The sequence below is a fragment of the Pseudogracilibacillus sp. SO10305 genome, assembly GCF_037072005.1.
Classification (GTDB): Bacteria; Bacillota; Bacilli; order Bacillales; family Amphibacillaceae; genus Pseudogracilibacillus; species Pseudogracilibacillus intestinigallinarum.
Genome location: NZ_JAXHDE010000009.1, coordinates 1 through 115343, shown reverse-complemented (window position 1 = coordinate 115343; position 115343 = coordinate 1). Strand labels below are relative to the sequence as shown.

At 35.3% G+C, this 115343-nt stretch carries 98 protein-coding genes, 13 tRNA genes, 1 other RNA gene, 1 CRISPR repeat array, 2 riboswitches and 1 other annotated feature (1 of these 116 running past the window's edge); of the genes, 93 read left to right on the top strand and 19 right to left on the bottom strand.

Translation table 11 applies throughout. The annotated features are described in order from the left end of the window. The 8 genes from cas7c to SPD45_RS08900 form a co-directional block, all read left to right on the top strand. Positions 1–794: the 3' portion of a type I-C CRISPR-associated protein Cas7/Csd2 gene (gene cas7c, locus SPD45_RS08935; protein ID WP_336267394.1), read on the top strand. Its footprint begins 70 nt before the window's first position; the window shows 794 of its 864 coding nt (coding positions 71–864); its start codon lies off the left edge, out of view; its stop codon occupies positions 792–794. After that, positions 781–1437, top strand: a complete 657-nt coding sequence (gene cas4, locus SPD45_RS08930) for a CRISPR-associated protein Cas4 (RefSeq protein WP_336267393.1) — start codon at positions 781–783, stop codon at positions 1435–1437. The genes cas7c and cas4 overlap by 14 nt, the downstream gene beginning before the upstream one ends. Continuing rightward, positions 1434–2465: a type I-C CRISPR-associated endonuclease Cas1c gene (gene cas1c, locus SPD45_RS08925; protein WP_336267392.1), complete on the top strand. Its 1032-nt coding sequence runs from the start codon at positions 1434–1436 to the stop codon at positions 2463–2465. Before cas4 ends, cas1c begins: the two co-directional genes overlap by 4 nt. Before the next feature lie 10 nt (positions 2466–2475). After that, complete coding sequence (gene cas2, locus SPD45_RS08920) at positions 2476–2766, top strand: CRISPR-associated endonuclease Cas2 (protein WP_336267391.1); 291 nt, start codon at positions 2476–2478, stop codon at positions 2764–2766. A 167-nt stretch (positions 2767–2933) separates the two neighbouring features. Continuing rightward, a CRISPR array of direct repeats spans positions 2934–7607; the repeat unit is 32 nt; unit sequence GTCGCATCCCTCGTGGGTGCGTGAATTGAAAT. 201 nt (positions 7608–7808) lie between these two features. Beyond that, positions 7809–8423 carry an NEAT domain-containing protein gene (locus SPD45_RS08915; protein ID WP_336267390.1) on the top strand — a complete coding sequence of 205 codons (615 nt, stop codon included), beginning with the start codon at positions 7809–7811 and terminating at the stop codon, positions 8421–8423. A gap of 24 nt (positions 8424–8447) precedes the next feature. Beyond that, positions 8448–11816 (top strand): NEAT domain-containing protein, encoded by a 3369-nt coding sequence (locus SPD45_RS08910; protein WP_336267389.1) that lies wholly within the window; start codon positions 8448–8450, stop codon positions 11814–11816. A gap of 74 nt (positions 11817–11890) precedes the next feature. After that, positions 11891–12808: a heme ABC transporter substrate-binding protein IsdE gene (gene isdE / locus SPD45_RS08905; protein WP_336267388.1), complete on the top strand. Its 918-nt coding sequence runs from the start codon at positions 11891–11893 to the stop codon at positions 12806–12808. 153 nt (positions 12809–12961) lie between these two features. Continuing rightward, positions 12962–14416 carry a protein adenylyltransferase SelO gene (locus tag SPD45_RS08900; protein WP_336267387.1) on the top strand — a complete coding sequence of 485 codons (1455 nt, stop codon included), beginning with the start codon at positions 12962–12964 and terminating at the stop codon, positions 14414–14416. 52 nt (positions 14417–14468) lie between these two features. Here SPD45_RS08900 and SPD45_RS08895 read toward each other — a convergent pair whose 3' ends face one another. Continuing rightward, positions 14469–15686 carry a multidrug effflux MFS transporter gene (locus SPD45_RS08895; protein WP_336267386.1) on the bottom strand — a complete coding sequence of 406 codons (1218 nt, stop codon included), beginning with the start codon at positions 15684–15686 and terminating at the stop codon, positions 14469–14471. Positions 15687–15831: 145 nt separating this feature from the next. Here SPD45_RS08895 and SPD45_RS08890 point away from each other — a divergent pair, with 145 nt between their 5' ends. The 23 genes from SPD45_RS08890 to solA all read left to right on the top strand — a co-directional run bounded on the left by SPD45_RS08890 (position 15832) and on the right by solA (position 27118). Beyond that, complete coding sequence (locus tag SPD45_RS08890) at positions 15832–16128, top strand: hypothetical protein (protein WP_336267385.1); 297 nt, start codon at positions 15832–15834, stop codon at positions 16126–16128. Positions 16129–16646: 518 nt separating this feature from the next. Beyond that, complete coding sequence (locus tag SPD45_RS08885) at positions 16647–17990, top strand: cyclic 2,3-diphosphoglycerate synthase (RefSeq protein ID WP_336267384.1); 1344 nt, start codon at positions 16647–16649, stop codon at positions 17988–17990. A 409-nt stretch (positions 17991–18399) separates the two neighbouring features. Next, positions 18400–19311, top strand: a complete 912-nt coding sequence (locus SPD45_RS08880; protein ID WP_336267383.1) for a chemotaxis protein — start codon at positions 18400–18402, stop codon at positions 19309–19311. Between the two features lie 393 nt (positions 19312–19704). Continuing rightward, positions 19705–19779: transfer RNA gene (locus tag SPD45_RS08875), tRNA-Asn, on the top strand. 3 nt (positions 19780–19782) lie between these two features. After that, positions 19783–19873 (top strand) — tRNA-Ser (locus tag SPD45_RS08870). 18 nt (positions 19874–19891) lie between these two features. Beyond that, positions 19892–19966 (top strand) — tRNA-Glu (locus SPD45_RS08865). 24 nt (positions 19967–19990) lie between these two features. After that, positions 19991–20066 (top strand) — tRNA-Val (locus tag SPD45_RS08860). A gap of 151 nt (positions 20067–20217) precedes the next feature. Next, positions 20218–20294, top strand: a tRNA-Met gene (locus SPD45_RS08855). Between the two features lie 88 nt (positions 20295–20382). Next, a tRNA-Asp gene (locus tag SPD45_RS08850) sits at positions 20383–20459 on the top strand. A 9-nt stretch (positions 20460–20468) separates the two neighbouring features. Next, positions 20469–20544, top strand: a tRNA-Phe gene (locus SPD45_RS08845). Between the two features lie 22 nt (positions 20545–20566). After that, positions 20567–20651: transfer RNA gene (locus SPD45_RS08840), tRNA-Tyr, on the top strand. Positions 20652–20663: 12 nt separating this feature from the next. Further along, positions 20664–20737 (top strand) — tRNA-Trp (locus SPD45_RS08835). Positions 20738–20763: 26 nt separating this feature from the next. Then, positions 20764–20836 (top strand) — tRNA-His (locus tag SPD45_RS08830). 14 nt (positions 20837–20850) lie between these two features. Next, a tRNA-Gln gene (locus tag SPD45_RS08825) sits at positions 20851–20922 on the top strand. 7 nt (positions 20923–20929) lie between these two features. Beyond that, positions 20930–21001: transfer RNA gene (locus SPD45_RS08820), tRNA-Gly, on the top strand. An 11-nt stretch (positions 21002–21012) separates the two neighbouring features. After that, positions 21013–21086 (top strand) — tRNA-Cys (locus SPD45_RS08815). Between the two features lie 292 nt (positions 21087–21378). Then, complete coding sequence (locus SPD45_RS08810; RefSeq protein ID WP_336267382.1) at positions 21379–23034, top strand: AAA family ATPase; 1656 nt, start codon at positions 21379–21381, stop codon at positions 23032–23034. 12 nt (positions 23035–23046) lie between these two features. Next, positions 23047–23544, top strand: coding sequence for a hypothetical protein (locus tag SPD45_RS08805; protein WP_336267381.1), 498 nt, complete (start codon positions 23047–23049; stop codon positions 23542–23544). 5 nt (positions 23545–23549) lie between these two features. Beyond that, positions 23550–23771, top strand: coding sequence for a DUF2997 domain-containing protein (locus SPD45_RS08800; protein ID WP_336267380.1), 222 nt, complete (start codon positions 23550–23552; stop codon positions 23769–23771). Beyond that, positions 23764–24384 carry a 4Fe-4S single cluster domain-containing protein gene (locus SPD45_RS08795; protein ID WP_336267379.1) on the top strand — a complete coding sequence of 207 codons (621 nt, stop codon included), beginning with the start codon at positions 23764–23766 and terminating at the stop codon, positions 24382–24384. Before SPD45_RS08800 ends, SPD45_RS08795 begins: the two co-directional genes overlap by 8 nt. A gap of 30 nt (positions 24385–24414) precedes the next feature. Continuing rightward, on the top strand, positions 24415–25179 hold the full coding sequence (locus SPD45_RS08790; RefSeq protein ID WP_336267378.1) for a ComEA family DNA-binding protein: 765 nt from the start codon (positions 24415–24417) through the stop codon (positions 25177–25179). Positions 25180–25311: 132 nt separating this feature from the next. Beyond that, positions 25312–25956 (top strand): YczE/YyaS/YitT family protein, encoded by a 645-nt coding sequence (locus SPD45_RS08785; RefSeq protein WP_336267377.1) that lies wholly within the window; start codon positions 25312–25314, stop codon positions 25954–25956. Positions 25957–25966: 10 nt separating this feature from the next. Next, positions 25967–27118, top strand: a complete 1152-nt coding sequence (solA, locus tag SPD45_RS08780) for an N-methyl-L-tryptophan oxidase (protein ID WP_336267376.1) — start codon at positions 25967–25969, stop codon at positions 27116–27118. Positions 27119–27193: 75 nt separating this feature from the next. Here solA and SPD45_RS08775 read toward each other — a convergent pair whose 3' ends face one another. Next, positions 27194–28315, bottom strand: coding sequence for an NAD(P)/FAD-dependent oxidoreductase (locus SPD45_RS08775; protein WP_336267375.1), 1122 nt, complete (start codon positions 28313–28315; stop codon positions 27194–27196). Positions 28316–28464: 149 nt separating this feature from the next. Here SPD45_RS08775 and SPD45_RS08770 point away from each other — a divergent pair, with 149 nt between their 5' ends. The 7 genes from SPD45_RS08770 to SPD45_RS08740 all read left to right on the top strand — a co-directional run bounded on the left by SPD45_RS08770 (position 28465) and on the right by SPD45_RS08740 (position 35946). Next, positions 28465–29388 carry a manganese-dependent inorganic pyrophosphatase gene (locus tag SPD45_RS08770; RefSeq protein ID WP_336267374.1) on the top strand — a complete coding sequence of 308 codons (924 nt, stop codon included), beginning with the start codon at positions 28465–28467 and terminating at the stop codon, positions 29386–29388. A 184-nt stretch (positions 29389–29572) separates the two neighbouring features. Next, the gene (locus SPD45_RS08765) at positions 29573–29842 is read left to right on the top strand and encodes a DUF485 domain-containing protein (RefSeq protein ID WP_336267373.1); all 270 of its coding nucleotides are present in this window, start codon (positions 29573–29575) and stop codon (positions 29840–29842) included. Then, a complete protein-coding gene (locus SPD45_RS08760) occupies positions 29839–31377 on the top strand; it encodes a solute symporter family protein (RefSeq protein ID WP_336267372.1) in 1539 nt (512 codons plus the stop codon). The genes SPD45_RS08765 and SPD45_RS08760 overlap by 4 nt, the downstream gene beginning before the upstream one ends. After that, a complete protein-coding gene (locus tag SPD45_RS08755) occupies positions 31374–33176 on the top strand; it encodes a LytS/YhcK type 5TM receptor domain-containing protein (protein WP_336267371.1) in 1803 nt (600 codons plus the stop codon). The genes SPD45_RS08760 and SPD45_RS08755 overlap by 4 nt, the downstream gene beginning before the upstream one ends. Further along, positions 33145–33894, top strand: coding sequence for a LytR/AlgR family response regulator transcription factor (locus SPD45_RS08750; protein ID WP_336267370.1), 750 nt, complete (start codon positions 33145–33147; stop codon positions 33892–33894). Before SPD45_RS08755 ends, SPD45_RS08750 begins: the two co-directional genes overlap by 32 nt. 147 nt (positions 33895–34041) lie before the next feature. After that, entirely contained in the window at positions 34042–34374 is a 333-nt protein-coding gene (locus SPD45_RS08745) for a DUF485 domain-containing protein (protein ID WP_336267369.1), read from the top strand. Between the two features lie 3 nt (positions 34375–34377). After that, entirely contained in the window at positions 34378–35946 is a 1569-nt protein-coding gene (locus tag SPD45_RS08740; protein WP_336267368.1) for a solute symporter family protein, read from the top strand. A gap of 272 nt (positions 35947–36218) precedes the next feature. On the opposite strand, the gene SPD45_RS08735 is transcribed toward SPD45_RS08740, so the two are convergent. Beyond that, a complete protein-coding gene (locus tag SPD45_RS08735; protein ID WP_336267367.1) occupies positions 36219–37913 on the bottom strand; it encodes a SulP family inorganic anion transporter in 1695 nt (564 codons plus the stop codon). Positions 37914–38106: 193 nt separating this feature from the next. Here SPD45_RS08735 and SPD45_RS08730 point away from each other — a divergent pair, with 193 nt between their 5' ends. The 3 genes from SPD45_RS08730 (at position 38107) to SPD45_RS08720 (ending at position 40946) form a co-directional block, all read left to right on the top strand. After that, on the top strand, positions 38107–38646 hold the full coding sequence (locus SPD45_RS08730) for a hydrolase (protein WP_336267366.1): 540 nt from the start codon (positions 38107–38109) through the stop codon (positions 38644–38646). Between the two features lie 73 nt (positions 38647–38719). Continuing rightward, complete coding sequence (gene rpoN / locus SPD45_RS08725; protein ID WP_336267365.1) at positions 38720–40009, top strand: RNA polymerase factor sigma-54; 1290 nt, start codon at positions 38720–38722, stop codon at positions 40007–40009. A gap of 28 nt (positions 40010–40037) precedes the next feature. After that, a complete protein-coding gene (locus SPD45_RS08720) occupies positions 40038–40946 on the top strand; it encodes a DMT family transporter (protein WP_336267364.1) in 909 nt (302 codons plus the stop codon). Between the two features lie 39 nt (positions 40947–40985). On the opposite strand, the gene purU is transcribed toward SPD45_RS08720, so the two are convergent. Both purU and SPD45_RS08710 read right to left on the bottom strand, forming a co-directional pair. Beyond that, complete coding sequence (gene purU / locus SPD45_RS08715; RefSeq protein WP_336267363.1) at positions 40986–41873, bottom strand: formyltetrahydrofolate deformylase; 888 nt, start codon at positions 41871–41873, stop codon at positions 40986–40988. Between the two features lie 64 nt (positions 41874–41937). Further along, complete coding sequence (locus SPD45_RS08710) at positions 41938–43122, bottom strand: RtcB family protein (RefSeq protein ID WP_336267362.1); 1185 nt, start codon at positions 43120–43122, stop codon at positions 41938–41940. 129 nt (positions 43123–43251) lie between these two features. On the opposite strand from SPD45_RS08710, the gene SPD45_RS08705 reads away from it, so the two are divergent. From SPD45_RS08705 to SPD45_RS08690, 4 genes are all read left to right on the top strand, one after another. After that, positions 43252–43554, top strand: coding sequence for a DUF1294 domain-containing protein (locus SPD45_RS08705; protein ID WP_336267361.1), 303 nt, complete (start codon positions 43252–43254; stop codon positions 43552–43554). Positions 43555–43630: 76 nt separating this feature from the next. Further along, a non-coding RNA gene (ssrS, locus tag SPD45_RS08700) (6S RNA) lies at positions 43631–43812 on the top strand. 67 nt (positions 43813–43879) lie between these two features. Further along, positions 43880–45283: an MDR family MFS transporter gene (locus SPD45_RS08695; RefSeq protein WP_336267360.1), complete on the top strand. Its 1404-nt coding sequence runs from the start codon at positions 43880–43882 to the stop codon at positions 45281–45283. 126 nt (positions 45284–45409) lie between these two features. Beyond that, entirely contained in the window at positions 45410–46342 is a 933-nt protein-coding gene (locus tag SPD45_RS08690) for a c-type cytochrome (RefSeq protein ID WP_336267359.1), read from the top strand. 169 nt (positions 46343–46511) lie between these two features. Here the strand turns inward: SPD45_RS08690 and SPD45_RS08685 are convergent, their stop codons facing one another. Beyond that, positions 46512–47456 carry a DMT family transporter gene (locus SPD45_RS08685; RefSeq protein WP_336267358.1) on the bottom strand — a complete coding sequence of 315 codons (945 nt, stop codon included), beginning with the start codon at positions 47454–47456 and terminating at the stop codon, positions 46512–46514. A gap of 273 nt (positions 47457–47729) precedes the next feature. Further along, positions 47730–47997: a binding site (T-box leader), on the top strand. A gap of 53 nt (positions 47998–48050) precedes the next feature. On the opposite strand from SPD45_RS08685, the gene SPD45_RS08680 reads away from it, so the two are divergent. The 3 genes from SPD45_RS08680 (at position 48051) to SPD45_RS08670 (ending at position 52248) form a co-directional block, all read left to right on the top strand. After that, on the top strand, positions 48051–48896 hold the full coding sequence (locus tag SPD45_RS08680; RefSeq protein WP_336267357.1) for an SAM hydrolase/SAM-dependent halogenase family protein: 846 nt from the start codon (positions 48051–48053) through the stop codon (positions 48894–48896). Between the two features lie 166 nt (positions 48897–49062). Further along, on the top strand, positions 49063–51201 hold the full coding sequence (locus SPD45_RS08675) for a YhgE/Pip domain-containing protein (RefSeq protein ID WP_336267356.1): 2139 nt from the start codon (positions 49063–49065) through the stop codon (positions 51199–51201). A gap of 90 nt (positions 51202–51291) precedes the next feature. After that, complete coding sequence (locus SPD45_RS08670) at positions 51292–52248, top strand: alpha/beta hydrolase (RefSeq protein ID WP_336267355.1); 957 nt, start codon at positions 51292–51294, stop codon at positions 52246–52248. A gap of 62 nt (positions 52249–52310) precedes the next feature. On the opposite strand, the gene dat is transcribed toward SPD45_RS08670, so the two are convergent. Continuing rightward, positions 52311–53174 carry a D-amino-acid transaminase gene (dat, locus tag SPD45_RS08665; RefSeq protein WP_336267354.1) on the bottom strand — a complete coding sequence of 288 codons (864 nt, stop codon included), beginning with the start codon at positions 53172–53174 and terminating at the stop codon, positions 52311–52313. Positions 53175–53277: 103 nt separating this feature from the next. On the opposite strand from dat, the gene queG reads away from it, so the two are divergent. The 8 genes from queG (at position 53278) to SPD45_RS08625 (ending at position 64262) form a co-directional block, all read left to right on the top strand. Further along, positions 53278–54420: a tRNA epoxyqueuosine(34) reductase QueG gene (gene queG / locus SPD45_RS08660; protein WP_336267353.1), complete on the top strand. Its 1143-nt coding sequence runs from the start codon at positions 53278–53280 to the stop codon at positions 54418–54420. A gap of 95 nt (positions 54421–54515) precedes the next feature. Then, complete coding sequence (locus SPD45_RS08655; protein WP_336267352.1) at positions 54516–54989, top strand: tRNA (cytidine(34)-2'-O)-methyltransferase; 474 nt, start codon at positions 54516–54518, stop codon at positions 54987–54989. A 496-nt stretch (positions 54990–55485) separates the two neighbouring features. After that, positions 55486–58341 carry a 2-oxoglutarate dehydrogenase E1 component gene (locus SPD45_RS08650; RefSeq protein ID WP_336267351.1) on the top strand — a complete coding sequence of 952 codons (2856 nt, stop codon included), beginning with the start codon at positions 55486–55488 and terminating at the stop codon, positions 58339–58341. Next, complete coding sequence (gene odhB, locus SPD45_RS08645; protein ID WP_336267350.1) at positions 58328–59581, top strand: 2-oxoglutarate dehydrogenase complex dihydrolipoyllysine-residue succinyltransferase; 1254 nt, start codon at positions 58328–58330, stop codon at positions 59579–59581. Before SPD45_RS08650 ends, odhB begins: the two co-directional genes overlap by 14 nt. A 180-nt stretch (positions 59582–59761) precedes the next feature. After that, positions 59762–60835 (top strand): undecaprenyldiphospho-muramoylpentapeptide beta-N-acetylglucosaminyltransferase, encoded by a 1074-nt coding sequence (locus tag SPD45_RS08640; RefSeq protein WP_336267349.1) that lies wholly within the window; start codon positions 59762–59764, stop codon positions 60833–60835. Between the two features lie 285 nt (positions 60836–61120). After that, positions 61121–62137, top strand: coding sequence for an ABC transporter substrate-binding protein (locus SPD45_RS08635; protein WP_336267348.1), 1017 nt, complete (start codon positions 61121–61123; stop codon positions 62135–62137). A gap of 68 nt (positions 62138–62205) precedes the next feature. Next, complete coding sequence (locus tag SPD45_RS08630; RefSeq protein ID WP_336267347.1) at positions 62206–63066, top strand: ABC transporter permease; 861 nt, start codon at positions 62206–62208, stop codon at positions 63064–63066. Beyond that, positions 63063–64262, top strand: coding sequence for a quaternary amine ABC transporter ATP-binding protein (locus tag SPD45_RS08625; RefSeq protein ID WP_336267346.1), 1200 nt, complete (start codon positions 63063–63065; stop codon positions 64260–64262). The genes SPD45_RS08630 and SPD45_RS08625 overlap by 4 nt, the downstream gene beginning before the upstream one ends. Before the next feature lie 86 nt (positions 64263–64348). On the opposite strand, the gene SPD45_RS08620 is transcribed toward SPD45_RS08625, so the two are convergent. Continuing rightward, complete coding sequence (locus tag SPD45_RS08620) at positions 64349–64915, bottom strand: beta-class carbonic anhydrase (protein ID WP_336267345.1); 567 nt, start codon at positions 64913–64915, stop codon at positions 64349–64351. A 166-nt stretch (positions 64916–65081) separates the two neighbouring features. Here SPD45_RS08620 and SPD45_RS08615 point away from each other — a divergent pair, with 166 nt between their 5' ends. Then, complete coding sequence (locus SPD45_RS08615; RefSeq protein ID WP_336267344.1) at positions 65082–65942, top strand: S1 family peptidase; 861 nt, start codon at positions 65082–65084, stop codon at positions 65940–65942. Here SPD45_RS08615 and SPD45_RS08610 read toward each other — a convergent pair. Then, the gene (locus tag SPD45_RS08610; protein ID WP_336267343.1) at positions 65905–66153 is read right to left on the bottom strand and encodes a YhdB family protein; all 249 of its coding nucleotides are present in this window, start codon (positions 66151–66153) and stop codon (positions 65905–65907) included. The two genes, SPD45_RS08615 and SPD45_RS08610, sit on opposite strands and share 38 nt — an antisense overlap. A gap of 144 nt (positions 66154–66297) precedes the next feature. Between SPD45_RS08610 and SPD45_RS08605 the strand changes: the two genes are divergently transcribed. The 10 genes from SPD45_RS08605 to fumC all read left to right on the top strand — a co-directional run bounded on the left by SPD45_RS08605 (position 66298) and on the right by fumC (position 75503). After that, entirely contained in the window at positions 66298–67092 is a 795-nt protein-coding gene (locus SPD45_RS08605; RefSeq protein ID WP_336267342.1) for a YhcN/YlaJ family sporulation lipoprotein, read from the top strand. A 94-nt stretch (positions 67093–67186) separates the two neighbouring features. Then, positions 67187–68557, top strand: a complete 1371-nt coding sequence (locus tag SPD45_RS08600) for a dipeptidase (RefSeq protein ID WP_336267341.1) — start codon at positions 67187–67189, stop codon at positions 68555–68557. Positions 68558–68576: 19 nt separating this feature from the next. Next, entirely contained in the window at positions 68577–69338 is a 762-nt protein-coding gene (locus SPD45_RS08595) for a (S)-benzoin forming benzil reductase (RefSeq protein WP_336267340.1), read from the top strand. 98 nt (positions 69339–69436) lie between these two features. Further along, positions 69437–69544 (top strand): YjcZ family sporulation protein, encoded by a 108-nt coding sequence (locus SPD45_RS08590; protein WP_336267339.1) that lies wholly within the window; start codon positions 69437–69439, stop codon positions 69542–69544. A 128-nt stretch (positions 69545–69672) separates the two neighbouring features. Beyond that, positions 69673–70425 carry a type I methionyl aminopeptidase gene (map, locus tag SPD45_RS08585; protein WP_336267338.1) on the top strand — a complete coding sequence of 251 codons (753 nt, stop codon included), beginning with the start codon at positions 69673–69675 and terminating at the stop codon, positions 70423–70425. 31 nt (positions 70426–70456) lie between these two features. Next, entirely contained in the window at positions 70457–71191 is a 735-nt protein-coding gene (locus tag SPD45_RS08580) for an AzlC family ABC transporter permease (RefSeq protein ID WP_336267337.1), read from the top strand. Next, a complete protein-coding gene (locus tag SPD45_RS08575; protein ID WP_336267336.1) occupies positions 71192–71485 on the top strand; it encodes an AzlD domain-containing protein in 294 nt (97 codons plus the stop codon). It abuts the gene before it with no gap. Between the two features lie 921 nt (positions 71486–72406). Then, entirely contained in the window at positions 72407–73615 is a 1209-nt protein-coding gene (locus SPD45_RS08570; protein ID WP_336267335.1) for an MFS transporter, read from the top strand. A gap of 64 nt (positions 73616–73679) precedes the next feature. Next, positions 73680–73913: an IDEAL domain-containing protein gene (locus tag SPD45_RS08565; RefSeq protein ID WP_336267334.1), complete on the top strand. Its 234-nt coding sequence runs from the start codon at positions 73680–73682 to the stop codon at positions 73911–73913. 198 nt (positions 73914–74111) lie between these two features. Further along, positions 74112–75503 (top strand): class II fumarate hydratase, encoded by a 1392-nt coding sequence (gene fumC / locus SPD45_RS08560; RefSeq protein WP_336267333.1) that lies wholly within the window; start codon positions 74112–74114, stop codon positions 75501–75503. A 48-nt stretch (positions 75504–75551) separates the two neighbouring features. Here the strand turns inward: fumC and SPD45_RS08555 are convergent, their stop codons facing one another. Beyond that, positions 75552–75737, bottom strand: coding sequence for a YhzD family protein (locus SPD45_RS08555; protein WP_336267332.1), 186 nt, complete (start codon positions 75735–75737; stop codon positions 75552–75554). A gap of 171 nt (positions 75738–75908) precedes the next feature. On the opposite strand from SPD45_RS08555, the gene SPD45_RS08550 reads away from it, so the two are divergent. From SPD45_RS08550 to yhaM, 7 genes are all read left to right on the top strand, one after another. Continuing rightward, on the top strand, positions 75909–76112 hold the full coding sequence (locus SPD45_RS08550) for a helix-turn-helix transcriptional regulator (protein ID WP_336267331.1): 204 nt from the start codon (positions 75909–75911) through the stop codon (positions 76110–76112). 1 nt (position 76113) lies between these two features. Further along, positions 76114–76425, top strand: a complete 312-nt coding sequence (locus tag SPD45_RS08545) for a DUF2178 domain-containing protein (protein WP_336267330.1) — start codon at positions 76114–76116, stop codon at positions 76423–76425. Between the two features lie 11 nt (positions 76426–76436). Continuing rightward, positions 76437–77333 carry an ABC transporter ATP-binding protein gene (locus SPD45_RS08540; protein ID WP_336267329.1) on the top strand — a complete coding sequence of 299 codons (897 nt, stop codon included), beginning with the start codon at positions 76437–76439 and terminating at the stop codon, positions 77331–77333. Then, the gene (locus SPD45_RS08535; RefSeq protein ID WP_336267328.1) at positions 77326–78582 is read left to right on the top strand and encodes an ABC transporter permease; all 1257 of its coding nucleotides are present in this window, start codon (positions 77326–77328) and stop codon (positions 78580–78582) included. Before SPD45_RS08540 ends, SPD45_RS08535 begins: the two co-directional genes overlap by 8 nt. 196 nt (positions 78583–78778) lie before the next feature. Further along, complete coding sequence (locus SPD45_RS08530) at positions 78779–79975, top strand: metallophosphoesterase family protein (RefSeq protein ID WP_336267327.1); 1197 nt, start codon at positions 78779–78781, stop codon at positions 79973–79975. A gap of 15 nt (positions 79976–79990) precedes the next feature. Beyond that, positions 79991–82900, top strand: a complete 2910-nt coding sequence (locus SPD45_RS08525; protein ID WP_336267326.1) for an ATP-binding protein — start codon at positions 79991–79993, stop codon at positions 82898–82900. Next, a complete protein-coding gene (gene yhaM, locus SPD45_RS08520) occupies positions 82893–83840 on the top strand; it encodes a 3'-5' exoribonuclease YhaM (protein ID WP_336267325.1) in 948 nt (315 codons plus the stop codon). The genes SPD45_RS08525 and yhaM overlap by 8 nt, the downstream gene beginning before the upstream one ends. 171 nt (positions 83841–84011) lie before the next feature. Here the strand turns inward: yhaM and SPD45_RS08515 are convergent, their stop codons facing one another. From SPD45_RS08515 to SPD45_RS08505, 3 genes are all read right to left on the bottom strand, one after another. Further along, positions 84012–84887 carry a peptidylprolyl isomerase gene (locus SPD45_RS08515; RefSeq protein ID WP_336267324.1) on the bottom strand — a complete coding sequence of 292 codons (876 nt, stop codon included), beginning with the start codon at positions 84885–84887 and terminating at the stop codon, positions 84012–84014. Between the two features lie 214 nt (positions 84888–85101). Next, entirely contained in the window at positions 85102–85464 is a 363-nt protein-coding gene (locus tag SPD45_RS08510; protein WP_336267323.1) for a YtxH domain-containing protein, read from the bottom strand. 28 nt (positions 85465–85492) lie between these two features. Continuing rightward, the gene (locus SPD45_RS08505; RefSeq protein ID WP_336267322.1) at positions 85493–85921 is read right to left on the bottom strand and encodes an HIT family protein; all 429 of its coding nucleotides are present in this window, start codon (positions 85919–85921) and stop codon (positions 85493–85495) included. A 224-nt stretch (positions 85922–86145) separates the two neighbouring features. Here SPD45_RS08505 and SPD45_RS08500 point away from each other — a divergent pair, with 224 nt between their 5' ends. Next, a complete protein-coding gene (locus tag SPD45_RS08500) occupies positions 86146–86889 on the top strand; it encodes an ABC transporter ATP-binding protein (RefSeq protein WP_336267321.1) in 744 nt (247 codons plus the stop codon). Continuing rightward, positions 86882–88096 carry an ABC transporter permease gene (locus SPD45_RS08495; protein ID WP_336267320.1) on the top strand — a complete coding sequence of 405 codons (1215 nt, stop codon included), beginning with the start codon at positions 86882–86884 and terminating at the stop codon, positions 88094–88096. The genes SPD45_RS08500 and SPD45_RS08495 overlap by 8 nt, the downstream gene beginning before the upstream one ends. A gap of 212 nt (positions 88097–88308) precedes the next feature. Here SPD45_RS08495 and SPD45_RS08490 read toward each other — a convergent pair whose 3' ends face one another. After that, positions 88309–89475 (bottom strand): amidohydrolase, encoded by a 1167-nt coding sequence (locus tag SPD45_RS08490; RefSeq protein WP_336267319.1) that lies wholly within the window; start codon positions 89473–89475, stop codon positions 88309–88311. A 281-nt stretch (positions 89476–89756) separates the two neighbouring features. After that, positions 89757–89936, top strand: a riboswitch (Lysine riboswitch). 129 nt (positions 89937–90065) lie between these two features. Here SPD45_RS08490 and dapA point away from each other — a divergent pair. The 3 genes from dapA (at position 90066) to SPD45_RS08475 (ending at position 92051) form a co-directional block, all read left to right on the top strand. Further along, positions 90066–90950, top strand: a complete 885-nt coding sequence (dapA, locus tag SPD45_RS08485) for a 4-hydroxy-tetrahydrodipicolinate synthase (protein ID WP_336267318.1) — start codon at positions 90066–90068, stop codon at positions 90948–90950. Between the two features lie 160 nt (positions 90951–91110). Then, positions 91111–91530: a disulfide oxidoreductase gene (locus tag SPD45_RS08480; RefSeq protein ID WP_336267317.1), complete on the top strand. Its 420-nt coding sequence runs from the start codon at positions 91111–91113 to the stop codon at positions 91528–91530. A gap of 41 nt (positions 91531–91571) precedes the next feature. Then, positions 91572–92051 (top strand): thioredoxin family protein, encoded by a 480-nt coding sequence (locus SPD45_RS08475; protein WP_336267316.1) that lies wholly within the window; start codon positions 91572–91574, stop codon positions 92049–92051. Positions 92052–92100: 49 nt separating this feature from the next. Here the strand turns inward: SPD45_RS08475 and SPD45_RS08470 are convergent, their stop codons facing one another. Then, positions 92101–92601 carry an antibiotic biosynthesis monooxygenase family protein gene (locus SPD45_RS08470; RefSeq protein ID WP_336267315.1) on the bottom strand — a complete coding sequence of 167 codons (501 nt, stop codon included), beginning with the start codon at positions 92599–92601 and terminating at the stop codon, positions 92101–92103. Positions 92602–92731: 130 nt separating this feature from the next. Here SPD45_RS08470 and SPD45_RS08465 point away from each other — a divergent pair, with 130 nt between their 5' ends. Continuing rightward, positions 92732–95182, top strand: coding sequence for a transglycosylase domain-containing protein (locus tag SPD45_RS08465; RefSeq protein ID WP_336267314.1), 2451 nt, complete (start codon positions 92732–92734; stop codon positions 95180–95182). A gap of 242 nt (positions 95183–95424) precedes the next feature. Here the strand turns inward: SPD45_RS08465 and yhfH are convergent, their stop codons facing one another. Then, positions 95425–95553: a protein YhfH gene (gene yhfH / locus SPD45_RS08460; protein WP_336267313.1), complete on the bottom strand. Its 129-nt coding sequence runs from the start codon at positions 95551–95553 to the stop codon at positions 95425–95427. 172 nt (positions 95554–95725) lie between these two features. Between yhfH and SPD45_RS08455 the strand changes: the two genes are divergently transcribed. The 8 genes from SPD45_RS08455 (at position 95726) to SPD45_RS08420 (ending at position 108309) form a co-directional block, all read left to right on the top strand. Further along, positions 95726–96460, top strand: coding sequence for an MBL fold metallo-hydrolase (locus SPD45_RS08455; RefSeq protein WP_336267312.1), 735 nt, complete (start codon positions 95726–95728; stop codon positions 96458–96460). 6 nt (positions 96461–96466) lie between these two features. Next, positions 96467–97462: a lipoate--protein ligase gene (locus SPD45_RS08450; RefSeq protein WP_336267311.1), complete on the top strand. Its 996-nt coding sequence runs from the start codon at positions 96467–96469 to the stop codon at positions 97460–97462. 265 nt (positions 97463–97727) lie between these two features. Further along, the gene (locus tag SPD45_RS08445; protein WP_336267310.1) at positions 97728–98219 is read left to right on the top strand and encodes a competence protein ComK; all 492 of its coding nucleotides are present in this window, start codon (positions 97728–97730) and stop codon (positions 98217–98219) included. Between the two features lie 148 nt (positions 98220–98367). Next, a complete protein-coding gene (locus SPD45_RS08440) occupies positions 98368–98958 on the top strand; it encodes a TVP38/TMEM64 family protein (protein ID WP_336267402.1) in 591 nt (196 codons plus the stop codon). Positions 98959–98978: 20 nt separating this feature from the next. Continuing rightward, on the top strand, positions 98979–102455 hold the full coding sequence (gene addB / locus SPD45_RS08435; RefSeq protein ID WP_336267309.1) for a helicase-exonuclease AddAB subunit AddB: 3477 nt from the start codon (positions 98979–98981) through the stop codon (positions 102453–102455). Position 102456: 1 nt separating this feature from the next. Next, positions 102457–106197, top strand: a complete 3741-nt coding sequence (gene addA / locus SPD45_RS08430) for a helicase-exonuclease AddAB subunit AddA (RefSeq protein ID WP_336267308.1) — start codon at positions 102457–102459, stop codon at positions 106195–106197. Between the two features lie 60 nt (positions 106198–106257). Beyond that, a complete protein-coding gene (locus SPD45_RS08425; protein WP_336267307.1) occupies positions 106258–106950 on the top strand; it encodes an SDR family oxidoreductase in 693 nt (230 codons plus the stop codon). A gap of 147 nt (positions 106951–107097) precedes the next feature. After that, the gene (locus SPD45_RS08420; protein WP_336267306.1) at positions 107098–108309 is read left to right on the top strand and encodes an NAD(P)/FAD-dependent oxidoreductase; all 1212 of its coding nucleotides are present in this window, start codon (positions 107098–107100) and stop codon (positions 108307–108309) included. 525 nt (positions 108310–108834) lie between these two features. Here the strand turns inward: SPD45_RS08420 and SPD45_RS08415 are convergent. After that, positions 108835–109434 carry a CYTH domain-containing protein gene (locus SPD45_RS08415; RefSeq protein WP_336267305.1) on the bottom strand — a complete coding sequence of 200 codons (600 nt, stop codon included), beginning with the start codon at positions 109432–109434 and terminating at the stop codon, positions 108835–108837. A gap of 150 nt (positions 109435–109584) precedes the next feature. Here SPD45_RS08415 and SPD45_RS08410 point away from each other — a divergent pair, with 150 nt between their 5' ends. The 4 genes from SPD45_RS08410 to SPD45_RS08395 all read left to right on the top strand — a co-directional run bounded on the left by SPD45_RS08410 (position 109585) and on the right by SPD45_RS08395 (position 113474). Next, entirely contained in the window at positions 109585–110394 is an 810-nt protein-coding gene (locus tag SPD45_RS08410) for an NAD kinase (protein WP_336267304.1), read from the top strand. A gap of 11 nt (positions 110395–110405) precedes the next feature. Then, positions 110406–111281, top strand: a complete 876-nt coding sequence (locus tag SPD45_RS08405) for an RluA family pseudouridine synthase (protein WP_336267303.1) — start codon at positions 110406–110408, stop codon at positions 111279–111281. A gap of 50 nt (positions 111282–111331) precedes the next feature. After that, a riboswitch (M-box (ykoK) riboswitch) is annotated at positions 111332–111494 on the top strand. Between the two features lie 149 nt (positions 111495–111643). Further along, the gene (gene mgtE, locus SPD45_RS08400; protein ID WP_336267302.1) at positions 111644–113008 is read left to right on the top strand and encodes a magnesium transporter; all 1365 of its coding nucleotides are present in this window, start codon (positions 111644–111646) and stop codon (positions 113006–113008) included. 181 nt (positions 113009–113189) lie between these two features. After that, positions 113190–113474 carry a hypothetical protein gene (locus SPD45_RS08395; protein ID WP_336267301.1) on the top strand — a complete coding sequence of 95 codons (285 nt, stop codon included), beginning with the start codon at positions 113190–113192 and terminating at the stop codon, positions 113472–113474. Positions 113475–113535: 61 nt separating this feature from the next. Here the strand turns inward: SPD45_RS08395 and SPD45_RS08390 are convergent, their stop codons facing one another. After that, positions 113536–113994, bottom strand: a complete 459-nt coding sequence (locus SPD45_RS08390) for a CotY/CotZ family spore coat protein (protein WP_336267300.1) — start codon at positions 113992–113994, stop codon at positions 113536–113538. 173 nt (positions 113995–114167) lie between these two features. Here SPD45_RS08390 and SPD45_RS08385 point away from each other — a divergent pair, with 173 nt between their 5' ends. Further along, on the top strand, positions 114168–114437 hold the full coding sequence (locus tag SPD45_RS08385; protein WP_336267299.1) for a hypothetical protein: 270 nt from the start codon (positions 114168–114170) through the stop codon (positions 114435–114437). A 31-nt stretch (positions 114438–114468) separates the two neighbouring features. On the opposite strand, the gene SPD45_RS08380 is transcribed toward SPD45_RS08385, so the two are convergent. Next, positions 114469–115185, bottom strand: coding sequence for a DUF421 domain-containing protein (locus SPD45_RS08380; protein ID WP_336267298.1), 717 nt, complete (start codon positions 115183–115185; stop codon positions 114469–114471). Positions 115186–115343: the final 158 nt, after the last annotated feature.

Here is a 115343-nt window from a genome sequence, read left to right as displayed (position 1 = left end):
ATCCTTTAAATGGAAATCGTCCAAGACAGAATTATGAAGGGTTTGGTGAAATTTCTGATGTCGCAATTAAGAGGAAAATTAGAAATAGATTACAAGATATGGGTGAGTCCATCTTTGTTCAATCAAACGACAGAAGAACAGATGAATTTAATAGCCTCCGTGAACGAGCCGATTCAAATGATAAGTTAAAAAAAGTAACTAGTCAAAAAAAGGTTGTAGAAGATGACTTTATTGAAGTAGCATGTAGTGAGTGGATTGATGTACGTAGCTTTGGACAAGTATTTGCCTTTAAAGGGAAAAGTGGAGCAGCTGGAGTATCGGTAGGTGTTCGTGGCCCAGTTTCTATTCATACAGCGGTCAGTATCAATCCTATAAACTCAACTAGTATGCAGATTACCAAAAGTGTAAATACAGAAACAGGAGACAAGAAAGGCTCAGATACAATGGGTTTAAAACATCGCGTTGATTTTGGATTATATATTTTTTATGGAAGTATTAATACACAATTAGCAGAAAAGACAAAGTTTACAATGGAAGATAGTGAGAAAATAAAGGAAGCTCTTGTAAGTTTATTTGAAAACGATGTATCTTCTGCAAGACCAGATGGAAGTATGGAGGTAAATAAGGTTTATTGGTGGGAGCATCGTACTAAAATGGGGCAGTATTCATCTGCGAAAGTTCATAGATCATTAGAAGTCACTCAAAATATAGAGGAACCTAAATCTATTGATGATTTTACAATAACCTTGCATCAGCTAGATGGTCTACAGGTAGAAGAAATTGATGGTAAATGAAGAAGACTATTTAATGTTGTCGGGAATTCAACATTTTGAATTCTGTAAAAGACAATGGGCTTTAATTCATATTGAACAGCAGTGGGAAGAAAATGTTAAAACGATTGAAGGACAATATGTTCATCGTAAGGTTGATCAACCTTTTATTAAGGAAAAACGGAAGGATAATATCACTGTTCGAGCAATGCCAATTAAATCAGAAAAGTTCAAAATAACTGGTATATGTGATGTAGTTGAATTTATAAAATGTCCGCAAGGTGTCTACATACCATCATTGAACGATAAATATATAGCTTATCCTGTTGAATATAAAAGGGGAAAGCCAAAAAAACATGATTCAGATATTTTGCAATTGGTTTTGCAAGCAATTTGTCTAGAAGAAATGTTGTTATTAGATATTAATTATGCATTCTTATATTATAATGAGATAAAACGTCGTGTGAAAATTGAAATAACTGATAAAATGAGAGAACAAGTGGAAAATATTGTTAAAGAAATGCATTTTTATTATATGAAGAGATATACACCGAAGGTTAAGACAGGTCCTCATTGTAAACAATGTTCTTTAAAAGATATTTGTTTACCAGAAATGATGGGAAAACAATCAGTTCAATCCTATATTGAAAGGAAATTAAAAGAATGAAAAGATTGTTAAATACACTTTTTGTAAATCAAACAGACGTATATTTATCTTTAGATGGTGGTAATGTTGTTCTTTTAAAAAATGAGGAAAAATTAGGAAGAGTTCCTTTACACAATTTGGAATCGATAGTGACATTTGGCTATACTGGTGCTAGTCCTGCCTTAATGGGGTATTGTGCAGAGAATAATATATCTATCGTTTTTTGTACAAAAAACGGTAGATTTCTAGCAAGAGTAATTGGAAAAAGTAGAGGAAATGTTACTTTGAGAAAAAAACAATATCGATTGTCTGATGATGAAAGAGCGTCAACACTTATTGCGAGAAATTTTATTTTAGGAAAAACATATAATGCTAAATGGATGTTAGAAAGAATGACTCGAGATTATCCACTCAGAATTGATGTTGGTAAATTTAAGAGGACATCTTCCGAATTATCCGAGTTATGTTTAAATATAAAAGGTGTTGAAAATCTTGAAGTTTTACGTGGGTTAGAAGGTCAGGCTGCAATAAAATATAATGCATTATTTAATAGTATGATTTTACAACAAAAAGATGATTTTTACTTTTATCAAAGAACAAGAAGGCCACCTTTGGATAATGTTAACGCAATGCTTTCATTTGCTTATACTTTGTTAGCAAATGATACAGCAGCTGCAATAGAAGCAGTTGGCTTAGATGCTTATGTAGGCTTTTTACACAGGGACAGACCTGGAAGGGTTTCTTTGGCCTTAGATATTATGGAAGAGTTGCGTGGAATTTATGCTGACCGTTTTGTTTTGACTTTAATTAATAGAAAGAAAATAAATAGTAGTTATTTTGTTAAGAAGGAAAATGGTGCAGTTATTATGTCTGAAGAAGGAAGAAAGATATTCTTAAAATCTTGGCAAGAGAAGAAACAAGAAAGAATTACTCACCCCTATTTAGGAGAGAAAATATCTTGGGGACTTGTACCATATGCTCAATCTATCTTATTGGCGAGATATTTACGCGGAGATTTAGATGAGTACCCACCATTTTTTTGGAAGTAGGTAATATTCTATGCTTGTATTAATAACTTATGATGTGAGTACATCAAGTGAAGGTGGTCAAAAAAGACTTAGACATGTTGCAAAAGTTTGTCAAAAATATGGGCAACGTGTACAAAATTCTGTTTTTGAATGCATTGTAGATTCTACGCAATATATGCAGTTAAGAATCGAACTAGAGTCTCTTATTGATGAAAACAAGGATAGTTTGAGATTTTATCAGATTGGTAAGAACCATAAAAAGAAAGTTATTCATATTGGTGTAAAGGAAGCATTAGATTTAGAAGACCCATTGATTTTTTAGTGCGAATATGGAGTGGACATCAAAATCTATGGAGGTTCGCACCAATTTTATTATGTATTTATATATCAAATTAATAAAATAAAACTGTTTCTTTTATTTATAGAAGAAAAATAGTCATATTGTATGAAATTTTTCATAGAATAGTTCAATTTTTATACAATTTGGCTGTCGCATCCCTCGTGGGTGCGTGAATTGAAATCATGAGATTAAAATACTCATAGCGATTAAAGAGATGTCGCATCCCTCGTGGGTGCGTGAATTGAAATTCAAGTTTATTAGCCCGCCTATCAAACGCCTTAGTCGCATCCCTCGTGGGTGCGTGAATTGAAATCACAATTTTTGGCGGTCTTTGGATGTTGCCAAGTCGTCGCATCCCTCGTGGGTGCGTGAATTGAAATGGCTCTCTATCTCGCTTGCGTAATTCTCGATAGGTCGCATCCCTCGTGGGTGCGTGAATTGAAATTTCGGCGCTTCTAATCCGATTAAGCTAACGTCAAAGGTCGCATCCCTCGTGGGTGCGTGAATTGAAATTCGCTCCTCATACGCCAACATACGTTGTAACACGACGTCGCATCCCTCGTGGGTGCGTGAATTGAAATCATAAGGCAAATCACATAGAACCATATCAACACTCGTCGCATCCCTCGTGGGTGCGTGAATTGAAATATGAAGGTTATAAAGCAAGAGAAATGGGGGATAAGTCGCATCCCTCGTGGGTGCGTGAATTGAAATGCTTTCGATTCCAAATCGTAACATCGCTCGCTCTGCGTCGCATCCCTCGTGGGTGCGTGAATTGAAATAAAGTTTATGGCTCACTTAACAGCTAACGGACTAGGTCGCATCCCTCGTGGGTGCGTGAATTGAAATATGTAATCAACAAATCCTGTAAGTGTGTTTACCTTGTCGCATCCCTCGTGGGTGCGTGAATTGAAATACCCTCCAACTCGCTTATGTGATAAGTTTTTACTGGTCGCATCCCTCGTGGGTGCGTGAATTGAAATACGTCATAGTGATGAAACGCATTGGATTATCGAGTCGCATCCCTCGTGGGTGCGTGAATTGAAATTGCGATAATTTCCATTTCTTCGCGAATTCCGTTTGTCGCATCCCTCGTGGGTGCGTGAATTGAAATACTAGAAGCACTATTAAAGGAGCGATAACATGACGTCGCATCCCTCGTGGGTGCGTGAATTGAAATGGAACGGTCTGACCATTCCAAGTTAGATACTTTGTCGCATCCCTCGTGGGTGCGTGAATTGAAATGGCACTCTATCGAGTCTATCTTGTAAGTATTTAAGTCGCATCCCTCGTGGGTGCGTGAATTGAAATAAATCATCGCCACGGTAAATCATCGCCACGGCAAGTCGCATCCCTCGTGGGTGCGTGAATTGAAATAATATGTATCAACTCCTTTAAAAAAGACACTCAAGTCGCATCCCTCGTGGGTGCGTGAATTGAAATTTAAATACCGCACACAAAGTTTACTCAGCATCACACGTCGCATCCCTCGTGGGTGCGTGAATTGAAATAACCAATAACATCTCGCGGTAGAGTTGCATCTGTAGTCGCATCCCTCGTGGGTGCGTGAATTGAAATTTTGTATGAGGAAGCATTGGAACATGGTGTAGCAGTCGCATCCCTCGTGGGTGCGTGAATTGAAATAAGAGGGCGACTTGATTATAAGCGCTGCACGTCCAGTCGCATCCCTCGTGGGTGCGTGAATTGAAATGTTTAATATTCGTCATCTAATCGTCCCCTTTTACGTCGCATCCCTCGTGGGTGCGTGAATTGAAATGATATGTCGTTATTCGAAGGCTTGCTATACGAAATGTCGCATCCCTCGTGGGTGCGTGAATTGAAATTACTATCGCCTCTACTGCGCCAAAGTTCACGCCAGTCGCATCCCTCGTGGGTGCGTGAATTGAAATTATTGTGGATTTTCACCTTCATTTATATTATAATGTCGCATCCCTCGTGGGTGCGTGAATTGAAATCCTATTTATTTTAAAGACGCTTTTAGGAAATCTAGTCGCATCCCTCGTGGGTGCGTGAATTGAAATATGGTTCTTAAAGATGATGCATTTGCTAAAATTGTCGCATCCCTCGTGGGTGCGTGAATTGAAATGCATGTTTCAACGTCGTATACGTCGTAGGTAATTTGTCGCATCCCTCGTGGGTGCGTGAATTGAAATAACGAAGTGAAGCCATTGATTGCTGAAGCGTTTTAGTCGCATCCCTCGTGGGTGCGTGAATTGAAATCAATGAACCGCACTTCATGTAAATTTCGCTGTTTGTCGCATCCCTCGTGGGTGCGTGAATTGAAATTTCGATGTCCTGTCCGCCATATAAATTCTTAACCGTCGCATCCCTCGTGGGTGCGTGAATTGAAATTCGTTTAGCAATTTCATCGCCTCTAGCGTATCCCGTCGCATCCCTCGTGGGTGCGTGAATTGAAATTTCCGTTTGCCCCTCCAACTGCGCTACCAACTTCGTCGCATCCCTCGTGGGTGCGTGAATTGAAATTCGACTAAGTCCTGCACGTTTTCGACCGTCAATTGTCGCATCCCTCGTGGGTGCGTGAATTGAAATCTCGTAAGGCTTGCCGAAGAACTCGGAAGCAAGCGTCGCATCCCTCGTGGGTGCGTGAATTGAAATAATCTAATGTCTATAAAACTCTTAAAACTGCTCTCGTCGCATCCCTCGTGGGTGCGTGAATTGAAATACAAGAATCTTATGCGAAAGATGTCACGAGCATCAGTCGCATCCCTCGTGGGTGCGTGAATTGAAATTCTCGATGTCGGCTCGCAAGTCCTTTAGTGTTCGTCGCATCCCTCGTGGGTGCGTGAATTGAAATCGGAAGGCGCGCCAGGCATTGCGGGCTTGGACTGGTCGCATCCCTCGTGGGTGCGTGAATTGAAATTTCATAAGCACGGAATAATTCAATCTGTTTTTTACGTCGCATCCCTCGTGGGTGCGTGAATTGAAATGTTTATGATTAACTTGCTCAAGCTATCGCCCCCTTGTCGCATCCCTCGTGGGTGCGTGAATTGAAATTTTTCGCCGTACTTATCGTAAAAGAATCGCTTATCGTCGCATCCCTCGTGGGTGCGTGAATTGAAATCGCCTCTTTAGTGACATTATTATTTTTGTACCATGTCGCATCCCTCGTGGGTGCGTGAATTGAAATCCTGCTTTTTATGGCTTTCGCCTATGTCAAGCATGTCGCATCCCTCGTGGGTGCGTGAATTGAAATTCGGAGGATGGCAACGCAGATAATCCGGATAACTGTCGCATCCCTCGTGGGTGCGTGAATTGAAATCGATGAAAGCGTATCTTGCCCTTTTGTATATCCGGTCGCATCCCTCGTGGGTGCGTGAATTGAAATCTTGCTCATCAGATTGTATTTAAGCATAAGCGCTGTCGCATCCCTCGTGGGTGCGTGAATTGAAATTTTATGTCGGCTTTATCCATAAAATAAAAGGCAAGTCGCATCCCTCGTGGGTGCGTGAATTGAAATTCTAACACTGCGCCTTCTTGTTCAGAAATAACGAGTCGCATCCCTCGTGGGTGCGTGAATTGAAATTTCGTAGTATATTAACGTTACTGGGCGTTTTCTTGTCGCATCCCTCGTGGGTGCGTGAATTGAAATTCTAAGTTTGCGGAGTTTAACGGAAAATTTTAAAGTCGCATCCCTCGTGGGTGCGTGAATTGAAATCGCGAAATAGCCTGCATAGATGCTTGCATTGTCTTGTCGCATCCCTCGTGGGTGCGTGAATTGAAATCACGACGGTACTTGCGGGCGAAAAGACCACCATCGGTCGCATCCCTCGTGGGTGCGTGAATTGAAATACCGCTAAGTCTTTACTAATCATTTACAATCTCGTCGCATCCCTCGTGGGTGCGTGAATTGAAATCTGATGATTATGATTTTTACAAAGGGAATTACGAGTCGCATCCCTCGTGGGTGCGTGAATTGAAATCATCCGGGCGCAAGCGATATATACCGCCTATTCGGTCGCATCCCTCGTGGGTGCGTGAATTGAAATCCCTTCTTTAACAGGTGGCAATTGATCTGTTTCAGTCGCATCCCTCGTGGGTGCGTGAATTGAAATATCAATTTCCAAGGAATTAATCCAAAGTCGTTTGAGTCGCATCCCTCGTGGGTGCGTGAATTGAAATAATCTCTTTTACTTTTTTAATCTTTGCTTTCAACTGTCGCATCCCTCGTGGGTGCGTGAATTGAAATCTCCACTTTGTTAATCAACCAATCTAATATCTCTGTCGCATCCCTCGTGGGTGCGTGAATTGAAATTTAATGTCTTTTCTATAATCATCTGCTGTCTTACGTCGCATCCCTCGTGGGTGCGTGAATTGAAATTACCATCGTTCATCATCCCATTTGATTTCCTTCGTCGCATCCCTCGTGGGTGCGTGAATTGAAATATTACGTTTTTGTACATACCAATCAACGACCATGTGTCGCATCCCTCGTGGGTGCGTGAATTGAAATAAAAATGAGGGAATTGAAAAAGAAAACAGGGCTTGTCGCATCCCTCGTGGGTGCGTGAATTGAAATCTTAAAACTCCACCCTTTTTCGATGTGCGATTCAAGTCGCATCCCTCGTGGGTGCGTGAATTGAAATATATTCCGTAAATCCTAATTGTTCGGCGGAATCTTGTCGCATCCCTCGTGGGTGCGTGAATTGAAATAATGCCAATAAATTTCGCAACTTGTATAGCTTCGGTCGCATCCCTCGTGGGTGCGTGAATTGAAATGAGTTTAAAACGGTAGACTGTTCCGAGTTTCTCGTCGCATCCCTCGTGGGTGCGTGAATTGAAAAATAATGATAATGGCGAACTTAAATAAGACGAAATTACAATTCATTTCTGCAAAATTCATATTTTTCATGGATTTGTCAAAATCTTTATGGAAAATTTACTCATTCGTCTATACATACTGGTATAATTTATACATATGAGTATAATTAAAAATGAACTACTATTATCCTAGTTCAAACAATTCAGTTTTTAGGGGGATGAAAATGAGGAAAAGTATTTTAACAGTATTTATTTTAGCGTTATCAATTTTTATTGTGGCACCAACTGCAGAGGCAAGTTCAATTTCTGATGGTACATACACAGTGCCATATACAATTAAATCATCGAATGGTGGTGCTTCAATAGCAGATGGATATTTTACAGGTAGTGCAAATGTAACTGTAAAGAATGGTTCGGCAGTTGCAGAGTTAACAGTATCTAGTGGTCAATATGTGAAATCATTAAATAGTTCAAGTGGTAGTGGTAGTTTAATTAGTGAGTCGGGAGATACAAAGATATTTAGTTTACCAGTTGGTGACATTACACAACCAGAAACTGTATCAATGCACGTAGTTGTTCCGGAAGAAGTTGCTAAAATGGATTATGATACAACACATACTACGACATTTGTATTCAATACAAATAATTTACCGACAGCAACAGGTGATTCTAATGACACTCCCAAAACAGCTAATGATACTACTCAAACAAATGCAGTAGAGCAAGGGGACGTTGAAAACCCAAAAACGGCAGATAATACACCATTAGCATTATATGTAGCGTTACTTATTATTTCAGGAGTAGGATTTGTAGCTTTCAGAAAAAAATCAATTTCATAATACCTTAGAAAAGGAATGTGGGGAATGGTTAATAAAATTAGAAAAAGTTTCACTGTCCTACTAATTGCATTATTGTTAATTCCATTTTCATCAATTTCAGTGTTAGCGGAATCAGCACAAGATGAAAAACAAATTGAAGATGGTACATATAAATTAGGTGTGAAATTTTTAAAAGAAGGAACGACTGAGAATTCAACGGCAGCAAATTTTATTGAAAAAGAAGCAATTGTAAATGTAAATGAAGGTAAAATGGAAGTGAGTTTTTCCATACCCAAAAATGACGATGTGAATTTTTCATCTTTTTCTTTTGAAGGTCAAAACGGAAGAGTAACAGAGACAAATGATGAGTATATTTACATATTTTCATTAAACGCACTGAAAGATATTTATTCTTCAACAATTGTATATGAAGTGCCATCATATGGTATAAAGCACGAAGTTGGTATGGATATTAAAATCAGTGGATTGGAAAATTTACCAGTTGTCGAACTAGAACAAGTGCAGACACCATCTAATCCTGAAACATCTAAACCTGAAGAAAGAGACAATACAGATAATCCAGAAGAAATAGAGCCTTCACAACCTTCCAATCCGGAACAAGATAATGAAAATAATTCAATAGAAGATGAAGAGAAGAATAAAGACGAAGAACAAAATGGAAATAACGAAGAAATTCCTTCAGAAAAACCAGATGTAACACATGGTCTTGATACATTTACTTATAGTTATGATTCTGGTGATGTAGATTTAACCCGATACTATACAGAAGATATTTATATAGTTGAAAGGGATGGTAAAGAGTATTTACAATTGAAAGGTAAAGGTATGCGTAATTTTATTGAAATGCTTTACCTTGATAGCAAACATATGAAAATTAGTGCACCTATTAATGATAGTGGATCATATTTCGCGGAAATTGAATTGGATAAGCCCTTAACAGAGAAAAATACATTTAAATTTACAATGATCATTAATGTTAATGGGAACTTAATGGTTCATAGCGCAGATATAACTTTAAATCTTGATTCAAAAGAAAAGATAAAAGAAGGTAACACTCTTATAAAAAATTCAACAGAACCATTCAAAACAAATATTGTGACATCAAATGATGTAGAGTCGTTTGTGTATACAACAGAAGGTGCGAACATTTCTGGTTCTTATGAACGAGAGATTGAAATTGTAAAAAAAGATGGTAAACAATTTTTACAATTACATGGAAAAAGTATGCGCCAATTTGTTGATGGGTTATATATAGATGGGAAACGAATGAATATAGGTTCTGCAATTAATGATAAAGGTGCATATGTAGCGCAAATCGAATTAGACGAAAAAATGCAAGAAAAAAATACGTACAACTTTGATATGTTAATTAATACAGGACGGATGGTTATGCACCATAATACTAAAATTAATTTAATAGAAAACTTGAAAGATGGCGAATACTCTATTGAATATGATGCATTATATGCGGATAAAAATGAAACATCAACGGCTGCTAAATATTTTGTAAACCCAACAAAAATTGTTGCCAAAGATGGGAAATATCGTTTGTTTATTAAACTGACTGATAATGAAACAATCAAAGATATAAAAGTTAAAGCTGGAGAAAAGTTCCAATCAGCAAAAGTTGAAAGTATTAATGAAGAAGCAAATACACGTATAGTTTCTTTTGAAGTAGACAATTTAATTGATGAAATCGATGCTAAAGTGAAAGTGGATATACCAGGATTATATACAAGTGAGCAGCCATTTCGTATTGTTTTAAAACCTAATACGATTGATAAGTACAATGGGAATCTTGAAAATGATGAAGATAAATTAACAGATTTAAAAGATGGAGAGTACACAATTAATTTTCGTACATTACATGAGACAAGTTTTGAGAAAGTACCAAGTCAAAAATATTTAAAAACTCCTGCAAAATTAGAAGTGCAAGGTGGTAAAAATATTGTTACAATCACAGTAGACAAAAAAGAAATAGATAAAGTTACAACAAAAATTGGAAACTCGTTTAAAAATACCAAGGTAGTAAATGAAAATAAAAAGAATAAAACATATGATGTACAATTTACAATTGATTCGTTAAATGAGGTTGTATATGCACAATTACATCATGTTTCAAAGGCGAAAACTTCAAAAAATATTGAAACAGTCCGACTTTTCTTTGAAAAAAATAGTGTGAAACTTTTAGAGGAAAAGGAAGAAGAAAGAAAACCATTAGTTGCAGATAGGGCCTACACTTTACCATATAAAATTTTACATGTGGAGAAAGATGAGTTATCGGCTGCAAATAGCTTTTTTACTAAAAAAGCAGTTATTTTAGAATATAATAATGAAACATATGTACAAATAACAACGGAAGAAAACAGTTCGCAGTTTATTAAATCGATGAAAAATTTACTTGGTGGGAAACCAATAGAAATGGTTAAAGTAAGTGAAGAAAATGGAGTTGCCGTATATCAATTTAAGGTTGATCAACCATTAACCGAAATTGTTCAATTGAAAATGATACTTGATGTACCAGGAGTTTATGAAAATAAGGAACATGATGCTAGATTAGTATTTGATACTTCAAAGCAAAAGAAAGTTAATCCTGAAAAATATACATTAGTGAGCTCTACCAACGCTAATGGACCAGACGGTGATAATGCTCAAACACCGCAACCAAATTCACCAAATCCAAATGGAAACAATGGTAGTAACTTAGGAACGAACAATGGAAATGGTGGAGAAAATAACAATACACCATCTAAGTCAACTTTACCAGATGAAAAAACAATTGGAGAAATATTATATTCTGTTGTAAAAGAAGATCGCACTGGTTTATCTATTGCTGATCAATTTTTCTTAAAACCTGCATATATTTACGAAGAAAAAGGAAAAACATTTGCAGAAATAACTATTCGTAATGCAGATATGGTGAAAAATATATCGAATAAATTTGGTGAAGCAGCAACAATTAAAGAATATAAAGAAAATGGAATTCTTTATCGTGTTATAAAACTACAAATTGATGCGAATTTTGCTGACCTATTACTGACTATGGACATTAATGTACCAGGTTTATATAATGAAACTCATACAGCTTACTTAGTATTTGATAAGTCAAGTTATAAAGAAATTTTACAAAAAGATAAACAAAAGCAACAAATTGAAAATATGAAGAAAAATAGTATGGAAGAGACTGCATTTGAAGGATCAGATAATAATTTATCAACTATTAATAAACCAGGATTTGGTAATAATGCGGAAAATAATGTTGTTGCTAATGATGTCAAAGAATCAAACCCAAAAACAAGCGATATGACTGCAATTGTATTTTACACAATTTTATTAATTATTGCTGGTGGGGTACTTGTTTTCCAAATTAGAAAAAATATGGTAAAAGAATAAATTACCCGATAAGTCTTACTACATCTATGTTGTAGTAAGACTTATCCTCATTATACAAAAGGAAGGAAAGAGTTATGAGAAAATTTTCAGCCGTTTTGTTACTATTATTGCTTTCTATTGTACTAATTGCATGTGGCAGTTCAGATGCGAAGAATGATAACGAGAAACAGAATGAAACAGAAAGTAATAATGGTGCAAGTAATGAGCAGTTAGAAACTGATGCGAACATTGTTTCTACAACTGTTGCGATTACGGAAATTATGGAAAAATTAGAATTAGATTTAGTTGGGGTACCGACAAGTTATAAAGATTTACCTGAGCGTTATAAAGATGCAACAGAAGTTGGGAACCCGATGGATCCTGATTTAGAAGTTGTTTTATCTTTACAACCAGACGATGTAATATCTGTGACGAATTTAGAAAGTGATCTAGGAGAAAAATGGAAAGAAGCGAATGTTCCTGGGACATTTTTAGATTTAGATAGTGTTGGAGCAATGTTTGAAGAAATCGAAGCACTTGGTGAAAAATATGATCGTACAGAACAAGCGACTGCGTTAGTACAAGAGTTTGAAGACAAAATGGAAGAAATCGAAAAGTCTGTTGAAGGAAAAGATGCTCCGAAAGTATTAATTTTAATGGGAATCCCAGGAAGTTACATTGTTGGAACAGAACATTCTTATATTGGTGACTTAGTCGTTCGTCTAGGTGGAGAAATGGCGGTTACTGGGCATGATGAAGATTTCATTTCTGCAAACACAGAATATTTACAGCAAACAGATGCCGATATTATTTTACGTGCTGCACATGGAGCTCCGGAAGAAGTGGTGAAAATGTTTGACCGTGAGTTTGCGGAAAATGACATATGGAAACATTTCAAAGCAGTAAAAGATGATCGTGTTTATGATTTAGAAGAAACTCGTTTTGGTACGACAGCGAATTTAGCTGTACTTGATGCGATGGAAGAATTGAAGACCATTTTATATGAAGAATAAGAACACGAAACTCGTTCACCGTTAGGAGGGCGAGTTTTTGTATGTAGGTTTACGCTTTACGTATGAACTTTGCTCGAAGCAAGTGTATCGTTGGCACGTATAATCTATTCATGATACAGTGGGGACAAATTATAAAAGGATGAAGGTGTGAAAATGGAAAAAAGTCCATTTCAGTTTCAACATAGTTATCAGGAGTTAGATGAAATGTTTTATACGGACCAAATTCCTGAAAAAGTATCCAAGCCACAATTGATTGTATTCAACCAAGGTTTAGCGGAAGAGCTAGGTATTCAAGTAAATCAAATAGATCAACAAAGCTTGGCAGGAATTTTTTCTGGAAATACCATTTTAGATGATGCTAAGCCGATTGCACAGGCGTACGCTGGACACCAATTTGGTTCTTTTACAATGTTAGGGGATGGACGAGCGATTTTACTTGGAGAACATGTGACGAAGGATGGTAAAGTCGTGGACATTCAATTGAAAGGTGCTGGACGAACACCTTATTCGCGTGCAGGGGATGGACGTGCAACATTAGGGCCGATGTTACGTGAATTTATTATTAGTGAAGCGATGTATGCATTAAATATTCCTACATCACGCTCTTTAGCTGTTGTTGTCACTGGTGATCCAGTATACCGAGAGCGACCTTTACCTGGGGCTATTTTAACACGTGTGGCAAGCAGTCATTTACGTGTCGGTACATTTCAATATGCACAGGCATTCGGAGAAAAAAATGAGATAAAAGAGTTAGCAGATTATGCAATTAGCAGACATTATCCAGAAATAAAAGAAGGATCAAATCGATATAGAAAATTTTTAGAGGCGGTTATTCAAAAACAAGCAAAAACCATTGCGAAGTGGCAGCTTGTCGGGTTTATTCATGGTGTCATGAATACGGATAATATGACGATTTCAGGAGAGTCGATTGATTACGGGCCATGTGCCTTTATGGATACGTACGATCCGAATACAGTGTTTAGTTCAATCGATGCACAAGGACGATATGCATATCGTAATCAGCCGCCAATCGGAATGTGGAATGTGACACGATTTGCGGAGACACTTTTACCGTTATTACATGAAGATGAAGAAGAGGCTATAAAAGTAGCGAAAGAATCGCTTGCTATCTTTGGCGATGTGTATATGAATGAATGGTTAAATGGCATGCGAAAGAAATTAGGTTTAGAAAAATCTGCCGATCGAGATCAGGAACTAATCGAACAATTATTAAAAGTGATGCATGAAGAGAAAATGGATTATACGAACACATTTGTCGACTTAACTTTCGGTACATTAGATAAAATGGAATATGAAACAGAGACGTTCCAAACGTGGTTCAAACAATATGAAGCTCGGTTATTAGAAGAAGAGACAACAGCAGATGGACGTGAGGAAATGATGAAACAACATAATCCAGCAGTTATTCCGCGTAATTTTTATGTTGAAGAAGCATTAAATGCTGTTATAGATGAAGGGGATTTTTCGAAGTTTCATTCGTTCATGCAAGCTTTAAAAGATCCGTTTGCACATACGGAACAACAGCGAGCATTTCAAACATTGCCTCCAGAAGCAGATGGACCATTTCAAACATATTGTGGTACGTAAATAAAAAACGATTATGTTCTTTGGAGAACGTAATCGTTTTTTGTTAATCAGCTTATTGTACTTTGTTTTTCACGAACAACAAAAATATTATTAGTGCACATAAACTACAGCAAAATATAACGAGTCCCATTGGGATCATATTGTTTTCGCCAAGTATTCCAGTAAGTGGGGAAACGAGTGCTCCTCCTGCAAATGGTAAAATACCTAAAAATGCTGACGCACTCCCGGCGATGTGACCTTGACGGCTCATTGCGAGTGAAAAACTCGTCGTATTAATAAGTCCGACGACAGATACGACTGTAAACAATGCAATGATCATAACACTTATATGTAATTCAAAAAATACGACGAATAAAAGTAATATACCACCAAAAAATGCAATTAAAATAGCGATAAACATAATCGTTTCTTCTTTTACTCTCGTTACAATTCGTCCAGCAATTTGAGCAAATATAATAATGCCGAGGCCATTTAATGCAAATATAAAGGAATATTGTTGTGGTGATACGGCATAAATTTTTTGTAAGACGAATGGTGATGCTGCGATATAAGCGAACATTCCCATAGAAATAAACGCTTGTGAAAATGCAATTCCTACAAATATGCGGTCACGAAACAATTGTCCGAATGACTTAATCGCTACAAATGCATCGCCTTGAAGTCGATCTTCTTCTTCCAATGTTTCTGGTAATAGAAATAAGACAGATAAGAATAACAACACACCGATACCTGCTAAAACATAGAAAACTGCTTGCCAACTTATCCATTTTAATATAATTCCACCAAATACAGGAGATAAGATTGGTGCAGCTCCCATTACTATTGCAAGTAGAGCCATAAACTTAGTTAATTCTTTTCCGCTATATAAATCTCTCGCAGCAGCTCGGGCAATCACGATTCCTGCCGCTCCTGTAAATCCTTGTAAAAATCGTCCAATAATGAAAAGGAATATATGACTGCTTAATGCACATAAAATAGAAAAAATGACATAAAAAAGAATGGTGATGATTAAAGGTTTTCTGCGACCTTTCATATCACTTAATGGTCCGAAAATAATTTGTCCGAGCGCTAACCCTAATAAGCATGTTGTTATACTAAGTTGTGTTAAGGAAGCAGTCGTTTCTAAATTATTTGCCACCGCCGGTAATGCGGGTAAATACATATCCATCGATAAAGGACCTAAAGCTGTTAACGAACCTAAAATAAACACGAAAACAATAGTAGGTGTTCGTTGTTGTTTCAATTTATTTGTTTGGGCTAATGGAGCCAAATAATCCCCCCTCTTATATATATGCAGTATATTATATCATATATCATTATCTAATTAAGAAAATTGAATTGCTATTTGCATTATGTCGCATATTAAAGCTACAATTATATAAAGATACCATTTAATATGGAGAGGAGATGTTCCTATGAGAGTAGTAGAAACGAAGCATCGTATAGGTGATGAGAAAAAACACGCACTGCGAATTTTGAATGAAGATAAATTTGATACGATTCATCTTCATATGAAAGAAGGGGAAACATTAACGAAACATCACGCAAAATGTGATGTCCTTATTATTGTAAGAACTGGAAAAGTCGTTTTTAATTTTGAGCAGGAAAAAGTGACATTAACAAATGAGGAAGTACTTCATATGGAACCATTTGAAGATCATAGTGTAGAAGCAATAGAGGAATCTGATTTCTTAATCGTAAAGGTAAAGTAAGCAGTATATCATACAAACAAGTAAGTGATAGAAGTGATACCTTATCAGCCTTGACCTATTAAGGACGTCATTTACTTCCTTAATAGGTTTCGAGGATAGTTATTAATTTGGCTTAATTGTAGGTGTTTTTAAATCTATTGTGAAGCTCGTACGTTTCTGGTATTCTTTCCATTTAAAAATATGTCTCTTATTTTTCGACACTGAAAGCTTCATGGACATTTCTCATTCGTAGTCGACAGAAATTATTCTATGTTTCTTTTTACTCATTTCAAGCCTACATAAAGATGATCTCAACATATTTTATCTATCATAATCCACATTTTACGGTCCAAATGTATAAAAATAAGTAACTATTTAATTGTCATTCTATTTCGGGAATACAGACTTTTTATTGAAGGTATAAGAATGTAAGGGGTTTAAGGAATTAATTTATAATTTTAAAAGAAAATAGTAGTATTTTTATGCAATATTATGTATAATAATATATAGAATTTCAAAAAGAGATAGGGGACTTTAACGTGAATAAAAAAAATATTATCATTATTGGAGCTGCGGGAAGAGATTTCCATAACTTTAATACATATTATCGTAATAAAGAAGAATATAATGTAGTGGCATTTACAGCTGCACAAATTCCAGATATAGATGGAAGAAAATATCCTACAGAGTTAGCGGGAGAATTATATCCTGAAGGAATTCCGATTTTTCCTCAAGAAGATTTACCAAAATTAATTGAAGAATTAGACGTTGATGAATGTGTCTTTTCATATAGTGATTTAAATTATCAAGATGTAATGTCTATCGGAGCAATTGTAAACTCAGCAGGAGCGAGTTTTACATTATTAGGACCAAAACATACGATGATTGATAGTAAGAAACCAGTTATTTCTGTAGCGGCTGTACGTACTGGAACAGGGAAAAGTCAAACATCTCGTAAGGTCATTGAAATTTTATTAGAAAAAGGATTAAAAGTCGTAGCAATTCGTCATCCGATGCCATATGGGGATTTAGCAGAACAAAAGGTACAACGTTTTGCAACGGTTGAAGATTTAAAGAAACATAAATGTACGATTGAAGAAATGGAAGAATATGAACCACATGTTATTCGTGGGAACATAATTTATGCTGGGGTTGATTATGAAGCGATCTTACGTGCAGCAGAAGAAGATCCTGATGGATGTGATGTTATTTTATGGGATGGTGGAAACAATGATTATTCATTCTATACGCCAGACCTTGCGATTAACGTTTTAGATCCACACCGTGCTGGACATGAATTATCTTACTATCCTGGAGAAGTATGCTTTAGAACGGCGGATGTAAGTATTATTAACAAAATTGATAGTGCAGATCAGCAATCTATTGATATTGTAGAAAATAATATTAAAACACATGTACCGAACAGTGAAATTATTAAAGCTGAATCAACGATTTCTATCGATAATCCAGAATTAATTAAAGGGAAAAGAGTATTAATCGTTGAAGATGGACCAACATTGACACATGGAGAAATGAAAATTGGAGCTGGATCTGTTGCGGCTGAAAGATATGGTGCTACAGAAATTGTAGATCCAAGACCATATGGTGTCGGTTCATTAATTGATACGTTTGAAAAATATCCTCATATCGATACAGTTTTACCTGCAATGGGATATGGAGAACAACAATTAAAAGATTTAGAAGCGACAATTAATAATGCTGATTGTGATGCGGTCATTATCGGTACACCGATGGATTTAAATAGAGTTATTGATATTAAAAAACCAACAACAAGGGTGTACTATGATCTAGATGAAGTAACGTCACCGAACTTACAAAATATTTTAGATGAGTTCGTGGAAAAACATAATTTAGTGAAATAACTTTATACAAAAGGACGAATGTGATAGATGCATTCGTCTTTTTACTTGCATGAAAATATCACTCCATTATACAATGAGTTCCTCTTTCGAAGAGTGAAATGTTAAAAAGTATCCACGTCATTCACAAAATTATCCCCATTTTATGCTCATCCACAGGGGGATTTTGCTTTAAAGAAGATAATCCACAGGTAATTTTTTATACATTATAAAAAATTACCCCTTTATGCACAAACCTTTACATAGTTGATGAAAAAATGTGGATGAACAGTCTTTATCCACAAAATAGATTCCAATTTACCTTCTTATTGAAAAATATTTCCAAATCTCTCATCTTTAGATTGTGTTATTGCTTCTTTCTGTTATAATTATCATAGTACTTTAGTAGTGATAATGGTAGGAGGGCGTAACTATGAGCTCATCACAAACGAATATTTTATTAGAAAGTGGTACAAATGAACTTGAAGTAGTGATGTTTGAAGTTGGTTTGAATGTCTTTGGAATCAATGTGTTAAAAGTGAGAGAAATTATAAATGCTGTACAAGTAACACCAATCCCTAATTCACATCCAGATGTAGAAGGAATTATACGATTACGTGAAGAAGTGTTGCCTGTCGTTGATTTAGCAAAAGTATTAGGAATCCAACAATCGGAAGATCCGAAAATGGATAAATTTATTATTGCTGAATTAAACCAAGTGAAGATTGCTTTTCGTGTGCATCATGTTTCAAGAATTTACCGTATTTCTTGGGAACAAATTGAAAAGCCAACAGATTTATCTGCTGGTAATCAAGCATATGCAATTGGGATTATTAAATTAGAAGAACAAATGTCAATTTTATTAGACTTTGAAAAAATTGTTGTCGAAATTGATCCTAACTCTGGTGTGAATATGGAGCGTATAAAAGAATTAGGACCACGTGAACGTTCTACAAAGAAAATTATGATTGCGGAAGACTCAGCCATTTTACGTCAATTATTAAAAGATACATTGACAGAAGCGGGTTATGGAAATTTAAAGTTTTTTGAAAATGGTAAGGAAGCTTGGGAGTATTTAGAAGCAGCAACTAAAAATGAGGCATTTACATTAGAAGATGAAGTGAATTTAATGATTTCAGATATTGAAATGCCACAAATGGATGGACATCATTTAACAGACAAAGTGAAGAAAAACGAACATTTAAATACTTTACCTATCATCATTTTCTCTTCTTTAATTACACGTGACCTCTTCCATAAGGGAGAGTCTGTAGGTGCGGATGCACAAGTAAGTAAACCAGAAATAGTCACTTTAGTTGAAAAAATAGATCAGTTGATATTATAATAAATAGGCATCTTCTAGAGAAGGATTCTAGTAGGTGCCTCAACAATATTGCATAAAGCGTGTAAATATACAGTTTTAAAAAACATTTCACGTTTTGCTTGCATTATTTTTATAAAGAGATATAATATAAGTTGTCGCTAAAATAAGTGGCAAACAAAGCAAAAGTAAAACAGTTGCAATTTAGAAAATTCATAGTATAATTAAAAAGGTGTGAGCGAATAAACATTCACTTCCACTTATAAACATACTATGCTAAACATATTCCACAGTAGCTCAGTGGTAGAGCATTAAATGTTTGAAAAACATTTAAGCTGCGCCGAGGACCGATAGGACCGGAGGCGACCACATGAAGGTTACGTAGGAATCAAATGGGTATCAATATAATAAACATATTCCACAGTAGCTCAGTGGTAGAGCAATCGGCTGTTAACCGATCGGTCGTAGGTTCGAACCCTACCTGTGGAGCCATTCGGAGAGCTGTCCGAGTTGGTCGAAGGAGCATGATTGGAAATCATGTAAACCGGTCACGGTTTCAAGGGTTCAAATCCCTTGCTCTCCGCCAGAATACCTTTTATATAATGGCCCCTTGGTCAAGTGGTTAAGACACCGCCCTTTCACGGCGGTAACACGGGTTCGAATCCCGTAGGGGTCACCATTTATTTTACAGACTTACATGCATGGAGGATTAGCTCAGCTGGGAGAGCACTTGCCTTACAAGCAAGGGGTCGCAGGTTCGAGCCCTGCATCCTCCACCATTTTATATTGTAAGCACGGAGTAAAACAGTATATTTTCTTATATCGCGGGGTGGAGCATGGCAACATGCGAGGAGTACGACAGTACGACGAGACCACCAAACGCATAGCTCAATAAAATGGGCATACAAAAAACAGCATATTCTCTTATATCGCGGGGTGGAGCAGTCTGGCAGCTCGTTGGGCTCATAACCCAAAGGTCGCAAGTTCAAATCTTGCCCCCGCAACCAAATTACTTCCAAAATGAACAATGATTCATTTGACTAAATACATAAAAGATGATAAATTATTAAATGGTATTTCGATTATATACATTGTGGTCCGGTAGTTCAGTTGGTTAGAATGCCAGCCTGTCACGCTGGAGGTCGCGGGTTCGAGTCCCGTCCGGATCGCCATATAAAAACGGCTCAGTAGCTCAGTCGGTAGAGCAAAGGACTGAAAATCCTTGTGTCGGCGGTTCGATTCCGTCCTGAGCCACCATTTATATTTAACGTAATCAATCGGAGGGGTAGCGAAGTGGCTAAACGCGGCGGACTGTAAATCCGCTCCCATCGGGTTCGGCAGTTCGAATCTGCCCCCCTCCACCATTTTTCTAATATAGGGGTATAGTTTAATGGTAAAACGAAGGTCTCCAAAACCTTTGATGTGGGTTCGATTCCTACTACCCCTGCCAATAGTAATACCTAATGATATATGATGGCGGTCGTGGCGAAGTGGTTAACGCACCGGATTGTGGCTCCGGCACGCGTGGGTTCAAATCCCACCGGTCGCCCCTTTTTTATACATTGGGCTATAGCCAAGCGGTAAGGCAACGGATTTTGGTTCCGTCATTCCTAGGTTCGAATCCTAGTAGCCCAGCTTGCTTGCGGAAGTAGTTCAGTGGTAGAATATCTCCTTGCCAAGGAGAGGGTCGCGGGTTCGAATCCCGTCTTCCGCTTATAATTTTATGGCGGCATAGCCAAGCGGTAAGGCCGAGGTCTGCAAAACCTCTATCATCGGTTCAAATCCGGTTGCCGCCTCCAAACATTTTATTTAGGCGGACTTTATAACTTACATATACTACGTCTTAACGAGAATAACTCGTTAAGGCGTTTTTTATATTTACAGGCCCTACAATATACGGTGTTGTGATGAAAAAATCCACTGGTACTATTTTTTGCATAAAAATAGAAAAAAAGTGAATTTTCCTTCATAATGAAAGACAATATTTTTAACACATCTTATATTTAGATTCCCTTACAAAATTTACCCATATGTGGTATATTTTAAATAATTTAAGGATTGTTTTTATCTACATAGGGGAGGAAAACATTTTTGTTAAAAGAAAGAGATTTTATTACAAGATTATCAAATTATTTACGAGCGAGATTCGCTTTTTTATCCATCTCTACTTGGGAAGAATCAAGAGTAATATCAGATATTAGACGAATATGTGAAGATGAACACATCATAAAGACGAAACGAAACTTATATACATGGAGTGTAACAGATGGGTTAGTATCTGAAACTGGAAAAAGTAATACTCGTTTAAAACAACCTATACAAGTGCTGGATGAAATTGCCAAAATAGATGAACCGAGTGTCTTTGTATTAAAGGACCTTCATGTGTTTTTAGGAGGAGAGGGGAGACAAACAGATTATCAAGTTGTTCGAAAAATAAGGGATTTAGTACAGTCTATTGAAAATGCACCAAATCCTAAAAACGTAATATTATTATCTCCATCGATAACCTTTCCAATTGAATTAGAAAAAGCTGTGATGAGTGTTGATTACCATTTACCTTCATTTGAGGAAATAAAAGAAGTGTTATATGAAATGATCGAAATGAATAAAAATAACCCTCGAATTGTCATTGATTTAAGTGAAGAGGAAGAGGAGCAAGTTATTCGTTCAGCGTTGGGATTAACATTGCAAGAAGCCGAAAACTCATTTGCATTATCACTTGTATTGGATGGCCGTATTGATATTAATACGGTTGATCATGTATTAAGTGAAAAACAGCAAATAATTAAAAAGAGTGAGGTATTGGAATATATTCCCGAGAAAATTAGTATGGAAAACGTTGGTGGATTAGAAAACATAAAACGATGGTTAATTAAACGAAATCATTCGTGGGTTGGTCAAGCGAATGACTATGGTTTACCAGCTCCAAAAGGTTTACTTATTACGGGTGTGCCTGGTTGTGGGAAAAGTTTAATAGCAAAAGCTGTAAGTTCTTTATGGAATTTACCTTTACTAAAGTTAGATATGGGCCGGGTATTTAGTGGCATTGTAGGTAGTAGTGAGGAAAATATGCGTAAAGCATTAGAAACAGCAGAAGCGATTGCACCTTCTATTTTATGGATTGATGAAATTGAAAAAGGTTTAGCAGGTACGAATTCTTCTGGAGATAGTGGGACGACATCTCGTATTTTTGCGACATTTTTAAACTGGATGCAAGAGAAAACATCGCCTGTATTCTTAGTTGCCACAGCAAATGATATTCAGCGTCTACCGGCAGAATTTTTAAGGAAAGGGCGATTTAACGAAATATTTTTTGTGGATTTACCAACGAAACGCGAAAGAAAGGCAATATTTAAAATTCATTTGGAAAAACGGTTGAAATCGGAAAAAGCAAAAGGGACTTTTTCATTGTCCGAGGAAACGTATGACCATTTGGCAGATTTAACAGAAGGGTATATTGGTGCGGAGTTGGAACAAATCGTTATTTCGGCACTATTTGAAGCGTTTGCTGAATCGAGAGGCCTACAAATGAGAGATATAGAAAAGGCGATTGCAGAAACAGTTCCACTATCTATTACACAGGCAGAACAAATAACTCGATTACGAGAGTGGGCAAGTGTTCGTGCGGTAGCTGCCACTCTAAGTGATGACCGTCAAGAATATGTAAATGTAGAAGATGAGGAAAAGAAAAAACCGAACGATCCAGAAATTTTATCTAAACGAGGCGGACGTATGCTAGAGTTTTAAAGGAGGATATGAATGAGTTTATCGGCATTTTTAGTTCCGGTAGCAATTGGCGTACTTGGAACAACAATAGGTAAAAATAAAAAGATCCCTGTAGACATTATAAATGATGAAAAGCAATTAGAAGAATTACGTCATCGTGTAATGGCAGAAGAAACGAATTTTTATAAAATTGAAACGCCAATCAAAAAGGAAGATATTTTAATAGAGGCGTTACAAAACTATGGAAATAAAGTGGAAGAAACAGAGACGAGTATTGAAACTGTTGTCTTGGAGACTTCTATTACTTTTATAAAAGAAGAAACAGGATTATATAGTGCAGCTTTTAATGATGATATTAAAAAGGAAGATGCAGCGGAATTTGTTGAAAGTATAGTAGATGAGTATACAAATATCGTGCAACAACAAGTGTATGAGAAACTAATGTCGAGAGCTGAGCAAGAAGGATTAGTTTTTGAATCTGAAGAACAACGTGAAGATAGTGTCGTTTTAACATTTGGTGTAAAGGGATGAGCGATATGAAGAAGAAAATTCGTTTTACGATTCATAATAATGGGCAAATTCATATGAAAACATTAGGGATGACGGATGAAACATGTTTTGATTATTTAGCATTAATGGAAGAAATATTAGAAGCCGAAACGATTGATTCTGATTATACGGATGAATTTTTACAAGAATATGTTAAAGCAGAAGAACAGGTAACAATGAAACAACAAAGTGTGAAGGATTATGACTGATAAAGGATTATTGCCAATTCAACTCCATCGTTTTTTACCTGTTACAGAGGTAGAAGGTCCAGGGAAACGTGCCTGTGTATGGGTGCAAGGTTGTCCGATTCATTGTAAAGGTTGTGGTGTTCCTTGGACTTGGAATCCAAAAAAAGGAACGAGAACGACAGTGGATGATATTTGGAAGAAAATTGAAATGTCGATAGAGAAATACGATATTGAAGGAATAACATTTCTTGGTGGGGAGCCTTTTGAACAAGCGTTAGCTCTAGCGGAATTAGGGAGACGCGCAAAAGAAAAAGGGTTATCTATTATGGCGTTTAGTGGTTATTATAAAGAGCAATTAGAAGAAATGAATAAAGAAGGATGGAAGGAATTGTATGAAGTTACGGATTTATTTATCGATGGTCCATTTGAAAGAGATTATATTGATAAAGAACGTCCTTGGGTTGGATCAATGAATCAACGATTTCATTTCTTAACAGAACGTTATAAACATCTTGAACATAAATTAACGATGATTCATGATAAGTTAGAAATCTATGTACAAAATGATGGTACAATTGCTGCAAACGGCATGGTTTCTCCTGAAATATGGCATCGATTATTAGATGATTTATAAGATTGTATATAATTAAAAGGAGTAATGATGATGGAGCAACAAAAGAAAAGTATAGGTTGGCATATTTTACATTCATTATGGCTTATCATATTATTTATTCCATTTGGATTATTAGCCCCTTTTGCATTTTTTTATATTGGATATCGAGCAGGCCAGCGTAAATGGATTCGAACAGGAGCGTTTTATTTAATTCTTATTTATGGTTCCTTTATTTTGATAGGTGAATTTAATAATGAGATTATTAGTGATATTGCAGTTTTCACTAATCTTTTTGTATGGCTTTACATCCTCATCCATGGAATTGCAATCCGTCCTCAATTTATTCGTTTATTAATTATTCAAGAAGAAAAGCGCAAATTGAATTATATGATGGAGCATCGAGGAGAAAGTGCCCAAATGGGGAATGAAGGGCAAGAGGTGAAAAGCATAGGCTCATATTCAGATGGAACGATAGATTTTGGAAATGAACCGAACAAGATGGAGCCAAGTAGTAATAAACGGTCAAATGAACCGAAAGAGATAAAGATTATCAATATAAATAAAGCAAATGAAGAAGAAATTGCACTATTACCTTATATTCCACGATTTTTAGCGAAGAAAATTATTAAAAAGCGCGAAGAAGAGGGACCTTTTACATCTATTAAACATTTAGCGGCAGCTACAAATATAAAGCCTCATATTTTAATGCGTTCTAAACCTTATATTGTATTTCAAGATGAGGACTTGATAGCTTTAGATGATAAAGAAGTAGTAAATAAAAAATCGAATAGCAAAGGTAGAATAGTAGATTTTTAATATAGATTTTCACATTTGAACAGTACTTGCATGTAATAACATGAAATGCTGTTCTTTTTTTGTTGTTCTTCCATGAAAATGATAAAATCATATATGAATATTCAGATAAAATGAGAGAGAGAAGTGGTCGGTTTGATTTATATTCGTATTTGTACGTATGTAATCGGACTATTAATTTTTAGTTTTGGGATTACATTATCGATTCAAATGCAATATTTAGGGATTCATCCATGGGATGTCTTATCTGTCGGTCTATTTGAAAAAATAGGGTTAACGATAGGTTCTTGGAATATTATTATCGGTTTTTTTCTAATTTTAGTTGCGTTTATTTTAGATAAATCATATATAAAAGTTGGGACGTTTACAAATGCCATATTAGTTGGGGTATTCGTAGACTTTTATATGTGGACAGGACTGTTACCTGTTCCAACTAATGCTATATTTGATATTTTTGTGATGATGATTGGAATTGTTTTAATGGGTTTTGGTGGTGGACTTTATAATGCAGCGCAAATCGGTGCAGGTCCCCGTGACGGATTTATGTTATCTATTTCTGATAAAGTTGGGATGTCGATAGGGAAAGTTCGAATTATAACAGAATGTACGGTTTTAGTTATTGGCTTCTTAATTGGTGGACCAATTTTTATTTTCACTTTTATTTTTACGTTCATTCAAAGTCCAATTTTTCAATATTCATATGAATACTTTAATCAATTTTTAGGAAAAGTGGAAGTACGTGTTTCAGGAGAAAAGGCGCGTGTATATAAAAATTTGTAGGGGGAACATGATGGGAGAAACGAGTGTATTTGATATTGCAATAATCGGAGCAGGTTCTGTAGGAATGGCTGCAGGTGCATATGCAACAAAGGAAAAGGCAAAGACGTTACTCATTGATGCATATGATCCACCACATATGAAAGGAAGTCATCATGGGGATACTAGAATGATTCGCCAAGCATATGGTGAAGGGCGAGATTATGTGCGACTTGCTAAAAGGGCTCAATTTTTATGGGAACAATTAGCAGAAGAATCTGGCGAAACGATACTAGAAAAGGTTGGGGTAGTTGGCGTAGGTCCAGCACATTCTGCTTTTGTTCGAGAAAGTATTGCATCTGCAAAAGAAAATGATTTACATGTTGAAGTATTAACAGGAGAGGAAATCAATAAGCGTTGGAAAGGCTTTACAGTGCCAGACGATTATATTGGATATTATGAACCGGATACAGGTTTTTTATATAGTGAGAAGGCGATTGAAGCATATAAAAAGATAGCGATACATCATGGTGCAACATATATTCCGAATACAAAAGTTGAAAAGTTTTATCCAAATAAGGAAGACCTTATTTATATTGAAACTGGTACAGAAACGTATATCGCAAAGAAGGTTATTGTAACAGCAGGGGCGTATGCAAAACAATTACTCCAACATATTGATTTACCGATTGTACCAACACGAAAATGTTTTGCGTTTTTTGAAGCTGCGGAGGGGACGTATAGTAAAGAGCATTTTCCATGTTTTTATATTGAGGATGAAACGGAAACATTTGGCGCTTATGGATTCCCGAATGTAAATGGAACTGGTTTAAAAATTGGACGCGATGATGGTGGAGTGGCGATAGCCCCTGAAAAACTGACACAAGATTTTGGTACATATCCATCAGATGAAGCGGATTTACGTTATTTTTTAGAACGGTATATTCAAGGGGCAAACAATACATTAAAAGAAGGTAAAACTTGTTTATATACGAATTCGGCTGATGAGCACTTTATTATTGATGTCGATCCACAATGCGAACATATTTTTTATGCCTGTGGCTTTTCAGGACATGGTTTTAAGTTTGCAAGTAGTATTGGAGAAGCATTAGTGAAAAGTGCGCTAGAAGGGAAATTACATACGACATTAGAAATGTTTCAGTTAGAACGGTTTACTGCACGATAATATGAAACACGAATGGTGAAAATGTTTAAGTAATAATAAAAATGTGTTCAATATTTTACCATCCGTGTTTCTTTTTTAAGATTTATCACATATAATGTCATCCACTTTATAATTTTCTGCGTTTAAATCTAACGGCTCACCTAGAGCCATTTTTGCTAATTGCATACCCATATATGGTCCAGTATTTAAGCCTGAAGCTCCTAGGCCCGTACCGATATAAATGTTTTCATAATTAGGAATCGGTCCATACATCGGTGCGTGGTTGAATGTCGTTGGACGGAAACCAACACGAATTTCATTTACATGGCTACTTGCTAATTGTGGTGCATAGGTTAATGCTTGATCTAAAATATAGTGGACCCCAAAAGCAGTGCTAGTCGGTTGTAAGTTGTCTGTATTTTCCTGAGTTGCCCCGACGACAATTTTTCCATCATCAAAAGTAAGTAAATATTGATTATTTGGGGGTTTGACGACGGGGAGGTTATTCGTATTGCCTTCATCGTATAAGTCGATAATTTGTCCTTTTTGTGGTCGTACGTCGACACTTATATCTGCTTCTGCAAAAATTTCCTTCATCCAAGCGCCATTTACTACAATGATGTCATCAGCCAAAATTTCTTTCGTACCAACTTGTACTCCGATGAATTTTTTTCCGTGACGCATTAACGTTGCATGTCCTTCGATAAGTGTTGCTCCATGTTTTATACTTGCTGAAATGAGTGAATCACGTAATAGACGTCCATCTACTCTTGCCGCATGTTCCACATATAAGGCATAAAAATCTTTCTCTATATATGGGAAAAATTCTTTCGTCTTTTCAGGTGAAAGGATATTAATTTCCCCGATCTGTGGCGTTTGTATTCGGCGTTCTTTTCCAATTTGTACGAATGGTTCTAATGCTTCATTTTGTTCGGCAAGACGAATAAGCCCTACCTTTTTATAACCAGTATTTGTTTCTCCGTCTTTTGCTAATGCAGAAATTAATGTATCGTAATATAAAGCACCTTCTCTTGCTAAATGAAACCATGCTTTATTTCGGCGTTGTGTTAACCATGGACAAATGACACCGGCAGCGGCAGATGTTGCTCGTCCTTTTTTATGTGCATCGATAATTGTTACGTCGATATTTTTACGGATTAGTTCATAAGCGCATGCGGCACCTACGATTCCGCCTCCAACGATAATTACTTTTTTCATATAAACCCTCTTTTACATTGATCTTATTTTATTTTATCATAATTCGTTTCATTATATCGATCAACTGCAAATAAACGCTAAATATTCATTATTTCGCGAAAATATGATAATCTAGAAGAGTAAATAATATAAAAATTAGGGGTATGAACATGGGAAAAATATTAGTGTTTGGTCATAAAAATCCGGATACAGATACAATTTGTTCAGCACTTGTATATGCGGATTTAAAAAGAGCATTAGGTGTAGACGCAGAAGCTGTTCGTTTAGGAAATGTAAACAAAGAAACGGAATACGTATTAAACTATGCAAAAGTAGAGGCACCACGCTTTATTGAGAAAGCTGAAGATGTAGAAGCTGTTATTTTAGTGGATCATAACGAATTCCAACAATCGGTCGATAATATTCGTGATGTGAAAGTTGCGGAAGTAGTTGATCACCACCGTATTGCGAACTTTGAAACGCAAGATCCATTATATTTCCGTGCGGAGCCTGTTGGATGTACGGCGACAATTTTATATAAAATTTTTAAAGAAAATGATGTAGAAATTTCTAAATCGAATGCATTGTTAATGTTGTCGGCAATTGTGTCTGATACGTTATTATTCAAATCACCAACATGTACGGATGAAGATGTAAAAGTTGCAAAAGCATTGGAAGCAATTGCAGATGTAGATGTAAATGTATATGGGTTAGAAATGCTAAAGGCAGGAACAGATTTAAGTGATAAAACTGTCGCAGAATTACTTGAAATGGATGCAAAAGAGTTTACGATGGGCTCAGCTAAAGTAGAGATAGCACAAGTAAACGCTGTGGACGTAGAATCTGTTTACACGAAACAAGCGGAATTTGAAGCGGCAATCGAAAAGATTATCGAGGAGAAAGAACTTGATTTATTTTTATTAGTCGTAACAGATATTTTAAATAGTAATTCTGAAGCATTAGCATTAGGGAATGCAAGTAAAAATGTGGAAGAAGCTTTCCAAGTTCAACTTGCTGCAAATCGTGCATTATTAGAAGGTGTCGTGTCACGTAAGAAACAAATTGTAACAAACTTAGGGGCAACATTCCAATAAGAAATATGGTATACATACGTAAGTAAGTGATGAGGTAAGATATTGTATTCCATAGGGACGAGTATGTTGAGCTTTTGAATAAAATATGGATAAAAATATGAAAATCCGAACGATGGAAATATATATGTTCCCGTTCGGATTTTTAACAAAATATTCAACCGAACTATTTTGAGGGGGGAACTGGATGGAAAACTACGAAAAATGGCGTCATGCTCGAAGAAGTTTTCTCATTAAAGTAACAATTTTTGCGATTGTTTTTTTTATGTTTTTACCAATTGCGTTAGGGTTCTTTCCGAGCTTTATGAAACAAGCACCATTTGGAGTTATTACATATGCATGGATTTTCGCGTTTTTACAAATAATTATGACGTGGATAATCGGCACGTTGTACTGGTTTAAATCCCGAAAATTAGATGTGATGATTGAAGAGATAAGACGGGAGGCAGTGGAATGAATTTTACATATTTTTTGTTTTTCGTCTGTATCGTTATTTGTACGTTAATCATTACATATTGGGCTGCAAGAAGAAGTAAAACGACGATGCAATTTTATACTGCTGCTGGTAGCTTAACAGGTGTACAAAATGGCATGGCAATTGCAGGAGATTATATTAGTGCTGCATCATTTCTTGGCATTATCGGAGCGATTGCTCTGAATGGGTATGATGGTTTTTTATACTCTTTAGGATTTTTAGTTTCCTATTTAGTCGTTTTATTTTTTGTTGCGGAACCTGTTCATCATCTAGGGAAATATTCTTTAGGTGATGTTATTTGTGAGCGTTTTCCGAGTAAAAACATTCGAATTTTAATGGCGATAGGGTCCTTTATTATTTCTATTTTTTACATGATTCCACAATTAGTTGCATCTGGTTTACTTTTACGTCTTTTGCTCGATTTAAACTATAGTACGTCAGTTTTAATTATTGGTAGTTTAATGACGGTATATGTCGTTTTTGGTGGAATGATTGCGACTTCATGGGTACAAATTGTCAAAACAATCTTATTAATGACGTCGACATTTTTACTATCGTTAATTGTATTTTCTTATTACCGTTGGGATTTAATGACATTAATAGAAGAAGTAAAATTAGGGACCCCACTAGGGGATCAATTTTTTATGCCGGGACATTTATTAGGGAGCCCACTAGAAATGATTTCATTATATATCGCACTCGTTTTAGGGACAGCGGGGTTGCCTCATATTTTAATTCGTTTTTATACAGTGCAAAATGCACAAGAAGTCCGTAAATCTGTTTTAACAGCGAGCGGAATTATCGGTGTGTTTTATTTAATGACACTCGTTTTAGGCTTAGGAACGGCTGCTGTTGTTGGGTATGATACGTTGATTCAACAAGATTCCACTGGAAATTTAGCCGGACCATTATTAGCGAAAGCACTAGGCGGGGACTTTTTGTTAGCATTCGTTGCCGCCATTGCGTTTACGACGGTTGTAGCAGTTGTAGCAGGGCTTGTTATTTCAGCAACGACAGCATTTTCCCATGATATTTATCATCATATTATTAAAAAAGGGAAAACGACGGAAAAGGAACAATTACGTGCAGCCCAATTATCTGCACTCGCTATTGGATTTGTTTCAACAATCTTTGCATTAGGTTTAAAAAATGTAAATGTCACCTTTTTAGTATCATTAACGTTTATTATTGCGGCATCGAGCAATTTGCCAGTTATTTTATTGACGATTTATTGGAAAAAGTTCAGTAAAGCTGGTGCAATTACTGGGATGATATTAGGGTTAGTTTCATCCATTACTTTATTAATTATTGGGCCACATGCAATGAATGTAAATGACGGGTTATTTTTACGTGATCCTATCATTCATTTATATAATCCAGGTATCATTGCAATACCAATTGGATTTTTAGGCGCAATAGTCGGGTCATACTTGTTTCCATCAAAGGAATTAGTAGATTATGAGGCTTTTTATATTAAGGCACAAACGGGGATAGATGTGAGGAGTGTGGATGAATGAAGGAATTGACGATTATTCTATTAGAACGAATTGGATTATTGTTAGTTATTGCATTCGTCTTAACACGAATTCCTAATTTTAAAACGATGTTATATCGTGAATTTGATGCAAAAACAGTTGTGCTTCATTCGTTTATATTTGGTATTTTTGGAATTGTTAGTTCCCATTTTGGGTTAATTTTTAAAGATGGTATGATTATTAATCGTGGAATGGTGACGGTCGTTCAACCAGATGAAATGCTTATAAGTTTAAGTATTATTGCTATTGTGATCGCTGGTTTGTTAGGGGGTCCACTCGTTGGGTTAGGGGCAGGAATTATTGTTGGGATTCATTTAGGTTTTTTAGGTGGAATTGGTTGGGTAGCAAATATGCTCGTCAATCCATTAACTGGGTTATTAGCAGGATTAACCGGGCGTTTTTTTTCAAAGGCACGTGTTATTTCCCCGATTCAAGCGTTGTTTATCGGAGTTTTTCCTCCTATTTTACAAATGCAATTATTATTAGTATTATATCCTCAAAATGAACAGATGATTCAGTTTGTAAATGTCATCGGATTGCCGCTCGTTTTAGCTAGTAGTATCGCGATTGCCATTTTTACGGCGATGATTGGAATTGTTTTAGCGGAACAAGAAAATGAGGCAGCTCAAGCGACGCGACAAGCATTGACCATTGCAGAAGAGGCGTTACCTTTTTTGCGGATGACATCAGCAAAAGAACGTGCGGAAGGACTTGCAACATTGTTATATGACCGATTAGATATTGCAGCGATATCTGTCATTGTAAAAAATGAATTATTAGCATTTAAAGGAATTGGTGCAGACCATCATACATTAGGACCAGTTCAAAAAAAAGGACTATTATTAGAAGCGGTTCAGTCAGATGAGGTGAAGGTCGCCTATAATAAAGCGGACATAGACTGTGCAGAGACAACTTGTCAGTTAGAAGCATGTATTATTATTCCAATTACTTCCACGAACGATTCGAAAAGTATTATTCAATTTTATTTTACAAAATCACAACATATTCGACCAGTGGAAATTGTATTGGCACAAGGATTAGGAAAACTAATTTCTAATCAATTGAAGGTGATTGCAAATGAAAACTTACGAAAAAATATTGTAGATGCAGAGTTACGTAATTTACAAGCTCAAATAAATCCACATTTTTTATTTAATACATTACATTTAATTGCGACATTATTTCGAATTGATCCACAAAAAGCGCGAAATATTACTTTGCAATTAGCTAGTTTTATGCGATTTAATTTAGGTATCACGTCGGAATCACTCATATCACTAGAAAGAGAGTGTGAACATGTTCGAGCATATATCGAAATTATTCAGACACGGTTTTCCAAGCAATTACATATAAATTTCGAAGTAGATCCAACTGTCATGAATGTACAAATACCACCATCTACTATCCAACCGCTTGTCGAAAATAGTATTCAACATGGGTTGAAAAATAAAGCATCTGGTGGGAAGATTGATGTAACTATTGAACGGGAAAAACATTATGTGAAAATTAGTATAAAAGATAATGGAATTGGATTCGATCCAAAAAAATTAGATGATTTGTATAAAAAGGGTAAAACAACGAGTCAAACAGATCGAATTGATCATGGTGGAGTAGGATTGTTTAATGTGAATCAAAGGCTAATTAGTTTATTAGGAGATGAGAGTAGTTTGCAATTTGAAAATTTGCATGAAGGTGGAAGTATTGTCTATTTTTATATTCCAAATAGTATTTCTGTAAGGAGGAACAACGATGAAATTGAATGTGATGATAGCAGAAGATGAGTATTTAGCGAGGGAAGAATTAATCTATTTATTAGAAAGAGAATCAGATATTCATATTATGCCTAGTGCGGCTACTGGAGAGGAATTACTAGATTTATATTTTGAACATCGACCAGATGTCCTTTTTTTAGATATTGAAATGCCTGGTTTATCTGGGGTAGAGGCGGCAAAACAAATATTAGATTCGACGAACGATGCTCCATACATTATTTTTACAACAGCATATGATGCATATGCGATAGATGCATTTTCGATGGAAGCGGTCGACTATTTATTGAAGCCGTTTGATCAAATTCGTCTCCAACAAGCGTTAGAACGTGTTCGAAAACGTGTTGTCGAAAAATCTGCTTCAACAAGATCCAATTTCAGCCAAGACCGACTAGCAACGACCAAATTATTAATTGACGATGGTGAAAAAATGATCGTTTTATCCCCAGGTTCCATTTATTATGCTGTACCATCGCAAAGAATGTTAGAAATTCATACGGAAAATGGTGTCATTGAGAGTAAAATGACATTACAAGAATTAGAAAAGAAATTAGAAGGATTTTCATTTTTTCGAACACATCGTAGTTATTTAGTGAATTTAGATCATATATTAGAAATAACACCTTGGTTTAATGGGGCTTATAACATTACTTTAAAGGATAAACAAAAAACAACTGTTCCTGTCAGTCGTTCGGCAAGAAAAGCATTGTTCGAAAAATTCAGTAATTAAATACATTTGACAATAAAATGTTACCATTTAGTCACAAATTTGTACCATTCACCCAAAACTACTGCAAATGACCTCCTTATTTGGTATTATGCTTTTAAAGCGTTTACATTAAAGCGTTTTCATAAAATATTAAAAGGAGGTAATACAATGGTTGCAAGGGATTTAATTGAGTTTGAGAAGATTGAAAAAACGGAAGAGTTCCAGGAATTAAAACGTAAAAAGTACGCATTTATTTTCCCAGTACCAGTTTTGTTCTTGATTTATTATTTAATTTTCCCAGTATTGTCAGCATATGCAAAGCCACTAATGACAAAAATTGTTTTTGCTAATTTTACATTCGGGTATTTATTCGGTATATCATATTATTTAGTAATTTGGGGGCTTGCATTTTTATATGTATTTGTTGCTCGTTCATATGACCGACGAGTAGAGGAAATTATTGCAAAATATGGACCGGAAACGGTAGAAAAGGAGGCGTAAATCATGGGTTCAGCTGAAATATTTGGTATTGTATTATTTGGTATTATTATTGCACTAACGATGTATGTTACATATCTAGCTTCAAAGAGAACATCTGGTACCGGTGATTTCTACGCTGCTGGTCGATCGTTAACAGGGTTCCAAAATGGTTTAGCGATTGCAGGGGATTACTTAAGTGCTGCGTCATTCCTAGGGATTGCTGGACTAGTTGCATTACATGGTTATGATGGTTTCATGTATTCTATTGGGTGGTTAATGGGGTATGTAATTGTACTTTACATTATTGCAGAGCCTTTCAGAAACTCAGGAAACTTTACTGTTTCGGACGTTATTTCTTATCGTTTAGAACAACGTCCAGTACGAACTGCTGGTGCGATTGTAACGATGGCTATTACAGCTTTCTATATGATTTCACAGTTAGTTGGTGCAGGTGCAATCATTAACTTATTAGTAGGTATTCCATATGAAGTTTCATTAGTTATCGTTGGGGTTCTAATGATGATTTATGTAACATTAGGTGGAATGTTAGCTACTAGTTGGGTACAAATCATTAAAGCCGTTATTTTAATGGCTGCGATGTTATTAATGTTAATTTTCATTGCACTTATCTTTAAGTTTAACTTATCTTCATTATTTGGAACAATTATTGAAGGTGCAAATATTGGGCGCTTCGGTGAAGTTGGTGGACAAGGAATGCAGTTCTTAACACCAGGTCACTTATATACGAACCCAATTGATCTACTATCATTAGGTTTAACATTAATTTTAGGTACAGCAGGTTTATCACACTTATTAGTTCGTTTCTTTACAGTACCAACAGCACAAGCTGCTAGATCGTCCGTTGTTTGGGGAATGATCATTATCGGTTCATTCTACTTCATCATTGCAATCATCGGTTTCGCTGCTGCTGCGTTAGTAGGAGAAGATGCAATCAATGAAGCTGGTGGTGGAGGAAACATGGCTGCTCCATTATTAGCACAAGCTTTAGGTGGAGGAGCAGGAACAATTGGTGGAGAGCTTTTCATGGCTGGTATTTCAGCAGTAGCATTCGCGACAATTGTTGCGGTTGTAGCTGGATTAGTAATTACAGGTGCGGGAGTATTCGCACACGATATTTATACGAACGTTATTAAACGTGGAGAAGTTGACCAACAAAAACAATTCAAAGTTGCTCGTATTACAGCATTCGTTATCGGGGTTGTATCGATCATCTTAGGAATTTTAGCGAAAAATTTCAACGTTGCACAGTTAGTTACGTACGCATTCGCAGTTGGTGCAAGTTCAAACTTACCAGTAATTATTTTCTCGATTTACTGGAGACGTTTTAACACAAAAGGTGCGGTTGCATCGATGTTAACAGGTACTTTTACAACAGTTATATTAATTTTATTAAGTCCGCCAATTATGGGGGATGGAGCTATCTTCCCATTAACGAACCCAGGATTAGTTAGTATTCCATTAGGATTCTTAGCTGGTATAATTGTTTCGTTAATGACGAAGCCAGAAGATAACGATAAGATCTTTGCAGAAATGTCTGTTCGTTCTCACACTGGATTAGGTGCAGAAAAATAATTATTGTTTTCCATTTCAATCTAACTATACAAAAATAAAGAGCAGTGGTTCAACCACTGCTCTTTATTTTTGCTGTTAAGAAGACTAAGCAATCTTGCATTCACATAAAAATACGTAAACGGACTAGTTGAGGCGTGGATGAAGGCAAATAAATGATAATCTTATAATGGAATAATAATCGAAGGAGTCAGCAGTGGCTAACTCCAACAAATTACCGTTTATTTAATACGGAAGTATCCTCGTGAATAAATTTATAAACAATACATATTATTTTATGAACGGATTTGTTTATAGACACTACAGCTTCTTACACCGTTTTTCTGGCAGTAAGGACAATTTGATACATCAATTAAATTCAATGCTTGATTGATCGCATCTGTAGTATCAGAGAAGAAATTGTGTGCTCCGATAGTTCCATATAATCCGCTTCGTTTTAATATTTCTAAAGGTGCTTCATCTAATTCCGCAATAAGTACGGTTCCGCCATGTTTCATATAATGTTGAATAAACGTAGCTAAGTTCGCTTCACCTGTTGCATCGATCATAGATACGTGACGCATTTTTAGTATTAATACTTTCGGTCGACGATGGATTGCGCGGGATAAGGTAGATTCGAAACGATCAGCTGCACCGAAAAATAATGGACCACGAATCGTAAAGCTAGCAATTTTTGGACAATTCGCTTGAACCTTTTCTTCTTGTACATACTTCTCTGGTTTAATCGTTTCAACTTCTAATAAAGAACTAATCCGACGAACGAAAGAAACCATTGCAAGTAGTAAACCGACTGGAACAGCTACGGTTAAATTAACGAATACAGTTAAGAGAAATGTCGTAATTAATACGAGTGAATCAGATGTCCGCATTTTAAGCATATTCGTGAATGTTTTATATTCACTCATATTAAAAGCAACGACCATTAAAATTGGCGCCATGCTTGCTAATGGAATATGGGAAGCAAACGGTGCGAATAATAATAAGGTTGCGAGTACGAACATACTTTGGAAAACACCTGAAAACGGACTGACTGCTCCGCTTTTTATATTTGTAGCAGTACGCGCAATAGCTCCTGTTGCAGGAATTCCTCCAAAAAAAGGTGTAACGATATTAGCGACTCCTTGACCGAATAATTCTTTATTTGAATGATGTTGTTTACCAGTCATTCCATCTGCGACGACTGCAGATAATAGAGATTCAATTCCACCAAGCATTGCAATCGCAAAAGCGGGTCCCCATAAGTAGAGTAATTTTTCAATCGTTATTTCTGGCACGATAAACGAGGGAAGTGCTTGAGGAATTCCTCCGAATTGTGACCCAATTGTTGCTGTTTTATCAGGAAAAAATATAACGGAAATAATCGTCGGAATTAATAAGGCAATTAATAAAACAGGTGCCCTAGGAAAGAATTTTGGAATAAAAATAATAAGAAGTAAACCAATGATTCCAATGAAAATACTATAAAAATTAACCGTGTGGAAGTTATTTATAATTTCCAACATGTTTTCATGAAAGTATTGCTTCTTTTCGATGTTTTGTAATCCAAATAGATTTTCTAACTGCCCAGAAAAAATAATGACAGCAATTCCGGATGTAAATCCAATCGTGACAGATCGCGGAATATACGTAATTAAGCTACCAAATTTAAAAATACTCATAATGATTAACATGACCCCGGCCATCATTCCAGCGATGAGTAAGTCTTCGTATCCGTATTGCAATACTATCGCAAGTAAGATGGGAATGAAAGCACCTGTAGGACCAGCGATTTGGAAGTGTGAGCCTCCCAAAATGGCAACGATTAAACCAGCGATAATCGTCGTATAAATACCATACTCTGGACTAACCCCAGAGGCGATCGCAAAAGCCATACCGAGTGGGATTGCTACCACTCCAACGGTGATACCAGCAACGATATCTTTTCGAATATCGGCGCCCGTTATTCCTTTAAAACGATCATCTTTTATCAATGGCAACACTCCTACTATGATTATAAAAACTTATCTATATGTATTATATCATAAACTTTTACTATGTTATAGAACAGAGACTTGTTTTATTTGGAACAGATTTATGTTTCATTTATCTAAAAATTCCAACTTCTATTCTGTACAGTTTTAGGGAATATGATAAAATAGAGGAAAGGGAATGGAGGTATGTAGGATGATACATGTAGATGAAACAGCGTTAATAATTGTAGATGTACAAGGAAAACTAGCAAAAATAATGCATCAAAGTAAAGAAATGTTAACGAATTTAGAAAGAATGATTCAAGGAGCAAATGTTCTTGATATCCCAATTATTTGGTTAGAACAGTATCCGAAAGGGTTAGGGCCGACATCAGACGAAGTAAAACAACATTTAACTAATTTATCGCCGATTGCAAAAATGACCTTTAGTGCGTGTAATAATGATGAGTTTAAAGAGGCGTTAGAACAATTAAACTGTCAATCCATTTTATTAACAGGAATTGAATCGCATATTTGCGTATACCAAACGGCTAGAGATTTATTGAAAGAAGATTATTATGTAGAGACTGTTGTAGATTGCATTTCATCTAGAACCCTTGCTAATAAAGAAATAGGTCTTGAAAAAATGAAACAATTAGGGGCATATGCCACATCAGTTGAGATGGCGTTGTTTGATTTAATGGGCTCTGCAGAACATCCGAACTTTAAAGAAATAAGTAAAATTATTAAGTAATTCTGTAAAAGTAAGTACAGATATCATACCAACATATGTATAAAAGGAATCATTTGTAAAGGAGGCTCGCTTTATGCATATTCGTTTAGAACAAAAACAAACTTTGCAGCTAACGATGACAAAGGATTTGCGCCAAGCAATTGAACTGTTACAGTTTTCGACAGTTGAATTACATGAATTTGTGCGTGCGCAAGTGGAGGAAAATCCGTTCATTGAATGGAGTGAGCCTCCTACTACGTATCGTTCCACAGATGTATCCACACATGACGTCATTGCAGCAACTGCTTATGAAGAAAAAGATCTATATGACGTGTTAGTTGAACAATTAGCTATTTTTTCGTTATCTGATGAAGAGAGAAAAGTGGTAGAATATATCATCTGTTCTTTAGAAGATGATGGTTATTTACGAACGGAAAAAAAGGACATCGTCAGCCGTTTACATATTTCACCGGATCAGTTTGACCGCGCATTACATATTGTTCATCAATTAGAACCTATCGGTGTCGGTGCAACTAGTTTAGTAGACTGTTTACTCATCCAAGCAAAGCATCTTGCACCAAAAGATGCATTGTTACATCAGTTAATCGAATATCATTTAGTTGAAATTGGTTACGGAGAGAGTGAACAAATTGCTAAGCAATTGCAAACATCGACAGAAACGGTAGAAAGAAAAATTGAGTGGATTAAACATCATTTACATCCGAAACCAGCAAATCATCTTGCTAAAAAAGAGACAGCCTTCATAGAGCCAGATATTATTGTTGACCATGATGTAACATTAGGGGAATGGGTTGTTCATTTAAACGATGATTATGTGTCAAAATTGACATTCAATGACGAGGCAATTTTAATGCAAACGAATGAAAAAGAAGTTCAAACATATGTCCAGACATACCGTTCTAAATTTAATTGGTTGATGGCTAGTCTCGAAAAAAGACGGGCAACATTATTAAATATTATGCAAGTCATCATTCAAAAACAGCAACACGTATTTCATAAAGGATTAACTTATGTTGAGCCATTAACATTGCGATCGGTAGCAGATAAAATTGCGATGCATGAATCAACGGTCAGTCGTGCCACTGCAAATAAGTTTATTCAAACGCCAATAGGTACGTTTGCTTTACGAGATTTGTTTTCAACAGCATTACCTACTGTAACAGGAGCAACATTATCTCAAAAACATATTAAAGAAAAAATTCGTACGTGGATCGTAGAAGAAGATAAAAAACAGCCACTATCCGATCAAAAGCTAACAGAAATGTTACAAAAAGAAGGAGTTATTATATCTAGAAGGACGATTGCAAAATATCGAAAACAATTACAAATTGCATCGTCAACGAAAAGAAGACAGAAAGAATAGAACGCACGGGGAGTAGAAAGGTGATTATTTGACTAGAATATACATATTATTAGCACTCATCATGTTAATTTGGGGATTTAACTTATCGGCCTTGGCAGTATTAGTAAAAAATGTTGAACCGATAACATTAACATCATTCCGGATTTTTATTGCTGGTATTTCCGTGCTAATTATTACAAAAATCATGGGATTATTTCGTTTTCCGACAAAAAACGAATGGAAAACGATTGCTATTATAACAATTTTTAATGTTGCAATGCATCATACATTTTTAGCGATTGGATTAACGAAAACTTCTGGAGCAAATGCATCGATTATTTTAGGTGGAGCCCCACTAGTTACGATGTTATTTGCTATTTTATTATTGCGACAACATATATCGAAATTACGAATGTTAGGATTTTTTATAGGATTTATCGGTATCGTTACAACATCACTTGCTAGTGGAGATGGATTGTCTTCCTTTTCAAGCGGTGATATTTTTATTTTTTTATCGATGGCAATGCAGGCATTCAGCTTTATTTTAATTAGTAAATTAAACCCAACATTCGACCCAAGACTTCTAACAGGATATATGCTCGTCGTTGGAGCTGTTTTTATATTTACCGTAAGTTTCTTCATTGAAAGAGATGTTGGACAAATAACGAAATTATTTGAGCCAAAGTTAGGAAGTATCTTTTTATTTAGTGCTATTATTGCGACGGCATTTGGACATATGGTATATAATTACGCCGTCAAACATGTAGGTCCAACAGAAACAGCTATTTTTGTAAATTTAAATACATTTTTTGCTTTGTTTGGAACCGTCTTATTTCTCGGTGAAACATTATATAAAGGACATTATATTGGATTAGCTTTAATTGTAATCGGTGTGTTTGTTGGTTCTGGAACGGTCGATTATGTTTGGAGGCGACGGAGAGGAAAAAGGGCATATTAAAAGATCAGGCTGATTCAATTTCATGCCTGATCTTTTTGATTAATGGAATACAATTGTTCTATTATCTTTTACGATGACACGATCTTCTAAATGCCATTTAACAGCACGCGCTAGTACACGTCGCTCCACTTGTTGTCCAATTTTCTTTAAAGTCGGCACATTATTACGGTGGTCGACACGTTCTGTATCTTGTTCAATAATTGGCCCTTCATCTAAATCGTTTGTAACGTAGTGAGATGTAGCGCCGATTAATTTTACACCGCGATTGTATGCACGTTCATATGGTCTAGCTCCGATAAACGCAGGCAAGAATGAATGGTGAATATTAATGATCTTATTCGGGAAATGTTCCACGAAATTAGGTGTCAAAATTTGCATGTAACGAGCTAAAATTAAGACATCTATTTCATATTCACGCATTAATGCCACTTGTTTTTGTTCCACTTCTTCACGAATATCTTTATTCGCAGGGATATAATAAAAAGGGATACCTAATGATTCAACTAAGGCACGACCATCTTCATGGTTACTAACGACAACAGCGATATCTGTATCTAAGTCACCACTTTGCCATTCCCATAATAATTCTTGTAAACAGTGGATTTCCTTTGAAACGAAAATCGCACTACGTTTCTTTTTAATTGCATACGTAAATGTATATTCCATCTCAAACTTTTCTGCGATTTTAGAAAAAGCATTTTCTAATTGTTGTCTTTTCATTAAAAGGTCATCTAAATAATATTCAAAACGAATGTAGAACATGCCATCTTCCTCTTCGCTTGAGAACTGGCTTGATTCTAATATATTCGCCTCATTTTCGTATAAAAATGTAGAAAGTGCTGCAACGATTCCAGGCTTATCTTGGCATTTCACGAGCAGTCTTCCGATATTTTCTTTGTTACGATTATACTGTGTATGTACTGACATAATTTCATTGCTCCTATAAACTTTATTTTATTTGATTATACAAAGATTTAGTTCATTCTACAAACTAATCAGTCGCCATTAATACACCAATTGGTTTTAATACGTGTAAAATATTGATCGTTTCTTCATGTGCATGGAGTACTTCCTGTAATTTTCGGTATACGAATGGGCTCTCATCTGTACCTGCACCACGCAATTCTACGCCATAATCACGTACTGCCATAAGCATATCTTTTTCGGAAATGATACCACCGCGGCGCTTTTTCGTTTTCCAGTTCATTTTTCCGGCTGCTTGTGTACGACTCATAATTCTTCCTGAACCGTGCACCGTACTATAAAAAGCTTCCTCACTTTTAGAACTGTGTACCCCTTCTAAAATAACAGAAATATCTCCCATGCTTCCGCCGACAAAACCACGTTGACCAGGAAAGGCAGGTGTTGCCCCTTTACGAACGACGACATATTCGTTTCCGAAATGGGTTTCTTTCCATGCAAAATTATGGTGATTATGTACTTCATCGATACTGTTTGCTTGTAAAATATGTAAAACGACATCGATGACATAATCTCTTCCAGCATAAGCATATTTACCAGCTAAATTCATCGCCTCAAAATACATGGAACCAAACTCTGAGTCTAAATGGAAAATAGTTGGTGGAGTTTCCATCGCCTCTCCCTTAGGGCGGTCTGAAAAGTCTTGTCCATTCGCCAAATTGAGAAATCCAGTTGCTGTTCGATGACCTAATCCACGACTACCAAAATGGTTGGCAACCCATACTTCATCTGTTTTTTGATCAATTAAAATATCGACGTAATGATTACCAGATCCAGTAGTACCTAATTGTGTACGAGCTAATGCCTTTAATGTATCGTGTTCATGTTTTCCGATTTCTTTATATACATTCCAAGCGTCATCATCGAACAATGCATGGTCTGGAGGATTCGGATTTTTCTTTCCGAATCCGAATATAATATTTTTTTGTATTTCATCCATAATTTTTGGCATAGCATCTTTTATATCTGTATATAATAAGTCCGTTTTTACGGCTTTATTACCACATGCAATATCATATCCGACACCAGATGGAGAGATTTGATTGTCATATACGACCACACCACCAACTGGTTGGGAATAGCCATAATGTCCATCCGCACATAAAGCTCCACCAACTACTTGGCCAACCTGTAAACATTGATGAAATTGACGTATCGTATCTTCTTCGTGTTCTCCAAAAATGATTGTCTTCATTGAAATGCCTCCTCTATATGTTCATTATACATGAACCATTCCATTTCCGAAAAAAACTTGTACGTCCTGCTTTGTTTATAAAAAAGTGATAGGAGATAGGATGTTGTTCGTTCTCTATGGAAGGATGGTATGATAAAGGACAAAGAGGTGATGCAGATGATCAGTTGGTTCGTACTATATGTATTTTGTTTGAATATATTCGGATATATTTTAATGGGGATAGATAAAAAGCGGGCAAGAAAAGGGTTCTATAGAATAAGTGAACGAGCTTTATGGATAATTGCATTATTAGGTGGAACGGTAGGGATGATAATAGGAATGTACATGTTCCATCATAAAACGAAGAAATGGTATTTTAAGTTCGGACTTCCTTTTTTTATGCTGCTCCAAATTAGCAGTGTGTTTTATCTTTACGACTTTCAGTATGGATAACTCATTCTGAATATACAGAATGAGTTAGTAAATTCTTTCCATTGCTTTTTTCGTTTGTTATGTTTATCATATATATAGAGAGCTGCGATGTTCGTAATTTACTAAAGTTTAACCTCTAAATAGAAATTAGGGAGTTTTAATCGTAGGTCGGATGTTATGCCTCGATCGAGTGGAAAACAGAAAACCTACTGCAAACACCCACTTTGTATAAAGTGGTGGTTAAAACTTTTTAATTTATTACGGCATTGTGGCTTATATTTTTATATTGACGATGTAAATTCCGTATACTTATACGGAATTTTTTGTGTATAGAGGGGGAAGAGATATGGGCGAATACATAGAAAAAAATGAATCACCAAATAGTAATGGTCCAATTGTAGCGGTGTTATTAATTGGATCTTTTTTAGCTATTTTAAACCAGACTTTATTAATAACGGCGACACCGTATATTATGAAAGAGTTTGATTTAACGGAAAATATGGGGCAATGGGTGACGACTATTTTTATGCTAGTGAATGGAATTATGATTCCGATTACGGCGTTTTTAATGGAAACTTTTTCGACGAGAAGGCTTTTTCTTTTTTCAATGGGAACATTTATTGTAGGTACGTTCGTCTGTTTTATTACACCTAATTTTTCATTCTTAATGGTTGGCCGAATTATCCAAGCGATTGGTGCTGGTGTGTTAATGCCATTAATGATGACAATATTTATGTTAATTTTCCCTTTAGAAAAACGTGGGTTTGCAATGGGAATGGCTGGGTTAGTTATTTCATTTGCACCTGCCATTGGACCTGGATTAGCTGGTTGGTTTATTGAGATATTCCCTTGGCGTTATTTATTTTTAATTATTATTCCGTTAGCGATTTTAGATTTAATTTTTGGATATGTTTTTATGAAAAATATTATTACGCGTACATTCCCGAAAGTCGATTATCCGTCGATTATTTTATCAGTTTTCGGATTTGGCGGGTTACTGTACGGATTTAGTAGTGTCGGTAATTTTGGTTGGTCTAATATGAATGTTATTTTATCGTTAATTATTGGTGCAATTACTTTAACGATGTTCATTACGCGACAGTATCGTTTAAAAGAACCGATCTTACAATTCCGTGTTTTATCAAACCGAACATTTACGATTACGATGATCATCGGGATGGTTGCCTTTACGATGCTAATTGCAGCAGAGACTATTTTACCTATTTATATGCAATTAATGGCTGGATTTACAGCACTTGAGTCAGGTATTATGATTTTACCTGGCGCATTAGTAATGGGTTTTCTCTCTCCGTTTATAGGAAAGGTATTCGACCGGATAGGTGCAAGATGGTTGTTAATTATTGGATTAACGATTATGACTGTGACGACAGTTTTCTTTACGAGATTAACATCTGAAACAACATTAACGTACATTACAGTCGTGTTTGCTGTACGAATGGTCGGTATTGCAATGGTTATGATGCCATCGACGACAGCCGGTTTAAATGCTTTACCGAACAAATTAATCCCACATGGGACTGCGATGACAAATACGATGCGACAAGTAGCAGCTTCGATTGGCACAGCGTTATTTGTTACGATTATGTCTGTGACAGCATTAGTCCCAAAACATGAAGGAGATTTTGATGCGCTTGTCCATGGAGTAAATATTGCGTTTTACGTTGCAACTGCAATTACGTTTATCGCTCTTATATTATCGTTGTACGTAAAAGATAAAAAAGTGCAATGAAATGGGTAAAAAGACTATAATTTGTAAAACCTTTGTGAGAAAATTGTTACATCCACTATTTACTTGTCTATTTTTTTGGAGGACAGGGTAGGTGTATAGTAGGATAAAAACAAGGGGGTTTAGCTAATGTTTAAGAAAAGGAGATTTTTGTTTGCGTTTTTTGTAGTTCTTTTATTTGTTGTCGGTTGTACAGCGAATGATAACACAAATAATAATGCGAACGGTGATGGAAATGGGAACGAAAATGCAACAGGAGAGCATGTTCCGCCAAAAATGGAAGATTTAGATCCTGATGATCCAATGACAGAAGCAATACAATACGGAGAAGAAATTTTCAATGAAACAAACACGGTGATGCCTGATTATGTTGGAAACGAATTATCGTGTCAGAGCTGTCATGCTGATGGTGGTTATTCAGACAGTTCGTCAATGGTCGGTGTAACGACTGCATACCCACAATACCGACCACGTGAAGGGATTACATTTACGTTAGAAGATCGAGTAAACGGTTGTATGGTTCGTAGTATGAACGGTAAAATGATTCCAAATGATAGTTCAGAAATGCGTGCACTTATTTCTTATTTAACGTATATTTCTGAAGGGGTCGAAGTTGGACAAGAAAGACCATGGGTAGTTGTTAATTCAATGGATGAAGTACCAGAACCAGATGTTGTAAATGGTGAAGAGTTATACGAGTCGAAAAACTGTTTAACTTGTCACGGGGATGATGGGCAAGGTACTGGTACAAATACTGGGCCAGCATTATGGGGAGAAAATTCCTTTAATGATGGTGCTGGAATGGGTCGTTTAACAAAGATGGCTGGTTATTTACAAAATAATATGCCTATCGGGGCAGAGTACGAGTTATCAGATCAAGAAGCTGCAGATATTGCTGCATTTTTATTAAGTCAGGACCGCCCAGTTTGGGAAGGTCATGATGATGATTTCCCACATGGAAACAGACCGACAGACATTATTACGAAAGATCGTCGAGAGCAAATTCAAAAAGGTGAATTTGATTGGTATGAAATCGATAATGTCGTACCAAGAAAAGATTAACTTACATTAAAAAATGAAACAATTTGACGAGTTCAAATAAAACACGAAAGAATGGTGCTTACGCGATAAGTGTGTAAGAAAATAGCACTTAATGCCATCATCTTTCGTGTTTTATTGTTTTTACTAGTTCATGGCTCAATTGTTTATAATCGAATATATTAAGTGTTATTTAAGATACTGCTCTGTTAGACTTTAATGTTCGTTTATCTTGTAGGCGGGATAAAATACTGTGTAAAATAATCCCGAATATGACGAGGATTAATCCAATTATCGTCATAAAACTTGGGACGAAAAAACCAAGTAATAACATTTCTCCTAGTAAGGCAAAAACTACTTCTCCAGCAGATGTTGATTCTACTCCAGCAAGTTTATGGTTGTCATGTCGTACGAGATCAGTCGCGTAGAAAAATAAAATAGTTGCAATTACCCCAGAAAACACCGCAACGATAAACACTTGTACAAGTTGATTTTGTGTTGGTGCTCCATGTGAAAATGCACCAAAAATCGATAATAAAATCCAAAATGGCATAGAAGCAATGGTCATTCCTAAAACACGTTGAAGTGAATTTAATTCTCCATTGACAAGTTGCATCATTTTTCTATTTCCTAAAGGATAGGAAATAGCAGCAACTATCATCGGAAGAACGGATAAAAGGATTGCTTTTATTGGAACGTTTTCTGCGTGTTCCATTTGCATCATGAAGATTCCGATAATGATAATGATAGAAATAAATACACTTTGAATCGGAATAGATCGATTCGATTTATTAATAAAAGGAACGAGCAATGACCCTGCGACAATGTTTAATTGAAATGTTGCTGCGACAAGCCACCCAGGTGCATGGATAGTCGCAAAAGTTAACGGCGCATAAAAAAAGCAAAAACCGATAGTACTCCAGATGATCCATTCTTTTGGATATTTTTTAATATGGTGTAATACAGGCAGTACTTGTTTTCTTAAACGAACAAAAATAAGTAACATTGGTAACATAAAAAAGAACCGGATAGAAGCGCTCCATATCCAACTACCTCCAGCTAATTCCATGTTTCGGTTAAAAATAAATGCAAACGAAAAAAACAATGCCGCTAATAATCCAATGAAGATTGGCCGCATAGTCACACCCCTTTTTCCGATTAATTTTTTTGAAAGGAAGCATAATAGAAATATGTGTTACGCCTCTAACGTGGTCAAAAACATACCGAACTATAATCGATAAAAACAATTCTAAAATGCATGTATATCATATGAAAATCATGAAGTTCCTCCATCTTACCGCAATCTTACCACGGATTATAAAAAAAAGAAAATACTGATAATTAGCAATATTCCTTGACTTTAAAAAAATATGGAACTATAATCATAGTAATTCAAATAAGTATACATTTCTTAAAGACGTTGAAAAGGGAAAGTATGGTTGCCCTCGTTTTTTACAGAGAGCTTCGGAAGCTGAAAAGAAGCAAAAATGATCAATCAGAAAATGGCCTTCGAGTTTCGAACTGAACACGATTGTTAGTAGGTTTCGACGGATTTGCACCCGTTAGCTATGCAAAAGTATTGATAATGTTCGATTGAACATTTGCGTACTTATAAAGTTTATATGTGTGAGCATATAAAAAATAAGGTGGTACCGCGTATATTCAACCACGTCCTTATATTCGTATAAGGACGTGGTTTTTTAATTTTACAAATAATTTTGGAGGGATGAACATGACAAAACATTTAGTAATACAGACAGATTTTGGTTTATGTGACGGGGCGGTTAGTGCGATGTATGGTGTTGCATTAAGTGTCAATCCAACTTTGAATATATATGATTTAACACATGAAATTCCACAGTATAATATATGGGAAGGATCTTATCGTTTGTATCAAACAATCTCCTATTGGCCAGAAGAGACTGTTTTTATTTCTGTAGTGGATCCCGGTGTTGGGACAGATCGTTTAAGTGTTGTCGCAAAAACAGCAACAAACCAATACATTGTTACGCCGAATAATGGAACATTAACACATGTATTAGAAAATTTTGACATTGTTGCTTTACGTGAAATCGATGAAACGAAAAATCGTTTACCGAACTCAGGAGAGTCCTATACATTCCACGGTCGTGATATTTATGCATATACTGGAGCACGACTGGCGGCAGGGGTAATAAATTTTGAAGAAGTTGGTAGGGAATTAGCTGTTGCCGATGTTATTTCACTACCGAATCCAGCTGCAACAGGTGGAGACGGAATCGTAAAAGGGAATATTGACATATTAGATGTTCGGTTTGGTAATTTATGGACGAATATTAGTCGTACATTATTCGTAGAAGCGAATGTTCAATATGGAGACTTATTAGAAGTGACCATTGAAAATAATGGTCGCACTATTTATAAAAATGCGATGACATATGGAAAATCTTTTGCAGATAGTCGCTTAGGAGAGCCTTTATTATATGTGAACTCTGTCGATAAACTAGGTGTTGCGATTAACCAAGGGTCTTTTGCACAAGCATATGATATTGGTACAGGCGCAAGTTGGACAGTTACAATTCAAAAAAGAGAAGCATAAATGATATAGAAAAACATAAAGATATGTTGTCATTTTTTTTTAGGAGAAAAGATGATAAATCATTATGTTTTTCTTTTTTTTTACAATTATCCCTTATATAGTATGTTATGATAGTCTAAACTAAAATTATGGAATGAAATTGAAAAACTTACAAGGAAGGGAAAACATGAAAAAAATTTTTACTTTATATAAACGAGATATACATAGCATCATAACAAATATTATGTCCATTGTTTTAATTGGTGGACTTATATTTTTACCTTCTTTATATGCATGGTTAAATATTAAAGCATCTTGGGATCCATATGCCCAAACAGATCAAATCCCACTTGGTTTTGTCAACGAAGATGTCGGTGCAACTGTACGTGGTGAAGAAATCGATGTCGGTAAAAATTTAGTTGATAATTTAAAAAAAGATACGAATTTTAATTGGCATTTTGTCGATCGGAAAGAAGCGATGGAAGAACTTGAATATGGAAATTATTATGCAGTGATTGTCGTGCCAGAAGATTTTTCTGAAACATTAGGTTCCGTTGTAAAAGCGGAACCGGAAAAGGCGACAATGGAATATTATGTAAATGAAAAGATTAATGCGATTGCTCCAAAAATTACGGATAAAGGTGCCTCAGTCATTGTTGAGGAAATAAGTAGTGAATTTATTAGTACAGTAAATGGAATTATCTTTGAAATGTTTAACGATATTGGACTGGAATTAGAAGAGTCGATTCCAGATATTGAATTATTTGAAGAATACGTATTTACATTAGAGGAAGAGTTACCGAACATCCACGATAAGCTTGTAGAAATGGATGAACAATTAACACATGCGAGCAATATGTTAGATGTGGCGAACGAAAAAATTCCCCAAGCAAAAGAAGTGACCAAAAAAGGATTAGATGCGATTCAAAAAACGAGTACTTTTTTAAATGAAGTAGAGGAGAAATTAAAAGCTATTTCTCCAGCGTTGAAAGAAGAAGTGAAAGAAATTGAAGCTGTTTTTAAAGATGTAAATGAAAAACGGGCTGAAATTGAGCAGGCGATTAAAGAAGAGTTAGAAGAAATAGATGTGGAAAGTATCGAATCTGAATTACCTAAGATAACAGAGGATATCGACGGTATTATTGCATCTTTACAAGAAGTGCAAAATAATTTAGAGGAAGAAAATGAAGAGATTGAAACGTTAATTACAACATTGGAATCGATGAAAGAGGATATTGCAACTGTACAAGGAAAAACAGATGATATTAAAGCATTCATCGGAAATAACGAACAATTTTTCAAAGACTTACAGGAAAGCATTGGCTCTGTAACAGATATTGATTTACAAGCTTTCGTAGAGAAATACGAAGATGAAATCGAACCGAAAATGTTAGCTGAAATTCATGCTGGTCAAGAAACAGTAAATGAAGCAAAAGGCATGATAAATGATATAAGTAATGCGATTCCAGAAATCGAAAAAATGCTAAATGAAACAGATACTAAAATAGATGAAGGACAAGAAGCATTAGATACGTTATTCAATGTGTATCCTCAAGTGCAAGATCGTGTAAATACATTAGCAGATACGATTCGGGAAGTACAAGATGAAGCAGACATGCAAGAAATTGTCGACTTATTATTAAATGACCCGGAAAAAGAAAAAGGATTCTTTGCAGAGCCAGTTGTGCTTCATACGAATGAAGTGTTTCCAATTCCTAACTATGGTACAGGGATGACTCCTTTTTATACGGTATTATCTTTATGGGTTGGTGGATTATTATTAATTTCTTTATTATCGCCAAATGTTCCAGAAGAAGATACGTTAAGTCCAAAAGTAGTGTACACTGGTCGAATGCTAACGTTTATGACGATTGGATTATTGCAAACTGTCATTGTTACATTAGGGGATATATTTATTCTCGGTGTTGAAGTAAGTAGCCCATTCTGGTTTGTCATATTTGGGTTATTAATAAGTCTAGTATTTATGTCGATTGTGTATACGGCCATTGCGCTGTTGGGGGATGTCGGAAAGGCCGTTGCGATCATTTTACTCGTATTACAAATTGCAAGTTCAGGTGGAACATACCCTGTCGTCTTATTGCCAGAGTTTTTCCAAGCAGTAAATCCATTTTTACCATTTACGTATGGTGTTGATTTAATGCGGGAGGCAGTAGGTGGAATCATTTGGAAGCGAGCATTTTTCGATATTGGTGCATTAATAATCTTTGCGGCGATATCGATAACGGTCGGTGTCTTTTTAAAGGGACCAATTCAGAAAAAGATGAAAAAATTGATTCAATCAAAAGGTGGACGATTATTCCACTAATGACATGCAAATAATATGAAAGTTGTAATGAGAGAGACACGGGCGAACTAATTTATTCGTTCGTGTCCTTTTTAAAAGGAGTTTACGATATTGAAACGAAAAAAGTGGCTTAAAATAATCATTAGTCTGATTTCCTGCTTATTCATTGTTGATGTTCTTGCTGGTTTTTATTTTTATCATTTGGCGATTGAGCGTGGACCGAAGGAGTTTTTGCAAAATAATAGTGATTTAGAAGTGGCAGATGAAACGATGGATACATTTTTAAAAGGCGAGTGGATAAAATGGAAGGATGAACAGCCGTTTGTCGAAATGACAATGGAGAGTGACGATGGTATTACATTGCAAGGCTATTATTTAGCACAGGAGGAGGAAAGTGATAAGACGGTCATTTTCGGTCACGGATATTTAGGTAATGCATTGCAAATGAGTCTTTATGGAAAATATTATTATGAGGAACTCGGTTACAATTTATTTATGCCTAACTTCCGTGGGCATGGAAAAAGTGAAGGGGATTATTATGGATTCGGTTGGCATGATCGCCTTGATATGATCAAATGGATAGAAACGTTGGAAGGAACGTACGGAAAAAAGCAAATTGTTTTGCACGGATTATCGATGGGAGCTGCAACGGTATTAATGGTAAGTGGAGAAGATGTACCAGATGAGATAAAAGCGATCATTGCCGATAGCCCTTATACTTCGGTCTATGATTTATTTGGCTATCAAATGACGCGGATGTTCCATTTACCGAAAGAACCGATTTTAACGACAACGAGTATTGTGACAAAATTAAGAGCGAATTATAGCTTACGAGAAGCTTCTGCTTTAAAACAAGTGAAAAAGGCTACTGTTCCAATTTTGTACATAGTAGGGGAAGCAGATACATTCGTTCCCGCTGAAATGACCGATGTATTGTTTGAGGCTACGAGCAGTGAGAAAGAACTCGTTACATTTCCGAAGGCAAATCATGGTGAAGCTGGAGTGATGTATGAGGCAAAATTCATGGCTACCGTTACAGAGTTCTTACATAAATATGTAGAGGAATAAGCGAAACAAAAAAAGGACGAATTTCCTTAAAGGGTTATTCGTCCTTTTGAATCAAAATAAATTTAAGCTAGTTTTACTGAAATATTTGCATCTTTTTCATATGTTTCTTGTAGTAAAGTCGAAACAGGACCAGGTTTTCCATCCTGAATCATTTTGCCGTCTACTTCAATAATTGGCGATACCTCTGAGTTACTACTCGTTAAAAACATTTCATCCGCCTCATGAATATCGTCTAATGTAAACGCCTCTTCTATAAATGGAATATCTAATTTTTCACAAAATTCTTTTACTGCCATTCGTACACAACCATTTAAAATGCGATTTGTAGCTGGATGTGTGTATACTTTGCCATTTTTTACTAAATATACGTTTGAGGAAGCACACTCTGTTACAACCCCATTAATATGTTGAATCGCTTCATAACATCCTTTTTCAGCTGCTGCCTGTTTTGCTAAAACGTTCGGTAATAAATTTAAACTTTTAATATAGCAATTTTTCCAGCGAATATCTTCCACGATAATCGTACGAACACCATTTGTTACATTGTCAATATTACGGGGTTGCTTCTGAATATATGCATATAGATTTGGTTCCATATCTGTAGGGAAGTGGTGAATTCTCGTCCCTGAACCACGTGAAACTTGTAAATATATGAAACAATCTTCTTCCACGTTGTTTCGCTCAATTAATTCTTTTAATAAAGAGGATAATGTTTCTTTCTCTATTTTTAAATCAATTTTAATAGCAGCTAATGAACGGTACAAACGGTCGACATGCGACTCGAACAAGTAAGGCTCCCCATTATATACGCGAATTACTTCGTATACTCCATCACCAAACTGTAATGCTCGTTCTTCATACGGAAAATGTAAACTGTCTTTGTGCACGAACTTATCTTGTGAAAGAATAATAGAATAAGTTGACACGTCATCATTCCTCTCTTCATATAGTCAATTTTATTTTACAATTAAAAAAGGATAATGTAAATTACTACAAGGGTATTCATTTTATAGACTGGAGGTGGGAGTTATGCAATTCGAACAATTAAAAGAAGATATTAAACAACATGCAAAGGAAATCGGAATTGACAAAATTGGTTTTACGACAGCGGATGTATTTACATCGTTGAAACAACGTTTAATTGACCATGAACGATTAAATTATAGTTCAGGATTTGAAAAAGGAACGGTGGAAGAGCGTACAGAACCGAGACGTTTATTTCCAGAAGCACAGTCGATTATTTCGATTGCAATTGCCTACCCATCTAAAATAAAAAATCCACCTAAAAATAAAAAAGATGCATATCGAGGGATTTTTTGCCGTGCATCGTGGGGAGAAGATTATCATCATGTCTTACGCGATCGTTTGCAACTATTAGCAAATTATATAGGAAATCGTGTAGCAGATTTTAATTATAAAATTATGGTTGATACAGGAGAATTAAGTGATCGTTCTGTCGCTGAACGAGCTGGAATTGGTTTTATCGGAAAAAATACATTACTCATCACAGAGGAATATGGTTCGTTCGTTTATTTAGGAGAAATGATAACGAATATTCCTTTTACAGAAGATGAACGAGTGGAAGATGGTTGTGGAGATTGTAATATTTGTCGCACAGCTTGTCCGACTGGTGCGCTTGTAGGAGAACGAACATTAAATGCCCAAATGTGTCTTGCATATCAGACGCAGACTAAACAAATGTTACCAGATATGTTTCGTTCAAAAATTGGAACGAGAATATATGGTTGTGATACGTGCCAAGCAGTATGTCCGAAAAATAAGGGAATCGACTTTCATTTACATGAAGAGTTTGAACCGGACGGAGAAGTAGCTAAACCTTTACTAAAACCGATGTTGACGATGTCGAATCGTGAATTAAAAGAGAAATTTGGCCATGTATCCGGTTTTTGGCGTGGGAAAAACCCATTACAAAGAAATGCCATTATTGCATTAGCGCATTTTAAAGACGATACATCGATTGAATTATTGATCGATATAATAAAAAATGATGTTCGACCGGTTATCCGTGGAACGGCTGCATGGGCTTTAGGAAAAATTGGAACCGAAGAAGCGGAGAACGCTCTAAAAATAGCATTGGAAAAAGAAAAAGAAGCGATTGTTTTAGAAGAAATTAAAAAAGGGTTAACTTTAATAAGCGAAAAAAGTAAATAACTTTACGTAGTCGATTGATAATGATATGATTTTTAACGGATTTGTATATATAATCAATCATGATAATGGAAAGTTATATGAAAGAAGGTTCACAAGTGGGATTGCATATTGTATTATATCAACCAGAAATTCCGGCTAATACTGGAAATATAGCAAGGACATGTCTTGCGACGAACACGACTTTACATTTAATTCATCCGTTAGGTTTTTCAACAGATAATAAAATGTTAAAGCGTGCAGGTTTAGATTACTGGAAAAACGTGAATGTAATAGAATATGAAACGATTTTTGATTTATATAATCAATATAAAGATGGAATATTTTATTATATTGAAAATTTTGGTGAGCAATATTATACCGATTATGACTTTGGTAATGTGGAAGAAGAAATCTTTTTTGTTTTTGGAAAAGAGACGACAGGCATTCCAAAGGAACTTATTGAAGGAAATGAAGAACGCTGTTTACGCGTACATATGAGTGAACATGTTAGGTCTTTAAACTTATCTAACACTGCAGCAATTATTATATATGAAGCTCTTAGACAACAAGGTTTTCCAAATATAAAATAAAATCGTCATGCAATATACATTACATGACGATCCTATTATTGATTATTTGTTGGTACGCCTGGTTTTGATTCATATGCTGAAGTTAGGCAAGCTGTTACAAACGTAACGCAAAGAGCTAAGATTAATGCTAATTTCATCACATTCATCCTCCTTTGAGTTAGGAACTTTCTTAACATATATATTATAACTTTTATTCTTGTTTTTGTGAAATCATTTCATATAAGATGAGTAATTTTAACCAAAAATCTTATGAAAATGAACTGATTGTATGTAAAAAAATCGTAATTTTTTAATGTATTACCCGTATGTTTTAACAAAATATTCAAAAATTATAGGATTTTTTCACTGTTTATTGAAATAAGATAGCGATTTCATTTGACAATTATACTTTTTAAGTGTTATTAGTTGCTCTACTTTCAAGACAGTTCTATAATGTACATGAGTAAATCATTCCGTAGTGAACGGGTAAAGTCAATATCTAATGGGGGTATAAGACGTGGCACAAAGTGCAAAGCCGAACGGCAAAATATGGAATAGTTTTTATGGTCCAAACATGGGATATGTAGAAGAACAATATGATTTATATAAAGAGGATCCAAGCTTAGTTGATCCTACTTTAAAAACAATGTTTGATACACATGGTGCCCCTGAGTGGATGGGTCATAAAGGTAGTGGAGACGTTGTTTCAGAAGGTATTTCAAGTGCGGATGTGAGAAAGATTACTTCAGCAATGAAGTATATGGACGCAATTCGTCGTCACGGTCATTTAAAAGCTGATATTTATGCAGTTGGCGGATGGCATGAAGAAACAGATTTATTAAATCAAGATAAGTACGGTATTACAGATGAAGATTTAAAGAATATTCCAGCGTCATGGTTGTGGGATAAAGCTCCTGCAAACATCGAAACTGGATATGATGTTGTGCAAACTTTACTAAAAATTTATACAGGTAAAGTATCATTTGAGTATGATCATGTAAATAGTAATGAAGAGCGTGAATGGTTATTAAATCGCATTGAATCAGAAGAATTAAATCTTAACTTAAATGCGGAAGAAAAGAAACAATTATTACATCGTTTAATTGAAGTAGAAGGATTTGAACAGTTCTTACAGAAAACGTTCGTAGGACAAAAACGTTTTTCTATTGAAGGTTTAGAGTCGATGGTTCCTGTATTAGATCGAATCGTTAAATCAGCAAATGATGATAAAATTGAACATATTATGATGGGAATGGCACACCGTGGACGTTTAAGCGTATTAGCTTACGTGTTAGGAAAGCCATTAGATAAAATTTTCTCTGAATTCCACCATGCACCAGATAAGGAGTTAATGCCATCTGAAGGATCAATGGGTATTAACTATGGTTGGACAGGAGATGTTAAATATCACTTTGGTGCTACTAGAATCGTAGAAAACGATGATGCATCTACACGTGTACATTTAGCACATAACCCATCACATTTAGAATTTGTGAATCCAGTAGTTGCTGGGAAGACGAGAGCGGTTCAAGATGATCGTTCTGAAAAAGGGTATCCGAAACAAGATTTAAGTAAAGCAACAAGTGTATTAATCCATGGAGATGCGGCGTTTATTGGAGAAGGAATTGTCCCTGAAACATTAAACTTAAGTAACTTAAAAGGGTACCGTGTTGGTGGAACATTACACATCATTGCAAACAACTTAGTTGGATTTACAACAGATAGACGTGATTCACGTTCTACACGTTATACGAGTGATTTAGCTAAAGGATATGAAATTCCTATCATTCGTGTAAACGCAGACGATCCAATTGCTTGTATGAAAGCAATTCAGCTTGCATATGATTACAACCAAACATTTAAGAAAGACTGTGTCATCGACTTAGTTGGTTACCGTCGTTATGGACATAACGAAATGGATGAACCAAGATCTACACAGCCTGCTTTATATCGCGAAATTGACCAACATCCAACTGTAACAGAAATTTTCGGTTCGCAGTTAAAAGAAGAAGGTCTTCTAACAGATGAAGAAATTCAGGCTATGAAAGATAATCATCAAAAAGAATTGCAAACAATTTACGATAGCATGAAGGAAAATCCTTTAGCAGGAATTTCTGAATTAAATATGCCAGATTACTTAGCGAATAGCATTGATGACTATGAAACTGCTGTTCCATTAGAAGATCTGAAAAAACTAAACGCAGACCTATTAAAACGTCCGGACGACTTTAATGGATTTAAACGTTTAAACCGCGTGTTCAAACGTCGCGAAAACATTTTAGAAGAAGGACAAAAAGCAGATTGGGGAGAAGGAGAAGCATTAGCTTTCGCATCCATTGTGAAAGACGGAACTCCAATTCGTATCACAGGTCAAGATTCAGAGCGTGGTACTTTCGCACACCGCCACTTAGTATTGTATGATACTGAAACGGGTGAGAAATACTGTCCAATGCACGGATTAGATGATGCAAATGCGTCATTTGATATTTATAATAGCCCATTATCTGAAACTGCTGTATTAGGATTCGAATATGGTTATAGTATTCAATCACCAGAAACTTTAGTTATTTGGGAAGCACAGTTTGGAGACTTCGCTAACGTAGCACAAGTAATTTTTGATCAATTTATTTCTTCTGCACGAGCGAAATGGGGCGATAAATCGAATATGGTTATCCTGTTACCTCATGGATATGAAGGGCAAGGACCAGAGCACTCTAGTGCACGTTTAGAGCGTTATTTACAGATGGCAGGAGAAAACAACTGGATCGTTGCAAACGTAACGTCATCTGCTCAATTCTTCCACTTATTACGCCGTCAAGCGCAAATGCGCGGATCAGAAGAAGCGCGTCCATTAGTAGTTATGTCACCTAAGAGTTTATTACGTAACGAACGTGTCGCATCACCTGCTGAAGAGTTTACAAATGGTAAATTTATGCCTTTACGTAACCAACCTAACTTAAAAGTAAGCAAGAAAAATGCGAAACGATTATTATTAGGTTCTGGTAAAATCATGGTCGATATTGAGGAAGCAATTGAAAATTCGGAGGATAAATTTGACTGGTTACGTGCAATGCGTGTAGAACAGTTATATCCATTCCCGCAAGATCAATTGAAAAAAGAAATCGAACAATTACCTAATTTAGAGGAAATTGTTTGGGTTCAAGAAGAACCTAAAAATATGGGAAGCTGGCGTTATGTTTTAGAATATTTACGTGAGCTTACTAAAGACGGAGTAAAAATCCGTTATGTTGGTCGCCCTGAGAGAGCTGCAACTTCAGTAGGGGAGCCAAATGTTCATAAAGTAATCCAAGAAAAAGTCGTGAATGAAGCGATTAATCCAGCAAAGGGAGGAAATAATAGTGAAGGAAATTAAAATTCCAGAACTAGCTGAATCAATTACAGAAGGTACGATAGCTGAATGGCTTGTACAACCAGGAGACAAAGTAGAAAAAGGGGATCCGGTTGTAGAATTAGAAACGGACAAGGTAAACGTTGAGGTTAACTCTGACTATGCAGGTGTTATTGTTGAAGTACTTGCAGAAGAAGGAGACGACGTAAGTGTTGGGGACGCTATTGCAAAAGTAGACGAAAGTGGTTCAGAAGCAGCTGCACCATCTACGGAAGCGCCGGCAGCTGAAGAGAAAAAAGAAGAAGCGGCACCAGCAGAAGCGCCTAAACAAGAAGCACAAGAGGAAGTTGTTGCAACAGAAGCTGGAGATGTTATTGCATCACCTGCTGCTAGAAAATTAGCTCGTGAATTAAACATTGATTTATCACAAGTGAAAGCACAAGATCCTTTAGGTCGTATTCGTCCAGAAGACGTAGAGGCTGCAAACAATGCAGCTAAATCTGCACCAGCAGCTCCAGCGAAGAAACAAGCTGCAGCTACTGAGACAGCTCAACAGTTTGAAAAACCTGTACGTGTAGAAAAAATGAGCCGTCGTCGTCAAACAATCGCTAAACGTTTAGTAGAAGCTCAACACGAAGCTGCGATGTTAACTACGTTTAACGAAATCGACATGACAGCAATCATGAACTTACGTAAAGAGCGTCAAGAAGGATTCGTGAAGAAAAATGATATTAAATTAGGTTTCATGTCATTCTTTACAAAAGCTACTGTAGCTGCATTAAAAGAATTCCCATTATTAAATGCGGAAATTGACGGAACTGATTTAATCGTAAAAGAATTCTACGATATCGGTATTGCAGTATCTACAGAAGGTGGATTAGTTGTACCAGTTGTACGCGATGCAGACAAATTAGACTTTGCAGGAATTGAGAAAGAAATCGTTCGTTTAGGAACATTAGCAAGAGATAACAAATTAGGATTAGATGATTTACAAGGTGGATCATTCTCAATCACTAACGGTGGTATCTTCGGATCTATGTTATCAACTCCTATCCTAAATGCTCCACAAGTTGGTATTTTAGGAATGCACAACATCGTTAAACGTGCAGTTGTTATGCCTGATGATACAATCGAAGTTCGTCCGATGATGTACTTAGCATTATCTTACGACCACAGAATTGTAGACGGAAAAGAAGCAGTTCAGTTTTTAGTACGTATCAAAGAAATGCTAGAAGATCCATACGACTTATTATTACAAGGTTAATAAATATAAACTAGGATATGTGGACCCCAACCCCCACTTATCCTAGTTTTTTTATGTGAAGAAATTTTTTATTGAAAAAATTTGCTAAATAGATTATTGTTAGTAATGGATTAACCGTATAAATAAGAGAAAGTATACATACATTTGTACAGAATGAAAAATTAGGAGAGAGAATATATAATGCAGGAGAAAAGTATATTATTTACTGGTGGAGGAACTGCGGGCCACGTTATTGTTAACTTAGCACTTATACCATACTTTCATGAGCAAGGATGGAAAATAAGTTATATCGGTTCTAAAGATGGAATTGAACGTGAATTAGTTGGAGATATTCCATATGTTGACTATTATCCTATCTCAACAGGGAAATTAAGACGTTATATGTCGATTGAAAATTTTAAAGATCCTTTTAAAGTATTAAAAGGAATTGCAGATGCTGCACGTGTGATACGTAAAACGAAGCCACAAATCATTTTTTCAAAAGGTGGGTTTGTTTCAGTTCCAGTTGTTATTGCAGCGAAATTAAAACGTGTACCAACGATTATTCACGAATCAGATTTAACTCCTGGATTAGCGAATAAATTAGCATCCCCTTTTGCAAAGAAAGTTTTAACTACATTCCCTGAAACAGTTAAATACATTAAGGGAGATAAAGCAAAACATGTCGGTGCCGTTGTACGTGAACATTTATTTACCGGAACACGAAGCAGTGGATATGAATTAACTGGATTTAATGAGGGAAAAACGACCTTACTTATTATGGGGGGGAGTATCGGTTCACAAAAAATTAATGACATAATTCGTGAAAATTTAGATATTTTATTAAAGACATATCAAATTGTGCACATATGTGGTAAAGGCAATGTGGATGAAACATTCAAAAGAGCAGGCTATGTACAGTACGAATATGTGCATGATGAATTAAGTGATCTATTTGCGATAACGGATATTGTATTATCACGAGCAGGATCAAATGCTATTTTTGAATTTTTGGCATTGAATATTCCAATGTTATTGATTCCATTGTCATTAGCTGCTAGCCGTGGCGATCAAATTGATAATGCGAAATCATTTGAACGTCAAGGGTATGCACATGTACTATTTGAAGAAAATATGACAGATAGCACGCTTTTACAAGCGATAACAAGATTAACAGAAGAGGCGGAAACTTTAAAAGAAAATTTACAAGTGGAAAATAGTGAACTTGCTCGTCGTGAAGTGATTCAACTTATTGAATCAATGGCCAAAAAATAAAAATGAACCTTTCATAGAAAAAATTATCTATGAAAGGTTTTTATATGGGGAAAAATGGGAATATAATAAAATAACTTTACTTGGAATGAAAAAGTAGAAACGAAGTTATGTAGATATATGTCGAATGATGAAGGATAATTCTGAAAGCGTATACATATTTAAGTTAAACCACCCTATACGCGTTGTTATGTCAGTATATACGGTTATATAGCGTTTGAGATTTATGTGTGTAATCGATAAACTAAATATATATTTCTGTGTCAAAGTAGAGAGGGGAGAAAATTAGTGAAAAAGAAAATTGGAATATGCATAACCGCGTTTGTTTTAGTTCTATTAGCCGCATGTGGAAATAGCAACAGTAATGGAAATGATGACGGAAAATCGAAAGAAATTGACAAAATTATTTTCGCTGATGCTGGTTGGGATAGTATTCGTGTACATAATAGTATCGCCCAATTTATTTTAGAAAATGGATATGGTTATGACACGGATGTTATTGCAGGTTCGACAGCAACAACGTTCGAAGGATTACGTAAAGGTGATATAAATGCGTATATCGAAGTTTGGACAGATAATATTAAAGAAGTTTATGAAGAAGCAATTGATTCAGGCGATGTTGAAAAAGTAGCTGTAAACTTCAATGATAATGACCAAGGATTATACGTACCGGCTTATGTCATTGAAGGGGACGAGAAAAGAGGGATTGACCCATTAGCACCAGATTTAAAAACAGTAGAAGATTTAAAGAAATATCCGGACGTATTTAAAGACCCAGAGGATCCAAAAAAAGGAAGAGTTATTAATGCTCCAAGTGGATGGGAAGTTGAAAAAGTTATTACAGATAAATTTGATACGTACGGTTTAGAAGAAACGTTTAATAATTTTTTACCAGGATCAGATGCAGCGATTGTAGCTTCTTTAGTAGATGCTTATAATAAGGGACAAGGTTGGGTCGGCTATTATTGGTCACCGACAGCGATTACAGCAAAATATGATTTAATTTTATTAGAAGAAGATCCATATGATGAAGAACAGTGGAATGAAGATCGTAGTACAGAATTTCCTCCAAATGATGTAGTTGTTGCAGTACACAAAGATTTACGAGATCAAGCACCTGATGCGGTAGAGTTTTTAAGTAAATATGAAACGAGTAGTGAACTGACAGAAGCAGCATTAAATTATATGGAAGAAAATGAAGCTGATAATGATGAAGCTGCAATTTGGTGGATGAATGAGTATGAAGATATTTGGACGGAATGGGTAGATGACGAAGTTGCTGAAAAAGTAAAAGAAGCATTATAAATTAAAAAAGCAGCTAACTGTAGTTAGTTGCTTTTTTTTGAACACCGATGAAAAGGATGTGAATGAGTATGGGTGGATTTCCAGATATTACGACAGAACTTGGAATATATGTAGAAAATTTCGTAAATTATGTGGCAACGACATTTGAAAAGTTTTTTAATTTAATTTTCTTTATCGCTTCTAAAACGATTAATGCGATCGATGACTTTTTAGTATGGTTACCGTGGTGGGTGTTTATTTTAATAATCGTTTTATTAGGATGGTATTTCCGTTCTTTATTAGCAGGATTGACATTCGGATTTTTTATTTTTTTAATAGGGACGTTTGGGTTATGGGAAGATATGATGACGACAATTGCAATAATTGTAACATCTGTAGCTATATCGCTTATTATTGGAATTCCTATCGGGATCTGGATGGCCTTTAATAAGGCAGTATCTAGTATCGTTAGACCGATATTAGATGCGATGCAGACGATGCCAAGTTTTGTATATTTAATTCCGGCGATTTTCTTCTTTGGTTTAGGAAACGTGTCAGCGATTTTTGCGACATTAATATATGCGGTACCGCCAGTTATTCGTTTAACAGAACTAGCCATTCGTGGTGTACCAAAAGAGGTTATTGAATCTGCAGAATCATTTGGTTCATCCAAGGGGCAAATGTTACGGAAAGTACAATTACCTCAAGCATTACCAACAATTATGGCTGGAGTAAACCAGACGACGATGATGGCTTTAGCGATGGTCGTTATCGCATCGATGGTAGGTGCATCAGGTTTAGGAGAGCAAGTATTAATTTCGATTAACCGAATCGATATTGCGTTAGGATTTGAAGCGGGAATTAGTATTGTATTTTTAGCCATTATTATTGATCGAATTACAAATGGTGTAGCAGATAGATTTCAAAAGCATCGGAGGGTTGGCAGATGACAGAACCTCAAATCAAATTAGAACATGTATCAAAAATATTTGGTCCGAAACCGAAATCGATTATCCCACTTATTCAAGAAGGAAAATCAAAAGAAGAAATTTTAGAAGAAACAGGTCATACAGTTGGGGTCTATGATGCTTCTTTAGAAATAAAGAAAGGGGAAGTATTCGTAGTCATGGGGCTTTCTGGAAGCGGGAAGTCGACATTGATTCGTTGCTTTAATTTTTTAAATGTGCCGACAGATGGTGCGGTATATATTGATGGAGAAGACTTAATGCAATGTTCGAAGGACCGTTTAAAAAGAATTCGACAAGAAAAAATTGCGATGGTATTCCAACATTTTGGATTGTTTGATCACCGAACAGTTTTGGCAAATGTGGAGTACGGGTTAGAAATTCGTAAAATGTCAAAACTCGAACGTCGTGATATTGCGATGAAATATATTGAATTAGTCGGTTTAAAAGGATATGAACATCAATATCCTTCACAATTATCAGGTGGAATGCAACAACGTGTTGGTTTAGCACGTGCATTAACAAATGATCCAGATATTTTACTAATGGACGAACCATTTAGTGCATTGGATCCTTTAATTCGCCGTGAAATGCAATTAGAGTTAATAAAATTACAAAAACAATTACAAAAAACGATCGTTTTTATTACACATGATGTGAATGAGGCTTTTAAGATTGGTGATCGTATTGCGGTGATGAAGGATGGACATGTCGTTCAAATTGGTACTCCAGAAGAAATTATTGATGAACCTGCAAATGATTATATTGTCGATTTTACACAAGATATTGACCGATCCAAAGTATTACAAGCTAAACATATTTTAACTGAAACAAAAATTACGGTGAATATGAATGATCCAGTATCTTCGGCTATTCAAAAAATGGATCGTCATAGTATTTCAAGCATATTTGTCGTCAATGATATGGAACAAGTAGAAGGCATCATAACGATAGATGATGCAGTAAAGGCGGCTAAACGAAAAGAATCGATGGAGCATATTATAAAGAGAAATATCGAAGTTGTTCATGAGGAAGAATATGTTAGTGATATTATTCCGAAAACATTGGATACAAAATATCCATTAGCCGTTGTTAATGATGCTAGGAAGTTACAAGGAATCGTCTTAAAGGTTCACGTACTGTCTGGACTTATTTCTAGTGAAGAAAATAATGGTGCATAATATGCGATTTGAACCGTCTTATTTATATTAAAAAGGATTAGGGCATAAAATATTCATACGATTTTATGTCCCAATCCTTTTGTTATTTATTTTGCTTTTTCTTTGTCAATAGATACAATATCAACTTTTCCTGTATGTGGATCAATGACTAATCCATGAACTAATACGTGAGCAGGAAGTAATGGATGACCACGAATAATTTCTACACTCTGTGCAATAGATTCCTCTACTGTTTCAAAGCCATGAAACTCCTTATGGAAGTCAATACCAGAATACTCTAAAGCATTAAATGTCTCATCGGTAATTCCTTCTGAACGCATTTTTTCCATTAATGCTTTCGTATCAACGCAAGACATCCCACAGTCATGATGCCCAATCACAACAACCTCTTCTGCTTGTAAATTGTACACAGCAACTAAAATACTCTTCATAATGCTGTCAAAAGATTTACGAATAATTGCTCCAGCATTTTTTACCATCTTTGCATCTCCATTTTCGATGTTTAATGCTTTTGGTAAAAGTTCCACTAAACGTGATTCCATACAAGTGAAAACGACCATTTTCTTATTTGGAATTGATGTCGTTAAAAATTGTTCATAATTTTTATTGGCCACGAAATTTTCATTATATTCTAGCATTTTTTCTATTTGCATCTAGGGCACTTCCTTTCCAAAATCGTATAACAATCATATTATATCACAACAAAATAAATCTGTATGTTCATTACATTTAGGAATATTGTGAATGAAACGAAAATAAGAAATATTTAATATGTCATGGTAAAATAGATAGTAGTAAACGAATAGCGTGGTGATACGATTGACAGATAAAGAAAAAGAAACAAATCATCATGAAAATGAACAAGAAAAAGATATATATGAGGACAATATTATAGATGAAGATTTGTATGAGAAGTTTGAGGATGAAGAACTGTATGAGCTTGTACAAGAAGCACGAGAAAAAGCACTTGAAAGAGCGCGTATAAGGGAAGAAGAAAAGAAATCATACAGAAAGTTACCGCGTACATTTTATTGGTTAATTGCATTATTTTTGATGATGAATGTGCTCGCATTTTTACCACAAACGATTTCTATTCCAGCAGTTGAATTTATTAAAACGAGTGCAAAATTGTCGAAGCAGGAGAATATTAAGACGTATAAAAAATCGGTTGTCGTAATCGAAACAGATGGAGGAAGTGGAACGGGTTTTTCCATTAATGAACAAGGCGATATCTTAACGAATTATCATGTTATTGAAGGGTATCATAAAGTAACTGTAGCATTTCCAGAAAAAGGACTACATGTAGGAGAAGTGGTGGAAACGTATCCAGAGATTGACTTAGCATTGTTGCGATTAGAAGGAGATGATACTTTTCCATATTTACCATTAGCGGAAGAATTCGTTTTACATGAAGAGGAACATATTTATTTTATCGGTAATCCGCTCAGATTTACTGGAATTGCAAACGAGGGAAAAGTACTCGATTATATTTCAGTAAAGAAAAAACCATTACCTGTCGTCATGATGGATGCACCGGTATATCGGGGAAATAGTGGAAGTCCAGTAATTAATGAGGATGGATTAGTTATAGGTGTCGTTTATGCGACATTGGATCATGACGAAGCAGGCCGAGTTGGTTTGTTCATTCCGATTGATTACTTTGACATGTATCGTAAGTGAGAATCGTTTTTCGAAGTGCGTGATGAATATAAGAAAGTAAACAATGGTAATGAAACATAATATGTTTTTGTTCTATCGTGTAATAATACGCATATAAAAATCGATGAATTTTCTTTTCTAAAAAATGATCATCTGTACGTAACATCGTTATAAATAAACTATCCCAGTTATTCGCATGGACATCATATAATGACTTTTCATATTCAGTCATCGTATTCGCCTCCTTTTATATGTTAATATGAGCAAATAGATGAAAATGTTACTTGTATATGTGTGACAGAAATTCCATTTAATGTACTACATAAATCTTCTTTGTCGTTTCATACTAAAAGCAAAACGAAAAGGAGGATAAAACATGAAATGGAAATCGTTTTTCGTCATATTTACGGCATTTGTTTTAGTCGGGTGTGGAGGGATGAGCACGAAGGATGAAGAAAATCGTCCTGCAAATAATGGAGATAAGACGATAGAGAATACGCGATTTGAAGGCGATCAAGTGAGGAAATCACGTGACAACGATCGTAACCGAAACAATATCGGTGAAAATGTGAGTGACCGTTTAGAAGACAGAAATCGCCATAGTAATAATCGTGCATCAAATAATCGTCAAGATGAATATGATGTTTCAAAGGAAGCAGCAGATAAAATTGTTGCAGAAATCCCTGACATCGAACGTGCCTACGTATTAACATCTAATCGTAATGCGTATGTTGCAGCCCAATTGAATCGAAATGATTCAACAGAAGGAGATCATATTGCTAAAAATGATCGCCAAAATAACTCTACTGGAATGAATGTTCGCAATACGAATGATCGTAATGCAAAAAGCCGAACTGTAAATGAAGGCGATGCGAACGATCGTGGTACTGATAATCATATGGCGAACCGAAGAGACATTGACACGAATCGTTATGATGATGACCGTCAAGTCGAATCAGATGAAGTAAGCGATCAAGTTAAAAATAAGATCGCGGACATCGTTCAAGACGTGGACAATGATATTGATAATGTCTACGTATCAACAAGTCCAGACTTCTTAGATTTAGCGAATGATTATACGACAGATATGGATAACGGAAAACCAGTTCGTGGATTCTTTGATCAAATTGGTAATACGATCGAACGAATTTTCCCACAAAATAAACGATAAATGTACGAAGAAAAAACGAGTTTTTTATGAACTCGTTTTTTCTTTTTGCATAATATGGTACGATATGAAGGATAGCTTGAAAGGATGATGAATAATGACTAAAAACGTATTACAATACATAGAGGAAAATCGCTCCCTTTTATTAGATGAATTAATGGAATTTTTAGCTATTCCGAGTGTGAGTACAGATAGTTCATATAAAGAAGATGTTAAACATGCAGCACGCTTTGTAGAAGAGTATTTAAATGAAATAGGGTTTTCGAATGTTACTCAAATGGATACATCTGGTCATCCACTCGTATACGGTGAATATGTAGAAGCGGGTCCAGATAAACCGACAGTGTTATTTTATGGACATTATGATGTTCAACCGGTAGACCCTCTTGATGAGTGGGATAGTGACCCATTTGAAGCGATTGTAAAAGATGAACGTTTATATGCACGTGGTGCAAGTGATGATAAAGGTCAAGTTTTCATGCACTTAGCAGTTTTGAAAGCATATATGGAAGCAGAAGGATCTTTACCGATTAATGTGAAGGTATGTATTGAAGGAGAAGAAGAAATCGGTAGTGAAAATTTATACGACATTTTGCAAGCGAAAAAAGAATTGTTTCAAGCAGACCTCGTCGTTATTTCTGATTCGGGAATGGTTGCTAAAAATCAGCCGACAATTTTATACGGTTTAAAAGGGTTTACAGGTATTGAGATTAATGTAAAAGGACCTGACCAAGACTTACATTCAGGGCTTTACGGGGGAGCTGTTCGTAACCCATTAATGGCTTTGGCGCATATTTTATCTTCGATGAAAAATGAAGATGAAGTAGTCCTTGTCGATGGGTTTTATGACGGTGTTGAAGATTTAACAGAAGAAGAACGTGCATTAATCGCCGCGGTAAAAGGCGAAAATTATGAAGAAACGACTGGTGTGAAAGAGACCGTATCTGAAAAAGGTTACGATGCTAAAGAACATACGATGGCACGTCCAACGTTTGAAATTAATGGGTTGTATGGTGGATATCAAGGGGAAGGTTCTAAAACGATCATTCCTGCAACAGCAACAGCAAAAATTACTTGCCGTTTAGTACCTGGGCAGGACCCAGATCATATTCAACAACTTTTGAAAGAACATGTCGATAAAGTTGCACCATCTGGTGTAGAGGTAGAAGTACATTTAGAGAAACTTTCTTCTAAGGCATATAAGGTAGCACCAGATCATCCGTATATACAGTTAGCAGCAACATGTTATGAGAAAGCATTTGAGAAGGAAGCCGTGTTCGTCCGTATGGGAGGATCTATTCCTGTCGTAGAATGGTTAGATGAAATTTATCAAATTCCAATTATTTTATTAGGGTTTGGTACACCAGAAGATCGTCTCCATTCACCGAACGAAAGTTTCCCATTAGATAGTTTTGATAAAGGAATGGAGACAATCACATATTATTGGCATGAACTTGGTAATATGTAAAAGATGAGAGGGGATTACGATGACGATTGCAATTGTAACAGGGGCATCAAAAGGATTAGGAAAGTCAGTTGCTAAGTTTTTATTGGAGTCGAATATTGATGTATTTGGTGTAAGTCGGACGAATGATGAATCATTGGAAGAAGTTGCAGCACAAAGCGGTGCTACATATACTTTCTTTCCAACAGATTTAGCAAATATAGAAGATGTAAAAAAGACGATGGAACAAATAAAAGAAAAAGTATATGCCATGGATGGTCTTTCTCAAATGTATGTCGTCAACAATGCTGCAGTCGTAGAGCCAATAAAAAAGTCATTGCATATTTTACCAGAAGAATTAATGACACATTATCATGTGAATGTAGTAGCACCGATGATTTTGATGAATGAATTTTTACATGTATCAATGAAACGAGGCTTTCAATTAATTGGAGTAAATGTGACGAGTGGTGCAGCTGAATCACCGTATTATGGTTGGAGTGCTTATTGCAGTTCGAAGGCGAGCTTAAACATGTATACAAAAACAGTTGCATTAGAGCAAGAAAAATTAGGAACGAGTAATAAAGTTTTTGCATTCAGTCCTGGAAAAATGGATACTGAGATGCAAGGGGTAATCCGTTCGACAGATTATGAGCATTTTGTTGATGTAGATACGTTTAAACATTATAAACAGCAAAATATTTTATCAGACACAGAAGCGGTTGCCTCTGTATTAACAGATATTTTGACAGATGCCGCAACGATTGAAAATGGAAAAGTATATTATGTAAGAGATTATTTTTAAGGAGTTCCACTGTCTATAGTCAATCGCCCTAACTTCTTTTATGGATATTCATATGTTGTTAGTACATGAATGACATAGAAAGAAGGAGGCTATTCATAATGAGTAACGTAAACGAAGGGTATGCAGGTGGTTATTCCATCGTATTAGTGTTATTTATTTTGTTAGTAATTGTAGGGGCAATTTATATTGGACGAAATTACTGTTAAGACTGAAAGAAAGGGGCTAGTATCTATTGCTAGCTCCTTTTTTATGGAAGATCATTTTTTATAAAAAATGCATATTTTATGGTAAACTTAATAAAGGTAAAAATTTTGACTGAAAGGGTGTACGTTCGGTGATTACACGAAAGAGTAAACGTGAAATTGAAATGATGCAAGCAGCAGGAGACTTGCTTGTGAAAACACATAAAGAAATTGCGAAAATGATTAAACCAGGTATTACAACAATGGAAATTGAACATTTCGTTGAGGATTTTTTAAGGAAACATGGAGCAACACCAGAACAAAAAGGTTTCCAAGGGTATAAGTATGCAACATGTGCTTCCATTAATGATGAAATTTGTCACGGTTTTCCAAGAAATGAAAAATTAGAAAACGGTGATATTGTTACGATTGATATGGTCGTTAATTTAAATGGTGGGTTAGCAGACTCAGCATGGACATATGAAGTCGGAGAAGTAGATGAAAAAGGAAAGCGACTTATGGAAGTAACGAAAAAGGCGTTATATTTAGGAATCGAACAAGCTCAGGTTGGAAATCGTATTGGCGATATTGGTCATGCGATTCAAACGTATGCAGAAGGAGAAGGCTTTTCCGTTGTACGTGAATTTACAGGACATGGTATCGGACCAACGATTCATGAACCACCACATATTCCGCATTTTGGTGATCCTAACAAAGGGCTACGCTTAAAGGAAGGTATGGTTATTACGATTGAACCGATGATCAATGAAGGCGATTGGAAAAGTAAAATGGATGACAATGGATGGACAGCTCGTACAGTAGATGGCGGTCGTTCTGCACAATACGAACATACATTAGCAATCACCAAAGACGGTCCAATCATCATAACAGAACAAGACGAATAATTTTTCGTCGCTCATATTGGAGGGTCCGAAATTGGCAAATGGGACAAAACAAATAGAACCATCTGCACGAAGCCAAGCCGTAGCTATGTTTCAAGAAGGAATTCAAGCTGGATTTCCGATTATTTTAGGCTATATTCCAGTTGCGATTACGTTTGGCGTTCTCGCAGCACAATCTGGCATGTCTTTATTAGAAATAACGTTAATGAGTGCCCTCGTATATGCAGGTGCTAGCCAATTTATGGGAGTAAATATGATCGCCGCAAGTGCAGGCATGATAGAAATTGTCGTTGCGACCTTCGTATTAAATTTCCGGCATTTTGTCATGGGTTTATCTTTTATGAATGAAGTTCGGGATAGTTTTTCATTCAAAGGAAAACTTGGTCTTTCTTTAACATTAACAGATGAAGTCTTCGCAGTATCATCGATCCGCAATGAAAACATACATAAGAAACATGGTATTTATTTTTATTTAGCGATTTATATTATTGCTTATTTGAGTTGGGTGTTTGGTTCTTTTTTAGGTGGTTTATTAGGAGAAGTCATCCCCGAACAATTAAGTCAAAGTATGGGAATAGCTTTGTATGCCTTGTTTATAGGATTGCTCATTCCAACGGTGAAAAAGGAAGTGAAATTTGGCTTCATAGCGATTTTTGCGATGCTCGTAAATCTTATCGCTAGTCAATTTTTCAGTAGTGGTTGGGCAATTGTTCTCGGAACTGTGATCGGTGGATTAAGCGGAGTTTATTTTTTAAAGGAGAAAAAATAAATGGTACTCTTCATTATTATTGGGATGGCGTTAGCGACGATTATTCCACGCATTATCCCTGTATTTATCGTCAATAAGTTAATGTTTAAAGAATGGGTGAATAATTGGCTCAGGGCAATTCCATATGCTGCATTAGGTGCGCTTATTTTTCCAGGAATTTTATCTGTCATCGATGGCAAGCCACATATCGGGATTCTCGGTGGCATCGTTGCAGTTATTTTAGCGTATGTTGGATTAAATGTTGTCATTGTTGTAGTTGGCGCAATTGCAACGGTATTTTTATTAACGATGTAACAATATACAAATGTAAAAGTCTCGCAAAGATTGTGCGAGGCTTTTTTATATGGCTGTTGATGTGGGATGTAGCTGTCAATTTGGGATGTGGTGGAGCGTTCAATCAGGGAAATTGCGTTTTAAGGTGCGCTGGTTTGTTCTATCGTCGCTTAAAAATGAAAAATCGTGATTTCAAGGACGCTGGTATGTTCTATCTTCCCTGAAAATAGAAAAATCGTGAATTCAAGGACGCTGGGTCGTTCTACCGTCCCTGAAAATAGAAAAATCGTGATTTCGAGGACGCTGGGTCGTTCTACCGTCCCTGAAAAATAAAAAGTCGTGAATTCAAGGACGCTGTATCGTTCTACCGTCCCTGAAAAATAAAAAATCGTGATTTCGAGGACGCTGCATTGTTCTATCGTCCCTGAAAAATAAAAAATCGTGATTTCGAGGACGCTGCATCGTTCTATCGTCCCTGAAAAATAAAAAATCGTGATTTCGAGGACGCTGCATCGTTCTACCGTCCCCGAAAATAGAAAAATCGTGAATTCGAGGACGCTGGGTCGTTCTATCGTCCCTGAAAATAGAAAAATCGTGAATTCGAGGACGCTGGGTCGTTCTATCGTCCCTGAAAATAGAAAAATCGTGAATTCGAGGACGCTGTATCGTTCTATCGTCCCTGAAAAATAGAAAAATCGTGAATTCAAGGACGCTGGGTCGTTCTATCGTCCCCGAAAATAGAAAAATCGTGAATTCAAGGACGCTGGGTTGTTCAACCATCTCTGAAAACAGAAAAAATGCGATTTCAATTAAGCAAGCCCATCTTTTCTCACCCCAGAAATCTATCCCCCATCCATCCCAAAATTAACTACGATACACGAATATAAAAATACCACTGGAGCATAATACAAATACTTCTGTCGAAAAAGGAGCAGGAATGTTATGAAGACAATGGAAAGAGAAAAACGTTGGGCAATCGTCGCATTAGCATCTGTACCACTCATTATGACTTTAGGAAATTCAATGCTCATTCCAATTTTGCCTGTAATGGAAGAGAAAATTTCTATCTCTAAACTGCAATCGAGTTATATTATTACCGTGTATTCCATTGTTGCAATCATTTGTATTCCAATCGCAGGTTATTTATCGGACAGATTTGGGAGAAAAGTGATTATCGTCCCGGCGTTAATTATTGCCGGAATAGGTGGATTAATTGCCGGAATTGCAGCATGGAAAATGGAAAATCCTTTCACCTTCATCATCATTGGGAGAATTTTACAAGGAATTGGTGCTTCCGGTGCAATGCCAATTGTCTTTCCGTTAATCGGAGATATGTTTAACAAAGAAGAAGCGAGTGCTACACTTGGTGTAATCGAAACTTCGAATACAGTTGGAAAAGTGTTAAGCCCAATTTTAGGAGCAGCATTAACAGCAGTCATTTGGTTTTTACCATTTCTGGCTATTCCGTTTTTCTGTGCTATTTCGCTATTGCTAATTATTTTTTTAATTAAAAAGAAAGAAGAAAAAGAAGAGGAAAAAATTACGTTTGCAATATATTGGGAAAAAGTGAAAAAGACATTTCAAGCACATAAAAAATGGCTCATTGCAATTTTTATTATCGGAGCAATTTTAATGTTTATTTTATTTGGTTTTTTATTTTATTTGTCGAGCCTTCTCGAGGACGATTTTCATATAAAAGGCGTGAAAAAAGGATTATTATTAGCTATCCCACTTTTAGCGTTGTCGATTGCTTCTTACATAACTGGAAAGAAAATTGGAAATGATATTGTAAAAATGAAATGGATTATTTTTATCGGTACCGTAATTTCTGGTGCATCTGTCACAGTTTTATCGCTAGAACGTCATTTTATTTACGTTATTATTATTTTTTTAGTATGTGGAGCAGGAATTGGTATTGCACTTCCATGCTTAGATGCACTCATTACGAATAGTTTAGAAAAAAATGTATTAGGTGCCATCACGTCAATCTACAGTGCGATGCGATTTATCGGCGTTGCAGCTGGCCCTCCAATCATTGCAATTTTGATGAAAAAGACATTAATTTCGATCGTTATTTTATTTACATGTTTAGCAATTATTACAGCAATTCTTGCATTTGTTTGTATTAAACCAGAAAAGAAAAGTATTTAATTATTGCAATAATTCTGATAATTGTGCATAATATATGTAAAGGAGCTAAAAGGGGGCGTCTTCCATGAAAAAGCAAAAGACAAACTATCATATTTATCGTTACAAAGGAAAAATGTTGGAGGCTAAAAAGGAAGCACCGTTCGATATTTCAATAACGGCTCGTTTACTATTAGACCAACTCTGTTATGAATGGAATAAAGAGCATCTTCAAAAGCAAATTGATATTGCGCTTGATGAAGGTGATCACGATAAATTTATGCAGTTAAGCGAACAATATCGTTCTTATTTATTACATTAATTTGGAACATGTGGGGAGATATGGACTTATGCCATATCTCTTTTTATATGGAAAAAAACAGTTGAAATAAAGATATAGACCGTTTGTAAGGGCTTTCTGTAATGTGAGGAGATTTCAGTACATTTCATCTCAAATCTTTGTTACAATAGGTACGAAGCAACATAATAATAATTACGGTCCATAGGGAGGAATAAAGTGATGGATTATCGTATTGAACGAGATACTATCGGGGAAATTAAAGTACCAGCAGATAAGTTTTGGGGTGCGCAAACACAGAGAAGTAAACAAAATTTCCCAATCGGTCATGAAACTATGCCAGTGGAAATTATTAAAGCATTTGCTATTACGAAAAAAGCATCTGCCATTGCAAACACTGACTTAGGGTTATTAGAAAGTGAAAAAGCAGAAGCGATCGCATATGCAGCAGACAAAATTATAGCAGATGAATTAACAGAACATTTTCCATTAGTCGTATGGCAAACAGGTAGTGGGACACAGTCAAACATGAATGTAAACGAAGTAATTGCACATGTTGGAAATAAGTTTTTACAAGAAAAAGGTAGTGATTTAATATTACACCCGAACGATGATGTAAACAAATCACAGAGTTCAAATGATACATACCCTACAGCATTACACGTTGCAGTGGTATTAAAATTAGAAGATACAGTACTTCCTGCTTTACGCGTATTAAAAGATTCAATTAATGTGAAAGCGGAAGCATTTAAAGATGTCGTGAAAATTGGTCGTACACATTTACAAGATGCGACACCAATCACTTTAGGACAAGAAATGAGCGGTTGGCACCGTATGTTAGAAAAGACTGAAAAAATGATCCAAGAAAGTGCGGATCATTTAAAAGATTTAGCAATCGGTGGAACAGCGGTCGGAACAGGATTAAACGCACATCCAGATTATGCAGAAAAAACGTGTGCAGAGATTTCAAACATTACTGGTAAGGCATTCCGTTCTGAGCCAGTGAAATTCCACTCATTAACGAGCTATGATGAAACGGTATATGCACATGGTGCTTTAAAAGCATTAGCGGCTGACTTAATGAAAGTTGCAAACGATGTTCGTTGGTTAGCAAGTGGCCCACGTTCAGGATTGGGTGAAATTATTATTCCTGCGAACGAACCTGGAAGTTCTATTATGCCTGGTAAAGTGAATCCGACACAGAGTGAAGCATTAACGATGGTCGTTACTCAAGTTATGGGAAATGATGCATCCATCGGGTTTGCAGCGAGCCAAGGTAACTTTGAATTAAATGTATTCAAACCAGTAATTGCATTCAACTTCTTACAGTCTGCACAGTTACTTGCAGATGGAATGTTATCGTTTGAAGAGCGTTGTGTACGTGGAATTGAGCCAAACTATGAAAAAATTGATCAATTCTTAAATGACTCTTTAATGTTAGTTACTGCATTAAATCCACATATAGGATATGAAAATGCAGCGAAAATTGCTAAAACAGCTTACGAAGAGAACTCAACATTAAAAGCGACAGCTGTTAAGTTAGGTTTATTAACGGAAGAAGAATTCGACAAATATGTTGTGCCTGAAAATATGATCGGGACAATTAAAGAATAGAATGAAAAAGAATGAGACGAGCCAATGTGCTTTCGTCTCATTCTTTTTTTAACGATGAAATAAAACTAATCTTGCATTTGGAGCTACGAAGCGGTGTGTATGTTCTTCATAACCTTTCTCTTTGAGCATTTGTTCTGCTAAAGTTCTTCCTTCTGCATCATTGCTCGCTTGAATCGTTTCATCTAATAATTTTTCTCCACTTTTTTCAAATACTGTTAGCACGTAGTCGCTCATCATTATTCCTCCTAAGAAAAATATGTAGTACATCCATTATGCCATGAAAGCGCTTATATTTGAAGTTTTACATATGTTTTTATTTTTTTGTAAAGTCACCTTGACATTTTGCCATTAAATATTTTATACTTTATATAAAGTTACCTTGACAAAAGGAGCGGAATTACGAAAGTGAAAAACAGAATAAGAGAGTTACGGAAAGAACAAAAATGGACACAAGAAGCTTTAGCGAAAGCGGTTGGTGTATCACGCCAGTCAATAGTCGCGATAGAAGTAGGGAAGTATAACCCTTCTTTAGAGCTAGCATTTAAAATATCTTCTGAATTTGGACTTCCAATTGAAGAAATATTTATATTTGAAGGAGATGAGACGTAGAATGTATGAAGAATTTGATATCGTTTCTTTTTTAATGGGACTTCCTTTAGCGATAATTTTGATTGGAATAATTGCTTTATATAACATTAAAAAAGGGAGGAAGGAACGACGTTATGATGAACGATATTCAAAAATACATGATGGTGCACGCTCAATAAGTTGGTATGTCACATCTGCTTTCATTTTACTTAGTTTGATTTTTGTTTTGATATATGAAAGACCGAGTACAGCCTTTTTCGTTTTAACAGTACTTTGGATTGTTCATACGACATCATATGGTATCGGAGCGGCTATTTTGAATAAAAAAATGTAAAGGGGTATAGGATGTTAAAAATTGATAATATTACGAAACGGTTTGGTGAACATATAGCAGTAGACAATCTATCGTTACAAATACCAGAAAAGGAATTGTTCGGGTTTCTTGGTGGAAATGGCGCAGGGAAAACAACGACCTTTCGAATGATTTTAAGTTTACTTAATCCGACAGAAGGACGAATTTTATGGAATGATGAAAAAATTAGTTACAATAAAAGTCATCTAATCGGTTACTTGCCAGAAGAACGTGGATTGTATCCTAAGCTAAAAGTAAAAGAACAGCTTATTTATTTAGCAAAATTAAGAGGAATGCCAGCTGATGAATCATTACAATCTTTAGAAAGATGGCTAGAGCGCTTTGAAATTAGTCATTATGTCGATAAAAAAGTGGAAGAGTTATCAAAAGGAAATCAACAAAAAATACAATTTATATCAGCTGTTTTACATGAACCGAAATTACTTATTTTAGATGAGCCATTTTCAGGTCTTGATCCAATTAATGTTGAAATGTTGAAAAAGGCCGTAATAGACTTAAAGAATAAGGGTACATCTATCGTATTTTCTTCACATAGGATGGATCATGTTGAGGAATTATGTGAACATATTTGTATTTTACGGGAAGGAAAGGCAGTTGTTCAAGGAAACTTACAAGAGATTAAACAATCTTTCGGTAAGAAAAATATTATCATCCATAGTGAAGATGAACTGCAGTTTTTACAAGAGGTAGAAGGAGTCCTAGATTTTAAAGCGACCATGCAAGGATGTGTTTTACAAATCGAGGAAGAGAGAATCGCAAGAAATGTATTTCAAGCATTACAAGGAGAGGTTTTTGTACGAAAGTTTGAAATAGAAGAACCTACATTGAACGATATTTTCATTGCAAAGGTAGGGGAAAAATATGAATAAGTTTTGGACGATTTTAGGGCATACGTACGTTTCAAAGTTGAAATCAAAAGCATTTATTATATCTACAGCTATTACTTTAGTATTCGTTATTGCTGCAGCAAATATTGATGTAATTATAAAGTTATTTCAAGATGAGGAGGATAAAATCATCTTCATCGAAGGCGATACAGAAGTAGCAAATATGTTGGAAGTGTCTGTCCAACAAATGGATGAACGGATTGTTTTTAAAGAGAGTGAGTCAGAAGAACTTTCTAAAGAAATGGTGCAAGAAGATGAAGCTGCAGCATTTTTAGTCATTGATGTTAATGAACAAAACATATTAACCGCAACTTATTATGAAAATAAAGCATCGGAATCGAGTGTTCAGTCGATGATACATCAACAGTTGCAACAATTAAAGGTAGCGATTGCAACAGAACAAGCTGGTGTTGACGAAGCGACATTAATGGATATTAATGAGCCCATATCGTTTGAAAAAGTTGCTTTAGATGAAGCGACGAAAACCGACGAAGAATTAAACCAAGCACGAGTCATCGTCTATATTATGTTATTCGTTTTATATATGGCAGTTATTATTTACGGTCAGATGATCGCGACAGATGTGGCAACGGAAAAATCTTCACGAGTGATGGAAATATTAATCTCTAGTGCACCACCTGTGACACATATGTTTGCAAAGATTTTTGGTGTCGCTTTACTAGGGTTAACACAAATTTTATTGTTTTTCTTCGTCAGTTTTAGTTTTATTAAATATAAAATTACGACGAGTGTAGAAGTGTCGGAAACATTAGATATGATTGGTATTTCCTCTGCACCAATTAGTATATATGTGTATGCCCTATTATTTTTCGTACTTGGCTATTTATTATATGCAACGATTGCTGCAATGCTAGGTTCACTCGTTAGTCGGGTGGAAGATGTGCAACAACTTATTTTACCAATGATATTACTTATAATGGTTGCATTTTTCATTGCGATGTTCGGTTTATCTGTTCCAGATGCAACATTTATTACTGTAACTTCATATATTCCTTTTTTCACACCGATGATTATGTTTTTACGAATTGGTATGCTTGAGATTGCTGTGTGGGAGATTATATTATCAATCGGTATTTTAGTTGGAACGACTATTTTATTTGCACTACTTGGCGCTAGAATATACCGTGGTGGTGTTTTAATGTATGGACCATCTCGTTCCTTAAAGGATTTAAAAAATGCCTTCCAGTTGTCAAAAAAGGAAAAGAATTAGTTGAAACAAATTATCTTATTAAAAAAAGAACGAAGTGGAAAATAGAATGACGATGCACACCCAGAATTTTGCTTGTTTTGGGTGTTTTTCATGTGAATAAATTTGCTATATTTTTATGTAGCATGCAAACGTTTGCTCGTATTTTTGCTACGTGATATGATAAAATTTAACTAAACAAATGAAATTTGGTGATACATTGAAACGACAAATAACATTTATCCATGCAGCAGATTTACATATTGATGCACCGTTTAAAGGAATGGCTACATTGCCAGCTTCTTTATTTGAGGCTACGCAAAAAAGTACTTACCGTGCATTCGATCGATTAATTGAAACAGCGATTGAAAAACGAGTTGATTTTGTGCTAATTGTTGGCGATCTTTTCGATCAAGACAACCGAAGCTTACATGCACAAATTTATGTGCGGGATGGATTTGCACAATTAGAACAATATGGGATTGAAGTATTTGTTTCCTATGGGAACCATGACTATGTAAAAGGAAATAAGTATCCAATTACATTTACGAGTAATGTACATGTTTTTCCTGGAGAAGATGTAACATCTTTTACGTATTTGAAAGAAAATGAACCATTAGCGGAGATTTATGGATTTAGTTATGAATATCGAGCGGTCACTGAAAATAAAGTGCCACAATACGAACGAAAAGATGCGTCTATTCCATTTCATATTGCTACATTGCACGGATCATTATCTGGAAATGATGAACATGATCCATATGCGCCATTTTTATTAGAAGAAATGAAAGAGAAGCCGTTTGACTACTGGGCGCTTGGGCATATTCATACACGTACACATATAAGTGAACATCCTCCGATAGTGTATCCCGGAAATATTCAAGGACGACATCGGAAAGAGACAGGAGAAAAGGGCTGTTATTATTGTGTAATGGATAAAGATGACATATCCCTTACATTTATTCCGTTACAGTCGATTTTATTTGTTGAACATATCGTAGACATATCTGATGTACAATCGGTTGGGCAATTTGAAGTCGTTCTTGAAAATTTGTATCAATCAGCAGTACAGCCTCAATTTAACCATGTTATATTCCACAGTTCGAATGACTATTTATTACAATTAGATCGTGAAGGAATTATCGAAGATTTTATTATGTTATGGAATGAACAATATCAATTATTACCAAATTGGCAACATATTTATGATTATAAAATTGATTTTCAAGAAGCGAAGTCACAAGATCAATTTTTCATCGCAGAATTACGTGAAAGTTTAAATAGCATTTCCATTCAAGATGCAGTATTGCCGTTGTGGAAAGAGCAAAACGTAAGAAGACATGTTGAAAAAATGGACGAAGAAACAGTCGTCGAAGAAGCGGAAAAATTATTACATTATTACTTTTCACAAACATAAAAAAGGGGGGGTACGATGCGATTTGTAAAAGCGGATATATACGGATTTGGAAAATGGGTGGATCAAACTTTTGATTTTTCTTCTGCGCAATTTAATGCCTTTTATGGAGAAAATGAATCTGGAAAATCGACCTTACAGCAATTTTTCTTATTCGTCATGTTCGGACTCCCTCCAAAAAGACGCCAACATTTTGAATCAAAATATAGTTCACGATTTGGTGGTTCTTTAACAGTTGAACAAAATAGTGCTCTGTATACAATAGAACGAACAAAAAATGGCGTACGTGTTCTAACTGAAGATGGCGAAGCACCGGCACAGTTTTTAGAGGAACTTTTGTATGGATTAACACGTGAAACATTTGAATCTATTTATGCATTTACCGCACTTCAATTATCTGAAATTCAACAGATGAAGGTACAAGATTTAAATGATGTTTTATTTAGTGTCGGACTGACTGGTTCCACGAGTATATATAAGGTGGAAAAAACATTAGATCAACGTTTAGGTTCCTTATATAAGGCGCGAGGGTGGAAAGCAGAAATCAATGAACAATTAAAAAAAGTAGAAACATTAACAGAGGAAGTACGGCAACTACAACACCGAGAATCTACGTACATTGAAAAACGAACAAATTTAGAAGAGTTAAAAGAAACATTAGAACAACTGGAGATAGAACAAGATCAAATAGAAGCGACCTTGCATTTGAAGGAAAAGCATTTATACGCATGTAAACAAAAAGAGGCTTATCTATTATTGGAAAAAGAACGAGCAGCATATGAGGAGATCAAACCTTTTCCAGAAGAGGGGATTGCTCGTTTTGAACGATTAAAGGATCGTTTGCTGCCAATAGAAAGTGAACGCAATGTGTTAAAACAACAATTACAACAGTACGAAAAAGCATATGAAGAAGCAAATGATACATTACTTTCTAAAGATTATCATGCTTTATTACAGCGATTTATGAAACAAAAAATGATTTATATTGATTTAGAAAAGGATATAGCACATCTTACTGTTCAATTGAAACAAATAGAAGAGACTTTACGGGAAAAGTTATCAGAAGTATCTTTAACAGTAGAAGAAATAGAGGATATTATTTTACCGTTTCATCTAGACCAAACAGTGCAGCAAATAAAAGAACAAGCTAGTACACTTCAACAGGAAGAGGCTATTTTACAAGACGAAAAACGTACGAACCAGACAGAAATCAATCGACTTGAAAAAGAAATAGATGATATAAAGGATCAAATAATAGATGAAACGTTATTAGAAGAACGAAAAACGGCAAATAAACGATACGAAAATGAACAACTGTTTTACACTCAACATGCCTCCCGTCAACGAGATATGGAAGCTTTTACAGAGAAAAAACGTATTCAATCTAATCAAATAATGTATGGGGCTATTGTTGTGGCAATAATCTGTGCTTTTATCGGATGGAACAATGACATGCCGATGTTTATGTTGTTTGCCGGTATCCTCGTTATCATTGGTGTTGTCCAAAAGTTATATTTGCAACGATTATGGGATGCGGTGCCAATCAGTACACAGCATGCAACCGATAAGATGACGGAACAACAATATATCGAAAATGAACAAATTATTCAACAACAACAAACAATCCATCAAGAATTATTTTTACTACAGAATGAACTGAAAAAAGTATTGCATGCAGATTTATTGCTTGATAACAAATGGGAAGCATGGAAAACGAAACAGACACAACTGCAAGATAAAATTGCGACAGAAACGTTTCAATATCCATTTTTGCAACAATTGGAAGTGTATATCTGGGATACATATATTCGATATATTAGAGAAGTGAAAGAAATGTTGCAAACGAGATCCGAATTACAAAACGATTTATACTCGATGGAGCATACATTTGCTCCGTTAGAAAGAATACGCAAACAATTGGGAGAGCATTTAGGAGTTCCGCATGTAACGATTCAACAATTAGAAGAAATATATGAACAAGAACAGCAATCAGTTGCAAAAAAAGAACAAGCTGAAAGAGAAATGAATGAACGACAAAACGTATTAATTGATATCGAAGAAAAGATTGCGACATATCGTACGGAAATGAAGGAACTGTTTGCGATCGCGCAAGTAGAAAATGACAATGAATTTTATACGATCGCTCGTGAAAACGAAAAAATTACTTCACTAGACCGAGAAATGAAGGAAATTTTATCCCCATTACAATTACAGTTTTCAGAGGTAGAATTGAAGGAAATGTTTGCATCAACAGAATCAGAGGAAACTTTAGAAGAGTTGGTGGAGCAACTCCGACAAGAGAAGATTCGGAAACAAACTAAAATGAATGGTACACATGAACAATATGTCGCTGTACAATATGAAGTCGAGCAATTAGAAGCATCTGGTATATTATCAGAGAAAATTTATTTACTCGAGATGGAAAAGACGGAGTTAACGAAATTGACGAATGAATGGTCCGTATATAAAGTAGCACAGGCAGCACTAGATGAAGCGAAGAAGCGGTACCAGGAAAAGTACTTCCATGCAGTAATAGATAAAACGAGTACATTTTTTGAGCATATTACGCAAGGGAAGTATGTAACTGTTTTTGCTCCGACGGAAAAATTGTCATTCCAAGTAGAAACAGAAGACCAACGAAGGTATAGAGTGGATGAACTATCAAAAGGGACAATCGATCAACTGTATGTGGCATTGCGCCTAGCGATGAATGTTATCATGCAAGAAAAAATTTCTGTTCCACTTATTATTGATGATGCATTTGTCCATTTTGATACAGTACGATCTTCACAAATGGTACAATTATTACGAGAGATTAGTGTAACTCAACAAGTTATTTTATTTACGTGTAAAGATTATTTTGCGAAACAAGTTCAAGCAACACATATTTTAACGAACGAAAAGATGAAGGAGGATGTTCATGCGTAAAGGAATTGCAAACTACACAATTGGAGACACGTTTGAAGGATTCATGTTAATTAAATCGGCAACGAGGGGAACGGCTAGCAATGGGAAAGCATTTTTGACGATTTATTTCACGGATTCTACTGGTGAGATCGAAGCGAAATTATGGGATGCATCTAAAGATGATATGGAAACATTTGTAGAAGAAAAGGTTGTTCATATCGTAGGAGATATTAATGAATTTAGAGGAAAAGCACAGCTTCGTATTAAAACGATTCGTCCCGCACAAGTGACAGATGGCGTTCGTGTCTCTGATTTCCTACAGAAAGCACCGGTAGATAAAGAAGTATTACAAGAAAAAATTACAGAAGCGATTTTTGAAATGCAAAATCCAAATTTACAACGTATAGTTCGGGCGTTCGTACAAAAATACCAAGAAGAACTTTATGTTTATCCTGCAGCATCGAAAATTCATCATGCGTATGTATCTGGTTTAGCACATCATATTGTTGGTATGTTACAAGTAGCTAAACAGTTATGTAGTTTATATCCGACATTAAATAAAGATTTATTATATGCAGGGGTAATTTTACATGACATCGGAAAAATCCATGAGTTATCAGGAGTTGTCTCCACATCTTATACACTAGAGGGAAATTTACTAGGTCATATTTCAATGATGGCAACTGAAGTGAAGGAAGTGGCAGATCAATTGGGTATTGAGGGAGAAGAAGTAATCGTTTTACAACATTTAATTTTATCCCACCATGGTCAGTTAGAATATGGCAGTCCGAAACGACCAATTATTCAAGAAGCTGAAATTTTACACTTAATTGATGTCATTGATGCACAAATGAATGTGTTAACAAGGGAGTTAGGAAAAACTCTTCCAGGAGAATTTACCGAACGAATTTTCTCCTTGGATAACCGATCATTTTATAAACCAAAATTTACGAATGAATAATGAAGAACCGAGATGAAAAACGGTGAATGATAAAAGGGGATGTCAGTAAAATTAATTTACTGATATTCCCTATCTTTGTCGCTCACTATTAATTTTGATATATGTATACAACAAAAACGGTCCTGTTTATCTTATCGTGATAAACATGACCGTTCTATTTTTTTGTGAAAATTATCCTTGAATTTCAGGCATTTCAGGTGCATCTAAAATATCTTTGAACTCGTCGATTTTAATGTCAACGTCAGCATCTTTAATGAGGTCATCGATTTTAGTTGCAGCTTCTTGTGGATCAATTTTTCGTTCTAAGAGAACTTGACGAATTTCTTCTTTCTCATCTTCTAATGAACCAATTTCTTCGTCTGTTTCCTTTTTATCTGTAACTAAAATAATGTGGAAACCGAAGTCTGAAGCAACAGGTTCACTAATTTCATCTTTTTCCATTGCGAAGGCCTTTTCTTCAAATTCGCCTACCATCGTACCAACAGTGAAGTAACCTAAGTCTCCACCTTTATCTTTGTTCGCTTCATCTGTAGAATATTTTTTCGCTAATTTTGCAAAATCAGCACCATCATCTAATTCTTTTTTCACCTTGTTTGCTGTTTCTTCATCATCCACTAAAATATGGCTCGCTTTTACTTCTGTTTTCATATTTTCGTAATAAGATTCAATTTCTTCGTCTGTTACTTCGATACCTTCCGTTAAAGCTTTTTCATTTAACAGACCTTTACGGATGTCTTCTTTTAATTCATCTTCTGTTAATCCTTGCATTTCTAAAATGCTGTCAAAGTCTTCGCCTACTTGTTCTTTTAATTTATCGTATTCTTTTTGTACCTCGTCATCAGATACTTCATATTTATCTTCTAATACTTTAAATGTAATTAATTCAGTTAACACTTCTGCGCCATTTTGTTCTTGTAAGGCTTCATAAAAATCATCTTTCGTTATTTTTCCAGCTTTAGAATCTACAACTGTTTCAGATCCTCCACCACATGCTGCAAGTCCTAATATGCTGATTGATAATGTTGTTGCTGCAATTACTTTTTTCAACTTAACTACACTCCTTCAATTCATCCTCATTAAAGAGTAACATATTTTAACGAATGGATAAATGATTAGCACCCTTTTAAAATATGTTATTTATGTGACAATAAAAAAGGTTCGGACATATAATTGTAATAAAAATAAATAGGAAATGTTTTGATACCTTTGAACATGTATTCCAATTTTATTACGTGTACAGATGCCCCAACCTTTTAAAAAATTATTTTTGATTTTGTAATTTGTTTTCTAAATCTTTAATACTAGATTCAATTTCTTCTAAATATCCGTGGATATTTTCCTGATGTGGTTCAATCGCTTCTTTCCACTCTTCAATAGATGTTTTCATTTCTTCTGTTAACTCGTTAATTAATGCAACACCTTCTTTAGAAGTCTTTGCAATTTGGTCTTTTAAACGTAAACCATCTTGGATAATGTCATCCACCGTACTTTTCCATTCTAAACTTTGTTCTTTTATTTGTTGACGTAATTCTCTCCCAGAAGTAGGTGTGACTAATAATGCTGTTGCTGCGCTAACGACTCCACCCACGATAAAACCTGTAATGATTGACTTTCCGTTCGACATACCTATATCGACTCCTTCATATTAAAGTTTATTCAATTTCTTTTGCAATATTGTTTGCCATATCTTGAAGTTCTTCTTGTGAAAATTCATCATTTCTCATAATCCATTTTGCATTGAAACCATCATCTTTATTATAACGTGGAATCAAGTGTAAATGGAAATGAAATACAGATTGACCAGCGGCAACCTCATTGTTGTTTAAAATATTTAATCCAGCCGGTTTAAATGCTGTTTTCATCGCTCTAGCAATTTTTGGAACAGATGTGAAGATTTTGGATGCAACATTTTCATCCATCTCATAAATATCGACCGTATGTACTTTAGGTATTACTAATGTGTGACCAGTTGTTACTTGACTAATATCAAGAAAAGCATATACATTCTCATCTTCATACACTTTTGCAGAAGGGATTTCACCTGCGATTATTTTACAAAATAGGCAATCATCATGTTTCATATTCAACAACCTCCAACGTTTAGTAATCGTATGTTTATTTTAACATAAACATACGAACAAGTATATGTATGATTCGTGTGAAACGTTAGAGGTTGTGTTCATCCATTGTAAAAGTTTATTCCTATTGTGAACGATTGTTGTATCATTATACAACAAAAGTGAAAATACTATATACTAGTATTAGATTGAAAAGGATGGATAATCCAGAATTGGAGGAATGATGGATGCAACCATTACTACAGATTGAACATGTAATTGGTGGATACACGAATAAAAATGTATTACAAAATATATCATTTACCGTACATAAAAATGAAATTGTCGGTTTAATTGGTTTAAATGGTGCTGGAAAAAGTACGACAATTAAACATGTCATTGGCTTAATGCAACCGAAATCAGGGTCTATTAAAATTAATGGACATACATTTAAAGATAACGAAGAAAATTATCGGAAGCAATTAGCGTATATTCCAGAACAGCCAATTTTATACGATGAATTAACATTGCATGAACATTTACGATTAACCGCAATGGCATATGACATTGCAGAAGAAGATTTTGAGCAAAGATTGCCACATTTACTAAAGGCGTTTCGAATGGAAAGGCATTTACATTGGTTCCCTGTCCATTTTTCTAAAGGTATGCGACAAAAAGTAATGATTATGTGTGCATTTTTAATAGAGCCAGCATTATATATTGTCGATGAACCATTCGTTGGACTGGATCCTTTAGGAATTCAGGCTTATTTAGAATGGATTGAAAAAATGAAGCACAATGGTGCAGGCGTATTAATGTCGACACATATTTTAGCAACGGCACAACAATATTGTGATCGATTCGTGATTATTCATGAAGGAGAAATTCGTGCACACGGAACGTTAGCGGAACTTCAAGCAGATTTTTCGATGCCAGGTGCGTCACTAGATGATATTTATATCCAGTTAACAAAGGAAGAGAACAATGTTTAATGCAAAGGAACTGTTTCAAGAGCGCTTCAAAGAACATATGAAGTTATTAAATCGTTACTTGCGTTATATTTTTAATGGGCATTTTATGATTGCGCTCATTTTTATATTAGTGACGGTTTCTGTCTATTATCAACAAATGATTGAGCAAATAACAGATCCGCTTATTCCGACGATTGTGATGGCAGTTGTATTTGGAATTGTCGTCACATATAATCCATTACAATTTTTTCTTAAAGAACCTGATAAAGTGTTCATTATTGTAAAGGAACGAGCAATGACACCTTATTTTAAGCGTACATTTTTATATAATTATTTTTTTCAATTATATATCGTTTTATTTACAGTCGTTGCCATTGGCCCATTATATACCCATATTTATCCGGAAAAAGGGTTAACACAGTACGGTATTTTAATCGGGGTTGTGCTCATTTTAAAAGCAGTACATATGTGGATGAACTGGTATATGTTACGAAGTCATGATGCGTTTTTTAGAAAACAAGATATTGTCCTTCGTGCAGCTATTAGTATTTATTTCTTTTATTTCTTGCTTGCTAGCAGTTACTTTACGATTGTGTTTATTATGTTTTTAAGTATCGTTCTATTAAGAAATACGTTGACATTGAAAAAACAACAAGGATTAGCTTGGGATGTTTTAATCGAAAATGATAAACATCGTTTGGCACAATTTTATCGTTTCGTTAGTATGTTTGCGGAAGCTCCACAAATAACAAAGCGAATGAAAAAGCGACGACTTCTTACGAATATGGTGGAAAAACAGGTATCATTTTCACAAAAGAAGACATATGACTATTTATATCGTTTAACATTTATTCGTAGTAGTGATTATTTAAATATGTATATTCGATTAATCGTAATCGGAACGCTATTTATATTATTTATTCCGAACGATGTATTGAAAATCTTATTTGGATTGCTTTTTATTTACATGGCAATTTTTCAAATGGTTTCATTATACTATCACCATCAAACGAGTATGTGGTTAGACATTTATCCAGTCGATCAACAAGAGAAAAGGAACCGGTATATTGCGTTTTCTTCTAATTTAACGATTGCACAAACGATTCTATTTACACTCGTTTTTGTTGCTATGACGGAGTTTCAATTAGCGTTAATTATGTTTTCATTAGGGCTATTGTTTAATTACTTATTCCATTCAATGTATATTGAAAAACGAATTAATAAATAATATGAACTTGAGACAAAATTTAGGGAACAATAAAAGGGAATTCCAGTAAATTAAGTTTTACTGAAATTCCCTTTTTTATTTTATTGGATTAACTACATCGTTTCTTCAAAGGAACTACATCAACGAACAGAAAAAGAAGTTCACTCTTTGACAAGCTCCTAATCATTTCAACGAAAATAGAATAAAAACTAGTTATGTCCTAGCTTTGTTTTTTATTTTTGCGATTCAAAGTAGGCACTAATAAATGTTTTTGCGGCAATTGGCATTGCACGTTCATCAAAGTCGAACATAGGATGATGGTGTGGATAGGAATGTCGTTCTTTCTGTGCACCTGTAAAGAAAAATACACCTTCTTTTTGTCGCACATAGTAGGCAAAATCTTCTCCACCCATTTGGGCTTCTGAAACATATTTTTCTTTAATTTCTGGTATGTGTTCACTCGCTTTAAATAGTGTTGCTACATCCTCTTCGTGATTAACGACAGGTGGATACCCTTCACTGTAATTTACATCGTATTCGGCATTATTTGCGAGACAAATTCCTTTTACAACTTGCGTAATTTCTCTTTTTACAACCGCTTGCACAGCTTCATCTAAATACCGTACAGTACCAACTAATGTCGCCTCATCTGCAATAACATTAAAAGAATTTCCTGCATGGAAACTTCCTACTGTGATGACAGCTGTTTCAAGGGGACTTATTCTCCGACTAATAATATTTTGTAGTTGGCTAACGATTTCCGCACCGATTAATAAAGCATCTTTCGTTTCATGTGGGTAAGCACCATGTCCACCTTTTCCTTTAACAGTTATTTCAAATTTATCTGTACCAGCCATGAATACGCCTGGACGTGTTTGTAATGTACCTAAAGGGGTCGTAGCCCATAAATGGTTACCAAAAACTTTATCGACATGGTCAATAGCACCTGATTCTACGATTGGTTTTGCTCCACCTGGTGTTATTTCTTCCGCGTGTTGGTGTAAAAAGACGATCGTACCATGTATGTCATTTTGAAATTGTTGCATTACTTTTGCTAAAACTAACAAAGTTGCAGTATGGCCATCATGGCCACAAGCATGCATGACTCCTGGTACGGTTGATTTATAAGGTACATCTTTTTTATCTTGAATCGGTAGGGCATCAAAGTCTGCACGTAAAGCTATTGTTTTCCCTGGATGTTTTCCTTTTAATGTTGCAATGACCCCATTGCCACCAATATTTGTTTCATACGGCATGTGTAAATCTTCATAATATTGAGCTATATATTTAGCGGTTTCTTTCTCGTGAAAGGAGAGTTCGGGGTGCTTATGTAAATAGCGACGAATCTCAATCATTTCTTCATAATGTTCATCTATTTTTTGAAATATTTGTTGTAACATACGTATCCCCCTCTAATTTTTAACCATTATAACATGGAAGAAATGAAAATACCGATATACCGATTTATACTATGATTTGTTTGTTGTATTTATGTTTCTAAGTCCATTTTTATCATGTAATAATGGATTGTTTAGCTTTTTATTTTCGATATAGATAGTCAAAAATTAATTTTTTTCATAGGATTTGAACAAAAGATGAATCCTACAAGAAACTATTGCAAACTAATATAGTTTTTGTTATAGTACATAGTAAGAAAACATATTCTACGTTCACGATTGTAAGTGAGTATGGAGGAGCAAAAACCAAGAGTACATAGTAGGAAGAGAATGAGCTCTAATGATTATTATGGAAAGGGGAATTTGCCGAAATTATTCAAAACCTCATTGTTTGAATAGTTGGGTCTACATTGAATAAGTGTAGAACTGTCATATAGGAAACTATATGGAGGGCTATCTTGCAGACATATTGTTATATGTATTAGTATATATAAATGTCTATGCAACAGCGAGCCGTCGTTGTTGTTTTTTTATCTTTAAAACGCTGTATAAGATTAGCCTTATATGTTAAATATCATAAAAGGGTGAGGAAAATGAATTTTGGTCAAGTAATTACAGCAATGGTAACGCCGTTTAATGAAGAGGGGAACATAGACTTTCCGGCGACGAAAAATTTGCTCGATCATTTAGCGAATAATGGTACAGATGCAGTAGTTGTTGCAGGAACAACAGGGGAAAGTCCAACATTATCTACTGAGGAAAAAATTCAGTTATTTGAATTTGTTGTGAACGAAGCAAAAGGACGTTTAACTGTTATTGCTGGAACTGGATCGAATAATACGAGAGAATCAGTTGCATTAACAAAAGAAGCAGAAAAATGCGGTGTAGATGGAATTATGCTCGTTTCGCCATATTATAATAAACCATCTCAAGAAGGTTTATATATGCATTTTAAAACAATTGCAGATGCGACATCATTACCAGTAATGTTATACAATATTCCAGGAAGAACGGCTGTCAACATCGATGTTGAAACAATCGTTCGTCTATCAGAAGTGGATAACATTGTATGTGTAAAAGAAGCGAGTGGTAATTTAGATGCAATGGCAGAAATTATTGAACGAACAGCAGATGATTTCTTGCTTTATAGTGGAGATGACAGCTTAACATTGCCAGTATTAGCGATTGGTGGAGTAGGTATCGTGTCTGTAGGAGCACATATTGTCGGGAATGAAATGAAACAAATGATTGAAGCGTTCCATGCTGGAAATGTTAAAGAAGCTGGTGCAATTCACCGTCAATTATTACCAGTATTTAAAGCATTATTTTCAGCACCAAGTCCAACACCATTAAAAGCAGTACTAAATATGAAAGGTGTATCTGTTGGAGAGGTACGATTACCATTAGTACCATTAACAGAAGAACAATTAAAAGAAGTAAAAAAAACAATTCAATTAAAAATTACACAGGCTAGTTAATAAAAATATGAGGTAAATTTTTACCTCATATTTTTTTAATTATGAACAATTTATGAGTATTTTATAATAGACACAAGTTTGTTGAAATCAACCAATTGTAAATAAAAATGTTATATTTTATAATTACGATAGAATGAATGACATTAAAAAGGAGAAGCAAATGAATGGATCAAAAAAAGTAGAAAATATCTTAACACTTATTTGGATTCAGGCATTAATCGCAATGTTTGGAAGTTTATTCTATTCTGAAATAATGGGTTATATACCGTGCGAACTTTGTTGGATACAACGTATTATTATGTATCCATTAGTTATTATATATGGTGTTGCATTATGGAAGAAAAATATAGATATTGCATTGCCGGGTCTTATACTAAGTGGAATTGGTATACTTGTTTCCGTCTATCATTACGGAGTACAAAAATTGTCATTTCTACAAGAGGCTGGAGGAATGTGTGGAGAAATCCCGTGTAATTTACAATATGTAAACTATTTTGGATTTATTACTATTCCATTTTTAGCTGGAACAGCATTTATTATTATTTTTATATTACATATTATGATGTTACGTTCAAAATAAGTAATGAACAAACAAGGTAAAAGATTAGGGAGGAAATTAGATTGAGAAATAAAATGATACTTATTATAGTCGTTATCGTTGTGTTATTTGCAGGATTAATGCTAGTGACTAATATGAAAAATAAACAAACGATTGAAGATAATAATCCATATGATAAAACAAATTTACAACAATCAACAGTAGACTTGTTAGATGATCCGAATTATCAAAACATTATTGTGCCGGATGATTTAGATGAAAAATTAGATAATAAGGAATCTGTTACAGTTTATTACTTTAGCCCAACTTGTTCGTATTGCCAAAAGGCAACGCCAATTGTTTCTCCATTAGCTGAAGACTTAGATGTCGATATGAAGAAATTGAATTTATTAGAATATGATAAAATGAAACATTATGAAATTGAAGGCACTCCAACATTAATTCATTATGAAAACGGGGAAGAGGTAGCTAGAATAGAAGGGTTACCTGAAAATGCCGAAGAAGTATATGAAGATTTCTTTGAAACATATGTATTAAATTAATGAAGTCGGTTCTTGTCTGTGCCATAAATAGACAAGAACCGCTTTATTTTTATTCATCTTCTTTGAGCATATAATATGTGGAAGTAAATGGTCGTTCAGCAAAATATGCTGAATGTCTTGCTAGTGTTGCTTCTTCATAAAAATCATGCATAGATGACTGTAAAAAGGTTTCGTATGCATCTTCTGATTTCCATTGTGTCATAATACAATAAGTATCACTTTTATTAGGTTTGAAAAAGCGAATAGTTTGTATACCATAGGCACGCGTTATCGTAGGTAAAAATTCTTTTACTTTACTTTCAAATATGTCTTTTCCGTCATCGACGACAGGAATATGATCCATCACGACAAAGCCATTTCGTTCGAGCGCTCTAAAGTCATATAAAATTTGATACGCTCTACCTGAGACGAAAATACTTTTCTTTTTTTCACTCTCATAATAAACGAGTGTAGCCCCTCCGCCTTTCATGAAAGAAAAATCGATTGTTTCATGTTTTTTAGTTAGTTGTTTTAAAAATGAAATAGTACCAGTTGTCATAAATCCCCACATTTATACATCCTCCTTCTTATTTATTTTGCACAATTGAATGAAAAAGATGTCGTTATTACCCATTATACATGGTAATATCGTATAATATAAAAGAAAACTGAATTATCGATGGTCAAGTTGAGGTGATGAAATGGATAATAATAATGGACCGTCTGAAAGAAAAAGACGCTCTGACCGTCATGAAAAGGAAGAAAAGCGTACTTTCTTTATGATTGTACGAGATTTTTTTACAACGACAGGAAAAGAAACGATCGACGATGCAATAGATGAAACAAAAATATACCGACCGTCTCGAAAGTTTAAAACATATGAAAAAGAAACGATTGCTCGTAAAACACGAATGGATAAATACCATAACGAGAAAGAAGAAATAGAAAGTGTTGAAATCGATGAAATCAATGAAGTGGAAGAAACTGATAAAACATCTTCAAAACGTCGCAAATTTTTTACAATAAAAAAAGTGGCAGTTTTTGCTGGTTCAGTTTTTTTACTTTTATTAATTGGATATACGACATTGCTTTATGGTGGAAAGATGTTTGTAGACGAGAAAAAATTGTTTGTTAGCTCACCGACAACAATTGAAACAGAAGATGGAGAGGTTATTTGGTATTTATATGATGAATATCGTTTGCCTGTAGAACTTGAAGAAATACCTGAGCATGTTCAAAATGCATTTCTAGCAATTGAAGATAAGCGATTTTATGAACATAGTGGGGTAGATATGCGTTCTATCGGTCGTGCACTATATCGTGATATTATTACACGTAGTAAAGCAGAAGGTGGAAGTACGATCACACAACAGTTGGCTAAAAACTTATTTTTAACGAATGACAAATCATGGTACCGAAAAGTAAAAGAGGGAATGATCTCCCTTTATTTAGAACGTGAGTATACGAAAGATGAAATATTCGAAATGTATTTAAACGTTATTTACTTTGGGCAAGGTCGTTATGGAATAGAAGCTGCTGCCAATAAATATTTCAATAAATCAGTACAAGATTTAAATTTAGAAGAAGGTGCATTGTTAGCGGGAATGGTGAAAGGACCAAATGGTTATTCGCCAATCGATCATCCAGATAAGGCGAAGAATCGTCGGGATGTCGTATTACAAACGATGGCAGACTTACAGTTAATTACGGTAGAAGAAGCAGAAGAAGCGAAAGCAAAAGGCGTTAATTTACAAATTACAGAACGAAAAACAAATCCGGCATATGAGGCTTATGTTGATTTAGTTATTCAAGAAGTCGAAGAAGAATACGGATTAACTTTAGAAGACTTAAAAGCAACACAATATCGTATTAGAACAGGAATTAACAAAGAAGCGCAAAATATAGCATTTGAGGAATTTCAACAAGATACGTATTTCCCGGGAAATAGTATGAAAAATGTCGAAGGGGCATTTTTAATGTTGGAAGGGGAAACCGGTCAAATAGCTGCAGCAATTGGTGGAAGGAACTTTAAATCTTCACAACATAACCGTGCTGTAGCACGAGTCGGGCAACCAGGATCAACGATGAAACCTTTAGCTGTATATGGTCCCGCACTTGAGACGGGAGATTACACTCCTTTTTCGATGTTAGAAGATGAAATGAAAGAATGGGAAGGCAAACCTGTTCGTAATGCGAACGAAGTATATAACGGCGAAGTTAGTTTGTACGATGCGTTAGTACAATCAAAAAATACATCTGCTGTTTGGCTACTAGATCAAATAGGTATCGATTACGGGAAAAGTTATTTAGAGAAAATGGGAATAGAATTTAAAGATAAAAATTTACGTATCGCTTTAGGTGGTTTAGAAAATGGAATCACATTAAAAGAAATGGTGCAAGGATACCGGACATTTACAAATAGTGGAAGGTCTATTGAAGCGCATGCGGTTATTGATATTCATGATTTATATGGAAATGAAATGCTAACAGAAAATCATGATGAAACAGAAGTGTTTTCAGAACAAGTAGCATGGAATATGTTAGAAATTATGAAAGCTGTTGTAACGAACGGAACCGCACAATCTGGCTACTATCCGAATGAATTAGCCGGGAAGACTGGTTCTACACAACATCCGAAACATGAAGGACAAACGAAAGATGCTTGGTTTGTTGGGATGACACCAGAATATGTTACAGCTTTATGGATGGGATATGATGATATTTCTGAGGAAGGAAATTATTTATTCGGTGGTAGTTCCTATCCAACGGTCATGACGAAAACAATTTTAACTAAATTAAATGAACAGCAGTCATTAGAAGCGACATTTACTAAACCGGAAAAGGTCGATGCACTAGAAGAACCAATTCAATTGCCTGTTATAACAGATTTAAAAGGTTCCCATACATTTGGCGGATTTAAATTGATGAAAGGGAAGTTAACCTGGGCAAAACAAGAAGACGATCGGATTATTTATCGAATTTATGAACAAAAAAATGATAAGGTACAAAAGATTGGAGAGGTTATCGGTAAAAATGAATTTACGATAGATAAATTCTCTTTATTTGATGGTAGCTCTTATTATGTTGTCCCTTACGATACATTAACAGATCGTGAAGGTGAAAAATCAAATAGTGTCAAAATTACATTTTAATGAATAATGAGGTTGGAATAAAATAATTGTCTTTGAAGAAACTGATATTTATTTATATTCCCAACCTCGTTTTTTAATTTGATTTGTTATATTATGTTAAAATAAATAATAAGAGTGTGTGCCTGTACTAGTCTGTTACATAAAAAAATGAGCAACTATATACATAGTTGCTCCAATAGGAAAGGAAGTCTTACTTTTGAATAGACTATAAAATATGATTAAAATGATTTTTCAAGTACTTGTTATCTAGCTGGGTGATTACATTCATCACATACATTGCCATAACAGTCAGCTTGTTCAACCATTTCGAATCCACACTGTGTACACATCTTCTTAGGTAAGTTTTTGAAAAAATCTAATACATTCATCATTGTTGTTTCCTCCTCGAATTTGGAAATATTTCGTAAATCATTGTTTATCAATTTGTTAAACTTATTGTACTATAACAGAGAATCAAAAGTCAACCCTGTTTTACAACATTTTTTTTATTTTTTTTATTTTTTTAATGTGTTACATTACATGTAGAAATAGAGGTGGGTTTAAATGAAGTTAACAATTATTGGTTATTGGGGTGGATATCCTGGTGTGGATGAGGCTTCGGCGTGCTATTTACTTGAAAAGGATGGATATAAACTTGCGTTAGATTTTGGAAGTGGTGCATTAAGTAAAATACAAAAATATACAAATGTATTAGAATTAGATGCTGTAATATTGTCACATTATCATGCAGACCATGTAGCCGATATAGGTGTATTACAACACATCTTATTAGTACAGTCATATATAACAGGTCATACTAAGAAAGTGAAAATTTATGGTCATCGCGAAAATCCTTTAGAATTTCGTCGTTTAGACGATGAGTATACGGAAGCGGTTGAATATGATCCAAACAATGCATTGAAAATTGGGCCATTTTTTATTCGTTTTTTACGGACAAAACATCCCGTTCCGTGCTTTGGTATGAGAATAACAGATGGAAAAAGTACGATCGTATACACCGGTGATTCTGCATATCAAGATGAATGGATTAAATTTTCTAAAGGTGCGGATTTACTGTTATCGGAATGTAATTATTATAAAGGGCAAGATGGAACAGCAGCAGGTCATATGACAAGTGAAGATGTTGGCCATATAGCTAGTGAAGCAGATGTTAAAGAGGTAATTTTAACTCATTTACCGCATTTCGGTCATCATCCACAGTTGTTAAATGAAACAAAAGAACAATTTAATGGTAAAATACAATTAGCTAAAGAAGGGTTAATTTGGGAAAGGGAGTAGATGTTCATGAAATTTATTGATAATAAAGGTATAACAGATCCAATGATTAATTTGGCCTTGGAAGAGTATGTGTTACAAAATTTTGGGGAAAAAGATACATTTTTATTATTTTATATAAATGCACCGTCGATTATAATTGGAAAAAACCAAAATACATTAGAAGAAGTAAATACAGATTATGTCGAGGAAAATAATATTAAAGTCGTTCGACGTCTATCTGGAGGTGGTGCTGTTTATCATGATGAAGGGAATTTAAATTATAGTTTCATTACGAAAGACGATGGGGATAGTTTCCACAACTTCGCTAAATTTACGGAACCGATTGTGAAAGCATTGAATAGTGTAGGAGTTCCAGCAGAATTAATTGGTAGAAATGATTTATTAATAGAGGGGAAGAAATTTTCAGGTAATGCACAATTTTTAACGAGAGGTCGCATGTTCAGTCATGGAACATTAATGTTTGATTCGGAAATTGAACATGTTGTCAGTGCCTTAAATGTAAGTAAGGAAAAAATTGAATCGAAAGGAATTAAATCGATTCGAAGCCGAGTGACAAATATTATCGACCATTTAGAGGAAAGAATTACAATGGAGCAATTTAAAGAATTAATATTATGTTCTATTTTTGGTGTGGATGATGTGGCAAATGTACCACGTTATGATTTAACAGAAGCCGATTGGGAAAGCGTATATAAAATATCAGAAGAACGTTATCAAAAATGGGAATGGAACTATGGTCGATCCCCAGCATACAATGTAAAAGCACGTCATAAATTCCCATCTGGTTTATTAGATGTTCGTTTAAACGTTAAAAAAGGGATTATTGAAAATTGTAAAATATATGGAGATTTCTTTGGAATTGGAAATGTGGCAGATGTTGAACAACAACTAATCGGCGTGAGACATGATAAACAGGCAGTAACAGAAGCATTATCAACGATAGATATCCCACATTATTTAGGGAAAATAACAGTGGAAGATTTTGTAGAGTTAGTTTATTAAAGTTTTAAAAAGATAATATATGGTAAAAATGATGAAAAATGAAAATTACATTTTTCATCATTTTTTATGTCAAAATAATATGTTTTATTCTTTAAAATGGAGCAAAATGTCATTTTGCTTATAAAACAATCACAAAAAATGACTTTTTTCTAAATGAACCGTAATACTTAATTGAAAATTCAGATAATAGGACTTGTTTTTTAAAAAAGTTCTGCTATATTACTGAATAAGCCCTATTTTTTGTTTAGAAAGGAGAAAAAGAAAAGTGTATAATAAGAAGAAAGAACTATATGAAATTACCCCGTTTACAATGGCTGTTTTAAGAAGTAAAGATGAAATAGGCAACTACACAACTTACATATTAGAAGAAGAACGTGATTGCCTCGTTTACGAATCTCCAATAAAAATCATTGACCATGCTTGCAAATATTTCGGTAGTTCATTAAAAGGTCGTTTAGAAGGTACGCGAGATATTAGTAATATTACACATAAAGCACCAATTGCTATTGACCCAATGAGTGGTATTTATTTTTTCCCTACAGCGTCACCTTCAAATGAAAATTGCTCTTGGTTGTCACATTCACATATTAAAGAAATCGTAAGGAAAGAATATAATCGCTCGGAAATTATTTTCCATAATGGGGAGCGTGTCGTTTTGGAAGTATCGTATGGTTCTATGATCAATCAATTAAATCGGACAGCACAGTTTCGTTATTCATTGGAAAATCGAATGAATAATGAACCACAACCTTTTTAAAGAATTTTACTGCATCTTTTGCTGAACAAAATTGATATTTTCATGTAAAATAGAAGGAGACATAGGAATAAAAATTGGATTAAAATAGGGCGAACAAGATTTGCTTTCACGGGAGTCGGATGATTTGTACATTTGGTCAATTTTTACAATGGAAAACGCAAATGAATTATTAGAAAAAGCAATAGAGTTGTTAGATAAATATGAAAAATTAGGTCCTTTACCAGGTATATTACTACCATTCATTGAAGCATTTTTGCCATTTTTACCTTTAATTGCATTTGTGATGGCAAATAGTGTTGCATACGGTTTATTAAAAGGTTTTTTATATTCGTGGATTGGTTCAGCAGTTGGTTCGATTGCGGTTTTTTTACTGATTCGTATTTTTAGTAAAAAGAAGCTTTTCCAAAAGCTAAAGGCGAATAAACAAGTATCATATGTTACGGAATGGGTGGACCGTCATGGATTTGGACCATTATTTATTTTGCTCTGTTTTCCATTTTCACCGTCTTCTGTCATTAATGTTGTAGCTGCATTGTCCAATGTTAGTAAACAACAATTTATTCTTGCGGTTTTATTAGGAAAATCTGTCATGATTTTCTCTATTGCATATGTCGGATCTAGCTTACGGGAGTTTGCTGAAAGTCCCGTGAAAACAATTATTGTTACGATTTGTATCGGATTGTTTTGGATAGTTGGAAAACAAATTGAAAATATGATGTTAAAACGTAAAAACAAATAATGTATGGGAGGATGTCACTTATGTCATTAACGATGCTTATCGGGCGATCGGGTACGAATAAAAGTGCTTATATTTTACATCAAATAAAAGAAACTTTACAACAAAATCCAGAAGGAAAGCCAATTTATTATATCGTACCAGAGCAGATGACGTTCCAAGAAGAATATACATTATTACAAGATGATAATATAAAAGGCAGTATTCGAGCGCAAGTCGTGAATTTTTCACGTCTTGCTTTTCGTGTTTTACAAGAAACTGGTGGTAGTACGAAACAATTTATTACTTCGACTGGAACGCAAATGATGTTACGAAAAATTATTGAGGACCGTACAGAACAATTTTTAATGTTTCAAAAAGCGGTTGATAAACATGGGTTTATTCAAGAGTTAGAAGGAATGATTACGGAATTAAAACGACATTGTATTACACCAGAAATGTTATATGAGCAAATAGCGTTTACAACACAAAATGAAGCATTAACAAATAAACTAACAGATATTCATTTTATTTATGCACAGTTACAAGCATTGTTGCAACAAAAATATATCGATGGTGAAGACCGTTTACAAATGTTAGCAGATAAAATTGAGCAAACTCCATCTTTACGTGGTGCACGAATTTATATAAATGGTTTCTTCCGCTTTTCACCAAAAGAATTAGAAATTATTCGTCAATTATTGCATGTGTGTGATGAAGTAACGATTGCCTTAACCGTCGATGAGGGATCCATTCATGAACAAATAGATGAACTAGATTTATTTTATCAAACGGTAGAAACATATCATCATCTATCACAATTAGCTCAAGAAGAATCTATAAAAATGAATGCTCCGATTGTGTTATCTCATGAACAGGGGATTTTTCAAAAGCGTCCATATATGTATCATTTGGAACAATGTTTTGATGACCGCCCTGCACCAGCATTGCACGTAGAAGAAGAAAGCCCAATTCGTCTGCGTGAAGCGGTGCATCCTCGAGCAGAAGTAGAAGGTATGATACAAGAGATTCTTCGTCTTGTCCGTGATGAAAAATACCGTTACCGTGATATCGTTATTTTTCACCGGGAATCAGATACATACAATGATTTAATTCAAACATTATTTACAGATTTTAATATACCTTTCTTCATTGATGAAAAACGAACGATGTTAAATCATCCATTTATTGAATTTATTCGTTCTTTATTTGATGTTGTACAAACGAATTGGCGTTATGATGCGATATTTCGTCTTTTAAAGACTGGGTTCATTGAGCCGACAGATGAAGAATATCCATTAACAGAAGATGCGATTGATCAGTTAGAAAATTATTGTTTAGAATATGGGATACGACAAAAGAGACAATGGACCCAAGAAAAACCATGGGAATATCGTCGTTTTTATGGCATGGATAAGGCTAAAAAAACAGATAAAGATATACAATTCCAAATTGAAATTAACGCATATCGCAATCAAGTTGTGCAAGCATTATTTAGCTTTGATGATGCAATTCGCCGTGCAGAAACAATTGAAGAAAAATGTACAGAAATCTACGCGTTATTAGAGAAATTGCAAATTCCGACACAGTTAGAACGTGCTAGAGAGGCTTTTGACTTAGAAGGCAAAATTGAAAAAGGTCGGGAAGAAGAGCAAGTTTGGAATGGTTTTATGCAATTATTGGACGAGTTTGTCGAATTAGTCGGAAATGAAAAAATGGATGTATCGAGTTTTCATAGAGTGTTAGAAGCTGGAATTGAGTCTTTAGAATTTGCTCATGTTCCACCGACGATGGACCATATTATCGTTGGGTCGATTGACCATTCACGTATGGAAGATAAAAAATGCGCTTTTCTTTTAGGTGTAAATGAAGGTGTATGGCCGATGAAACCAGCTGTAGACGGAATGATCAATGAACAAGAGCGTGAGTTTTTAAAACAGTTTGGTATGAAATTAGCTGAGAGTAATCGTCGTGTTTTATTAGATGATACGTTTTATATGTATTTAGCATGTACAAAAGCGACCGATTATTTATCATTAAGTTATGTCATTGCAGATAGTGATGGAAAAACTAAAACACCATCACCACTTATCGAGCGTATGAAACAGTTCTTTCCGTCTATTCAAACAGAATTATTAATGGAACCAGATGAACTATCAGATGCGAAGAGATTTATTACGACGAAAGAAATGACGCGTGCCCCTTTAACGGTACAATTGTCACGTTACTTACGTGGCTACTCCATGCAAGATACATGGTGGAATGTTTTAAATTGGTATATTCGAAATGAAGAGAAACATAGTGTGACATATAATGTGTTACAAAGTTTATATTATGAAAATAAGCCGAAACCATTAGCGAAGAAAACAGTTCAAAAATTATACGATAAAAATGTTCATACGAGTGTCTCGCGATTAGAAATGATGTATCGCTGTTCTTACCAACATTTTATACAATATAGTTTAGATGTTTCTGAACGTCGTACATATAAACTAGAAGCACCGGATATCGGGCAACTGTTCCATGAAGCATTAAAAACGATTACGGAATGGGTGCAACGAGAAGGAAAGGACTTCGGGAAAATAACGCGAGAAGAAGCAGAACGGTATGCAGATGAGTCTATTCATCATTTGGCGCCATTATTGCAACATCAGATTTTAACAAGTTCGAATCGTTATAAATATATGACTCAAAAATTACGCGATGTCGTTGCAAGGGCAACATATATTTTAAGTGAACAAGCTCGAGCGAGTGGTTTTTCACCTGTCGGGGTAGAATTAGCATTTGGGGAAAGACAACAATTAGCGCCATTAACGATTCCGCTTTCTAATGGCTACACATTACAATTACGTGGCCGAATTGATAGGGTAGATCAAGCTAAAATAAACGAACAATTATATTTACGAATTATTGATTATAAATCAAGTGATCGAAAGCTAGACTTATTCGATGTATATTATGGATTGGCATTACAGATGCTGACTTATTTACATGTCGTGTTATCACAGGCTGAACAATGGTTAGGAATGAAAGCTTCCCCTGGTGGTGTTTTATATTTCCATGTTCATGATGCGATGTTACAAACAGAAGGAAATTTAGAGGATGAAAAAATTGCAGATGAGCTGTTTAAGCAATACAAGATGAAAGGGTATGTATCGAATAATGATGCGGTCGCACGGGAAATGGACCAATTTACATCAACTGGTTGGAGTGACATTATTCCAGTTGGTTTTAAGAAAGATGGTCTATATTCAAAATCAAGTGTTGCGAATGAAGAAACCTTTACACTACTGCAGTCTCATATCTATTCATTGATTCGTGATGCAGGTATTCGCATTACATCTGGAGAAGTTTTGTTAAATCCATACGAACATAAAAATCAGCATGCATGTACATTTTGTTCGTTCAAATCCATTTGTCAGTTTGATCCAATTTTAAAAGAAAACAATTTCCGTACGTTGACACCGATGCACGACGAGGAAATTATCTTACAGATGCAACAAAATGAAAAGGAGGAATAAAATGGTTACTTGGACGAAAGAACAACAAGCGGCAATCGATCGTAAAGGTTCTAATATTCTTGTTGCTGCTGCAGCTGGATCGGGGAAAACGGCTGTATTAGTAGAACGGATTATTCAAAAATTGATCGATGAAACAGATCCATTACATATCGATGAAATTTTAGTTGCGACATTTACGAATGCAGCTGCAGAAGAGATGCGTAATCGTATTGGAGCTGCCTTAGAAAAAACGATTGCAGGGGATCCGACCTCATACCATTTAAAAAAACAATTATCGTTGTTACAACGTGCATCTATTTCGACATTACACTCCTTTTGTACGCAAATTGTTCGTCAATATGCATATATGATTGACGTGGATCCATCCTTTCGAATTGCAGATGAGATGGAAATGGAATTAATTAAGCAAGAAGTTATAGAAGAAATGTTTGAAGAAGCATATGGACAAAATACCGAAGAGGTGGATGCATTTTATCGTGTTATCGATATGTTCTCTAGTGATCGTAGTGACATTGAGGTAGAACAACTTATTTTAAAATTGTATACTTTTGCCATGCAACATCCACAACCAGAAAAATGGCTTCGAGCTGTTTGTGCGACATATGATGTGGCGACAGATATCGACGAAAATTCAATAACTTGGTTACAAATTTTGAAAGAAGAAGTGATGGAAACAGCACAATCATTCATGAAAGAAGCGGAGCGGGCACTCCAAATTGCACGCGAAAGTGATGGACCATACACGTATGTTGATGCTTTAGAGAGCGATATTACCTTCTTTCAACAAGTAATTGAAAAATGTCTTAGTTGGGATGAAGTACAGTCTTTTGCCCAGTCTGAAACATTTGCTAATTTATCAAGGAAAAAAATGGAATGCAACGAGGACAAAAAAGCACTTGTACAAGCAATACGCAAAAAATATCGGGAAGCATGGAATGACTTAAAGAAAGAATGGTTTAATCGAAATTTAGCAGGACATATGGAAGATATGAGGCGATTATATCCAGCAATGGAGGAGCTTGTCTCTCTTGTTCTACAATTTAGTGAACGATTTACGGCAATAAAAAAAGAAAAAGCAATTGTTGATTTCTCAGATTTAGAGCATTTTTGTTTAGCGATTTTAACCGAAAAAATGGATGGAACAAATGTCGTTCCATCGGATGTAGCATTGCAGTTCCAAAAGCAATTTAAAGAAGTGCTCGTAGATGAATATCAAGACATTAACCTTGTACAAGAAACGATATTACGTGTCGTAAGTGATGAAGAAAATGGTGGAAACATGTTTATGGTAGGCGATGTAAAGCAAAGTATTTATCGTTTTCGTCATGCGGAACCTACGTTGTTTATCGATAAATATAAAAAATATGAGGAAGATGAAACGGCTGGATTACGTATAGATTTAGCGAAAAACTTCCGAAGTCGAGAAGAAGTATTAACGAGTACAAACTTTGTTTTTAAACAAATTTTAGATGAATCTTTAGGAGAAATTGAATATGATGATAAAGCTTCTTTAGTGTATGGAAATTTGTCATATGAAGAAGTTCCTTTAAAAGAAGCGGAAACAGAATTGCTCATTGTTGATCGTGGAACATCAGAAGAACGACAACATGAGGGAGAAAATGTAGAAGATTTAGAAGCTTGGCGACTAGAAGCAAGATTGTATGCGGAAAAGATTAAAACGTGGATTGGTAAAAAAGATAGTGAACCGTTTGAAGTAGTAGATAAAAAGACGAACCAAAAGCGTCCAATTCAGTATCGAGATATTGTTATATTACTACGTTCCTTAACGAATGCTCCGATTATTGTGGACGAATTTAAGAAACAAGGTATTCCTGTTCACGCGGAGCTAAAAGCTGGGTATTTTGAAGCGATTGAAATTCAAATTATGGTCAATATGTTAAAAATAATTGATAATCCTTATCAAGATATCCCACTTGTATCTATATTACGTTCCCCGATTGTTGGATTAGAGGAAGATGAGTTAACGACGATACGGTTAGAAAATCAAAAAGGAACATATTTTGATTCGTTACAAACATATAGTAAAAAGTCAGATGAATTAAGTAAACGAGTGCGACAGTTTTTACAGTTGTTAGAAGCACTTCGGGTGTATGCGAAAGAAAACGGCCTATCCGATTTGATTTGGCATATTTTTGGAGTGACAGGTTATTACGATTTTGTCGGTGGTATACCGGGTGGAAGGCAACGACAAGCTAATTTACGTGCATTATATGATCGAGCAAAGTCATATGAGGCTACATCTTTCCGTGGGTTATTCCGTTTTTTACGTTTTATTGAAAGAATGGAAGAACAAAATAAAGATTTAGGGGAAGCTCGTGCATTAAGTGAGCAAGAAGATGTTGTTCGTATCATGACCATTCATAAGAGTAAAGGGTTAGAATTTCCTGTCGTCATTGTTGGAGGGATGGATACACAATTTAATTTAAGTGATATCCGTTATAAATATATTTTAGATAAAGACTATGGATTTGCAACGAAGTTTATTGATCCAGTGAAGCGAATTACATATCCGACATTGTATTATATTGCATTAAAAGAAGCTTCACGTCGTAAGTTATTAGCAGAACAAATGCGTGTTTTATATGTTGCGATGACTAGAGCAAAGGAAAAATTAGTACTCATAGGTAATGTTGCATCATTTGAGAAAAAGGCACAAAAGTGGAGTAATGTTGTAGAACAACCTGAATGGATTTTACCGAATCAGTTACGCAAAAAGGCGATGTCTTATTTAGATTGGGTTGCACCGGCGGTTATTCGTCATGAACATGGTGCCGCTTTGCGTGGGGAAGAAATGGTCGTTAATGAAGACTTTGATATGTTTAAAGATAAATCTAAGTGGGATGTCCAAATAATTGATGCGAATGAATTATTAAATATGGAAGAAACAGAAGTCGTTTCCGTGGAGACATTAAAAGAAGCTATTCAACAGTGGAAGGAAATACCGAATGTTGCATCCCTTTTTGCTGAAGACGTCGAAGATAAATTGACGTTTACATATGCACATGAAGAGGCGGCAATGCACCGTGCGAAGCAAAGTGTGTCAGAAATTAAACGTCGCCAAGAAACAGCTGATATGTATAGTGATCAAAGGTTATTACAACCATTCAGGGCACCATTAGTGAAACGACCGAATTTTTTACAGAAAGAAGAAACATTAACGAGAGCTGAGATTGGAACTGCGATGCATACAGTGTTGCAACATATTCCGTTTACGAAGCAGCTGACACGGGATGAAATTGCATCATTTATCGATGACCTTGTCCATGAAGAAAAATTAACCGAAGAAGAAGCAAATGTCATTTCAATTGAAATGATCGAGCAATTTTTCCAGACAAAAATTGCAGAAACGATGATTGAAAACGAAGCGACATTACAACGAGAAGTTCCATTTACTTATGCATTGCAAGCCTCAGAAGTGTATCCAGATTGGAAAAGTGAACAAGAAGAACAAGTCATGTTGCAAGGGGTTGTAGATTGTATCATTCGGACACCGGAAGGACTTATTATATTAGACTATAAAACAGACACTATCACCGATGAAGAAGTAACGGAACAAACGATTTCGATGTTAAAGAACCGTTACAAAACTCAAGTATTATTATATGAACGGGCAATTAGCGATATTTTACAAGAAGAGATAAAGGCGAGTTATTTATATTTCTTTGATCGCCAACTACTGATTCATGTAAAAGATGATGAAATTAATCGTGTTTTCAATTGATAGAACCGTAGTTTTTCGTTTACAATATATTATAGATAGTTCATAAAGGTGGAATAGCAAATGAATTTAAAAACTGTCGTTGTAACTGGAGCAAGTAGTGGAATTGGAAAGGCCATTGCAACAAAATTTGTGCAAGAAGGTTTTCAAGTTGTACTTGCGGCACGATCGTTTGAAACATTACAACAGTTAGAAAAAGTGTTGAATGACCAAGGACCAGGAAAAGCTTTAGCAATTGAAACGGATGTAAGTAATCCAAACAGTGTGAAACAAATGATTCAAAAGGCAATGGAGGCCTTTGGTGATATCGATATACTCGTCAATAATGCGGGACTTATGTTAAGTGCAAAAGTAACAGACGGAAATGTGGAAGCTTGGGAAGATATGATTGATGTGAATGTGAAAGGAATATTATACACAACGCAAGAAGTCATAAATAGTATGGTCGCTCGGAAACAAGGACATATTATTAATTTATCTTCTGTATCTGGACAAGAAGTGACAAAAAATAGTACGGTATATAGTGCAACAAAATTTGCTGTTCGTGCAATCACTGTTGGTTTAGAAAAAGAACTTGCACATAGTGGGGTACGTGTAACGAATATTTCCCCTGGAATGGTGGAAACGAGGTTGATTGATGGATATGAATTAAAACGTAAGCCATTAGAGCCGTCGGACATAGCGAACGCAATCTATTATGCTATATCCCAACCATCTTATGTGAATGTAAATGAAATAACTGTTCGACCAGTATAAAAAATAAGAAATGGTAGGAAATTGATTTTTTTTCTCGACCGATACTGGTATAATAATATACATTGTTCAACAATTCACGATTGAATGTACGTATATGAATAAAAAATTGCTATATGTCAAAACAATAAATGGAAGGTGGAGTAATAAATGAATAGCAAACCAAAAATTGTAGTGCTTGGAGCAGGTTATGCAGGATTAAAAACTACAAAAGAATTAACAAAACTGTTCACACCAGAAGAAGCAGATATCATTTTAGTAAACAAACATAATTATCATTATGAGTCAACATGGTTACACGAGGTGGCAGCAGGAACGATAAATCCTAACCAGGCGCGTTTTATGATTAGTGATGTCATTAATCCTAACCGTGTACGTTTAATTTATGATTTAGTAGAAAAAGTTGATACGGAAAACCAACGTGTTGTATTAGAAAATGGCGAACTTACATATGATTATTTAGTATTCGCTTTAGGTTTCGAAACGAACACATTTGGTATTAAAGGAATGGCTGAAAATGCATTTTCGATTGTTGATATTGAATCAAGCCGTTTAATCCGTGAACATATTGAATTAAAATTTGCTCAATATAATAATAATCCAGAAAGCAAAGAGTCTGACTTAACGATTTTAGTTGGAGGAGCTGGATTTACTGGAATCGAGTTTGTTGGTGAGCTTGCAGAGCGTGTACCTCAATTATGCAAGAAATATGATATCGATCGCCGCAAAGTACGTATCATTAATGTGGAAGCAATGCCGTCTATTTTACCGATGTTCGATAAAGATTTAGTAGAATATGCGAAGAAATCATTAGCAGATCGTGGAGTAGAATTCCGCTTAGGTACAGCGATTAACGAATGTACAGAAGATAGCTTTATCGTTGGTGACGATAACGAAGAAATTAAAGCTGGAACAATTGTATGGACTGGCGGAGTAACTGGAAGTTCTGTTTTAGGAGAATCTGGATTCGAATTAACACGTGGAAAAGTGACAGTAAATAGTGATTTACGTGCACCAGGTTTTGACAATGTGTTCGTATTAGGAGACTGTGCTTGGGTAATGGATGAAGAGGCTGGTCGCCCATTCCCACCAACTGCACAAGCAGCTATGCAACATGCAGATATATGTGCTAGAAACGTAAAATCTTTAGTGCATGGTGGTCCATTAGAAGATTTCGTATTCCATGACCGTGGAACAGTTGCATCATTAGGCGTAACGGACGGTATCGGTAGTGTGTTTGATGGAAAACCTTTAAAAGGAAAAGCAGCTGCAGCTATGAAAAAAGTAGTTGACAACCGTTCTGTTTTCTTATTAGGTGGAACAAAAACTTTACTTAAAAAAGGTAAGTTTCGTCCGTTTTAATTTTTGAAAGAACATAGGAGGAATGTAAAAATGAAAAATTTCTTTAACGTACTCGCTGTTGTGTTCGCATCTTTAATTGGTTATGCAATCGCATCAAGATTTATGGAAGAAACAAGAGATTTCAGATAAATAGAAATGTAAAAAACTGCTACAGTCGATTTGGACGATAGCAGTTTTTTCTTTTTCTTTATCTTTTTCTTGTTCGCATAAATGTGTGTTTAGTTGTTGTAGTCGGGAGAAAGGCAAGAAGTGTTAAATAAATAGCGATAAATAGAAGTGGCAATGTTATGATAGGTGGAAAAACACCTAAAAACGATAAAAAATTAACGATAATGAGTATGATACAACAACATAAAAGGAGAAGTGGCACAATTTGTTTCATTTAAACATCGCCCCCTATGAACAATGTATGTCATGATTCATAGGATATGTGTACATAATTTTCCATCACGTAGCAATAAATAATTTTAGGTTACTGTGGTAAAAGGCGGTGCTATGTATTGTTAAATCATGCCATTACAAAACCTATCTTTCATCAATATCGTTAGTCATGAAAGATGGTAAGCTTTTAAAAAAACGTTCAATTTTTGTAATGGGGGCTTTTTTTTGTATATGATATTGACCTAATAATGCATCAAAAGCTTTTTCTCCATCAGTAAAAGATACTGCTTCTAATTCTAACTCATAGTCCACGATTCCATTATAATGACTTTCATCTAAAACATATTCAAGTTCATTTTCAGTAAATGTACGGCGGAAAGTTGTTAAATATCCGTGGTATATTAAATCTTCAAGACGGACTTGTAATGCCGTTAGTTGGTCTTTTAATTGGCCAGTTGCAACAGGCTTTCCATCGATCCAATTCATAAATGTATCACTATTAATTCGTTCGTGTGTTTCTAATATGCCTTGTTCATGTGGCTGCTTTAATGTAATGACATACTCATCATACTTTTTACGAATACGAATGGCACTACCTTGTTTTTTCAATGCAAAATCATTCGTTTCAAAATAATAATTTGTTTGCTCAATCGCATTCGCTGAAAAAGGGAGAGCATTCAATAATGTGTCAAATGCAGTCTTTTCTAACACCGTTTTAAATTCTATTTCAATTTCCTGGGTCATGTTGTCACCTTCCATCTTATACTTATATGTATTATGACAAAAATATTAGGCAATGAAAAGAATTACATAGAAATGATAGGTTAGATAGAAATAGTATGATAATATAGAATTGACAATTATTTGAACTTGACACTGAAGGGGGCTACGCTCATGAAGTTTGCAATTGTATCTCGTGGAGACGAACGTTCTAATAAAATTACAGCAAAAATGAAACAATATTTAATCGATTTTGATTTAACGTATAATGAAGAATCACCTGATTTAGTCATCTCAATTGGTGGAGACGGAACCTTTTTAGAGGCATTTCGTCGTTACGTAGATAAACTTGAGACGACAGCGTTTTTAGGCGTACATACAGGACATTTAGGGTTCTATACTGACTGGACATCAGAAGAAATTGAAAAATTAGTAATTGAAATAGCAAAAACACCATTCCATGTCGTGGAATATCCATTATTAGAAGTGATTATTCGATTTGAAGGCGAAGAAAAACCACATCGTATTTTAGCATTAAATGAAACGACGATTAAAACAGTGGAAGGTTCCGTTGTGTTTGATGTTCAAATTCGTGGGGAACATTTTGAAACGTTTAGAGGGGATGGACTATGTATTTCAACCCCATCTGGAAGTACGGCATATAATAAAGCATTGGGAGGAGCAATTTTACACCCGTCATTAGAAGCGATTCAAGTGGCAGAAATTGCGTCGATTAACAATCGAGTGTTCCGAACAATTGGTTCACCACTTATTTTGCCGAAGCACCATACCATTTTATTGAAACCATTACAAAAAAATAGTTTCATTATTGCAATTGATCATTTAACAGAGTCATACTCAAATGTACGATCGATTCAATGTCGTGTAGCAAAAGAGCGTGTGCGCTTTGTTCGTTATCGTCCATTCCCGTTCTGGAATCGTGTGCGTGATTCATTCGTTACGGAAATTAAAACATTTGATTAGGATGAATTAGCTTGAAATGGGAAATTGAAAAACAATACGATGGCATATTATTACGTACTTATTTAGAAGAAGTTGTTACACTTTCGACTAGGCTTATAAAACGTGCGAAAAGAGGTAAAATATTAGTAAATGGCTCCTTAGAAACTGTACGATATGTATTATGCCAAGGAGATGTAGTGGAGATTATTTTACCAGTCGAAAAAAGCGAAACGATGGTAGCAGAAAAAATACCATTACAAATTTTATATGAAGATGATGACATCATAGTTTTATGTAAGGAAGCCGGTATGCCAACAATCCCTTCTAAAATCCATCCAACTAATACCATTGCGAATGGATTGTTGTATTATTATAAACAACAAGGGATAGATGCAACGGTCCATATCGTAACAAGGCTTGATAAAGATACGTCTGGTCTCGTGTTAGTTGCAAAACATGCCTATAGTCATTCACAACTGGCAATATTACAACGAAAAAATGCTATATCTCGTACATATGTAGCGGTAGTTTCGGGTAGGCTAAAACAAGTATCAGGTAGTATTAATGCACCTATCGGGAGAAAAGAAACATCGTTAATGGAAAGAGTGGTAACTGAAAAAGGGCAATATGCGGTGACACATTTTGAATTAATGAAACAATTTGATTCATATACTTTCGTAAAAGCACAATTAGAAACAGGGAGAACACATCAAATAAGGGTGCATTTTTCTCATATAGGCCATCCGTTACTCGGCGATGATCTATATGGTGGTAATCGTGATTTAATAAAGAGACAAGCATTACACTGTGATGAAATTAGCTTTATTCATCCTACTACGAAAGAGGAAATGCAATTTAAAATTGATTTTCCAAATGATATAGGGAAACTTTATGAAAAAAGTGTTTGACAAATTATATGCATATGTTACGATTATATTTGGAATTTAACATTGTAAATATCTATCCTCGTTAGGTGAGGCTCCTATATGGATGTAAGCTGCTACCCAGAAATGTCGAGAGACACCAATGGGTTAACAGAGACTATCGACATAAGGTAGTATCTAATGCAGTGGGAAAAATCCAAGCCATATAGTGCTAAAACTCCACGATGGAGGCTTCGTTCGTTATTTTGTGTTTTTATAGATGAAATAATTTACAGAACACCTTCTTCGTATAGGTGTTCTTTCGTTTTTTCGAACAAAATCACAAAATAATGTATAACTGTTGTCATTCACCTAACTTAATATTATGCAGAAAGTTGGTGACGAACATGGTAGATATACAAGAAAAAGCTGAATTACATGCGGAGGAGTTATTACAACTACTCCAAGCTGAAGAAACAGCTGATTTCAGAGATTTATTTTTAGAACTACACCCATATGAACAAGCGATGTTCTATCGTGAACAAGAGAAGGACAATCGAATGAGGGTGTATCATTTCCTATCGCCAAAAGAAATGGCGGAAATTATGGAATATATCGAGCTAGAAGAGACGGAGAAATTTATTACAGAAATGGATCCGCAATTTGCGACAATGGTTATTGCAGAACTAGCTGCAGATGATGCGGTAGACATTTTAAAGGAATTAACGAAAGATGAAGTCGCAAGCTTTTTAGCGATTATGGAAAAACAGCCTGCTGAAGAAATTAAAGCACTTCTTCATTATGAAGAAAAAACAGCGGGAAGTATTATGACGACAGAATATATTGCTTTTATAAAAACTCAAACCGTCAAAGAAACGATGAAAGAAATGAAAGTGAAAGCACCAGATGCGGAAACAATTTATTATACGTATGTTTTAGATGAGAGTAAGCGTCTTGCGGGTGTCGTTTCACTAAGAGATTTAATCGTTGCAGATGAAAATGAATTATTAGAAAATGTCATGAACGAAAATGTTGTATCTGTAAAAGTTGGTCGAGACCAAGAAGAAATTGCGCGGATGATGCGTGATTATGACTTCCTAGCTGTACCAGTTGTCGATTTTCAAAATCATTTACTAGGAATTATTACAGTAGACGATATTTTAGACGTTATGGATGAAGAAGCGAGTGACGACTATTCTAAGTTTGCGGCAGTTGTCGATATTGATACGAAAGATTCCTCGCCAACACAAGCGGCAAAAATGCGTTTACCTTGGCTCATTATTTTACTATTCTTAGGGATGGTTACAGCAAGTTTGATTGACAGTTTTGAAGAAACACTTGAAGCAGTTCCTGTTGTAGCAATTTTTATTCCGTTAATTGCAGGGATGGCAGGGAATGCCGGAACACAATCTTTAGCAGTTGCAGTTCGTGGATTAGCTGTTGGAACGTACGGCAAAGATAATAAATTGAAACTTCTATTACGGGAAATGACGACAGGACTGCTCGTTGGTGGAACATGTGGAATTATTATTATCGGAGTTATTTACGTATGGAAAGGCAATCTTTTTCTTGGATTGTTAGTAGGGATCGCCATTTTAGCAACCTTAACAGTTGCAACTATTTCAGGTGCACTTATTCCATTAATTATGGAAAAATTTAATATTGACCCAGCAGTTGCTTCTGGTCCATTTATTACGACATTAAATGACGTAACATCTGTGATCATTTATTTTGGAATGGCAACTGCATTTATGGGAATGTTAGTTTCGTAACAAAAAGCTGAAAAGTGTCAAACACTTTTCAGCTTTTTTCGGCTCAAAAACTGTGTTAGAGGAGGAAATATTCATGAACTTACGACCAGGACATATGTAGAGTCATTTAAATTATTTATGCACTAAAAGTGTGTGGGCACATATAATGGTTTTACAAAGAAATGAGATGGAGGTTTTGAAAGTGAAAAAACCATTTATGTATATTGAACAACCAGAAATACCTTTCTCCAAACGACCGATGCAAGAGACGTTTTATTTAGGAGAAAAGGAAAGCAAAAATAATGAAACATGGAATTTTCCAACATTACTCGGAAATATCACATACGAATTGACAGTACAAGATGAAAAAATTCGTGGAGAAATAATAGAAAAAAAAGAAACGGAGTTAATTATCTTAGATGAATATAATGCGAAAAGAAATATTTCTAAAGATAAATTGGAACATGTGCAAATTATTCAAATCTAAAAAGAAGGGACGGGACGTAAAGTTTCCTTCACAATTCCTTAACGTCCCAGGTCCCTACATGTTAAGAACAAGCATTAATTGCTGGTAAACAAGTGATATGACAGAAGCATTTAGCATCGATTGTCATACAAATTCCTGTTGCACGTAAATGTTTCGTTTGTTGATCTGCAGGATCTTTCGGATGGAAATTATTATCTCCTGGATCTCTTAATAATTCAATGACTGCACAGCAATCGTTTGTGACACTTTTGACTCGGAAAAAGTAACTAGAAACAATTTTACTAATATTACGAGGATGTGCACCATATCCTTTAAATGGTTTACAGCCACTATCACAATATAAAATGAAAGGGACTGTATCTAAATTATTACGTACCTCTGTATCCCCTAATAAATCATTAATTGATTTTTCACAACTAGTATCACAATGGAATTCTGTAATATCCTTTTGGGCACGGGCAATTTCTTTTAATACGTTACAAACGCAACTTCCAGTATGCATTTCTTTTCCACAACTCATATTTATTCTCCTTTCTTCCTTGCTATAGGTGTTCGATATTACTTTATGTAAAGGAGTGTTCATTGTGTAGGCATACAACTATGCATCTGTGTAATTGTATTTATCTAAATATTCTGATATCATGTTTAGAACATAAAATTATCGGGTATAAAAAAATAGAGGAGGATAAGAAGATGGGCTACATCATTCCATACACACATTATACGTATCAGCAATATGCAAGAAGAATGGAAAAGAGTAAGGATAGTCCACATCATGTGTATCGCTCGTATAAAGCTGTTTTTCATGAAATAAAAGAAGACTATCCGTATGATCGGCATAAACATATATATAAATTAAAGAAGAAAAGGAAACTTCACGTAAAAAAACGCTCTTTAAATGTAAATGAAGCAGAGCGTTTCTTGTTAACTGGAAAAGGTGGCATATTAAATGAATTCGTATAATTAAAAAGTGTAAAGGATAAACTTCATTCCTTTACACTTTTTTCATGTAATCTTTATGTTTTATTTTATGATATGGGAGGAGAAATAAAGGTTGGCCAGGAACAAATTCAGCATAAAAAACATCTTTAATTTTGCCTATTTGATGTTGTTGATCTAATGATCGTTGTAATTGTTCCTCTGTCATATCGATTTCCTTTAAATTGTCATAAATAATCTCACCATCCATAATTACCGGTGTCGCAACAAATGTTTGTTGTAATGGTAATTGTAAATCTTGTTTTGTTGGAGATTCATATTCGGCTTTTCTTAGGACAGATAGCTCTCCATTCGTTTCTAATATCGCATAATACACTTCTTGTAAGGAGAAGATATCTTTCATACGCAGCAACTGTAATACTTCATTTAAATCCATTTTATTCTTTCTTAATTCTTCATAAACTAAATTTCCTTCATGAATCAAAATAGCAGGTTTACCTTCCAATAAAAAGCGTGAACGTTTAAATTTTTGTGTTACCATTTCTATGGAGTATAAAATAACACCCCATAATAAAATAACAAATCCAATATCTAATAGCCCTGTTTTCTTATCGAATAGCGCGTTACCGACTAATTCACCGAGGACGATAGCTGCAATAAAATCGAATGCGGTTAATTGGGAGATTTGTGTTTTTCCAAGCACTCTTGTTAAAACGTATAAAGCAAAAATACCGAATATTGTTTCATAAAACATCGGCCACATATTGTCCATGTTTAAACCCTCATTTCAAAATCGATATGTTTATTGTTGCTCAAATGATGGAGAATATACATAGAAAAAAGTCGATAGACCGACATCGTTTTTGATTAATATTATATAAAAATACCCTTTTTATTTTAAATGAAAATAAAAAGGGTGATTGTTTTATA

What these genes read in the sequence shown, in the direction of transcription:
- queG (WP_336267353.1), top strand. Translation starts at nt 53,278, where the DNA reads ATGCAATTCGAACAATTAAAAGAAGATATTAAACAACATGCAAAGGAA.
- SPD45_RS08500 (WP_336267321.1), top strand. Translation starts at nt 86,146, where the DNA reads ATGCAACCATTACTACAGATTGAACATGTAATTGGTGGATACACGAAT.
- SPD45_RS08600 (WP_336267341.1), top strand. Translation starts at nt 67,187, where the DNA reads ATGACTAAAAACGTATTACAATACATAGAGGAAAATCGCTCCCTTTTA.
- isdE (WP_336267388.1), top strand. Translation starts at nt 11,891, where the DNA reads ATGAGAAAATTTTCAGCCGTTTTGTTACTATTATTGCTTTCTATTGTA.
- SPD45_RS08555 (WP_336267332.1), bottom strand. Translation starts at nt 75,737, where the DNA reads ATGAGCGACTACGTGCTAACAGTATTTGAAAAAAGTGGAGAAAAATTA.
- rpoN (WP_336267365.1), top strand. Translation starts at nt 38,720, where the DNA reads ATGCATATTCGTTTAGAACAAAAACAAACTTTGCAGCTAACGATGACA.
- SPD45_RS08900 (WP_336267387.1), top strand. Translation starts at nt 12,962, where the DNA reads ATGGAAAAAAGTCCATTTCAGTTTCAACATAGTTATCAGGAGTTAGAT.
- SPD45_RS08575 (WP_336267336.1), top strand. Translation starts at nt 71,192, where the DNA reads ATGGTACTCTTCATTATTATTGGGATGGCGTTAGCGACGATTATTCCA.
- SPD45_RS08760 (WP_336267372.1), top strand. Translation starts at nt 29,839, where the DNA reads ATGAATTTTACATATTTTTTGTTTTTCGTCTGTATCGTTATTTGTACG.
- SPD45_RS08795 (WP_336267379.1), top strand. Translation starts at nt 23,764, where the DNA reads ATGACTGATAAAGGATTATTGCCAATTCAACTCCATCGTTTTTTACCT.
- SPD45_RS08385 (WP_336267299.1), top strand. Translation starts at nt 114,168, where the DNA reads ATGGGCTACATCATTCCATACACACATTATACGTATCAGCAATATGCA.
- SPD45_RS08745 (WP_336267369.1), top strand. Translation starts at nt 34,042, where the DNA reads ATGGTTGCAAGGGATTTAATTGAGTTTGAGAAGATTGAAAAAACGGAA.
- yhaM (WP_336267325.1), top strand. Translation starts at nt 82,893, where the DNA reads ATGCGTAAAGGAATTGCAAACTACACAATTGGAGACACGTTTGAAGGA.
- SPD45_RS08620 (WP_336267345.1), bottom strand. Translation starts at nt 64,915, where the DNA reads ATGCAAATAGAAAAAATGCTAGAATATAATGAAAATTTCGTGGCCAAT.
- SPD45_RS08455 (WP_336267312.1), top strand. Translation starts at nt 95,726, where the DNA reads ATGAAGTTAACAATTATTGGTTATTGGGGTGGATATCCTGGTGTGGAT.
- SPD45_RS08690 (WP_336267359.1), top strand. Translation starts at nt 45,410, where the DNA reads ATGTTTAAGAAAAGGAGATTTTTGTTTGCGTTTTTTGTAGTTCTTTTA.
- SPD45_RS08915 (WP_336267390.1), top strand. Translation starts at nt 7,809, where the DNA reads ATGAGGAAAAGTATTTTAACAGTATTTATTTTAGCGTTATCAATTTTT.
- SPD45_RS08755 (WP_336267371.1), top strand. Translation starts at nt 31,374, where the DNA reads ATGAAGGAATTGACGATTATTCTATTAGAACGAATTGGATTATTGTTA.
- SPD45_RS08440 (WP_336267402.1), top strand. Translation starts at nt 98,368, where the DNA reads ATGGAAAACGCAAATGAATTATTAGAAAAAGCAATAGAGTTGTTAGAT.
- SPD45_RS08410 (WP_336267304.1), top strand. Translation starts at nt 109,585, where the DNA reads ATGAAGTTTGCAATTGTATCTCGTGGAGACGAACGTTCTAATAAAATT.
- SPD45_RS08630 (WP_336267347.1), top strand. Translation starts at nt 62,206, where the DNA reads ATGGGTGGATTTCCAGATATTACGACAGAACTTGGAATATATGTAGAA.
- solA (WP_336267376.1), top strand. Translation starts at nt 25,967, where the DNA reads ATGGGAGAAACGAGTGTATTTGATATTGCAATAATCGGAGCAGGTTCT.
- SPD45_RS08695 (WP_336267360.1), top strand. Translation starts at nt 43,880, where the DNA reads ATGGGCGAATACATAGAAAAAAATGAATCACCAAATAGTAATGGTCCA.
- addB (WP_336267309.1), top strand. Translation starts at nt 98,979, where the DNA reads ATGTCATTAACGATGCTTATCGGGCGATCGGGTACGAATAAAAGTGCT.
- purU (WP_336267363.1), bottom strand. Translation starts at nt 41,873, where the DNA reads ATGTCAGTACATACACAGTATAATCGTAACAAAGAAAATATCGGAAGA.
- SPD45_RS08605 (WP_336267342.1), top strand. Translation starts at nt 66,298, where the DNA reads ATGAAATGGAAATCGTTTTTCGTCATATTTACGGCATTTGTTTTAGTC.
- fumC (WP_336267333.1), top strand. Translation starts at nt 74,112, where the DNA reads ATGGATTATCGTATTGAACGAGATACTATCGGGGAAATTAAAGTACCA.
- SPD45_RS08450 (WP_336267311.1), top strand. Translation starts at nt 96,467, where the DNA reads ATGAAATTTATTGATAATAAAGGTATAACAGATCCAATGATTAATTTG.
- SPD45_RS08790 (WP_336267378.1), top strand. Translation starts at nt 24,415, where the DNA reads ATGGAGCAACAAAAGAAAAGTATAGGTTGGCATATTTTACATTCATTA.
- SPD45_RS08880 (WP_336267383.1), top strand. Translation starts at nt 18,400, where the DNA reads ATGAGCTCATCACAAACGAATATTTTATTAGAAAGTGGTACAAATGAA.
- SPD45_RS08740 (WP_336267368.1), top strand. Translation starts at nt 34,378, where the DNA reads ATGGGTTCAGCTGAAATATTTGGTATTGTATTATTTGGTATTATTATT.
- SPD45_RS08425 (WP_336267307.1), top strand. Translation starts at nt 106,258, where the DNA reads ATGAATTTAAAAACTGTCGTTGTAACTGGAGCAAGTAGTGGAATTGGA.
- SPD45_RS08610 (WP_336267343.1), bottom strand. Translation starts at nt 66,153, where the DNA reads ATGACTGAATATGAAAAGTCATTATATGATGTCCATGCGAATAACTGG.
- SPD45_RS08510 (WP_336267323.1), bottom strand. Translation starts at nt 85,464, where the DNA reads ATGTCGAACGGAAAGTCAATCATTACAGGTTTTATCGTGGGTGGAGTC.
- SPD45_RS08545 (WP_336267330.1), top strand. Translation starts at nt 76,114, where the DNA reads ATGTATGAAGAATTTGATATCGTTTCTTTTTTAATGGGACTTCCTTTA.
- SPD45_RS08750 (WP_336267370.1), top strand. Translation starts at nt 33,145, where the DNA reads ATGAAATTGAATGTGATGATAGCAGAAGATGAGTATTTAGCGAGGGAA.
- SPD45_RS08595 (WP_336267340.1), top strand. Translation starts at nt 68,577, where the DNA reads ATGACGATTGCAATTGTAACAGGGGCATCAAAAGGATTAGGAAAGTCA.
- SPD45_RS08525 (WP_336267326.1), top strand. Translation starts at nt 79,991, where the DNA reads ATGCGATTTGTAAAAGCGGATATATACGGATTTGGAAAATGGGTGGAT.
- SPD45_RS08565 (WP_336267334.1), top strand. Translation starts at nt 73,680, where the DNA reads ATGAAAAAGCAAAAGACAAACTATCATATTTATCGTTACAAAGGAAAA.
- cas1c (WP_336267392.1), top strand. Translation starts at nt 1,434, where the DNA reads ATGAAAAGATTGTTAAATACACTTTTTGTAAATCAAACAGACGTATAT.
- SPD45_RS08770 (WP_336267374.1), top strand. Translation starts at nt 28,465, where the DNA reads ATGGGAAAAATATTAGTGTTTGGTCATAAAAATCCGGATACAGATACA.
- SPD45_RS08640 (WP_336267349.1), top strand. Translation starts at nt 59,762, where the DNA reads ATGCAGGAGAAAAGTATATTATTTACTGGTGGAGGAACTGCGGGCCAC.
- SPD45_RS08420 (WP_336267306.1), top strand. Translation starts at nt 107,098, where the DNA reads ATGAATAGCAAACCAAAAATTGTAGTGCTTGGAGCAGGTTATGCAGGA.
- SPD45_RS08465 (WP_336267314.1), top strand. Translation starts at nt 92,732, where the DNA reads ATGGATAATAATAATGGACCGTCTGAAAGAAAAAGACGCTCTGACCGT.
- SPD45_RS08625 (WP_336267346.1), top strand. Translation starts at nt 63,063, where the DNA reads ATGACAGAACCTCAAATCAAATTAGAACATGTATCAAAAATATTTGGT.
- SPD45_RS08380 (WP_336267298.1), bottom strand. Translation starts at nt 115,185, where the DNA reads ATGGACAATATGTGGCCGATGTTTTATGAAACAATATTCGGTATTTTT.
- SPD45_RS08540 (WP_336267329.1), top strand. Translation starts at nt 76,437, where the DNA reads ATGTTAAAAATTGATAATATTACGAAACGGTTTGGTGAACATATAGCA.
- cas2 (WP_336267391.1), top strand. Translation starts at nt 2,476, where the DNA reads ATGCTTGTATTAATAACTTATGATGTGAGTACATCAAGTGAAGGTGGT.
- SPD45_RS08890 (WP_336267385.1), top strand. Translation starts at nt 15,832, where the DNA reads ATGAGAGTAGTAGAAACGAAGCATCGTATAGGTGATGAGAAAAAACAC.
- SPD45_RS08535 (WP_336267328.1), top strand. Translation starts at nt 77,326, where the DNA reads ATGAATAAGTTTTGGACGATTTTAGGGCATACGTACGTTTCAAAGTTG.
- SPD45_RS08800 (WP_336267380.1), top strand. Translation starts at nt 23,550, where the DNA reads ATGAAGAAGAAAATTCGTTTTACGATTCATAATAATGGGCAAATTCAT.
- SPD45_RS08505 (WP_336267322.1), bottom strand. Translation starts at nt 85,921, where the DNA reads ATGAAACATGATGATTGCCTATTTTGTAAAATAATCGCAGGTGAAATC.
- SPD45_RS08570 (WP_336267335.1), top strand. Translation starts at nt 72,407, where the DNA reads ATGAAGACAATGGAAAGAGAAAAACGTTGGGCAATCGTCGCATTAGCA.
- SPD45_RS08390 (WP_336267300.1), bottom strand. Translation starts at nt 113,994, where the DNA reads ATGAGTTGTGGAAAAGAAATGCATACTGGAAGTTGCGTTTGTAACGTA.
- addA (WP_336267308.1), top strand. Translation starts at nt 102,457, where the DNA reads ATGGTTACTTGGACGAAAGAACAACAAGCGGCAATCGATCGTAAAGGT.
- SPD45_RS08495 (WP_336267320.1), top strand. Translation starts at nt 86,882, where the DNA reads ATGTTTAATGCAAAGGAACTGTTTCAAGAGCGCTTCAAAGAACATATG.
- SPD45_RS08805 (WP_336267381.1), top strand. Translation starts at nt 23,047, where the DNA reads ATGAGTTTATCGGCATTTTTAGTTCCGGTAGCAATTGGCGTACTTGGA.
- SPD45_RS08730 (WP_336267366.1), top strand. Translation starts at nt 38,107, where the DNA reads ATGATACATGTAGATGAAACAGCGTTAATAATTGTAGATGTACAAGGA.
- SPD45_RS08705 (WP_336267361.1), top strand. Translation starts at nt 43,252, where the DNA reads ATGATAAAGGACAAAGAGGTGATGCAGATGATCAGTTGGTTCGTACTA.
- SPD45_RS08490 (WP_336267319.1), bottom strand. Translation starts at nt 89,475, where the DNA reads ATGTTACAACAAATATTTCAAAAAATAGATGAACATTATGAAGAAATG.
- SPD45_RS08765 (WP_336267373.1), top strand. Translation starts at nt 29,573, where the DNA reads ATGGAAAACTACGAAAAATGGCGTCATGCTCGAAGAAGTTTTCTCATT.
- mgtE (WP_336267302.1), top strand. Translation starts at nt 111,644, where the DNA reads ATGGTAGATATACAAGAAAAAGCTGAATTACATGCGGAGGAGTTATTA.
- yhfH (WP_336267313.1), bottom strand. Translation starts at nt 95,553, where the DNA reads ATGATGAATGTATTAGATTTTTTCAAAAACTTACCTAAGAAGATGTGT.
- SPD45_RS08685 (WP_336267358.1), bottom strand. Translation starts at nt 47,456, where the DNA reads ATGCGGCCAATCTTCATTGGATTATTAGCGGCATTGTTTTTTTCGTTT.
- SPD45_RS08480 (WP_336267317.1), top strand. Translation starts at nt 91,111, where the DNA reads ATGAATGGATCAAAAAAAGTAGAAAATATCTTAACACTTATTTGGATT.
- SPD45_RS08415 (WP_336267305.1), bottom strand. Translation starts at nt 109,434, where the DNA reads ATGACCCAGGAAATTGAAATAGAATTTAAAACGGTGTTAGAAAAGACT.
- SPD45_RS08710 (WP_336267362.1), bottom strand. Translation starts at nt 43,122, where the DNA reads ATGAAGACAATCATTTTTGGAGAACACGAAGAAGATACGATACGTCAA.
- SPD45_RS08470 (WP_336267315.1), bottom strand. Translation starts at nt 92,601, where the DNA reads ATGTGGGGATTTATGACAACTGGTACTATTTCATTTTTAAAACAACTA.
- SPD45_RS08910 (WP_336267389.1), top strand. Translation starts at nt 8,448, where the DNA reads ATGGTTAATAAAATTAGAAAAAGTTTCACTGTCCTACTAATTGCATTA.
- SPD45_RS08590 (WP_336267339.1), top strand. Translation starts at nt 69,437, where the DNA reads ATGAGTAACGTAAACGAAGGGTATGCAGGTGGTTATTCCATCGTATTA.
- SPD45_RS08775 (WP_336267375.1), bottom strand. Translation starts at nt 28,315, where the DNA reads ATGAAAAAAGTAATTATCGTTGGAGGCGGAATCGTAGGTGCCGCATGC.
- SPD45_RS08680 (WP_336267357.1), top strand. Translation starts at nt 48,051, where the DNA reads ATGACAAAACATTTAGTAATACAGACAGATTTTGGTTTATGTGACGGG.
- dapA (WP_336267318.1), top strand. Translation starts at nt 90,066, where the DNA reads ATGAATTTTGGTCAAGTAATTACAGCAATGGTAACGCCGTTTAATGAA.
- SPD45_RS08675 (WP_336267356.1), top strand. Translation starts at nt 49,063, where the DNA reads ATGAAAAAAATTTTTACTTTATATAAACGAGATATACATAGCATCATA.